A 115,343-nucleotide genomic window follows, 5' to 3' on the forward strand; every position below is an offset into this window, starting at 1 on the left:
GGCTTGAAAACAAAGGCTGCAAGAAAATCCATATTCTCTCCGGAGAATATGGATTTTTTGCATTTGTGCAAAGATTTTGAAAAAGCATTGACGTGCAGTTCATACCGGTGCTACACTAGTTTTTAATTCCAACTATACATATAGGAATTATATTTTGGGGAGGTTTTATTGTGAAACTTAAGTTTTTGCAAGGAATGAAATTTGCTTTACTGCTTCTTGTTGCCGGTTCTTTGCTGGCCGGGTGCGGTACGAATGAAGGGGCGAATCAGCCTGCTTCCGGAAATGCAGCCGGAAATGCTGCGGAGGCACCCGCGAAGGAACATGACTTGGCCGGCAAACGAATTGCACTCGTTATGCAGTTTAATACAGGAACGTTTTCTGCACAGTATGTATCCGGCGTAAAATCTCAAGTGGAGAAACTGGGCGGACAGCTTCAGGTTTTCGCTTCCGATAATGATCTATCCAAGATGTCATCGAATTTGGATGCGGCTGTCAATCAGAAATTTGACGGCATTTTGTTAGACCACGGTACAGCCCAGGCTTTGGAACCCGGCGTAAAGAAGGCTGTCGACGCTAAAATTCCTGTCGTCTCTTTCGATTCGGATCTGAAGGTGCCGGGGGTAACCGTGCTTGAGCAAGGAGACCAGAAAATGGCCGAGCTCACTCTGGGCAAGCTCGCTGAGGATATCGGCGGCAAAGGGAATATCGTCAAGATTTGGGTAGCCGGCTTTGCTCCGATGGAACGCCGCCAGCTTGCCTATAAAGCTTTCATGGACGCACACCCGGATATTAAGGAGATTGCTGCCTTCGGTACCGTTTCTAATAATACTGCTCTGGATATTCAGTCCCAAATGGAAGCCATTTTAAAGCAGTACCCTAAGAAAGGCGACATCTCCGCAGTATGGGCATCGTATGATGAGTTTGCGAAAGGTGCAGCGCGTGCGATTCAAGCAGCCGGACGGGATGAGATTAAGATTTACGGCATCGATCTAAGCGATGAGGATTTGAAGATGATTCAAGATTCGAAAAATCCGTGGGTCGCTTCTGCTGCCGTTGATCCTGCCGATATCGGCCGCATTCAAGTCCGTTACTTGTATCAGAAGCTGCACGGCGATACGACGGACGACAAGGTGGTGTTGGAACCTGTTTTCGTTTCCCGTGATCAATTGCCTGCAGAACCGGTGACAACGGACCAGCTCAGCCAGCACGTGAAGGGCTGGGGCGGAAGTGAGCAAGGGTACACGGATTGGCTGAAAGAACTGGAGAACTGATTTGCAGTATCGGAAATCTCACCGGCTGTTGCCGGTGGGATTTTCCCATCCATAAGGGAGCATACATATGACGAAACTATCCACTGTTTTAGAAATGAAGCAGATTTCGAAAGAGTTCCCCGGTGTAAAGGCATTGAACGGTGTCGACTTCACACTGTATGGCGGTGAGATTCACGCTTTACTGGGCGCTAACGGTGCCGGAAAAAGCACGATGATGAAAATACTGTCCGGCGCTTACCAGGCGGATGACGGCACCATCGTATTAAAAGGTCAACCGTTAGTGATTCGGGAACCGGCGGATGCAATCCGAAACGGTATTGTCTGCGTCTATCAGGAAGTTGACACGGCTCTTGTCCCGGAATTAACGGTAGCGGAAAACATAATGATAGACCGTTTGTCAGGAAAGGGAATGGGCTGGGTAAACTGGCATGCACTGGATAAGGAAGCGGGGAAGGTGATGCAGGGTATAGGTCTCAGCCTGCCAGTCAGAAAGAAAGTCAGCGAGTTGTCTTTATCCGAGAAACAGCTCGTGCTGATTTCGCGGGCAGTGGCCCAGCAGGCGAAGATCATCATCTTCGACGAGCCTACCGCTCCGCTGAGCTTGAGCGAGGCGGAACGGCTGTTCACACTGATGCGGAAGCTGAAGGCCGAAGGCGTGGCATGCGTGTTTATCACGCATAGGCTGCCGGAGGTGTTCGCGGTTTGCGACCGCATCACGGTCATGCGTGACGGCCGGTGGATTTCCACCCGGACGTCAGATGAAACCAGCATTCCAGCGGTCATCTCCGACATGCTCGGCCGTTCGTTCGAGGAAGAATTTCCGAAGAAGGACGTGCCGGTCGGGGATCCTCTGCTGGAAGTGCGCGATCTGCGCCGCGGCACCCGCGTTCGCGGCGCAAGCCTGGCCGTGCGCGCCGGTGAAATCGTCGGCGTCGCAGGCCTGGTCGGAGCCGGGAAGACAGAGCTGTCCCGGCTCCTATTCGGGGCGGATGCGCCGGAACACGGCGCCATCCTGCTGCGCGGCAAGCCCCTCCGGCTGCGCTCGCCGCATGATGCCGTGAAGCACGGCATCGTGCTCGTCCCGGAGGAGCGCCGCAAAGAAGGCGTCCTCGTCGGCGAGTCCGTGGCCGCCAACCTGACGCTTCCGACGCTGCAGCGTCTGAGCGTTTTGGGCTTTATCCGCAGCGCGGCGGAGAGCGCCGCTGCGTCTTCATTGGTACAGCGCCTGGGTATCAAGACACCCGGCCTGAAACAAAAGGTTGCCCATCTAAGCGGCGGCAACCAGCAGAAAGTGGCCGTCGGCAAATGGCTGCCGGCAGGTGCCGATATTTTCCTTTTCGACGAACCGACGAAAGGCGTCGATATCGGTGCTAAGCGCGATATTTATTCTCTTATCGGAGAATTGGCGGCCGAAGGAAAGGGCATTGTTTATTTTTCCTGTGAGATCAACGAGGTGCTTGGTATAGCCGACCGGATTCTTGTGATGTGCGATGGGGTCATCGTGAAGGAGCTCACGCGTGCGGAAGCTACCCAGGATGCGATTCTTTATTATGCCAGCGGCGGGGGACAGTAGATATGAGAGAGAGAGTGTTGGAATTTTCGTTTAAGTACGGCGCTTTAATCGTGATCGCGGCCGTATTCGTTTTCTTTTCTTTAAGCAAGCCGTATTTCCTGACTTACAACAATATTACCGATATCCTCCGTTCGATTTCGATAGTAACGTTCGTCGCCATAGGCGTGACATTCTCGCTGATTGTCGACGGATTTGATTTGTCGGTAGGCTCTACCGTGTCGATAACTACAGTAGTAGCGGCAGCCTTAATGGTCTGGTATGAACAGCCGCTCATCGTTGTGCTTATCGTGCCGATTGCGATAGGACTTTTGATCGGATTGATCAATTCCTTTTTGATCGTGAAAGTGAAAATTCCGGATTTGCTTGCCACATTGGCCGTCATGTACATCATTAATGGAATTCATAGAACTTACACCGAAGGGTACTCCATTTACGACAATATGAACCGTACGGATGGAACGATCGCCCCCGGAGTGTTTTCAGCTTCTTTTAAATGGATCGGCCAAGGCAAATGGCTCGGGATTCCGGTTCCCGTCATTTTGATGGTCCTCGCCGTGGCCGTTGTGCATATTTTTCTTACCTATACAAGAGTAGGAAGGCAAATGTATATTACCGGAGGCAATCAGGAAGCGGCGAGGCTTTCAGGAATCAGGGTGAACCGGATTCGCATGCTTGCCTACCTGTTATCCGGAGGTTTTGCGGGTATCGGAGGGATATTATTTGCCGCAAGGGTAGGGACGGGCCAAATCGATGCAGGTGCGCCCTTATTGATGGAAGCGGTGGCTGCCGTCTTTGTCGGATTTTCCGTACTGGGTGCGGGTAAACCGAACGTCATCGGAACGTTTTTCGGGGCCGTATTAATTGGCGTAATGTTGAACGGTTTAACCATGATGAATCTGCAGTATTATACACATGATATTTTTAAAGGCGGCGTATTGGTTTTAGCTTTGGCCATAACCTTCGTCCATCTAAATCGAAAACGGGCATAATGATGGCATCACCTGACCGGCCTTAGGGCCGGTTTTCTTCTATGATTGAATGTATTCAAATGAAAAACCAGACTTAAGTCCAGGAACATTACCGCCGCCGGGCTGTGCCGCAACAGCTGTTACATCGTCTACAATAGTAAAGGTTGTGGGACGCTATAGCAGAAGGAGCCTGAACGTGAAAGAATACACCAGAAATGAACCTTGGAAGAAATGGATTCCTTTTGCAGGGATCGCTTTCATTCCGCTGCTCAGCATGATTTATGCTTGGCTGAATAATGCGGAGGCGCCCGTTGTGCACTCTTTGTATACTGATCTGGATGAGGCCATTCCCTTTGTGAAGGCGTTCATTATTCCATATGCACTATGGATCCCGTACTTGTATGTGACCTTTTTGCTGCTTGCATGGAAAAATAAATCAGTCTATTACAGGGCACTGGCAGCTTATACCGTTTCCGCACTCGTTTGCTACCTGATTTATTACTTTTTTCAAACTACGGTGATCAGGCCGGAGCTGGCGGGGGACGATATATTTACGAACTTGTTGGCATTCGTATACCGGAATGATGAGCCGGTTAACTGTTTTCCCAGCATTCACTGCATGTCCAGTTTTCTGTTGATCGTTGCGGTGAGGAAGACTCAGGCAGCGGTTTGGGCCAAAAGAGGAGTAGCTTTTTTTTCCTGGACGATTATCTTATCAACGTTGTTAGTCAAACAGCATGTCATCCTTGATGCCGCGGCGGGTATCGTTTTAGCAAAGTCCGCCTATCTAGCAGCTGATTATGTACTATCGCGTCTGCAGTGGGGCAGAGTTGCCTATAATGAAACGAATACGGCCTACATTAACGACAAATAATGGGATGCAACAAAAAAGACGCTTCGCTGCAATCAGCAAAGCGTCTTATTCTATTCCTTCACCATCATCTGCTGCTCATGTTTCCACTCGACGATCGATTTGATGATCAGTGTGACCAGCGCCAACGCTACCAGTAAAGAGGCGACGGCAAAGGAAGCTGTGAATTGATATTCATTGTACAAAATTTCAATATGAAGCGGAAGAGTATTCGTCATTCCTCTGATGTGCCCGGATACGACGGAAACGGCGCCGAATTCGCCCATAGCCCGAGCATTACATAAGATGACCCCGTACAGCAGCCCCCATTTGATGTTGGGAAGCGTGACCCTCCAAAATATTTGCCACCCTTTGGCTCCCAAGCTCGCAGCTGCTTCTTCCTCTTGTGTGCCCTGTGCCTGCATGAGAGGGATCAGCTCTCGTGCAATGAAAGGGAAGGTGACGAAGATCGTTGCAAGCACGATGCCCGGCAGGGCAAAGACGATTTGGATGTCGTTGTTTTCCAGCCAAGGGCCGAAAAATCCATTGGATCCGAATAATAGAATAAAAATGAGTCCGGAAATAACGGGAGAAACGGCAAACGGCAGATCGATTAACGTGATGAGCAGGTTTTTGCCTTTAAAGCTGAATTTCGTAATGGCCCACGCAGCTGCTACGCCGAAAACGGTATTCAGCGGGACGGCAATTAACGCTACAATCAGGGTAAGCTTTAAAGCGGAAAGGGCATCCGGTTCGGTAATAGAAGCTACATAGACGTCATAGCCTTTCTCAAAAGCCTTGGCTAACACACCGACAAGCGGTAGCACAATGACTAGAGCGATAAATAGTAATGCGATGGTTAGAAGAATACCCCGGGTCAGCCGGGATTCTGAAATATGAGGCGGACGTTCGACCGTATGGCCTGTGCCTAAGCCCCCTGATACATAACCAGCCATGTTCGAAGCCTCCTAAGCTTTAATCATACGGCGGCTGCTGCGCCATTGCAGATAATTCGTGATGAGCAGCAGGGCGAAGGAAATGACTAGCATTACCAAAGCGATTGCCGTTGCTCCTTTGTAATCGTACTGTTCCAGTTTCGACATAATCAGCAGGGGGGCAATCTCCGTTTTCATCGGCATATTGCCGGAAATGAATACGACCGAGCCGTACTCACCGATGCCGCGTGCGAATGCAAGGGAAAACCCCGTAATAAGAGGAGGCAGCAGTTCAGGGAAAATAACTTTCGTAAAAGTCGTCAGCCTCCGAGCACCCAGCATGACGGATGCTTCCTCGATTTCTTTGTCGAGCTCCTGCATGACGGGCTGTACCGTCCTGACAACGAAGGGAAGCCCGATAAACATTAAAGCAATCGTAATTCCAATGGGGGTGTAGGCCACTTTTATCCCCAGAGGCTCAAGCAAGCTTCCGACCCAGCCATGTTGGGAATATATCGTGGTAAGGGAGATACCTGCTACAGCCGTAGGCAGTGCAAACGGAAGGTCTACTAGACCGTCTATAAACCGTTTACCCGGAAAGTTATACCTTACGAGCACCCAGGCTACCAGCAGGCCGAAAACGGCGTTAACAGCTGCTGCTGCAAATGAAGTGAAGAAGCTGACTTTATAAGCTGCGACAACTCGGGCATTGGTGACCGTATCCCAAAAATCTCCCCAGCTTAAACCGGCCGTCTTGATGAAAATCCCGGCCAGCGGGATAATCACGATCAGACTTAAGTAAACCACGGTAAATCCCATAGATATTCCAAAGCCGGGCAGAACGCTGCGCCCTTTGACTCCTGCTTTCATTGCGGTTCACTCCTACTGTTTCGTGTAAATTTCATCGAAAGTTCCGCCGTCGGCGAAGTGCTTCTGCTGCGCTTCGGCCCAGCCGCCGAAATCCTGGTCAATGGTCAGCATCGGAATGTCCGGGAACTGCTCTGCATATTGTTCGGCTACCGATGCAAGACGAGGGCGGTAGTAGTTTTTCGCCTCTATGACTTGAGCCTCTTCTGTGTACAAATATTCAAGATATGCTTCCGCTACCTCACGGGTACCGTTCTTATCTACATTCTTGTCAACCACAGCGACAGGCGGTTCAGCGACAATGCTCATCGAAGGATACACAATTTCGAATTTATCCTTTCCAAGTTCATTAACGGATAGATAAGCTTCGTTCTCCCAGGCAATCAGTACATCGCCCAGCCCCCGTTCAACGAATGTTGTAGTGGAAGCGCGAGCCCCGGAATCCAGGACGGGCACATTAGCGAATAACTTATTCATAAATTCTTTAATTTTCGTCTCGTCTCCGCCGAATTGCTTTGAGGCGTAGCCCCATGCGGCTAGATAGTTCCAGCGGGCTCCGCCGGATGTTTTCGGATTCGGCGTGATGACTTCTACACCGTCTTTTGTTAAATCGGCCCAGTCTTTAATTCCTTTCGGATTGCCTTTGCGGACAAGGAATACGATCGTAGACGTATAAGGAGAGCTGTTATCCTGCAGGCGCTGCTGCCAGTCTTCCTTAATCAGTCCTTTGGAGGCGATCGAATCAATATCGTAGCCCAGTGCGAGCGTTACTATATCCGCTTTCAACCCGTCAATGACCGCCCGGCTTTGTTTTCCCGATCCTCCATGGGATTGTTTAATGGTTACGGTTTGGCCGCTTTCTTCTTTCCAATAGGCGGCGAACGATTCATTCACTGCTTCATATAACTCACGCGTAGGATCATAAGATACGTTTAACAATTCCACTTTGCCTTTAGCTTGAGATGTGCTGCCTTGAGCGGCGTTCTCCTTGCCGGCATTTCCGTCGGAGGAGCATCCGGCCAGCACCGTAATTAAGGTTAATGCTGCCGTACTTGTCATGAGCCATTTCCGGACCCGGTTCGTTTTCATGGTTTCCATTCTCCGTTTCATCATAAGGTATCGTTGTTGCTTTCTATATAATAAAAACTTGATGAACCAAAAAAAGCTTTCCCTCCGGTCGTCCGGTAAGAAAATTCTCTTAAATCCGATTAGATTAATGGGTATTATCCTGTTGTGATTGTAACAAGGCCGAGAATCAAGTGTCAACCATTTTTTACAATAGGTTAAGTACTATATTTTTATATGCAGAGGCGGAAAAGTGGTTAAAAGAAATTGATCGTGGACATAAGAAAAATTTATTTTTAATACCTAGTTGACACATCGGAATTGGTGGAATATTATGGTCACATACAACTTGATACCGCCGACCGGAAAGCCGGAGGCCGCTGAAATGGGAAGAATCGTATGCTTTTTTAGAGATGCGTGGAATTTCTGTTATCGGGGGCCATTTTTGTTTTACTCAAAAACAGAGGTTAAAGGGAGAGATGGGCAAATGAAAAAGATTACAGCAGTATTGTTGGCAGCCTCCATGCTGGTGGGGCTTGCGGGAAGCGCTTGGGCGGCACCTGCGCAAAAGCCGAAGGAAGTAGAAATTCTCAATGTATCGTATGATCCGACCCGTGAACTGTACGAGGAGTACAACAAAGCTTTTGCTTCTTATTGGTTAAAGAAAACAGGACAGAAGGTAACTGTAAAGCAATCCCACGGGGGTTCGGGGAAACAAGCCCGGTCGGTCATTGACGGTCTGAAAGCGGATGTGGTGACTTTGGCTTTGGCTTATGATGTTAATGCCATCGAGAAAGCCGGCCTGATCAAAGCAGGCTGGGAAAAGAAGTTAGCAAAAAACAGCGCTCCCTACACTTCTACCATCGTTTTTCTGGTCCGGAAAGGCAACCCCAAGAAAATTAAAGACTGGAACGATCTGACGAGAGAGAACATTTCCGTAATCACGCCGAATCCGAAAACTTCGGGAGGTGCCCGCTGGAATTATCTGGCCGCATGGGGTTATGCAAACAAGCTGTACAAAGGCGACCAGAAGAGAGTGAAATCTTTCGTCCAAAAACTGTTCCGTAACGTTCCTGTTCTGGATTCCGGCGCACGCGGCTCTACGACTACCTTTGTGGAGAGGGAACTAGGGGATGTGCTGATTGCTTGGGAGAACGAGGCCTATCTGGCCAAAAAGGAATACGGAGGCAAGTTTGAAATTGTTACTCCATCCCTCAGTATTCTTGCTGAGCCGCCGGTAGCTGTAGTAAGCAAAAATGTAGAAAAGAAGAATACAAGAGAAGTTGCTACAGCTTACCTGGATTACTTGTATACGGAAACCGGCCAGACCATCGCTGCCAAAAACTTTTACCGCCCTACAAATGAGAAAGTAGCTAAGAATTTTGCAAGCCAGTTTAAACAATTAAACTTAATTACCATTAAAGATTTCGGCGGCTGGGAAAAGGCGCAAAAAACGCATTTTGAGGACGGCGGCACCTTCGATCAAATTTATAATAATTAATCGGATGACCGCGGATCAAACCCGTTGACGGGTACGTATGATGGTGTTATGATCTCTAATATCATACTAAATAGGTAGGAATAATAAGATAAAGGAGGGGCTGGGCATGGAACGAACGTTATCCATCCAAAGCGAGAACATACAACTGGCAGCTACGCTGCATTATCCCAAGACAAAGGTGGAACGTCCGGATTGCTGCCGCTGGCCCCTCGTCATCATATGCCATGGATTTGTAGGCAACAGGATCGGTGTGGACCGGCTGTTTGTGAAAGCGGCCCGGGAACTTGCCGATGCCGGCTCGATGGTGCTGAGGTTCGATTACGCAGGCTGCGGGGAAAGCGGCGGGGATTACGGTGCAGGAGGCCTAAGCGAACTGGTGGCCCAGACACGTGATGTCATCAACTACGGCGTCACTATGGATTGTGTGGATCCGAGCCAGATTACGCTTCTAGGTCACAGTCTTGGCGGCGCGGTAGCGGTATTAACTGCAGCCGAGGATGCCAGGGTGAAATCATTGATACTATGGTCCGCCGTGGCGTATCCTTACAAGGATATCGTGCAGATCGTAGGGGAGAAAGCGCATGAGCTTGCCAACAGCCGGGGGAGTTTCGATTTTCTCGGGTATTCGTTTCAGCCGGCCTTCTTCGAATCGCTTCAGGAGAATAAACCTTTGGAAGCTACCAAGAGATTTAAAGGCGATGTGTATGTACTTCACGGAAGCAGCGATGTAGTCATCCCTTCGGAGTATTGCTTCCTGTATCAGCGTTTGTTCTGGATGCGTGCATCCGGGCAGTGTGACAAGGATATCATCATGGGCGGCGATCATACCTACTCCAATCAGAGAAGCAGCGAAGCTGTCATTGAGAAAACCAAAGACTGGTTGACGTATACGGCCAAACGCAAGAAAGACTGGAATGACTGGGTCATATAGGGAGGAATGGAAGATGGGGAAACCGCTGCAAATCGATGAAGTGTGGTTGAAACGGATTATCAGCAATCTGGAAGGAATGGAATACGGCAGCGTATCCATTACGGTGCACGACGGCAGAATTATGCAAATCGAACGGACGGAACGTAAAAGGTTCGAGCAGGACACAGCCTCCGTACCCCAGCGAACCGCCAGACGATAGGGCAGGAACATGCGGCAGCTCTCTTTGCTTTTGCAGAGGGGGCTGTTTTTGTGTTATTTTAAAAGCCCCTAACTTGGGTAATATATTCTCAAAGGTTTACGATACCGAACGCAGCAAAGGTGAGCAGATGACTAACATTTTGATTATAGAAGACGAAGAAAAAATTGCGAGAATTCTGCAGCTTGAACTGGAACATGAGGGATATACGGTACAGGTGGCGCAGGACGGGCGGACAGGCTTGGAGAAGGCTGTTCAGGGGGATTGGGATTTGATCCTGCTGGACGTGATGCTGCCCGAATTGAACGGGATTGAGGTGCTCCGGCGCTTCCGGCAGAGCAATACTTCTGTACCGGTTCTGATGGTTACAGCCAGAGATACGATACCAGAAAAAGTCAGCGGATTTGAACACGGAGCAAACGATTATGTGACAAAGCCGTTCGCGATTGAAGAACTGTTGGCCAGAATCCGAAATCTTCTTCGGCTGGTCCAACAGCAGGAACCGGTATCGCATGTCATCGAGGTGGATGACTTGTCTATCGACACGAGAACGAGAAGCGTCATCCGGGAGAACCGGAACATCGAGCTGACTCCTAAGGAGTTCGACCTGCTAGCCTATCTCGCCGAACGCAAAAATCAAGTAGTATCTCGAGAAGAAATTATATCCGAAGTATGGGGTTATGATTTTGTCGGCGATACGAATGTGATAGACGTGTATATCCGGTATCTACGGCAAAAGGTTGACAAAGGATTCCCGGTCAAGCTGATTCATACGAGCCGGGGCATCGGCTATTTAATCAAGGAACCGCAATGATGAATTTTCGAAGCAGGTTCGCTCTCTTCTCTACGATATGGCTGATTATCATCCTGTTGTTGTTTAATATTTTTATCTATTTCTATTTCGACAATTTGTCCACGCGCAGCGAATTGCAATTAATGCGGGATAAAGCCTCGACGATCCTGAATGTGAAAAATATCGATCAGAAGTCCCAATGGGACCGTCCAAATTTGTTATCTGAGTTTTTAGTGGCAAGCGAGATGATCCGTATTGTGGGAATAGATGGGGCAGTCAAAAACAGTGTGTACTCCGATCCCGAATTGGCGGAAGTTCCGCCAAAGCAAAGTTTAAAGTCAGGCTCTAATTCCTTTACGAAGGATAAAGTCAAATATGTGTTTGTGCAGACTCCCATCTATAATGCTGCCCACATACAAGTAGGAACATTGGAGATTGGGCATAAGCTGATGAGGCTGCAATATTATCTGGATGTGCTGCTGAATGCGCTGATTGTGTCATCGTTATGCGCTGTCATGCTTTCTCTGCTGGGCAGTTACTTTTACACCGCCTTGCTGGTACGTCCTATCTATTCTTTTGTCAAAACGATGAGGGAAAACCAGAAAAGCGGGGAGTTCCGGAAAATTGAAACCAAAGGAAGCAGAAAAGATGAATTAAATGTGCTGGCCACAGCGTTTAACAGCATGATGGATCGTCTAAAGCAGAACTTTTCCAGGCAAAAGCAATTTGTTGCCGATGCCTCCCACGAGCTGAAAACTCCTCTGACGATCATTGAAAGTTATATCAGCCTGCTCCGCAGGTGGGGAAAGGACGACCCGCAAATCCAGGAGGAAGCGATTGAAGCGATTCATTCTGAAGCGATCCGCCTGAAAGAACTGACCAAATCCCTTTTGCAGCTGGCGGATCTGGAGCATGAGGAATGGGTAATCCGGGAATGGGTAGATATTGTAACGCTTGCCAGTGAGACGGCAGTGATGATGGAACAAGCATTCGGCAGGGTCATTGAACTCCGAAGCGATCAAACCAACTTGTATGTAAGCGGCGATGTCGCCAAATTGAAGCAGGTATTTATCATTCTCATCGATAATGCCATCAAATACAGTACCGAGCCTATCCATATCGAAATCCAGGAACATCAAAGATACTGTAAAGTGAAAATTATTGACAAAGGCATAGGGATCGATGCTGAAGAGATACCGTTCTTGTTTGAAAGGTTTTACCGTGTAGATAAAGCCAGAGCGAGGACCACGGGCGGTGTTGGGCTGGGCTTGTCGATTGCCAAAGGAATTGTGGAACTGCATGGCGGCTACATTGAAGTCTACAGCGAAAAACAGGTTGGGACCACCATGGTCATTAATATTCCAAAATAAACATAGGGAAACCCCCGCCGGTGATCGGTCGGGGGTTATGTTATAGAATGGTGCAATTTTTCATTTGAAAGTATAGATTAGAGTACGCGGCGTGCTGTCACGTAATGCTTTTTCCAGTAACTGCTGTTAAGGGAGGAATACGTAACGCCGACTCCTTTTTTGTACGTGTGCAGGAGTTTGTTGTTTCCGGCGTAAATCGCGACATGAGCGACTCTGCCTTTGCCGTTTCTGCCCCAGAAGAAAACAAGATCACCTTTTCTTAGGTTGGATTTAGCAACTTTATAACCTTTTTTAGCTTGGTCTTTGGAAATTCTCGGCAGGGACACGCCCACTTTTTTGTAAATATATTTCGTGAAAGAAGAGCAATCGAAGGTGCGTGTAGTTCCGGTAGGTGCGCCAAACTGATATCTTACGCCCAAATATTTTTTTCCTATAGAAATGACTTTATCGCCTCTGGAAGTTGCTGCTTCCGCTTTATGAGGTGCGGCCAGTGTCAAGCTGGACATTCCAATGGCGGCGCAAAGTCCGATTTGTGCAATGGTGCGAATAAATTTATTTCTTGTAATCATCTCGTGCCTCCTGAAGTTTTTCTGAGTTGATAATGCCTGCAACCAATATAGCAGAAAAGAAACAGCCTAATTTATTCCAGAAAACGCGCAAACCCTTGCTCCATCAACGTTTTAACCGCTTTATTAGAATCAAATGAAAAAATTCTAATAAGTTTGAGTTTGACATGAAAATGCCGGGGCATATCCTTTATAATGAAGGAGTTACCTGGCCAGAAATTAGAATCCCCATGGAAAGGAGTTTTATTACATGAAAACCCGAGTATCGGCAGTCCAATATGCTCTTCAGGATATACGGAGTTTTGCCGAGTTTGAGGAACAGGTTACCCACTACATGAAGACGGCTATGGAATTTTCTGCGGATTTTGTGCTCTTTCCGGAGTTCTTCACGACACAGCTCCTGTCGATCCCTGATGAACATGGTAATCCCCGTACGATCGAGGATTTGCCGGACTTCACGGACTCTTATAAAGAATTGTTCCTAAGGCTCTCCGCGGATTATCATGTCCATATCATTGCAGGAACGCATGTTGTAAGAAAAGAAGGGAAGTTATACAACACGGCACATTATTTCGGACCGGATGGAACCATACATGAGCAGGCGAAGCTGCATGTAACGCCTACGGAGAAAGTGGAATGGAATATGTCCGAAGGGGACGGCCTGGAGGTTTTTGACACGCCGAAAGGACGCATGGCCATGCTCACATGTTACGATATTGAATTTCCGGAGATTGTCCGGATGGCCAAAGCTAAGGGCGCAGACGTTATTTTCTGCCCTTCCTGTACGGATGACCGGCAGGGGTTTTTCCGGGTACGCTATTGCTGCCATGCCAGGGCGATCGAGAACCAAGTTTATATCGTAACCACCGGAACCGTAGGGGCGCTTAGGAAGGTGGATTTCATGCGTGCGAATTTCGGCCAGGCAGCCGTGATCACGCCGAACGATATTCCGTTCCCTCCGGCAGGCATTCAAATTGAGGGCGTCATCAATGACGATATGATTGTTACGGCGGATTTGGATCTTGAGCTGCTGTACGAAGTGCGTGAGCGCGGATCCGTGACGACGTGGCGTGACCGCAGGACCGATCTGTATACGGATTGGAACTAAAGGAGCAGCCTATGCGTAAAGAACTTTACGTTTTCAGGGATAGGAAGCCGATGAAGGCGGAGATCCGCAATTATCGGGAAGCTGATTTTGCCGAGTTGATCCGGATCCAGCGCGAAAGCTTCCCGCCCCCGTTTCCGGAGGAATTGCTTTGGAACGAGGAGCAGCTGTATAACCATGTAAAGCGGTTTCCGGAAGGCGCGTTATGTGCCATGGCTGACGGAAGGATCGTCGGTTCCGTGACCGGATTGCTTATCGGGTCCGAGCAAAGCGGAACGGCTCATTCTTGGCAGGAAGTCACGGATGCAGGATACATACGGAATCACAATCCGTCAGGAGACACACTGTACATAGCAGATATCTGCGTATCGCCGGAGTACCGGAAGACCGGGCTTGGCAAATGGCTGATGCAGTCGATGTATGAAGTGGTCGTACATTTGCGTCTTCGGAGGCTGCTAGGCGGAGGGCGCATGCCAGGGTACGCTGATGCTGCTGCTGCTTTTGCAGAAACAAAGGAAGCTGGCTTTTTGAGTGCGGAACAATACTTGGAAAGTGTCATGAAGGGGGAGCGCAGCGACCCTGTCATTTCATTCCTGCTCCGCTGCGGACGCACGCCGGTAGGCGTCGTCCCTGACTATCTCGAGGATGAAGAATCCATGAATTATGCTGCATTAATGGAATGGAAGAACCCATTTTGGAATGGAGGAAATCAGTAGGATGAACACAACAGATCAGCTGAAATATCACCGGATTGTATCGATTAACGATCCGTATTTCCGTAAAATGCACAACTTGATGGGGGACGTGTTTCCTCCTGAGGAAGTGTTGGAATTTTCTTTATGGAAAGAGCCGCTGGAAGATCCGGGCATCCAGGTGTACGTTGCGGTTCTAAAGGAAACAGATGATGTGGTTGGCGCTACGGAATACCGCTATTATTCTTCTTTTAACGTGGCAATGACGGATTTTACGATTATCGGCAGGCATGGTCTCGGGATCGGCCGTTTTTTATATAAAGAACGGGAAAAAGACCTCCTGCGCCTGGCATCCGAAGCTGGCAAAACCCTAAGCGGAATGTTTGCGGAAATTTATGACCCTTATCGCGATATGGACCATAATTTTGGAGGCGTGAAGCCGATGGATCCCTTTGTGAGAAGGGAAGTTCTGTCACACTTAGGTTATGAAAAGCTGGACTTCCCTTACGTACATCCATCCTGGGAGAATTCAGGCGAAGCGGTGACCGGACTTGATTTGTGCTTTATGCCGATGCAGAACGGGGTGAACGCACTCCCTGCCTCATTGATCGCTGATTTTATAGAAACCTATTATGCAGTGCTGAGCGAAAAACCGGAAACCTGGGTTGTCATGATTGAAGATTTGCGCAGCCGTAAAGAGGTAGCCTTACTTCCTTTGTAGAAGTAGTCCGTGTATCAGTACAACTTAAGGAGGAAATGAAACGAGATGAATTCTCATGAGATCGATTATCAGATTTACGGAAGTGAAATGCAGTTTGTAGAAGTGGAACTGGATCCGCAGGAAAGTGTCATTGCGGAAGCAGGCAGCTTGATGATGATGGATTCTTCCATTCAGATGAATACGATTTTCGGCGACGGTTCCCAAGACAATAAGGGATTGATGGGCAAACTGTTCGGTGCGGGCAAACGCCTGCTTACCGGAGAAAGCCTCTTCATGACGGTGTTTACGAATATGGGACGCGGCAAAGAAAAGGTATCGTTCGCATCGCCTTATCCCGGCCGGATCATTCCTATGGACTTGAGTGAACTGGGAGGGAAAATCATCTGCCAGAAAGACTCATTCCTTTGCGCAGCTAAGGGCGTTTCCGTAGGGATTGACTTCCAGCGTAAGCTTGGTGTCGGCTTTTTCGGAGGCGAAGGATTCATAATGCAGAAGATTGAAGGAGACGGACTTGCATTTCTTCATGCGGGCGGCACGATCTATGAGCGCACTCTGCGGCCCGGTGAAATGATTCGTGTGGATACCGGCTGCCTAGTCGGGATGACAAGAGATGTACAGTATGACATTGAGTTTGTAAAAGGCGTCAAAACGGCTCTGTTCGGTGGAGAGGGCCTGTTTTTTGCCACACTGCGCGGTCCGGGAAAAGTGTGGATCCAGTCGCTGCCGTTCAGCCGCTTGGCGGATCGTGTCCTGTCCGCGGCAGGCCCTGCAGGACGTAAAGAAGAGGGAAGCATTCTAGGCGGGTTAGGCAACCTGCTGGACGGGGATTAATCCTTGAAGTAAGGAATTAGGGGGAGCCTCATCGTGGCTGTAATTACTTTTTTAGGAACAGGCGATTCCATGGGTGTCCCGAGGGTATACTGCCGTTGTCAGGTATGCAATGAAGCGAGGTTGGAAGGCGTAAACCGCCGTCTGCGTTCGTCGATATGGATCGACTTTTCGGAATCGGAAACTCCGGATCCCCTTCAAACTTTCCTTGCAGAGGCAAGAGAGGCGTCGGAAACAGAACTCCTGTTGGATTGCGGTCCGGACTGGGCCTCCCAAATGGAAGCGATCGGGATTCGGCAGCTGCACCGCGTACTCCTGACCCATGCGCATCATGACCATATCGGCGGCCTGCCGGAGTGGGCGGATGCTTGCAGATGGCTTGGAGTGAGAGGGACCGTGTATGCGCCCGAAGAAGTCAACAAAGCGTGCATTGAGCGTTATCCTTGGATTGCGAATCATCTGGAGTTTCTTGCAATAGATCAAGGCATCACACTGCACGGGTGGGAGATTGCTCCTTGGAAAGTATCCCATGGAAAGAACGGATATTCTTTCGCGTACCAATTTGCAGCGGGAGACCGTTCCTGGGTGTATTGTTCGGATGCGATTCATTTGAACGATGATGAGAAAGCGCCAATGAATGATGTGGATATGCTGATCCTTGGTACAAGCTTTTACCGTGAGCCGTATGAAATGTCTACGAGATCTGTCTACGATATCGTAGAAGGGATCGGTGTCGTTAAGGAAACAAGAGCTGCACGGGCTGTCTTTACCCATATGTCTCATGATGTAGATGTGAGAAATACGTATGATCTGCCTGGCCATATCTCCTTGGCGAGGACAGGCCGGAAGATCATCGTTTAAAGTTGGCAAGTGAACAGCCCTGCCGTTGCAGCAGGGCTGTTTCCTATTGTATTCAATTACACCCATCGTTGAATGATTTTACTGTAGTCTACGAGTTCTTCCTTGTTAAAGAAGTTTCCGATTTCCCGTTCTGCCGATTGGGGAGAGTCCGAACCGTGAATAATATTCGTTCCCGTATGCAGCGCATAATCTCCGCGGATCGTTCCCGGCTGGGACTCGAGCACTTTGGTCTTACCCATCATGTTGCGCGACAACGTAATAATTTCATCTCCCTCCCAAACCATGGCAAACACAGGACCGGCAGTGATAAAGGATACCAGCTCCTGAAAAAACGGCTTTCCTTTATGCTCCTCGTAATGAAACTCCGCTTGTGTTTTCGTTACCCTGTGCAGTTTGCATGCCACCAGTTGAAATCCTTTCAGTTCAAACCTCTTGACGATTTCCCCAATCAGTCCGCGTTGGACTCCGTCCGGTTTAATCATAATGAATGTCCGTTCCATAGCGCATTCGCCTCCTGTCTAGTTCGTAAACCAGGTTCAATACCGAAACCCTACGCATCTTGTATACCCATTTTCGGATCTGATTAAGCCCGGTTAAGGCAAAATGAACTAGAGATTAAGGCGTAAGAACTAAAATAAGAACAGAAGACAAGAACGCTTGTTCGCATTATCTAATCATGGTACAATAAGGGAACAATTGAATCTTGGGTGGGGGCCGGTTTTCCTTCCGGAAGGGGGTGAGGCCATGGAACTGAACGACGCCGTTTCGCTGATGTTTTTATTCGGGAGTTTTCTTCTCGCACTTTTAACTTACATCCGAAATGACCGTAAAAAGTAAAAACCCACCCGAAGGTTGCCGCCTAAGGTGGGTTTTCGTAAACTTGTGAAGTTATCATTCGTACATGACTTCGAAGGGAAGCCCATTCAAGCCAATTGTGACGGCCAAGTGTTCCAGCACTTGGCTTTAATTAAGTTAGATTTTAACATAATCCGGTCAGGGATACAACAGGCATACCTGCGGAGGAGAACGGTTTAATCCCTGCTTTTAATGATCAGGAGCTGTCCGGTTTCCAGGTGCACGATACCCGATTCATCAAGCAGACGGTTGCTGATTCCCAAAGACTGCCCCAGCGTTAAGACGGCATTGGTTAGAGGGTATTGGAAACCTTCCAGCGTGATGCCCGTTACTTGCGGAGTCAGCGGCAGCAGCGATACGTGTGAATATTTGCCTTTCACGATCTGCATGGGCCTGTCTGCCAGCAATATTTCGTTTTTTTGATCCACGATTTTACATAGCACATGTTTGGCAAGGCCTTTGACCAGCAGATGAACGTTGGCCAGCGAATGATCGAAGCGGGTGCCTAATGCCCCGATAATGACGATTTCCTCGGCATCATAAGATAAGGCCAAGTCGAATGCCAGCTCCGTATCCGTCAAGTCTTTCTCCAGCGCATCACAGGAGATGGTCTCCAGGCTTGTCCGCTGAATCCGGCCGAATTCCTCCTCTGTAACCGAATCGAAATCTCCTACCGCCACATGGGGCACTTTTCCGTGTTGAATCAGAAAATGCGCGCCGCGGTCCGCTCCGATCAGGAAATCCCCATCTTGAATTTCTTCAACCGCCCAATCGCTCAGGCTGCCTCCGGTAAAGATCAGTATCCTTTTGCCCATCTTCCTCATCGCTCCTTTAATCCTTAGCTTCAGCCAGCGGTTAGTGGATCTGTTTTTCAAACAGTACATGCCGTCCGTTCATGGCTGAAATCCTCTGTAATAAGAATAAACTCATCGCCAGAAGAATGCCACCTATGATTATAAGAAGAAACGGGCTGAGGAGAAACAACCCGGTTATTTGCCCGATGACAAGCCCCACAACAGGCAGTATCGTCACCCCGCAAATTTGCTGGGCTTCCTGATATCCCTTTACCCTGGCTGAAATCAGGACGCAGAACAGAATGTTGCAGAAGGTGAGTGCCGGAGCCAGCCAACATGCAAGAATCAGCCAATTCGCACTCGGAAAGATAAGCTTGCCGAACGTTGAGTAAGTCATGGTGTCGACTACAACTCCTAAAGCTGCAAACCCGGAGGCGGAGATGACCAGTGTAGGGATGAGTGAGGCCAGCACTTTTCCTGTAAACAGTTCAAGGATGCTGATTGGCGAGAAGAGCAGGCTTTCCAGTGTACGGCGTTCTTTTTCCCCGACAAAACTGTTGGTTGACGTAACCATCGATGTTATCAAAGGAATAATCAGGAATACCGGCAGCAGCAAATAATGTACTGCAAGGTAGATGAGCTGATGCCCCGGCACCTGCATAGCCGATATTTCTGAGATGACACCTCTTTGCGGCAGATTGGCCGTCATACTGCGAATCAACTCCAATGTATCGCTGCCTGCGGCATGCGGAGCCGCCAAAATCAGTCCAACCGGAAACACTACGCAGAAAAGTATGGGTAAGACCAGGAGGGGAATCCATAGTTTGCTGTTGGAAGAGACAGCTTTCATATCTTTGGACGCGATGGCCCATACACAATTCCAATTCATGGACGAGCACCCTCTTTGATCAGAAAATAGAGTGATTCAAGGTCCCGGTTTACGATTTCAGCCGAATGTACCCAGCTTTCCTGCAAGATGGATGTGAGCAAAGGGGAGATGTCCTCTTTACGGGTGAGAGTAAATTCTAAAGAATGGACTCCTTCGCGGCAAACCGGGTAGCCGTAAACAGCAGCGCTTTCCATTTGCAATCCGGTTTCCACCCGAAGCCGGAGATCTTGCCTGTACGTCCGTTCCAATGATTCCTTGGTCCCCTGGGCAATAACTTTTCCCGATTCCATCAGGATATAGGAGCCGCAAACCGATTCCATTTGCTGCAGCACGTGAGAACATATCAGTATGGTAGTGCCTTCCTTGGCATTAAGTTCTTTTAAATGATGCAGAACCTCATGGATTCCTTCGGGATCCAATCCATTAGTCGGCTCGTCCAAGAACAACAAGGATGGCCGCTGCAGAAGTGCTTTTGCCAGTGCCAGCCGTTTTTTCATCCCTGTACTGAATTGGCCTGTGGGACGGTCCTTATGAGGAGTCAAATCGAACTGCTCGAGCAGTTCCTCGGCCCTTCGATGCTTCGTAACACCGTACAGCCGGGCAAAAAAACGTAAATTCTCCAAAGCGCTCATGTCATGGTACAATCCTGCGCCCTCAGTAACAATGCCGGCATTTCTCCGGATCTCATTCCCTTCCGTAAGAGGGTTCCAGCCTGCGACCCTCATGCTGCCTTGATCGGGAAGGATGACGCCGTTTACTAATCGGATCATGGTCGTTTTGCCGGAACCGTTTGGCCCCAACAGTCCCACGACGGCATGCTCCGCTACTTGAAAATTCATGCCGTGCAAGATGCGGCGCCCCTCAAATGATTTGTGTACATCGGATACTTCAATATAAGCCATTGCCGCTGCCAACCTTTCGCTGTCATTTGTTGAATGGCTATTATACGGTTTCCGGAATGAGATCGTTCACGTTAGCAGAATCTAATTTTTAATTGAAGGAATTGAGCATATTTTGATTGTAATAGTCAATAAGTATGATTGTAACGATCATAAATATGATTTATAATTTCAATAGATAGCGGATTATGTTTATGGGGGGCTGTTCCGATGACTGAGCCTCAGCTGACAAAAGGGGGTTCCCGGCGGGACCGGATCCTTCAGCTGCTGAAGATGCAAGGCCGGATTACCGTACAGGAAATTATAGATAAATTTCAATGTTCGGAGGCGACCGCCCGTCGCGATCTCGATCAGATTGTTAAAACCGAGCCCGTCATTCGCACGATCGGCGGCGCACAATATGAGGGATATGCCGCGGCGAGAGAAACCTCCTTTTTTGAAAAGAAGGAACAGCACTGGCCGGAGAAGGAAGCGATAGCCGCCAAAGCAGCGTCCCTGATTCAGCCTGGCGATATTATCGGGTTGACGGGCGGTTCCACGACCTATCTTATCTCCAGAGCGATTAAGCACATGCGCGGCATCACGGTGGTGACTAATGCCGTAAATGTTGCGATGGAACTTGCCGAATCGGACGGGATTCAAGTAGTGGTAACCGGCGGGGTCATGCGTAATCGCAGCTTTGAACTTTGCGGCCCGCTCGCGGAGAAGATGGTGGAGCACCTTCACATCGGCAAGATGTTCATCGGTATAGATGGTGTGACGGAAGAACAGGGCTTGACCACCTATTCCGAGCAGGAAGCGGAAATTGCCCGGTTGTTAATCCGAAGATCGGCGAGCACAATTGCTGTTTTTGACCCTACGAAAGTAGGGAGGACTTCTTTATTCTCGATCGCCCCTTTGAAGGAGATCCATGCTTGCGTTACGAATGCCAGCCTGCCTCAAACCTTTCGCAAGGTTTTACGCACTCATTCCATTGAGATTTATCTGGCTGACAAGGAGGAATTTTGATGACGAACAGGATGTTATTTATCAACGGGGAAGTGTATTCGGAAAGCGCCGTTCTCCCAAACGGGGCGGTTGCTGTTGAAGACGGGAAAATTACGGCAGTATATCAATCATTAGAAGAAATATCTGACGATATTAGGAAGCAAAGCGAGCTTATTGATCTGAACGGCGCCCTCCTTCTTCCGGGATTCATCGATGTGCACGTTCACGGAGGCGGAGGATTTGATACGATGAAGTCTTCAACCGAACCGGGTTCTATCGATGGGCTGAGCCGGTTTATGGCCTCGCATGGCACAACTTCATTTTTGCCTACCACGCTGACGGATGAAGCCGGCAGGCTGGTGGAAGTGGTATCTGAAGTAAGCAGGGCCATGTCGGCAGGTACGGGCGGGGCCGATGTGTTGGGGGTTCATCTTGAAGGGCCGTTTCTGAATCCAATACGGAGCGGAGCGCAAAACCCGGATGACATGAGAACGGCAACAAAAGAGGAACTGGGCCGCCTGCTGGAAGCTTCCGGGGAGACGATCCGGCTCATTACCCTTGCTCCTGAACTTCCGGGAGCGATGGAACTTATCGGATACCTGACCGAAAAAGGAGTTACGGTTTCCATCGGGCATTCCGACGCCACTTACGAAATTGTACAGCAGGCCGTCGCGCATGGTGCGACCCATGTAACCCATTTATTTAACGGCATGAGTCCGCTGCACCACAGAGAGCCTGGGGTGGCAGGAAGCGCCCTGATGCTGGACGAATTAACGGTTGAATTGATATGCGACGGACTGCATGTGCGGGAAGAATTGATCGGATATGTCTTTCGGGTGAAACCGAAAGAGCGGGTCATCCTTGTTACTGACGCGATGGAAGCCGCGGGACTGCCGGACGGTGAATATATGCTAGGGAAGCTGCCAGTAGTCATGAAGTGTAACAGGGTGACACTGAAAGAAGGCGGGAACTTGGCGGGAAGCGCACTGACCATGGATCAGGCGTTGAGGAATGCCCTCAAGTTTACAGGCAGAACACTGGAAGAAATTCTTCCGGCTCTTACCCTGAATCCGGCAAGGCAGATTGGCGTGAATCACAGAAAAGGATCCATTCTCGCAGGTAAGGATGCTGATTTTGTTGTTATGGGACGCAATTTGGAGCTGCTGCAAACTTACGTTAGGGGACATGAAGTTTACCACAGATCGAAAACGGAGGTTTAACCGATGGGGAGAGCGGACGGAGAGCAGCACAAGAGAAAATTGTTAGCGGGTGTGGATTTAGGCGGTACTAATTTTGTTTGCGGGCTGGTAGATCAGGACGGTACTGTCCTGCGTACAGCGAAGAGGCCGACCGAGGCGGAGCGCGGCAGTGATCATGTGCTGCAGTCGGTCGCGGATACGATTGAATTGCTCCTGGCGGATGAGGGAGCGGACAATGTCGTTCTGACCGCTGTCGGGGTCGGGCTCCCCGGCTTTTTGGATCCGGAGCGGGGGATTGTCCGGATGGCCGGCAATTTGAAATGGAAGGATGTGCCGATCTCGGACATACTCTCGAAGCGGTTAGCCGCACCCGTATTTATCGATAATGACGTACGGAGCTTTACGTACGGAGAGGCCGCAGCAGGTGCGGCTGCAGGGTACCGGCATGTGCTGGGCATCATGCTCGGTACGGGGCTCGCGTCCGGAATGGTAAACGACGGGCGCATCTATTACGGCAGCGGATATATGGCCGGCGAATTCGGCCATATCCTTATGGACGGCGTGCCGTTCGCCTGCGGCTGCGGGATGACCGGCTGCCTGGAGACGGTCGCTTCCGCGACTGGGCTGGTGCGCCAAGTGCGCGCCCAGCTGGAAGCCGGCCGCTCCTCCGTGCTCGCGGAGTGGGCCGGCGGCGATCCGTCCGCCATCCAGGCGGCGGACGTGTCCAAAGCGTACGACCTGGGGGACCCGGTCGCACGCGAAGTGATGGACTTTACCGGGCGGACGCTCGGTAAAGCTCTGGCTTATGCGGTCACGCTGTACGGACCGGATGCGATCGTGATCGGCGGGGGCGCGTCCCTTGCGGGAGAGCGCCTGTTCGCCCCGATGCGCGAGGAGCTGCAGCGGACCGTGCACCCGCTTTACTGGGAACGACTGACGATCGTTCCCGCGCAGCGGCTGGATGAAGCAGGCGTTGTCGGCTCCGCTATGATTGCACAACACCGTCTAGAACAACAAACAGCTTAAGAGGCGCAGAAAGGATAGAATGCGATGAATATAGTAACATTTGAATCTACAGAGGAATTGAACGAGGCTGGAGCGGGGATTGTCATTTCCTTGCTGCAGACGAAACCGGACGCTGTGCTGGGCTTGGCTACAGGGGGTACGCCGGTAGGTGTTTATGAACATCTTGTCAAAGCGTACCGCAAAGGGCGGCTCAGCTTCCGCAAAGCAACAAGCTTTAATCTGGATGAATATGTGGGATTACCGCAAGAGCATCCCGAAAGTTACTACAGCTACATGAAGCAGCACTTGTTTGACCATGTGGATCTTCCTGTTCATCAGGCACATATTCCGGATGGAAATGCGGAGAATCCGGAAGAAGAGTGCCGGAGATATGAAGCGAAATTGGCGGAAGCCAAGCAGATTGATCTGCAGATTTTGGGGTTGGGCCATAACGGACATATCGGTTTCAACGAGCCGGATCACACTCTGGTGAGCGGTACGCACGTGGTAGAACTGAAAGAGGAAACCAGGAAAGCGAATGCCAGATTTTTCGACTCTATGGATGAAGTTCCTACCCATGCCATTACGATGGGCGTTGGAATGATCCTGAAAGCCAAGACCATTCTGCTTATCGTCAGAGGTGAAGACAAAGCGGATGTGGTGCACCGGGCGTTGACCGGACCGATCCGCACGGAACTGCCGGCATCGCTGCTGCAGACGCATCCGAATCTTGTCGTGATGCTTGATCAGGCGGCAGCGAAACACTTCCAAACGCAGCAGGCATAATTTACATGAAAAGCGCTGTCCAACCGGATCAGCGTTCTTTCATTTTTCCTATAGATTTCCCTGTAGGACTTCCTGCCGGAAACGTATATAATGGATATCGGGTTGTTCATAGCGCAGCGGAGAGGGGAAGGCTAACATGAGTTGGGAAATGTTCAGCTTGATCGGCACGATCGCATTTACGATTAGCGGAGCGTATGTAGCCATGGAAGAAGAATATGATATTCTCGGGGTATTTGTGTTAGGGCTGGTAACCGCTTTTGGCGGAGGCGTTATCCGGAATTTGTTGATCGGGGTCGACGTAACGATGCTTTGGCAGCAAGGGTTATATCTGAATACTGCCGTAATTGCGACAGTGATCGTGTTCATACTTCCAACCCGGTGGATTCAGAAATGGAAAAGCTTTGAAGTGATTCTCGATGCCATCGGCTTATCGGCCTTTGCCATACAAGGTGCTTTGTATGCGACCGAACGGAATTTGCCGTTAAGCGCGGTCATTGTTGCAGCGATGCTTACCGGGATCGGCGGAGGCATCATCCGGGATTTGCTTGCCGGACGGAAACCGCTTGTGCTTCGGGACGAAATCTATGCCGTATGGGCAATTTTTGCAGGAATGGTCATTCATACAGGCTGGATGAAGACGCCGGCACAGCTATATGCGCTTTTTGTCCTGGTCATTTTGCTACGGATGATGTCGGTCTATTATAAATGGAAGCTTCCGAGACGTTCCTTAAGGGAGCCGGATGCGCAGGAGAAACAATGGGAGATAGGGGGATAATCGAGCTATGGTTGAAGTGCTGTTTGTTTGCCTAGGCAACATTTGCAGATCCCCGATGGCGGAAGCGGTGGCACGTTCCTATATTCAGTCTGAGGGGTTGTCCGACCAAGTCAAAGTGGACTCGGCAGGTACCGGAGACTGGCATATCGGCCATCCGCCGCATGAAGGAACCCGGAAAGTTCTGGATCTGAATAAAATAAGCTATAAAGGGATGAAAGCAAGGCAGTTTAACGGCTCCGATTTCAATGCATTCCGGTATATTGTGTGCATGGACCGCAAAAACCTCCGTGATGTTCTCGAAAGGAAACAAGGAGAGACCAATTCGGAAGTAGTTACTTTTATGCAATTTGTTCCGGATAGTGCAGCGGAAGATGTGCCCGATCCCTATTATACGGGGAATTTTGATGAGGTGTACCAGCTTGTCCAGGAAGGCTGCCGGAATCTGATTCACTGGATCAGGGAGAAGGAAGGGATATAACGAATGGAATCCTTAACTGCACTGCCTATAGTAGAGGATCAAGTATTGGCCGAACGTATGGAATCGGTACAGATTCTTCATGAAGACGAGATAACGTTTTATGAGGTAGCCAAAGACAAGTTGACCGGGGAGCATTACCTTCATCATGCTTACATCCACAGGGATGTTGCTGCCGGCGGCACTTTAGAAACTTATCATTACTTTATGCCGCTTGCGCACGATGAAGTAATCGGGATGGTTCTAGGAGAAGCTGCTTACAGTTATCCTGAGCATTGGCATGGTTCTTTTTTGAGGAACGGACCGGAGGGGCGGTATGTATGGTTTGATCCGTCGGGAACGAAAGAGGACGGCGAGTTCGAGCGGACTGCTTCGGAATTGCAAGCGAAACTGAAGGAGTTCAAACATTCGGGCCAAACCGATCCGGAGTCGGTTGCCCGGCTGCTCAAAGAGATTGACGGGTTATGGAAGGAATAAATCAGGCAGCATACGGTAAAAAAGCAGGGACCCATCCTCATTCGAGAGGCACGGTTCCTGCTTTTGTATTTATCTGGAAACGGAAGTTATCCGGCTGCCCCATTCTCCTGTCGGAACAAGCCAGCTGACAATCCGGTCTTCCAGCATCTCGGATAGGACGTTCTCGTAATCTTTACGGTACGGTTTCGGGAACTCCTCTTCCAGCCAGCTGCGTTGAGTCCCGTTCCATATTTCATAAATGAGAATATCGTCAGGCTGTTCCAAATCATCGTGAATGATAGAGTTCACAAAATTAGCTTCTTTGGACATCTTGTCTGCCAGGGTGAAAAGAAGATTACGGAATTCTTCCTTCTTTCCCGGCTTTACTTTGAAACGAATAGCGAGAATAATTTGCTTTGCATTCATGTATGATCAGCTCCTCGATGGTTTGATGGATCAATAAGATACGAAATCTATAGTAAACTGTTCGTATCCTAATAGATAGTACTTACTTTTATGTGATATAGTATCCAAAAAGTAATAATTGTTATCCGCTTCGATTTTTAGTTCGAGGAAATTGATGCATCGATCATACGAAACAGTCGTACCTCCGAGGTCAGGAGGACGGCTGTTTTTGCAAGCGATGTAATGATTACCGGTTATAAAAATAATTTAGCGCCTCAGGCATTACATTTTGCCAAAAACCCCATACATGTTTGCCTTCCTTCTCGGTATAGTACACATCGGCTCCGCGCTCCTGAAGCTTTTTTAAAGCCCTGCGGTTATAGTCCAGAAAGTCGAATGTTCCGTGGTCCGTTTTCACTTCTTCCTCCTGAAGCCCGATCGTCATGTACATGTCCAGCCCGGAAAGGTCATTTTCCGCATCCAATTTCACTTGGGTAGGCTCATAAAATGCACCGGACAGGCTGAGCACCTTATGGAATAAATGCGGGTAAAGTAACGCAAGATGAAGGGAGACAGTTCCGCCTAAGGAATCTCCTGCCAATACCCGTTCGGAGCGTTCTTTGCGCGCAGCAAACTTTTGTTCAATGAAAGGGACCAGCTCTTCGGCAAAAAAAGTAGTATAAGCTGCAAACCGGTTTCCATCGGGGGAGTATTCCGACGTCCGCACCGATTTATCCACATCCACGCCGACTATGATCACAGGCTCGTAATCTTCATCGAGAATCAACCGGTTCATGTGGGTTGCAACACGTCCGTAGTTGAAGAAGTCTTCGCCGTCCTGGCAATAGAGTACAGGGTAGCTTAACAGCTCATTATAGCCCGGGGGCAGGTAAACGCGAAGATTCCTCTCTTCCTGCAAAGCATGAGAGTGGACCGTTTCTTTCACGATGGTGCGCTTGTAAATGTTCGTTTCGCTCATAGGTAACAGCCTTTCTTCTAAAAGAATAAAATTATTATTGCCGGATTTGGGTAAAAATAGGACGAGGGCCAGTTGTGTTTTACATACGTGTACTATGCTGTATTAGTAATTATTCGCAACTGTTATATACAAGTGTTCAAGGAAAAACTACATATTTCAATATATTCTTTGACCAAATGGCTACAACAGATGTATAATAATTCTATAACAGAAACCAATTTGTTTTCAAATATTATATTGAGGTGAAATTCATGAGCAAGCTGCCTTACGAAGTCCACAGCGACAACGTGGAACCATTATTCGTGCTTTCTCCGGAAGGGGAAGTTGTTAACGAAGCTTATATGCCAAAGCTCAACGATGAGCAACTGAAAGAGATTATGTACCGTATGCTGTTTACCCGCACATGGGACGAGCGTGCCGTAAACCTGGGACGCCAAGGCCGTTTAGGCTTCTACGCACCGGTTTCCGGGCAAGAAGCTTCCATGATCGGAAGCGAATATGCGCTGGATAAAGAAGACTGGATCGCTCCGGGCTACCGCGACATGCCGCAGATCGTATGGCACGGCCTGCCGCTCTATCAGGCATTCCTGTACTCCCGCGGCCATCAGCATGGAGGCCAAATTCCTGACGGCGTAAATGTCCTGATGCCTCAGATCATTATCGGAGCACAGATTCTTCACGCTACAGGTATCGCGATGGGACTTAAGAAGAAGGACAAGAAGAACGTAGCGATCACTTACACAGGTGACGGCGGATCTTCCGAAGGCGACTTCTATGAAGGATTGAACTTTGCAGGAGCGTTCAAGCTGCCTGTTATTTATGTTGTTCAGAACAACGGTTATGCGATTACAACTCCGTTTGCTAAGCAGACTGCGGCGCAATCCGTGGCTCACAAAGCGCTGGCTGCCGGTATCCGCGGCGTGCAAGTCGACGGTATGGACGTGCTTGCGGTTATCAAAGCGGTTCAAGAAGCTAGAGAGCATGCCGTGAACGGCGGCGGAGCAACTCTTATTGAATTGCTGACATACCGTTTCAGACCTCACTCCTTGGCTGATGATGCAACGAAATACCGCACGAAGGACGAGGAAGAGCTATGGGGCCAGAAGGATCCGATCGTTCGTTTCCGTAACTACCTGACGAAGAAAGGTCTTTGGACCGATGCTGACGACGAGCGCGTTAGAGAAGAAGCGAAAGCGTCCGTTCTTGAAAATATCAAGAAAGCCGAAGCTACCGAGAAAATGACGGTTGCAGGCCTGATCGACAGCATGTTCGAAGAAACGCCGAAATTCCTGAAAGAACAAATGGAAGAATTTAAATAAATCGTTTCATACAGCCGTTATGGCGGTAGCTGAATTTTGAGGGAGGATAAGAACAGTCATGGCACAAATGACAATGATTCAAGCGATAAAAGATGCAATGCGCGTTGAACTTCAGCGCGACCCTAACGTCCTGATTTTCGGGGAAGACGTAGGTAAAGTCGGCGGGGTGTTCCGTGCGACGGAAGGATTGCAAGGCGAATTCGGCGAGGACCGCGTATTCGATACGCCGCTTGCCGAGTCTGCGATTGCAGGCCTTGCAGTAGGTTTGGGCGTACAAGGATTCCGCCCGATTGCGGAAATCCAGTTTGTAGGCTTTATCTTTGAGGCGCTGGACCAGATGCTGGTGCAGGCAGCCCGTATGCGTTACCGCTCCGGCGGTAAATATAACAGCCCGATCGTATTCCGTACGCCTTTCGGCGGCGGCGTGAAAGCTGCGGAACTCCACACCGATTCCCTGGAAGGTTTAATTCTTCAATCCCCGGGTATTAAATTGGTGGTGCCGTCCAATCCTTATGATGCGAAGGGACTTTTGATTTCTGCGATCCGCGACAACGATCCGGTCTTCTTTATGGAGCACTTGAACCTGTACCGTTCCTTCCGCGGCGAGGTGCCTGAAGGCGAATATACAGTTGAAATCGGGAAGGCGAATGTGGTTCGTGAAGGGAAACATGTTACGATCCTGACTTACGGCGCTATGGTTCATACTTCCCTGAAAGCTGCGGAAGAAATGGCGAAGAAAGGCATCGAAGTGGAGGTCATCGATCTTCGTACGCTTCTTCCTTTGGATATTGACACCATTGTTGAATCCATTAAGAAAACGAACCGTGCGATTGTGGTCCAGGAAGCTCAGAAAACTTCCGGAGCAGCGGCGGAAATCATTGCGCAAATCAATGAGAAAGCCATCCTGCACCTGGAAGCTCCGGTTCTTCGTATCGCAGGCCCGGATACCGTATATCCGTTTGCCCAAATCGAAGACCAATGGCTGCCTAACCCGGCGCGCGTAATCGAAGGCATCAACAAAGTACTGGAATTCTAAAAAACAAGTTTCGAACAGAACCATTACAGGAGGTCATCCCGTGGCGATTTATAAATATCCATTCCCCGAGCTTGGAGAAGGCATCCATGAGGGCGAAATCGTAAAAATGCATATCCAGCCCGGCCAAACGGTAACGGATGAAGATATCATTATGGAAGTTCAGAACGATAAGGCGATCGTAGAAGTGCCTTGTCCGGTTAACGGTAAAATTGTGGAAGTTCTTGTTAAAGACGGCCAGGTTTGCCACGTAGGAGAGATCGTTGCAACGATCGAAGTGGAAGGCGAACTGCCTGCAGGGGCAGAAACAGCTGAAGAAACAGCTCCTAGCGCTTCTGTAGCGACTGGCGCTGCTGAAGTAAAACAGGATACTCCAGTTCCTTCCGAAGCAGGCGCTCCTGCAGCGGCGGCAGCGGCAGCTCCGGTTGAATCTGCATCCGCTCACGAAGTACTGGCTACGCCAAGCGTGCGCAAGTATGCCCGCGAAAAGGGTGTAAACCTGACTCAAGTGAACGGCACCGGCAAAAATGGACGCATTACGCGTGAAGATGTAGCAGGCTTTACTGGCGCGGCTCCAGCACCAGCGGCCCCTTCCGAAGCAGCAGCACCTGCGGCGGCGGAAGCTCAAGCAGCGCCGGATGCGCCAAAAGCAGCTCCTGCAGCAGTTGCAGCAGCAGGTGGAGCAGAGGAACGTATTCCATTCAAAGGCATCCGCAAAGCGATTGCCAATGCAATGGTCAAATCCGTATACACCGCTCCTCACGTAACGATTATGGACGAAGTAGACGTTACGAAACTGGTTGACTTCCGTACGAAACTGAAGCCTGCGATGGAGAAGAAAGGCATTAAGGTTACTTACCTGCCGTTCATCGTCAAAGCACTGGTAGCGGCTTGCCGCGAGTTCCCGGTAATGAACTCCACAATCGACGAAGCAGCTAACGAAATCGTCTATAAGAAGTACTACAACATCGGTATCGCTGCTGATACGGAGCAAGGACTTGTCGTTCCTGTCGTGCATGAAGCGGACCGCAAAAATGTATGGACTGTAGCAAAAGATATTAAAGAGCTTGCCGGCAAAGCACGCGACGGCAAACTGGCACCGCAGGAAATGAGAGGCGGCACGATCACGATTTCCAATATCGGTTCCGCCGGCGGAATGTTCTTTACTCCGGTCATCAACTTCCCTGAAGTGGCGATCCTGGGTACGGGCCGCATTTCCGAGAAAGCGATCGTCAGAAACGGAGAGCTGGTAGCGGCTCCTGTTATGGCCCTTTCCTTAAGCTTCGACCACCGTGTAATCGATGGCGCGACAGCGCAGAATTTCATGAACCATATCAAAAACCTGCTCGCAGATCCAGAGCTATTCATGATGGAGGTGTAAAAAAATGGTCGTAGGTGACGCTTCTTTAGATATTGACGTAGTCGTAATCGGTGCAGGTCCCGGAGGGTATACAGCGGCAGCGAAAGCTGCCCAAATGGGACACAGCGTAATTGTAGTAGAGAAGAATGAGCTTGGCGGGGTATGTCTGAACGTCGGCTGTATTCCTTCCAAAGCCCTTATTTCCGTTGCTCATACTTATGAAAATACAGCTCACGGCGAAGCTATGGGGATTACCGCTTCCGATGTGAAAGTGGAATTTTCCAAAGTGCAAGAGTACAAGAACAGCGTAATCAGCAAGCTTGTCGGCGGCGTAGGAACACTGATGAAGAGCAACAAGGTTCAAGTATTCCGCGGCGAAGCGATGTTTATCAGCGAGAACGAAGTGCGCCTGTTCAATGAACAGGAAGCGCCTCGTTACCGTTTCAAGCACTGTATTATCGCAACAGGTTCAAGACCGATCGAATTGAAGACATTCCCGTTCGGCGGACGTATCTTGTCCTCCACCGAAGCGCTTAGCCTGCCTGAAGTGCCAAAGAGCCTCGTCGTAATCGGCGGCGGTTATATCGGTATGGAGCTTGGCCAGGTATACGCGAAATTCGGTGCGAAAGTAACGATCATTGAAGGTTTCGACACGATCCTGCCGGGCTTTGAGAAAGAACTGTCCCAGCTTGTTGTGAAGAACCTGTCCAAGTATGATGTGGAAATCGTAACCGGCGCAAGAGCGGAAGGCGCGGAACAAACCGAGTCTGAAGTGAAAGTGAAGTACTCCGTGAACGGCGAGTCCAAAGAAGTTACGGCGGACTATGTTCTGGTTACGGTTGGACGCCGTCCTAACACCGATGGAGAACTGGGCCTTGACCTGCTGAACATGAAGCTGGACAACCGCGGTTACGTTGAAGTCGATAACCAAGGACGCACAAGCGTGCCTAACATCTACGCGATCGGCGACATCGTAGCAGGACCCGCCCTGGCGCACAAAGCTTACTACGAAGCCCGCACCGCTGTGGAAGCTCTATCCGGATTGCCTAGCGTTATTGACTACAAGTGTATTCCGCTTGTATGCTTCACGGATCCTGAAATCGCAAGCGTCGGCTTAAGCGAAGCGGAAGCGAAGGAAAAAGGCATGAACGTTGTTATCGGTAAATATCCATTCTCCGCTAACGGCCGTGCGCTTTCGATGAACGCTCCGGACGGTTTTGTGAAACTGGTCGGCGACAAAGAAACCGGTGTAATTATCGGTGCGCAAATTGCCGGTGTCGAAGCTTCGAACCTGATTGCCGAGATGGCTCTTGCTATCGAAATGGGCGCAACGATGGAAGATGTATATCTGACTATCCACGCTCACCCTACATTAGGCGAATTGACTTACGATGCGGCTGAAATGGCTTTGCATAAGCTGAAAAAGAAATAAGCATGAACAGGGAGAGGAGGCCATTACGTTGTAATGGTCTTCTTTTTGTTGGAAAGAGGTGGATCCATTTGGGAAACGGAACGCGCGTAGAAGAACTGCTGGAATTAGCGAAGTCCGGAGCTTGGGTGACGGAGCTGGCGGCAAGGGCGGGGAACGGCGGTTATATTCCGCCGGATGAAGCCATTGCGTTCGACGCCGCGCTGGCGCTGGCGCTGGGCAAGAACGTCCTGCTGCAGGGGCCCACGGGATCCGGGAAGACGAAGCTGGCGGAGACGCTTGCACAGTGGTTCGGCATGCCGATGCATGCCGTTAACTGCTCGGTCGACCTGGATGCGGAGGCGCTCATCGGGTTTAAGACACTGTCGCATGACCAAGGGCGTCCGACGGTGGAGTATGTTCCGGGGCCCGTCGTGAAAGCGATGACGGGCGGAGAGTTGTTGTACATTGACGAAGTGAACATGGCCAAACCGGAAACACTGCCGATTATTAACGGCGTATTGGATTACCGCCGCAGGCTGACCAATCCGTTTACAGGGGAGGTCGTGGAGGCGGCGGAGGGGTTTGGAGTAATTGCCGCCGTCAATGTCGGATATGTGGGCACGGTCCCGTTGAACGAGGCGTTGAAAAACCGGTTTGTGGTGGTTGACGTGCCATATTTGCAGGGCGAAGCGCTGGAGAAGCTGATCCGCGAGCAGAGCAGCCTTCGCGACGCGTCACTCATCAGCCGTTTCGTGCGGTTGTCTTCAGACCTGCTGGAGCAGATCCGGATGGGACAGCTACCGGATGAAGCGGCATCAATTCGGGCCCTGCTGGATGCTTGCGATCTTGCAGCTTATTTGCCGCCGGAACGGGCTATTCGCCGCGCTATCGTGGATAAGCTGGAAGACGAGCGCGAGCAGGCTGCTGTGCGCAATCTGGCCGAGACGCTCTTTTAGGAGAAGGACATTTCGTCGGTCAGAAATTGTACAGAAAGGAGTGGAATCTTATGGCGTTTGTCCAGCTGGAACCCAGTGAAGTAGAATCGTTCGTCCAGATGCAGCTGCTGGATCTGGCCCGCACGTTAGCCAGAGATGAGGAACTGACGCTGGAATATGATCTCTATTCGGCATGGCTGCCGTCTGCGTCGGGAACTGCCGGCTCCCGGCTGTTTTTGTCCCGGTTTTGGAGCGGTATGGAACAAAAACGGCAGCTGATCGGCCTGAAAAGCGATGTGTATTTGCGGACGCTTGGGACAGCAGTGCATACAGAACCCGGTGCTATTAGGGATTACAGGTCCAGGCTGGAGGAGTTCCCTCTTCCTTCTTTTTCTTTGCAGCTGTTTCTCTTGTGCGAGGAAGTGCGACTGGCTTATCTGGTAATGCAGGACCGCCCGGGGACACAGAGGATTTTGCTGCAGCGCTTTGCCATGCTGCACAGCTATTATACAGGCAGGGCCGCTCAGCATATGCGGCAAAAGCAGGAGGCTGACGCGCTGTTCGCTGCCATAGCAGCGCGGCTGATGAGCGCCGGCCCGATCGGCGATACGGCGGCGGTGCTCAGCGAGCCGCTGCAGGAGCTGCTGTCGGGCCTGCGCCCGCTGCTTGCAAGGGCGGAAGAGGCGTGGTCTACTTGGGAGACCGCGTCGATTTGCGCCGCCGCTGCCGAGGCGGCAGGCGAGCGCGTAGTCACGGATATGACATCCGTGTACTACGCGCTCAAGGCCGGCAGCGCTGCGCCTGCCGGCCCGGACCGCAGCGCCCTGCCTGCGCAGCAGCAGGCGCCGGAGGCCCCGCGGGAGCGCGCCAAGCCGCTCCCGAACAGCGGCGCTTCCGCCGACCGCAACGCGGCGGAAGGCGCGCCGGAGCGTCTCCCGACGTGGCACCGGGAGACGAAACCCGCCTCCAGCCTGCTGCGCTTCGAGCTGGAGCGCGGCACCCGGTCGCACTCGGACGGCTCTGCTGCGCGGAGCCTCGAGGAAGGCGACCAGGCGCTGGCCACCGTCCGCGCGGCCGAACTCCGCGCCCGGACAAACCAGGCCGTCTCCGGCGACGACCTCGCCGCTGACGAAACCCGCCCGCCGCGCTCCGCACGCGCGGCGGACATCAACCGCTTCGCGCGGGCGGTGCGCGTGGCCCCTAGGGCCCCGGCGCCCGGCGAAGCGGAAACCTACCGCAGCATCGCGGCGGCTGTCGCGCCGCTGCGCCGCAAGCTGTCGCGCACCATCCTGCTGACGATGGAGCGCAAACGCACCGCCCCTCGCGTCGATCTGGCGTTCGGACGCATCGGGCGCAAACTTGTGCGGGCCGCGTATGAAGACATGCCCCGGCTCTTCTATAAGAAGAGCCGTCCCGCGCCGCGGCCTGACTGCGCCTTCCAGCTGCTCGTGGACTGCTCCGCCTCGATGCAAGACAAGATGGAGGAAACCCGCCGCGGCCTGGCACTGATCCATGAGACGCTGCAATCTCTGCAAATCCCTCATAACATCACCGGCTTCTGGGAAGAGGCGGAAGACGTCAAACCTGACGATTTTCCAAATCTGTTTCAACATGTTGTGCCTTTTGCACAGTCGCTGCACACGGGGAGGGGGCCCAATCTGCTCCAGCTGGAAGCACAGCAGGACAACCGGGACGGGTTCGCGATCCGGACCGTGCTTCCGCAGCTTTTATCCCGCCCCGAAAAACAGAAGATCCTGATCGTGTTCACGGACGGAGAACCTTCAGCAGAGCAATACCATGATGAAGGCGTATTGGATACTTATGAAGCAGTCCATGAAGCGAGAAGGCGGGGGATTGAAGTGATCGGCGTATTTCTGGCGCGAAGGGAAATTACAGACGGAGAACGCAAAACGATGGAAAACATCTATGGGAGGGGCGCAGTCCTCATCCCAAGCGTCGAGGAGCTTCCTCAGCGATTTTCTCCTGTGCTTAAAAAGCTGCTACTGAACAGCATTCTTTAGATCGGCTTGCCAATGGCTCTTCTAATCGGCGTCGATTCTTGGTAAGATTATGTCTAAACAAGTAGAAGAGGTGACCGGATGAAGTCGTATTTACAATTGCTGCAGGATATTATGGACAACGGAGTCCAGAAAGAAGACAGGACCGGCACCGGCACGATCAGCGTGTTCGGACGGCAGCTTCGCTTCGATTTAAGCGAAGGTTTTCCGTTAGTAACGACAAAGAAAGTCCATTTGCGTTCGATTATCCATGAGCTTCTGTGGTTTTTGAGCGGGGATACCAATATCCGATATCTGAAAGAAAACAAAGTGACGATCTGGGACGAGTGGGCGGATGAGAACGGGGATTTGGGTCCGGTATACGGGTCCCAATGGAGGTCCTGGCCGGCGCCCGATGGACGGAAAATCGATCAAATTGCGCAGGTCGTCGAGCAGATTAAGGCCAACCCGGATTCCCGCCGGCATATTGTAAATGCCTGGAATGTGGCCGAAATTGACCAAATGAAGCTCCCGCCCTGCCATTTTGTGTTCCAGTTTTACGTAGCTGACGGCAAGCTGTCATGCATGCTTACGATGCGCTCTGTCGATACGTTCCTGGGGCTTCCTTTTAACATTGCCAGCTATGCGCTGCTCACGCATATGATGGCGGAGCAGTGTGGACTGGAGCCTGGAGAATTCATTTGGTCGGGAGGGGACGTTCATATCTACTCCAATCATATCGAGCAGGTGAAACTCCAGTTAACCCGTGAGCCTTTGCCGCTGCCGAAGCTGGTAATCAAGCGGAAGCCGGATTCCATTTTTGACTATAAATACGAAGACTTCGAAGTATCAGGCTATGAAAGCCATCCGGCGATTAAAGCGCCTGTAGCGGTCTAGGAGGTACTTATGCAGGAGACAAGCATCATCCTGATAGCGGCACGAGGCCGGAACGGCGAAATCGGCAAGGATAACAAGCTGCTATGGAAGCTTCCTGCCGACATGGCCTTTTTCCGCAGGACGACAATGGGCCACCGCATCCTGATGGGCCGCAAAACATTTGAGTCTATAGGGAGCAAGCCGCTTCCTGGGCGCGACAACTATATTCTCACCTCTCATGCGGGTTATCAAGCGGAAGGCTGCCATATTGCACACTCGGTGGAGGAAGCGGTTCAGGCGAACGAGGGGCATACGCTGTATATCATCGGCGGTGCTGAGGTGTACAAGCAGTTTCTGCCTTTCGCAGACACCCTGGTTCTCACGGAGATCGATGAAGCTTTTGATGCTGATACGTACTTTCCGGCCTTTGATCCCGAAATGTGGGCCGCTGCGGAAGAGGTTCCCGGCGTGCGGGACGACAAGAACCCGTATGACTACCGTTTCGTTACATACCGGCGCAAGTAAGAGTGAACGCTTTTTGGAGAAGTCACAAGTACTAAACAGCAGAAAAGACCGAAGGGCGATCCCTTTGGTCCTTTTCTTTCAAACTGCCGTTAGAATCTGGAACAGAACTGCTGCAAGTCCTCCATCAACTGATGGGTTGCTTCCTGTTCCATTTCTTCGTTTTCTTCCTTCTTTTGATGTTCAAACTCATCCATCATAGCGTGGGCGACAAATTCGGCACTGACTCCGTAGTGTTTGACCAGAGCGAACAGGTCTTCCAGATGGTCGTGGTTGTCAATAATTTCGGATAATCTGCTCATGGGCTTTCAGCACACCTTTCTAATGATTTCCATCCGTTAGTGTGGCTGATATCCCGCTGTTTTATGTAAATCGATCTAATTTAACAGGGGGTGCCTTTTTTGAGAATCGGAATTGTATCGGACACGCATATGTCTCCCAAAGTCGCAAGGCTTCCAAATGCACTGGTGGAAGGGCTTCAAGGGGTAGAGTTGATACTGCATATCGGTGACTGGACGTCTTTGCATGTGGCCGGCATGATGGAGGAAATCGCTCCTGTAGACGGAGTCGCGGGCAATAACGACGGATTGGAGATCCGCGAAAGGTTCGGCCGCAAAAAGGTACTGTCGATCGCCGGCTTCCGCATCGGTATGGTGCATGGGGACGGGAGCCGCAAGACAACGGAGCAGCGGGCATGGGAGGCTTTCGAAGGAGAGCAGGTGGATGTCATCCTGTTTGGGCATTCCCACATTCCTTTCATGGAACGAAGAGGGGAAGTGCTTATGTTCAATCCCGGATCGCCGAGCGATAAAAGGCGGCAGCCCAAGTATTCGTATGGAATTTTGGAACTGGAGGGCACCATCCGAGCGCAGCATTATTACTATGAAAGCAAAGCGTGAGCAAAGCTTCATGTGAAATAGTGCAAAGTTTTGACCGGATTATCCATTGGCGCTTTATGTGATTCCGTGATAAGATATGTGAAATTTTACCCGTTAAATTTTTGTTAATGAGGCTGTAAAGAAAGTTTTATAATGCAAATAGATAGAATTGCTAGACAGTTTCGCAGGTCGGTATGGTAAACTAACAGTTATATGAAGAGTGAAGAGCTATACCGGAAAACATGGATGGGGGAATAGAGAGTCATGTCGACACCTACTGGATTTATGGAATATAAGCGCGAACTGCCGGCTGATCGTGAACCAGCGCAGCGTATTTTGGACTGGGAAGAGTTTCACCATCACTTTTCCGAGGATAAAATCCGTACGCAAGGGGCGCGCTGCATGGATTGCGGAACGCCTTACTGTCATACAGGCATTGAGCTGAACGGACAAACTTCGGGATGCCCGGTCAACAACCTGATTCCCGAGTGGAACAATCTGGTGTACCGCGGCCTATGGAAAGAGGCGCTGGACCGCCTTCACAAGACGAATAATTTCCCTGAGTTTACCGGCCGTGTCTGTCCTGCGCCGTGCGAAGGAGCATGTACGGTAGGGTTGATCGGTGAACCGGTCGCCATCAAGTCGATTGAACAGGCGATTATTGATAAAGGGTTTGACGAAGGCTGGGTTGTACCAAAAGCGCCTTCCAAGAGAACAGGCAAGCGCGTTGCCGTTGTCGGTTCAGGACCTGCTGGGCTTGCCGCTGCTGCGCAGCTGAACAAAGTAGGACATGAAGTAACCGTATATGAGCGTGCAGACCGTATCGGCGGCTTGCTTACTTACGGCATTCCTTCCATGAAGCTCGATAAAGGCGTAGTTCAGCGCCGTGTAGATCTGATGGAAGCCGAAGGCGTGAAATTCGTAACGAATACTGAGATCGGCAAGGACATCTCGGCAGCACAGCTGCAGCAGGATTACGATGCTGTCGTGCTTTGCGGGGGCGCAACGAAGCCGCGGGATATCCCGATCGAAGGACGCGAGCTGGACGGCGTTATGTATGCTATGGATTACCTGACAATGAATACGAAAAGTTATCTTGATTCCAATTTGCAGGACGGAAACTATGTAAATGCGGAAGGCCTTGACGTTATCGTTATCGGCGGCGGGGATACGGGTACGGATTGTGTAGCTACGGCTCTGCGCCATAAATGCAACAGTGTAACGCAGTTCGGTACGCATGCAAAAGGCCCTGAAGCCCGCGACGAAAGCCGTAACCCTTGGCCGCAATTCCCTAACGTTTACACATTGGATTACGGACATGAAGAGGCCAAAGCTCTTTACGGTCATGATCCACGTGAGTTTTCCGTACTGACCAAGAAATTCGTCGGCGACGAGAACGGCCGGGTGAAAGAGCTTCATACCGTACAAATTCAGCGTAAAGTGGTCGACGGGGTTAAGATTTACGAAGAAATCCCTGGCACGGAGAAGGTTTATCCTGCTCAGCTGGTTTTGGTGGCTATCGGTTTCGAAGGTCCCGAGAATACACTGGTACAGCAATTTGAACTGGAAACGGACCGCTGGACGAACGTGAAAGCGGCGAAAGGGAAATACCGTACGAACGTTGAAGGCGTATTTGCTGCCGGCGACATCCGCCGCGGCCAGTCACTAATTGTATGGGCCATTAATGAAGGCCGTGAAGCAGCTCGCGAAGTAGACAAATTTTTGATGGGTGCAAGCATTCTGCCATAATACATTATTCTTATCAGCAGCCCCGCCAGCCGGTTCTCCGTGCAGCGGGGCTGATTTGCCTGCATATGCAAAAAACCTCCGGCTTCCGCCGGAGGTTGGATATGTAGCTTCGTTTATTTAGCTGAGTGAATCTCTTCGATCTTGCCTTTCAACAAAACCGTACCGTGATGCGCATACGTAAGGGCAGGGCGGTCCGAATGCTTCACTTTCTTCACCGTTCTCCTGTGGGGCCCGCGGGGAGTCACTCTGAAAATATTCTTTAAGAATAATAGCATGTCCAACCCCTCCTTTACTTAGAGTTTACTACAAATTGTACCAATTTGTCCATATGGCCGAGCATGGTGAAAGGATAGATAATTTGCGCCCATTCCTGGATTCTGGCTTCCGTGTCTAACGTTGCATTAATAGCAATAAGGCATCCTAATTTTAATTCTCCTTTGTTACGAATGAACAACAGCGTGTCGGAATCGCCATTTACGAATTGGCGGCGGGCGCCTTCCCAGGTCGGATACGTTTTCTCGGTTTCCAAAAAGATGCCGACAGCCTTCAAATCCATCTCGAGCTGAGTCTGGGTTGCCGCACGTCCCCAGTGCCAGCGGGTCAGCTTATGCCTGCCTGCGCGGTCGTTCGTTACGAGCAGAGCCCGGACTTCAAGCGTAGGAACGTTATATAATGTACTTACATCATCTATTAATGCTTGAAACAGTTTATTCACGCGTTCCGTTTTTAAATCATTCGAAATGCCCCGATCCGATGCGGCTTCCACCAGTTCCGCAATCATCCGGTCGTAATCGTACGTGGATTGATAGGATGGATTGGATTCCTCGGCGGTCTCCCGCCGTCTGGAAAAGGCTGCGGTAACAGCTGCAGAGAGGACGACAACAGGAGAAGCGTACGACAGCAATAGCAGCAAAAACTTTAGCCGGCCTGCGAGAGTGCCGGCCGCGTTCCAATCTGCCAGCAGCGCCAGCGGTGTTGACAGAACTCGATTCCAGGCGAACATTTCTTCAAAAATGGCGGTAGCCAGTAGAATCACAAGTGCGGCCAAAACTTTACCGATCCAGGAGGTTCGCGCACGAAGCAGAAAATTCATCAATAATGCCAGCGTCCCTTCTACAATATGGAAATAACCACCTCTTAACTATACATGGGATCCGCCCTCTTAACAACAAAAAAACGCCCATTCCCAGGCGTTGGTTTCGTATGGTTAAGTCTGCTTGCCCCTTAGACACAAGGTACCTTGGGTCGCGGGGGGGATCGGCTTATTGGATTCAATCGTAAACTCAACCAATTGTCCCTGGGGCAGGGATTTTAATATTTTTGCATCGATAATTTCCAGCGCCAGCTTCATCTTGCCTTTCCTGCCAGGCATGGGAGGTCCCCTCCTTACTTTCGTTTGAAACCGCCCGCTACTTGTAGAAACGGTCTTGATTTATCATATGCAGCAGGAGCCAAAGAAAACCTGATAAGCTTGAAATTAGCAAAAATTGTGCGAATGCCTGCCAACATTCATATCCAGCGGACCAGCATAGTAAATAGAAGCTGAAGTTTAGCCGAAGTCAGCCAAACCGCAGGCTTCCCGCCCAAAAATCGTTCATTATCTGACAAATCATATTCAATCATTTTCTCACCTACATACTCTTCTAACAACATGTTTGATCACCCTTTATATTCCTTATTTGTACTTTATTGTATATTTGGGAAAAGGGGATAAAAAGAGTTAAGAATATAAATATTATTTCACCTTTTATTTTGGAACCGGATTTGATACTTTGATTGTAACGCGTTAAAAGAGGATGAAAAGGGTATGGATTAATTAATGAATTTCACCTTTTTGTTGACGGAAGGAGGCTGCCCGCATGCACCTGGCACTTCAATATTTGGATGTAAGAAAGCATTTCGCTGAGGCGGCGCTTGGAGAGAAGGTACCTGTAACGGTAGATGAGCTATCCTCCATTTTCTTTTGCACGCCAAGGAACGTAAAGATTGTGATTAAGAAGCTGTCGGATGCGGACTGGATTGAATGGTATTCCGGGCGGGGCCGGGGCAATGTTTCATCGTTATTGTTCAAGCAGCCTTTGGAAGATGTGCTTCTGGAAGTGGCAAGGGAGGAGATGGCGCGCGGACAGTTGAAAGAGGCTTTATCCGCCATCGAAAAGTACGGGGAGCATACGGACGCGAAAGACCGGTTTATGGAATGGCTGAACGGCTATTTCGGTTACGACTCGGTTCAGAAACATACGGGGCATATTCAGACATTCCGGTTTCCGCTGTACAGGACGATCAGCACACTGGATCCGTGCAAGCTGATTTATGCTTTTGACGGTCATTTGGGCCGCCAAATTTTCGATACGCTCGTTGTTTTTAATAAACAGACGCAGATGATTGAACCGCATCTTGCCCATTGCTGGGAAACGAGCGGGGACGGGTTATTATGGACGTTTTACCTCCGCAGAGGCGTGAATTTTCATCATGGCAGGGAATTGACCGCAGAGGATGTCGTGTATTCGTTCCGCCGTACGCTTCGGGAGCATGAGGGCGACGAGCATCTTTGGCTGGCTGGATTGAACTGTATAACCGCATTGGACCGGCATACCGTACAATTTTCTCTCAAGAGGCCGAACTGGCTGTTTCTCCGTTATTTATGCAATATAGCGGCTTGTATCCTCCCAGAGGAACTTGTAGAGAAGATGGGTCCGGAATTCTTCCTGTACCCGGTCGGAACAGGCCCTTTTAAACTGACGAAATGGACGGCACAGATCGTGATCCTGGACGCTAATCCGCATTATTTTCTAGGGCGGGCGCATTTGGACCGGGTTGAGATCGTTATTTTTCCCAAAGAGGAAATCGAGAAAAAGCAGGAGCCCGAATGGCAGCAGCTGATCTGCTACGGGGAGTTTTGCAGGCTTCCTGATCCAGATTGGGAGCGCATTGAAGAAGTTTGTTCGGGCAGCAGCATTCTCACGTTTAATCTGCGAAGGGAAGGTCCGATGCAGAATCCGAAACTCCGTAAAGCGATTCATCATTTGTTCGACCGCAATAAGCTGGTGACCGAATTAGGCGGGGAACGGATTATGCCGGCACAAGGGTTATACCCGCGGAATCTGCAATCCAAAGAGGACTTGTACTTTCATCCCGAAGAAGCCCGCCGTCTTCTTTCAGAGTCAGGATATCAAGGGGAACCCATACATCTTTACAGCTATAATAAGCACTCTAAAGACGTGTACTTTATTCAGAAAGAATGCGCAGCTTTCGGAATTCAGGTAGAAGTGCATGTGATTTCGTGGACGGATATGTCCCGGTTTGATTATATGTCCAAAGCCGATATGGTGTTCTTCTGTGTAATTTTAGAAGATGAGCAGGTGTCCATCAGCGAGACGTACCGTTCCCGCAATTGCACCATTGCCAATCATTTAAGCCCTGAGCTTTCAGGGGAAGTAAACCGGATTTTGGATCAGGTACCGATGGAAGCATCTGGTTTGAAACGTCAAGCTATGCTTGACCGTATAGAAGCATTACTCATGGAACATAATGCGCTTACTTTTCTGAGCCACAGCAAACTGGATACCTCGTTTCACCCTTCCGTCCGCGGATTAAGCTTCAATTCCGTTGGCTGGATGGATTTCAGGCATATTTGGATCAAGCCGTCTTTTGAAGAGTTACGAACCGGAAATGGAACCGGAATATTGAATTCGCAGTTGTAAGGGGATTGATCATGGATGATGAAATATGATTCGGATTATTATTCTGAGCTTACATTTATAAACATGGAGGCTGAGATAGAGCACCGTGACGGGCAGTGGATCGATATTTATGTGCGCCTGACGCTGGATTCAGCTGTCCCTGCCCCTGAGGAAATGGAACAATTGTCCGCATGGGTGATCTGCAATGCCGGCGGTAACATAGTGCAAATTGTAGCGTTGGACGCAGGCTGTGACACGGAATATCAATTTACGCCCGATGAGAAACGGCAGCTGAGTGCATTTGTGCAGACATTAGATTTGAATTGAGGAAAGCTGACAAGTACTTCAAGCATAAGAACGAGAGGAAGGCAAGCATGGCCATATTATTAATTTCGGACGGGAGCGCGGATTTACCGAAAGAGGTGCTGGAGGAATCCGGTGTCACGATTATACCGTTGTCAGTCCATTTCGAGCATGAACAATTCAGCAGTTCCGAACTGACATCAGGTCAGTTTTACAGCAAAATGAAATCGGAAACGCTGCTTCCGAAAACATCGAGCCCGTCTCCGCACGATTTTATGGAGATTTATAAACAGGCAGAAGGAAAAGATGTATTGGTTTTGGCTCTGTCTTCGGCGCTGAGCAGTACATACAATCACGCGAAGCTGGCGGCTGAAATGATGCAGGAAGAGAACTATAAAGGCAATATCGAAGTCATAGATTCCCGCTCCGCTTCTAACGGTCTTGGACTTATGATCTACAGAGCGGCGCAATCCATTAAAGAGGGCTTTGGCTTTAAGGAAGTAGTCGACCGTGCAAAACAGGAAGTAGCCGATTCCAGGACTTTGATTTTTCTTGAGACACTTGAGAATGTGGTAAAAGGCGGGAGGCTTGACCGTGTAAAAGGCGCGTTAGCTTCGTTCCTTAACATCAAACTGCTTATGCATAGGACGGATGAAGGCGCGATTGAAGTTCTCGAGAAAGTAAGAGGTTCCCAAAATGCAGTCAAACGCCTGATCGATAAAATCGGGGAAGTCAGGGAAGAGTGCGGCAAGAAGGATGTTCTGGCGATAGCACACAGCAATTGCGAGGAGAAAGCCAAGGCCATCCGCGATATGGTGATGCAGAGGTACACGTTTAGGGAAGTACACATTTCCGAGATGGGTCCGGTAATCGGAACCTATGCAGGCGAAGGCGGTATAGTGGTGTCTTTATGAGATAAACCTCTATCGGGGTCTTTCGAAGAAGAGCGACCGCGAAGCTCGTTTTCGTTTCCGAAAACTAATCCTATCTTATGTGGTAACTATGGAAAAGACCGGAGCTGGGCTCCGGTCTCTTTGCCGTTATTTCTAGGAAGATACTGCGCCTTGGACCGGGCCGGTCGTGCCATGATACTTGCGTATGGCATCCGGCACTTCCGTCAGGTCTTTGAGAGTAAGGAAAGCCCCTTGCGGGGTGACGTGAATTTCCACATTGTTATACTGCCATTCTTCCAGGGCGGGAATGAAAATCGCATGAATGCCGCTCTGCAGCGCAGGAACAATGTCCGTGCGGATCGAGTTCCCGATCATCCAGGTATGCTTACGGTCGTACTGATGTTCAACTAATATCCGTTCAAGGACATCTACCGTTTTGTGCTGGGCAATGAAGATCCGGTCCTCGAAAAAGGAAGCCAGCTGCAGCTTGTCGACTTTCTTCTGCTGAACCGCCTGCACGCCTCCCGTATACAAGCATAACAGATGCCCCTGATCCTTTAGCGTCTGCAGCGTTTCCATCATATGAGGAAAAGCCTCGAATTCCTGATCATAAACACTGCTGCCCAGTTTATAGAGAAAATCCTTCTCCTCCTGCTTTTCCGGATGGCCGGTTATATGGCAGTAGTGAAGATACGTATCGATAAACGATTGCGGAAAATGCTCCAATGTGAAGCCGTGGATTTCGACCATGGCCACATCCAGCTCTTGCTGCATATCGCGGATTTGCTTCTCTGTAACGCCGTAACCCCGAAACCACATCTCCATCTGGTCCGCAAATTGGGAGATAATCATATTGAAGTATTTGTTACAGTGAATCAGTGTGTCATCCAAATCGAAAATGATCGTTTGTTTGGTCATAGCTCTATCTCCATTAGTCAGTTTGATGTGCGTGATCTGTTTCTATTGAGTATTGCCATCGTACCATATTCCTGTATTTGGGGACAAACCCGGGTTGTCCTACTGGCACAGTTTTATGGATTCATGTACAATAATGGTTATGTGATGAACGATTAAGGGAGGTACTTACGTTGTCCACGGAACGCTCAATACAACTAGGAATCATCGGAGCCGGCAATATCGGCAATGTACATATGTTAGGTTTTAAGCAAATGCCTGAAGTCAATCTGGCTGCAGTGACAGACACATTTCTCCCGCTCGCCCAGCTGCGCGCACAGGAACATGATATCGCCCGAGTGCACCACACGCCGGATGAACTGCTTGCGGATGACTCTCTGGATGCCGTTATTATTGCAGTCCCTAACCAATGGCATGCACCGCTTGCTATTAAAGCTCTTCAATCCGGAAAGCATGTGCTGCTTGAAAAGCCGATGGGCATTGATTCCCAAACGGCGAAACAGATCGTAGAGGCGCAGCGCGAATCAGGCAAGGTGCTGATGGTAGCTCACCAGATGCGCTGGGATTGGCTGCCTCTTCAATTGAAGGAACAGATCGACAAGGGCGCGATGGGACGGATTTATAACGCTAAAGCAGGCTGGATGCGCCGTAAAGGCATTCCGGGCTGGGGTACCTGGTTCACACGCAAAGAAGAAGCGGGCGGCGGTCCGCTGATTGATATCGGCGTACATCTGCTGGACCTGTCTCTGCACCTGATGGGAAGCCCGAAACCCGTTTCCGTTTTCGGTACCACGTATGCTGAATTCGGGCCTAAGAAGAAAGGGATTGGAAGCTGGGGAAAACCGAATTGGAACGGATATTATGATGTGGAAGACCTAGCAACTGCCATGATTAAGCTCGATAACGGCGCTACTTTGACGTTAGATGTTTCCTGGGCCGTCCATATGAATACCGACAGCAATTCCTTTATTCACTTGATGGGGGATACAGGCGGAGCATCCATCACCGGAAGCAGCGGGAAATTGTTAACCGAAGTTTTTGACCAGACGGTAGAAGTGGACCTGAGCAAGCCGGAGAACGATGAAGGTGAACGTATCCGTATGAACAGGCACTTTATTGAATGTATCCAGACCGGCGCGACACCATGGACATCAGCTGTAACAGGCTACAGGAACAATTTAATCATTGATGCGATTTATGAATCTTCCAGAACGGGCAATGAAGTGAAAATTAATTGGGAAGTGTAGACAAGAGCGGCCCGATTAGGATGAATTGTTTGGGGTCCGACCGGTTAGCCCTGTTGCCGGAAGGGCTTTTTTTTCTTACCGCATAAGAAAGTTTATCTCATGTCAGGATTGACAGGAACGGAGGTATTCCATGCTGTTTATTGACAATGAATTACAATATGATCCGAGTGTGAATTTGGCTATAGAAGAATTTGCATTAAAGCATTTGAACATTGAGCAGGAATACCTGTTATTTTACATTAACGAGCCTTCCATCATTATAGGTAAGAACCAGAATACGATGGAGGAAATTAACCTGCCTTATGTGAAGGACCACAACATCCATGTAGTGCGCCGTTTGTCCGGAGGCGGAGCGGTGTACCATGACAAAGGCAATTTAAATTTCAGCTTTATTACCAAAGATGACGGAAAATCGTTCAACAATTACAAGAAGTTTACGGAACCTGTCGTGCGGGCTCTGCGCTCACTCGGTGTACAAGCTGAACTGACTGGGAGAAACGATATTCAGGTAGGCGAACGCAAAATCTCCGGGAACGCGCAATTCTCCACAAGGGGCCGGATGTTTACCCATGGAACCTTATTGTTTAACACAGAGATGGAACAGGTAGTTAACGCACTGAATGTAAATCCGGAGAAGATTCAATCCAAAGGGGTCAAATCCGTCCGCAGCCGGGTAGCGAACATCTCGGAGTTTTTATCGAAGCCGATGACGATTGAGCAGTTTAAGGAGTATATTTTGCATGCAATATATGAAGGACGTCCCGTAGAGCAATATAAGCTTACAGAGGACGACTGGAGCCGGATACATGACATTTCCTCGAACCGGTATCGGAATTGGGACTGGAACTATGGCCAATCGCCTGCCTATAATTTCCGGAACTCCCGCAGGTTTGAAGGGGTTGGGAGCATTGATGTACGCCTTACCATCGAACAGGGACGGATTACAAATGCGCAGATTTACGGCGACTTTTTCGGGATCCATGACGTGAGTGAACTGGCAGCCCGTTTCATTGAAATCCGCCACACTGAAGAGGATGTAAGAAAGGCGTTGGACGGGGTCGATGTAAAACCTTACTTCGGCAATATTGATAAAGAAGATTTTATCGCGCTTTGTTTCTAGGAATCGCAGGATGAAGGATAGAGCATAAAAGGGGATGGACGATCATTCAATCTAAGATTCTGATCATTGCAGAGAAACCGGATATGGGCCGCAACATTGCCGCCGCGATCGAGCCGAAAGCCGTCAACAAGAGAACGCACCTGGAAGGGGAGCGTTATATCATCACCTGGGCGATCGGGCATTTGCTGGGGCTGGCTGAACCTGATCATTACGACGATAAATATAAGCGATGGAATTTCGAGCATTTGCCTATCATTCCTGACGATTTCAAGCTGATTCCCAATGCCAAAACGAAAGATCAGCTGAAAGTTATAGGCGAGCTGGCCAAGCAGTGCGGCGAGCTTGTCAACGCCTGCGATGCGGGGCGGGAGGGGCAGCATATTTTTTCATTGATTCAGAGGCATTTGAGGTTGAAGCAGCCGGTAAAGCGGTTATGGATTTCAGACCTGACGCCGGAGACGATCCGCCAAGGCTTTGCGTCGTTACGTGACGGCAGCGATTTTGAGAATTTGACCAAAGCGGCGAGAGCGCGGAGTGAAGCGGACTGGCTGATCGGCATGAACGGTTCGCGGGCGTTTACAACCAAGCACAATGTGCTTTTGTCCGTAGGCCGTGTTCAAACGCCTGTCCTAGCCCTGATTTATGACCGAACCAAAGAGATCGAGTCGTTCGATTCTTTGAAGTATTTTGAGGTGGAAGGGCATTTTGCCCAGCAGGAGACGGCATACCGCGGCATGTGGCAGGGTGACCGGTTTACGGATCCGAAAAAGGCCGAGGCGCTGGCCGCTCTGGTAAAAGGGAAGCAGGGGTCGATCGACAGCTACGAAGTGAAGGATACAAAAGAATATCCATATAAACTGTACGATCTGACGTTACTGCAGCGGGACGCCAATGCCAAATTCGGATTTTCCGCCAAAAAAACACTGGATGTCGCTCAGGCGTTGTATGAGAAACATAAAGTCATTTCGTATCCGAGAACGAATTCCAACTATGTGACCGAACAGAATATTCCGGAGATGCACAAGTCGCTGGATATGCTGAAAGGTTCTTCCTACGATGCACTGGTGCAGAATGCGAATCGGGCACTGGTTCATAAAAACAACAAGAATCTGTGCAATCCGGTCAAGGTGGAAGATCACCACGCCATCCTTCCGACAAGGAAGAGGGCTTCGAATTTGTCCGCAGATGAGCAGAAAATATATGACTTGGTAGTACGGCGGTTTCTGGCGCAGTTCTATCCGGCAGCCGAGTACAAGATGCACACGGTGATGACGAAGGTAGAGGGCGAACTTTTTAAGACGACGGTCAAGGAATTGCTCCAGTTAGGCTGGAAGGTGATTTATGCCGATCAGAAGAAGGAGAAGCCTAAGTCCGGAAAAGGCAAGGAAGAGGACGGCGAAGACGAGGAAGAGACGAACACTCCGTTTTCGGTAGATGCTTCCTTGCCCGTTACGTGCACTGATGCCCTTGTGAAAGAGAAGGACACCCAGCCGCCAAAACATTATACGGAAGGCACGCTGCTCAAAGCAATGGAGAGCGCTGGCAAACAGATCGAGAATGACGAGCTTCGCGAGGCGATGAAAGATGCGGGGCTCGGGACGCCTGCTACGCGAGCCGCGACGATTGAGCGGCTTAAGAATGTGGGTTATGTCCAGATGCAGGGCAAGCAAATCCGGATCACGCCCAAGGGGCGCACCGCGATCGAGCTGATCCGAGGCGCGGGCGTGGAGCTGTTAACCTCACCGGAGATGACCGGAGCGTGGGAGCGCCGCCTGAATGAAATTGCAGGCGGCAAGGCGGAGGACCACGTGTTCATGAACAACGTGATCCGGTTCACGCGGGTCATCATCGATAAGGTGAGGAGCCAGCCCCGCGCTGCCCGGCAAGCGTTCGAGCCGGGCGAAGCGGAAAGCGCCGGCGGGCGCAAAGGCGCCAAGGCGGCGGCAGCTGCGGGACGCGCCCGTTCAGGTACGGGCGCGAAAGCGGGCTCTGCCGTCAAAGACGGCGCCAAGGCCGCCGCAGGCGAGGCTGCCCCTGCCGCCCGCTTGCCCGACTGTCCGCGCACCCGGTGCGGCGGACAGCTGATCGAGGGCAAGCGGGGCTTCGGCTGCAGCAAATACAAAGAAGGCTGCTCCTTCGTGATCTGGAAGAGCAGCCTGGGTAAAACGATTACTCCCGCCATGGTCGCATCGCTTGTCGCCAAAGGGCGGACCAACAAGCTGAAGTTCAGCGGCGGGGATGGGGCAGCGTTTACAGCTAAGATCGCGCTGAAGAACACCGAAACCGGAGAATTGGCTTTGGAGAGGGAAGAATGAAGCGTATGCACTAATTCATATCCTATACTTTATCGCGTGCAGGGGGAGGAAACTCCCTCTGTTTGCGTTTCCTTAACTTTCTATAGATCTATTTCGGCTGCTGCCCTTATGCCAAGTAATATTCCAGGAACCCCTTTAGTTCGGAAATCCCTTCCGTCCGGAAGGAGAAGCGTTCTTGCAGCCCGTGGATATGGATTCGTACGAGCCCTGCAGCCCGGAGCATCATCATATGATGGTGTACCGTTCCTTTGGACAGCTTCGATTCCTGTACCACTTCAGAGAAGCTCTTAGGCTCGCTGACGATACATCTCAGCAGCTGAAGCCGGCTGGGATCGGATAGAGCACGTGTAATTCGCGTAAGGTGGATTGGCGGGGCCTCCGTGTCAGCAGCTTCCGGCATATCAAGTGCGTAGTGCACCATCATGACTCCCTTAAAATTCATATAGTAATTTAAGGGCCGGAAATGTACCGTAGGGACCAGTACTACCGTATGTAACCCGTCGGACGGTTCCAAAATAACTCCTGAAGTAGCCAGTTCAACTAATTTAGGGGGATCCATTTTGGAAGTAAGGACGGATTTTAACTGGTAATCGTGATGCAGCGCCAACACCATATCCTTGTCCAGCAAAGTGTAATAGGACGTGTTCCACTGTTCAAGCAATGTAGTGAAGTATCTCACCTGTTGACAGAGTTCATCCGGCAGCTCGTCCAGATAAGGCCGTAACAGTCCTGTAATTTCCTCATCCGTAAGTGCGCTCAGCCAACGTAAATATTTGCGTGTATCTGATTTCTCAATTGCATGCCAAGTCAGCAGGTAAAAGTAATCTAATGCTTGTGTACTTTGTATGCGTTCCACGGCTTCCAAAAAGGCTTGGTCGAACTTAGCCTCGGTCCGTTTCGTCCAATCGCTCCCGATGTCGAGATGTTTAATCCATTTTTTTTTGCAAAAAATGATGAAACTTCCTACCAGTTCATAGGCAGGCGAAAAGTCGGTTTGTACGGAATAGCTCAATCTGCATTCCTCCGAAAGGATGGTTATATTTATTTCTTCACTTGCCAGATTCCCCTAATGTTTACTATAATGAAAAAAGTTTGATATGTATAGAACAATACAGGATATCAGACCTATATTTAATCGAATGTTGTTTTATTAGGGGGAGGAGAAAAACCATGTTGAAAAAGCTAGTAACAGGCGTATTGCTGCTTGCTGTCGTATTGGCAGTTGCGGCTTGCTCCACGAAAGAATCCGATGAGGAGAAAGCACAGAAAAACCAGATCATTTATAATTCTGTGAAAATCTCGGTAGACAAGGTGAATTCATTATTTCACAAAGACGTCGCTGAAGATGAGACACCTCTGCTGACAAGCGCAAAGAAGGAAGATGCAAAGTCCATACTCGACGGTTACTTTGATCCGGCTTTGTCTGACCAGATTCTGACTCATTATATCACAGACAAGACGATTGATAACCGTATTGCCGTGAAACCGGAACCTTTCTTCAATCAGGATATTCTCGCAACTAAGTTTGAAGATGCTAAAGTTGAAGGCGAGAAAAACGAGTACACTGTGACTACAAAAGCAGGCAAATATACTGTGAAAAAAGTAGAAGACAGCGAACAGTACATCGTTACCAAATACGAGAAGTAATACGCCGGATGTAAAGCCGCCCTTAGGGGCGGTTTTTATTTTTGTGCTTTTTTACTATAATAAAGGAAGTAAGGGTACAATCACAAATAGCTGTTATACAAAAGGAGACGAAACCTATGCCAAAATGGAGAGAAATTACCGAAATACAGGAATGGGACCAAGCTTTAGAGCGTTCTGGTGAAAGACCGGTAGTTATTCTAAAACACAGTACTACTTGCCCTGTAAGTGCCAATGCTTTGGACGAGTTCGAAACTTATCTCGACGGTACGCCAAATGAAGGGTATGATTACCTGCTTGTGAAAGTGATCGAGTCCCGTCCGGTATCGAACAAAATTGCGGAAGATCTACAGGTGAAACATGCATCCCCGCAAATCATTATGGTAAAGAATAAGGAGCAAGGCTGGAATACATCTCATTGGTCCGTAACGGACAAACATATCAAAGCTGTTTTGGATTAATTGGAAAAAAGGGAGGCGGTCATCGTTACTTCCAAAAATATTCAGGTTCCATTCGGATATGAGCCGGCCAAAGAAGCGTACCGTGGAACGCTGCTAATCTACGATGCTTTTGAGCCGGGTGACAAAGAGGAGCCGTTCGTTCCATCGATGATGCAATTTGCTGTGGACCGTTCTTTGGCTAAAATCGTCGGTTACGTCCTTGGAGAAGCCACCTTAAAGAGGATGAAAATCCCTGCCGGGAAGCCGTATTACTCTCGGATCGACAGCTTAGGTGAGTTTCTTGAGCCTTACAGGAGCGAAGAAAGCCCATTGCAAATTGCTCTGGAACGGTTTGAAGAGAAACGGGGAAAATACACCCCTTTTGATACGGCGATGCGTTTTGTGCAGGAAAAGTATGACGGTCCGCTGTTTGTCGGGATGAGGCTTTCAACCGCTAACCGGTTAGCCGGTTTTGGAGCACTGGACGACTGGATCAGACGAGTTCGCTTTGTATTAAGCAACGATTCGCAGGAAGCCATGCATCCTATTCTGGAGAGCAGGCCGAATCGATGGGATATGCTGTAGATTGCAGAAAAGACCTGAGTCAATAGGACTCGGGTCTTTTCTTATAAGATTAGGGAGAATAAATTTCGATTCAACGATTGAAGATTGTATTATTGATAAAAAAAGTTGATATATCTGATTTTATCCAAGTTAGTTTACATAATATAATTATGATCAACTAACTTGGTAAAGCTTCAGCTGAATTCGGACAAGTTAACATAATAAATATTATGTAAATATATATTCTGATGCACTCTTAAATCTCATATAATAACTTACCATTCCAAACAGCAGAGCAGGAGGATGCCAATGATCAAAACCAAAGGGTTGTTTACAACCTGCAGGCTGGACGCCGTCATTTCTATGCTGATACGCAGCGAAACAAAAAGGTTTGCGGTCGAGTTGGCGCGGTACAAATTACATCCGGCAAATTTTCTACTTGAGCAGATGTATTTTCACGATGGAAATGGCAGAAAGCACTTATTTCACTTGACGGTTCCCGACAAAATTGATTGGAAAAAAGCGGAGATGACAGAGGAAAGCGGAGTTTTTCAGGTATATGCTGATTTATGCGTGGAGATGAAAGTACCGGTCAGCAATGAATTCCATGAAGAATATGTAAGGTACGCTGAGCTGAAAATCCCTGCATCCCGGTTGATAGGCAAGCCTGTGTTGGTCATCCCGGGACCTCGTGAACCTCTGTTTATTCAGGTAGAATCGCACAGATTGGAATGGAAGGAATCCAGAAACAAACTGTATATTCTGAAATAGCATGACTCCCGCCCCGGCGGGATTTTTTCGTTTTCAGTTTTTCTCGCCTTTTTCGGGCAAGTTATATACAATAGTTGAGTGAAATTATTAAACATTGGTCAACAAAGTAAGGAGTGTTAAGAGTGTCAACCGGAAAATCTGCATTGCAGTCCATATCCGGATCCGTTTCCCCGCGTTTTCGACTGATCGTCCTATTATTGGTTGTAGTCGTAGCGGGAATGAGCCAAGGGCTGCTGCTCCCGCTATTATCCATTCTTTTGGAGCGTTATGGCGTTTCGTCGGATATTAATGGGCTGAATTCAACTGCTTTATACATAGGTATCTTTTTTACGATGTTTTTTATTGAAAAGCCTGTACTGCGTTTCGGGTATAAAAAAGTGATCTTAGCCGGCATTGTTCTGGTGACAGTCACTACTATGCTTTTTCCGGTCAGCCAGGCATTATGGTTCTGGTTTATATTAAGGCTTCTCGTCGGCATAGGTGATAGTTCACTGCATTATGCAACGCAATTATGGATCGTAAGTTCCAGCCCCGCAGACCGTAGAGGCAGATATATTTCGTTCTACGGTATGGCTTACGGGGTTGGTTTCAGTATAGGACCACTTGGCATCAATCTGCTGCATTATGGGGAAGCAGTGCCTTTTCTGGTATCGAGCCTATTCTTTGCCATCGTTATTTTGCTCGTATTTAAACTGCCTGATGAGCTTCCGGTCAAAGGGGAGAAGAGCGGGGCCGGCGAGAACAGGTATGTTAAAACCTACCGCCTCGCCTGGTTTGCGTTGATCCCTGGCCTGTTATACGGTTTTATGGAAGCATCCATGAACAGCAATTTTCCTTTATACGGACTTCGGATCGATTTGACACAGGAGTGGATTTCCATCCTTCTGCCTGCTTTTGGGGCGGGCAGCCTGATTCTTCAGCTTCCTCTCGGAATTTGGAGTGACAGGGTCGGCCGTAAACCGGTGTTAATGCTTTGCGGGGCGGCAGGAGCCATTCTCTTCTTTGCCATTCCGGCAGCCGGGGACCGCACATACTTGCTTTTGGTTCTATTTATATTGGCCGGAGGGGTCGTAGGTTCATTCTATTCCCTTGGACTAGCCTATGCTGCAGACATTCTTCCAAGGCAGATCCTGCCGGCTGCTAACGTGATTGCATCGATTCATTTCAGCCTAGGCAGTATTCTCGGTCCGCTGCTGGGAGGATACGGGATTCGTTACATTTCTAATGATAGTATTTTTCTCTTTCTAGGGTCGGCATTTTTGGCGTTCTCCCTTCTTGGTTTGCTGTTCCGGAAAAAACACGATGAACCGGCTGCTTCATAATCGCTGCTCCCCGATCATAAAATATTAAGTATCATACATCTTATGGCTAGCATCGGGGAGGCAGCATCGGCATGGCGACAAAAGAGCAGATGCACTATACGGCTCTCGGCGATTCATTAACGGTAGGGTTCGGATCTTCCTCAGGAGAAGGTTTTGTTGAAAAATTTCGGCGGCGCCTGGAGGCGGATACAGGAGCTGAGATTCAATCTCACAATTTTGGAGTAAACGGAGCAACATCGCTGGATATCGCTAAGCATGTGATAGAAAACCAGCAAATACAAGAGATGTTGAAGGTTTCGAAATGGATTACGATTACAGCCGGAGGGAATGACTTACTGCGGGCGGCAGAGCCCTATTTTCGTGATGGCACCACGGACGCTTTAAAGAAAGCCATTCATAGTTACCGGCTTCACTTGCAGCAGCTTTTGCATTTCATTCTAGACTTGAAGCGCGGCAGAGAATCTTTCGATGTGTTCCTCCTGACGATTTATAATCCGATCCCGTACGCGGAGGAAGCAAGGATTTGGGTCAGGCGGTTTAATCGTCCTTTGAAATACTTGCAATCCCCTTATATTACGGTAGTTCCGGTTCATGAGGCGTTCGGGCTGAAAGAAGAGATAGAGGGGCTGCTGTGCGAAGATTATATTCATCCCAACGATTCGGGTTATCGGCTGATGGAAGAGAGTTTATTTCAGACGTATAAACAAGTAACTGCTAAACATTGAACGGTTTCTAATGCAAAAAAAGTCCCTATACGGGACTTTTGCTGTATTCGGATTACTTCTTCAATTGTTGAAGGACCTGAGCGGAAATCGGCTCAATATAACGTGTAAAGCAATTACACAGATAATCCTTACGGCAGATCGGGCACGGCTCTTTCAGCATGCGGCTGATATGCGTAGCTTTCGGCGTGCCTGTTTCCAGATCGCCGTTGAATGTAAGACGGCAGGAGTTACGGTCCTCGAGTTGAGCAATAACCTGGAAAATATCGTTGGATTGATTTTTACTTACGATTTCTGTAGAAACGACCTGCGGACGGTAAGCCATGGAAAATGTCCTCCTTAAAATGTGAACCTGTTTCAGTTCTTCTAGTATAGAGGAATGGGGGCATGCCTGCAAGTTTCGTTGAAACATTAAAGTTTGCTGATGATTTCCTCATTTAGCCGTAAATGTCTTTATCGCTATGGTAGAATGAGGATATTCCGGTCATGGGGAGGAACTTCAAGAGAATGGGCAAAGGACACAAATGGGCTGCGGCATTGCTCTTACTTTCACTTACGGCTGCACCGTCATCGGCAGCCGGCGGCAGTCCGATTCAGATTCATGTGAACGGCACGGCTGTGAAATCTTTACGATTGGTCAGTGAACCAGCAGGCACACAAGGTATATGGAGTGCGGCAGCAAAGACGGTCCAAATCAATTCAGGCAAACAGGCTCCCTCTGAGAAGGCCGTGAAAAAACCCGCCATAAAGAAATTCGGCATTCGGGGAGTTGCCATCGGGGATTCCGAAGTCTCCGTCGTTTCGAAATTGGGCAGTCCTCTAAGGAAAGATCCTAGTGAATATGGATTCACTTGGTTCATTTATCATCATAACTACCGTGATTATCTTCAAGTCGGTATATCTAACGGCAAAGTGAAAGCTCTATACACCAATAATGCAGACATAAGATCAACTTCAGGAATTAAGATAGGGACAAAAAAGTCCGTTGCGGAGAAGCAGCTGGGTACCCCTGTCACCTCATTCTTGAGGAACAATGTGAAGTATATGTTAAATGACGGTAAGGAAATCGGGCGTTTTCCTATGGGTCAGCAGTATGTTACTTTGTTTTATGATAAATACAATCAATATAAAGTGACATCCGTTCTTCTGATCGAAAAAGCAACGGAAGAATCATTTGCAAGGTTTGAAAAACCTTCCAATGTCCTTCTGGCGGAAGCTTATGAAAAGGAGAGCTTGGATTTAATTAACGCTCTGCGGATAAGACTCGGGAAATTGCCGTTCATCGGGGACTCTAAGATTGCAGGTACTGCGCGTAAGCACAGCCAGGACATGATAAATAACGAGTATTTCGATCATACCAACCCTAAAGGCCAAAGTCCGTTCGACAGGATGGAGAAGGACGGGATTGTTTATAGTTCAGCAGCTGAGAATATTGCCGCTGGGCAGCAAAGCGCCATCTTCGCGCATGAAGCCTGGATGAATTCAGAAGGACACCGAAAAAATCTCATATCGGATTATAAAAGGCTCGGCGTGGGCGTATCCTTCGGGGGTAAAATGAATATTTACTACACTCAAAATTTCTATTCTCCCATTAAATCCTAGCCCGTTGCTGCATAGAAAACCTGCCTATGCAAGACACTATTCGTATTAAACATACTTAAGGTTTCTGGTGAAAGGAAGCGGGCGGAGATGGCTAGAAGAAGCCGAAGAAAACCAGTGGTAGCAGGTTCTCGTTATGCACTGGATCAATTCAAAGCTGAAGTGATGAGACGGGAAGGCTTTCAAGTGTCGGACCAGCAGCCTAACCAGGTGAAGTTCGAAGTAGCGAAAACGATGGGGATACCATTAAAAGAAGGGTATAATGGAGATCTCCAAACGGTATCTGCAGGTAAAATCGGAGGCCGGATCGGCGGAACCATGGTTAGGGAAATGATCAGAATGGCACAAGAACGTCTTGCTCAAAATCATCCCAGACAGTAAACTTACAAATAACAGACAAGAATTAGCCTCAGTGATATGCTGAGGCTATTGTCACGTAAAAGGAGGGGGACTCCCGCATGAAACCAAAAGATAAAGAATACGCCGCAGGGCTGGAAGCCATGACGGATGAACAGCTGATGAAAGAAGCGCAAAAAAATCTGGTCGAAGAAGTACACTGGAAACTCGATCTCATCGTTGACGAATGTGAACAAAGGAAGAAGCCGCATATCATCGATGAAGTATATATCTGGTACTCGTTAGGTACATAACAGGTCAGGCATATTGTAGCTGGCGTTCCACGAGGAGCGATTTAATGAATTGAATCCGCTTGCGGACATAAAAATCGAGACAAGCACCCGTCAGTTCTCCCGGTGACACAGGAGCCATCAGATCGTTATCCAGAATGCTGACGGATCCGTCCTGATAGAACTTGAACGTCAGATCCCGCCAAGTTGTGTTTAACCTGTCCAACATGATTTCAATCTGTTCTAAGGTAAGATATTCGCTGGCTTCTATCGCTTTGTTCACCCAAAAGTCACGTTCGATAAAACGGTGGTTCTCACAATAATTCATATCTGCACCTCGTTTCAGGAACATTTGTTCTCCTTTTCATTATAGCAAACATTTGTTCTTATTGGAAGGTTTTGTTTGTCATTTTTTTGAAAAAAATCAATTTTAAGAAGGGCAGATGAACCGGATGTTCGATCCCACCGTTTTTGATAATGTCAAAGTTGTGTTCGAGGGCTCTGTGTACGATCTGGATCTGGAAGGTCTGATTGATGTGACTGGACGCAACGACATCATGGACCTCTCATTGTTTTCGAGAACGTACCGTGTACGCTTCAGGCTCAAAGGAAGCAATGGAACGGAAGCCGAACTGCTGCTTGGCGCCGATTTAGCAAACCTGGCTTCTGAAATTCTCGAACAGTCCGGCCCCGTGCCCGGCTGCACCCTGTCGGTACGATTCGCATTTCAAACAGGCACACCGGAAATTTCATGCGCTGAAGCTGAACGGTTGATTAGGGGAATTTGGGGGGAGGAATACAAACTTACGCAGCAGGTCAAGTATTCATTCGGAGAGAGGCAAGCTTTGTATCACATTCAGGCGGAGCTTCATTTTCACAGGCTTTTTACGGAGTCTCTTATCGAAGATATTCCAGAACTGCTGTCCCACGTAATGTTGACGCTTCAACAGCTTGATAAGTGATCATCCCCGCATGCCAAATCTTCTATAATAATCCTTTCCGTAAAGGGCATCCTAATCCATAGTCAGGCGAGAATAGAAGGAGGATGCTTATGAGCAGCAACGACGGCCGCGGCCAAAGGCATGAGGATATCAACATTAAGGATCAATATACAATTAACGGAGGGGAAACAAGAAACGGCAGGCTGAGCCAAATCAAAAATGATAACGAAAAAGGCCATCAATACCCGCCTAATGAGTACCGTACCGAAACGGAAAACGAGATGGAATAAGCAAAAGCTGCAGATGCGGAACAACCGCGGCCCTGCAGCTTTCTTCTATTCCCGGTTCAAATGATAGATGAGCCATAAGCGGAACGTTGTAAAAGCACAATAGAGTAAATAAACTGCCAACAGCCAAACGGAGATCATGGAATATTTGCCGGTTAAGGCAAGAAGCATAGAGGCGGTAGCTGTTATTAAGAAGGAATCCAAGAAGGCCCAGTACAGGTTTCCTGCGCTATGAACAAGGTACGGCAAGGATTGCTGAAGACTGTAATGTACGGCGACCAGGACAAACCAGCTGAAGGAGACAGATGCGAAACCGTCCGTTTCGTAATGAATTGCAGCTATTCCTCCTGAAGCGAGTACATGGGCAGCCAGATCCGCTTTTGAATAGAACGAGTCAGGCAGAGTAAAGTCCCAGGAAGGTCTGCTGATTTGTTCTATCCAGGCCCTGTTCTCGGAAATTAGCCTGCGGGACGCCTGCAGCAAAGCCAAGGTTATGAAAAATACAGCGAAGGACCAAAATGGCAAACAGACAACCTCCTTTCTATATCTAATACATATGAGGCGCAAAATCTTTTCTGAACTTTTTTATACAGCCTGTTTCAATCCCTCGAATATTGGGTAAAGACAGTTAGATTGTCTAATCTTGCTGTTGGGGGTGTGTAAGATGCAAAAGGAAACCTATTATATTTCCGTGGCCGAGGGCATTCTTCGCAAAGAAACTTACGGCGAAAATTATGAATTTGAAATTCAGGCAACGGAACAGGAAGCCGAAGCGTTGATGGAACAGTTGGACATGCTCCAAACGGATGATGAAAAGAGTCACTTCAAAGCGATGGTGCCTTACAAATCAAACGAGACGGATTCCGTAAACCAGGAGTTCAAGCAGGATATGAAGGATGTATACCGCACCATTTATGAATTGGGAACTCCCGAAACCAAACAGCATATCGAACGAATGAATATCGTACAAGTGTAGGAAGTTTACAGCACAAGCAAGCAGTACCGCTGCAGCTTAACAGAGCATCTTGTCCTGGTATGGGGAACAACGGGATGCTCTTTTTGCGGCGTTTCTATAAATGAAGCCAAATATGAACGAATGGGGAAGGTAAACGATGCCGGATAAAGATCAGACAACCAGCGGCAGGAAAGACGAAATCAGCACCAATGAACTGTTGGGTGCCCTAATTGCATTTAAAAAAGGGGATTTCTCCATCAGGCTGCCTTATGATTTGGAAGGAGTCAGCGGGAAGATTGCGGATACCTTTAACGAGATCATGGACATGCAGGAGAGTCTTGTTAACGAAACGAAGACGATGGCTCAGGTTGTTGGTAAAGAAGGGAAGCTCACACGCAGATTCTCTCACAAAAATGGGGGCGGCGAATGGGAAATGCTAACCGAATCGCTGAACGGGCTTGTAGTTGACCTGACACAGCCGACAAGCGAAATGGTACGCGTAATTAATGCCGTAGCCCAGGGAGACCTGTCCCAGAAAATCGAATTGGAGTTCGAGGGACGGGCTCTCACAGGCGAGTTTTTAAGGACTGCAAATAATATTAACCGCATGGTCGATCAATTAAGCACCTTTGCTTCAGAAGTTATCCGGGTTGCCCGTGAAGTAGGTACGGACGGGAAGCTAGGCGGCCTTGCTGAAGTAAAAGATGTGTCCGGCACATGGCGGATCCTGACCGACAGCGTAAATAATATGGCGAGCAACCTGACGGATCAGGTGCGGAACATCGCTGAAGTTACAACGGCGGTAGCGCAGGGTGATTTGTCCAAACAGATTACCGTTGATGCCAAGGGCGAGATTCTTCAGCTCAAGAGCACGATCAATACGATGGTGGATCAGCTCTCCACGTTTGCTTCCGAGGTAACCAGGGTGGCCCGCGAAGTAGGCACGGAAGGAAAGCTGGGCGGCCAAGCGGACGTAAAAGGCGTTTCGGGCACATGGCGCGACTTGACGGAGAGCGTTAACTACATGGCGAGCAACCTGACGAATCAGGTGCGTAACATCGCCGTTGTGACGACCGCCGTTGCCAACGGGGATCTGTCCAAGAAAATTACGGCGGATGCCCAAGGTGAAATTCTAGAAATGAAGAACACAATCAATACGATGGTGGATCAGCTGTCGACCTTTGCGTCCGAGGTTACTCGTGTAGCCCGCGAGGTAGGCACGGAAGGGGCCCTGGGCGGCCAGGCCGAGGTCCGCGGCGTAGCCGGAACGTGGCGTGATTTGACGGAAAGCGTTAACTACATGGCGAGCAATCTGACCAACCAGGTGCGGAATATCGCGGAAGTCACAACGGCCGTTGCGAAGGGCGACTTGTCCAAGCAGATTACGGTAGATGCCAAGGGCGAAATTCTGCAGCTGAAAAGTACAATCAACACGATGGTGGATCAGCTGTCGACGTTCGCTTCGGAGGTTACCCGCGTAGCGCGTGAGGTTTCCAATGAAGGGATCCTTGGCGGCCAGGCGGATGTAAAAGATGTCTCGGGTACATGGAAAGACTTGACTGACAGTGTTAATTTCATGGCTAGTACATTGACCGATCAGGTGCGGAATATCGCAGAAGTAACGACCGCGGTAGCAAAAGGTGATCTATCCAAGCAGATTACGGTTGACGCCAAAGGTGAAATTCTGCAGCTGAAGAGTACGATCAATACGATGGTGGATCAGTTGTCGACGTTCGCTTCTGAGGTTACCCGTGTAGCGCGGGAAGTAGGAACCGAGGGGATTCTGGGCGGCCAGGCCGACGTTAAGGGCGTATCCGGTACTTGGCGTGACTTGACGGAAAGTGTTAACTCGATGGCGAGCAATCTGACCGATCAGGTGCGTACGATCGCGGTCGTAACGACGGCGGTTGCGAACGGCGACCTCTCTATGAAGATCACAACGGATGTTCAAGGTGAAATCCTGGAGCTGAAGAACACGATTAATACGATGGTCGACCAGCTGTCGACGTTCGCTTCCGAGGTTACCCGCGTTGCCCGCGAGGTAGGTACGGAAGGTAAGCTGGGCGGTCAGGCGCAGGTTAAAGGCGTCGGCGGCACATGGAAAGACTTGACGGAGAGCGTTAACTACATGGCGAGCAACCTGACCGATCAGGTGCGTAACATTGCAGACGTTACAACCGCGGTTGCGAAGGGCGATTTGTCCAAAAAGATTACCGTTGATGTCAAAGGTGAAATGTTACAGCTGAAAAGCACGGTCAATACGATGGTGGATCAGCTCTCCAACTTTGCTTCCGAGGTTACCCGCGTTGCGCGTGAGGTAGGTACGGACGGAAAGCTGGGCGGTGAGGCTGATGTTAAAGACGTATCCGGAACTTGGAAAGACTTGACCGATACCGTGAACTATATGATCGGCAACCTGACCAGCCAGGTTCGTAATATCGCTGCCGTAACTACAGCCGTTGCAAACGGGGACCTTTCGAAAAAAATCACGGTAGACGTTAAAGGCGAGCTGCTGGAACTGAAGAACACGATTAATACGATGGTGGACCAGTTGAATTCCTTCGCCTCCGAGGTTACCCGCGTTGCGCGCGAAGTAGGTACGGACGGGAAGCTAGGGGGACAAGCCCAGGTTCGCGGGGTCGGCGGTACGTGGAAAGACTTGACCGATAACGTAAATATTATGGCGACCAACCTGACGAATCAGGTGCGGGGTATCGCGAAGGTCGTAACGGCAGTTGCCAACGGTAACTTGAAGCAAAAGCTGACCGTGGATGCGAAGGGCGAAATTGCCGAGCTGACCGATACTATTAATAACATGATCGATACGCTGGCAACTTTTGCCGATCAGGTAACGACTGTTGCCCGCGAGGTAGGGGCAGAGGGAAAACTGGGCGGCCAAGCGAATGTGCCTGGTGCCGCGGGCACTTGGCGTGACTTGACGGACAACGTTAACTACATGGCTAGTACGTTGACCACACAGGTTCGCGCGATCACCAACGTTGCCGTAGCTGTTGCTAAAGGAGACTTGTCCCGAACCATCGCTGTGGAAGCGGTCGGCGAGGTTGAAACGCTGAAAGACAATATTAACGAAATGATTCGCAACCTGAAGGAAACGACGCGGATTAATACAGAGCAGGACTGGCTGAAAACGAATCTTGCGAAGTTCAGCCGCATCCTGCAGGGACAGCGAGATCTGTACGCCGTCTGCCGTATGGTTCTGTCCGAACTGGCTCCGCTGGTTTCCATGCAGCATGGCGTGTTCTATATGAACGACGTCAGCAGCGGAGAGCCGATTCTGCGCATGTTCGCAAGCTACGCGTTCCAGAACCGCAAGCATCTGGCGAACGAGTTCCGTGCCGGAGAAGGCTTGATCGGACAATGCCTGATCGAGAAGCAGCGGATCCTGCTGAACAATGTGCCTGGTGACTATGTCATGATCAGTTCGGCGCTTGGGGAAGCGCAGCCGCTGAATATCGTGCTGCTGCCGATTATTTTTGAAGATCAGGTGCTGGCTGTAATGGAGCTTGCCTCGTTCCGTAAGTTTACGGAGATCGACGTTGCCTTCCTGGATCAGTTAACGGAGAGCATAGGTATCGTCCTGAACACCATGCAGGCGAATATGCGTACAGAGGAACTTCTGATGCAATCCCAGTCCCTGACAGAGGAACTGCAGAAGCAGCAGCTTGAACTTCAGCACACGAACGAGGAGCTGGAGGATAAAGCAAAACTTCTCGTGATTCAGAAAGCGGAAGTGGAAAGCAAGAACAATGAGGTGGAGCTTGCGAAACGCTTCCTGGAAGAGAAAGCGGAGCAGCTGGCGCTCACGTCCAAATATAAATCGGAGTTCTTGGCAAACATGTCGCATGAGCTGCGCACGCCTTTGAACAGCTTGCTGCTTCTGGCAGAGCAGCTTTCCGAGAATCCGGACAAAAATCTTCGAGACGATCAGGTTCGTTTTGCGAAAACGATACATGAATCCGGTTTGGACTTACTTAACCTCATTAATGATATTCTGGACTTGTCCAAAATCGAATCTGGCACAACTGCAGCTGAAATAGCTGAAATGAAACTGCTGGATTTGACGGAAAGCATAGACCGTACGTTCCGGCATATCGCCGACGACAAGAAGCTGGAATTCCGCATTAAGACAGAGGCTCATCTTCCGGAGACGATTATGACGGACTCCAAGCGTCTGCAGCAAATATTGAAAAACCTGCTGTCCAATGCATTTAAATTCACGGAAAAAGGGCAAGTTAGCATGTTCATCCGCCGTGCGAACGAGGGCTGGAGCAGAGACCATGAAACGCTGAACAGCGCCAAATTAGTGCTTGCATTCGCCGTCACCGACACGGGTATCGGAATTCCGATTGAGAAACAGCAGATTATTTTCGAAGCGTTCCAACAAGCTGACGGAAGCACAAGCCGAGAATACGGTGGTACTGGACTAGGCTTGGCCATTTCCCGTGAGATCGCCCAAATGCTTGGCGGAGAAATTACACTGACGAGCTTCTCCGGTAAGGGAAGCACCTTCACATTCTATCTGCCGATTGAAGCGGATCCCGCGTTACTGAAGGAAACCCGTCAGAATGCAGGAAGCTCGGCCGTGCTGAATGAAGTAGCTGCATCCTATATGCCAGAAATTATCGACGTTTCACCTGTAAAGCGCCAGCGGGTCCAAAGCATGAACAATGTGGAGGAAATCAATGACGACCGAGAGGACATCCAGGATGGAGACAAAGTGTTTCTTGTCGTGGAAGACGATGCGAAATTCAATGAAATTTTATTAGATATTCTTCGCCGTAAAGGGATAAAGGCGATTGTAACTTCAGCCGGGGCCGACGCCTTGGAGCTGGCGCGGAAATACAAGCCGGATGCCATTACTTTGGATCTGAGATTGAAAGATATGAACGGCCTGACGGTCATGGAACATCTGAAGAGCGACATTGCCGTAAGGCATATTCCGGTCTGTGTCATAACTGTTGAGGATGACGGTGTGAAATGCCTGCAGAAAGGTGCACATTCTTATTTGTGCAAACCTGTTACCATCGAGGAATTGGAAAATGCGCTGGACCGGTTGAGCGAGTTTTCCGAGAAGGAATCCAAAAATCTCCTCGTTGCCGTTCATGACGCGAATCAACGGAAAGAAACGATTCATCTTGTGAACAATCATGACCTGAAAATTACGGCAACGGACACGGGCCGTAAAGCATTGAATCAGATTAAATCCAAGGATATGGATTGTGTTGTGCTGGAAGATGATCTTCCGGATATGAATGTCGTAAAGTTCATCCGCGAGATGCAGAAATCATCCAAAAACAAATATCTTCCGGTCGTTCTTAAGCGGAACCAGAAGCTTTCGCATGAAGAAGAAGAAGAGCTGGAAGAGCTGATGCGTACCAATGTTATTAAAGAAGTGAAGTCGCCGATCCAAATGATGGACGAGTCAACGCTCTTCCTGCATAGAATGGCGGAGAATCTGCCGGAACAGCAGCGGGAGACGTTAAGAAAGATTCATCAGTCGGATGAAATGATAGAACACAAGAAAGTGCTGATCGTTGATGACGATATACGGAATATTTTCGCGCTGACAACGATTCTGGAGCGCCATCAGATGAATGTAGTTTCATCGGAGAATGGCCATGATGCCATTCGCATCTTGGAGCAGCAGCCGGATATCGATATCGTGCTGATGGATATTATGATGCCGATTATGGACGGCTACGAAACGATGCGGGCCATCCGGGAGAAACCGGAATTTGCGAAATTGCCTATTATCGCCTTAACGGCGAAAGCGATGAAAGGCGACCGTGAATTGTGTCTGGATGCCGGAGCGTCCGATTACATCACCAAACCGGTGAACAGCTCTCAGCTGCTGCAAATGATGCGCAGCTGGTTGTATAATTAATGACATTAAGAACCTGTCCTTTCGACAGGTTCTTTTGTTGTATTGTAGTGATTTACAGCGGGTACACCTTGGTTTCTGTTCCCGGCTGGACGGGTAATGTAAAAAGAATGCGGTTCCAATTTGATAAAGAGGAGTGATAAGATATGAGCAAGATCGCTTTTTTGCTGGCAAGCGAGTTCGAAGACTCTGAGATGCAAGTGCCTTACGATCAATTGAAGGAAGCGGGGCACGAGGCGGTGATCATCGGCTTAACCCAAGGGGAAGAGTTGTACGGCAAAAATAAAACCGTTTCGTATCAAACAGAATTGTCCATTGCCGATGCCCGTCCAATGGACTACGATGCAGTTGTCATTCCTGGAGGTTCTTCTCCGGAAGGCCTCAGAACCGACGAGAAGATACTTAACTTCGTTAAGGATATCAATATATCCGGAAAGCCGATTGCAGCCATTTGCCATGGACCGCAAATCCTCATCAGCGCGAAGCTGGTGCAAGGCAGAACGATGACATGCTATCCGCCGTTGAAAGACGACCTGGTAAATGCAGGAGCGCGCTTTGTCGATCAGGAAGCGGTGGTAGACGGCAATTTCATCACTTCCCGTTCTCCGCAGGACGAGCCGGCATTTGTTCAGGAGATTTTGAAGAAGCTGCAATAAACGGAAAGAAAGGCGGCCCTTTACTTTGAAGGGCCGCCTATTACCGTCTATGCCAGAATTTTACTGAACTCCTCTTTCAATAATGGGACTACCTCAAACAGGTCTCCAACTATTCCGTAATCAGCCACTTTAAAAATCGGAGCTTCGGGGTCTTTGTTAATGGCAATAATGACTCTCGATTGGCTCATGCCGGCCAAATGCTGGATGGCGCCGCTGATGCCGCATGCGATATAGATTTCCGGCGTAACCACTTTGCCGGTCTGCCCGATCTGCAGCGCATAGTCGCAATAGCCGGCATCGCAAGCGCCGCGGGAAGCACCCACCGCACCGCCGAGCACCTCGGCCAGTTCCTCAAGCGGCTTGAAGCCATCGGAGCTTTTCACGCCGCGTCCGCCGGAGACTACGATTTTGGCTTCGGAAAGGTCGATTTTCCCTGATGTTTTTCGGATCACTTCTTTTACAATCGTACGAAGGTCCGGGGCATCGTACTGAAGTTCCACAATTTCCGCTTCGATGGCGCTGTCAGTTTCGGCAGGCGGGAGGTTATTCGGACGCACGGTGACGATCATCGTCACGGATCCGGTAAAGACTTTCCGTTCAAATGCCTTACCGGCGTATAGTGGTCTGGTAAATAGAAGGCGCCCATCTGATGATCTATCCATTGCCGTTACGTCGGTAACAGCTCCGGCATTCCAGCGGGCTGCAGCCAGCGGAGCCAAATCACGGCCGACCGCGGTGTGCCCGAAAATGACCGCCTTTGGAGGAATATCGCCTGCAGCCTTCACTAGAGCGGACAAATAGGCTTCCGGACGATATGCCTCCAATTCGGGATGATCGATTACGATAACCTTGTGAACGCCGGCTTTGGCGGCTTCGTCAGCAAGCGTGGTAATCCCTGATCCGATAAGCACGGCACAAAGAATGTCATCGTCCTCAGCAACCGTCTGTGCTGCGTAAACCGCCTCATAAAATACCTGACGAAGGGCGCCGTTGCGCAGGTCTGCTGCCACCAGAATTGTTTTTGCCATAATAGATAGCCTCCTTAGGTAGATTAGATCGCTTTCGCTTCCGAACGCAGGAGGGACACGAGCTCCGCAGCCTGTTCCCGAACTTCGCCTTTCAAAATCCGGCCCGCCGCACGCTCCGGCGGAAGAGAAAGCTCTACCCGCTCCACAGAGGAAGACAAGTCAGCTATATCCAGTCCAATATCGTCCAGACTGATAAAAGTAAACGGTTTCTTTTTTGCTTTCATAATGCCTTGAAGCGAAGGATATCTTGGCTCATTTAAGCCTTGCTGCGCGGTGAAAAGGGCGGGGAGGGCAACCTCCAGAACCTCGATATCCCCTTCGGCATCCCGGTTTACGATGGCTTTACCGCTTTGGATGTCCAGCTTGGTAATAGATCCAGCATGAGGTATGCCCAGCAAAGCAGCCAGCCTGACCGCAACTTGGCCGGCTCCGTTATCTACCGAAAAATTGCCGCCAAAAAGAAGGTCAACACTCTGGTCCTTCAAGTATGCTGCCAGCACTCTGGAGATGGCCAGCTCATCAGAAGGGATGCCGTCATTGCTGATTAAAACCGCCTGATCGGCGCCCATGGCAAGGGCGCTGCGCAAAGCTTCCGCTGTGCGTTCAGGACCGACGGAAACGACCGTTACATTTCCGCCATGTTCGTCGCGAAGCTGTATCGCCTGTTCAACGGCGTATTCATCATACGGATTGATGACAAATTTAACACCGTCATCCGATACTGAGCCGTTCTCGATCACAATTTTTTCCTCGGTATCAAACGTCTGTTTCAGCAGAACATAAATATTCATGCGGAACACTCCTTTGAATGATAGTCAGGCAGGCCTTGCAATCCCGTTGAAAAAGAAATCCATGGTTCCGTCCACCTGGGCGGAGAGTGAATACTTACGCCCGGAAATAAGCCAGGAAGTCACAACCTCATCCATCGCACCGAAAAGCAGCAGGCGCACCAGCTTGACGTCCAAATCCGGTTTAAACACTTGCTGTTCTATCCCCTTATGAAGAAGATTTTCAATCAATAAAATATATGGCTTAAAAGCCAATCCTATTTCTTTACGCAGTTCCATGGAACTTTGGCGAAGTTCGATTTGGGTGACATGGGCTAAATCAACATTGTTCTCCAGTTCCGTATAGTGAATCTCACAAACTTTGCGGAGCGCTTCTTTTACATCATCCAGATCGCGGACACTGTTTTCAAACTTTTCCACAAGCTCGCCGAGCTTCTCCCGAAACAAGCAAATCAGCAAATCCTCCTTTCTTTTAAAATAAAGATAGATCGTTCCGTCCGCGACGCCTGCCGCCTTGGCAATTTTGGAAACTTGAGACCGGTGGTAGCCGTGCTCCGCGAAAACTTTCAGAGCGCCTTCGAGGATCATTTCATACTTTTCACTTTTTTTACTTGTCATGGAAACACCTCAGTGGTAAAATACAGATATCCAATGAATGAATACCCATTCATTTTTAACAACATCATACCTTTCCGAATCACACTTGTCAATCGATAATCTACCTAACTCCATCGTATGGAATCTCAGGCAGCACAAGGGATGTCCCACGGCGTTCCAAGCATATCGTTTATAGAGGGTGGTTTTTTTGTGAGACAAATGTAAGCGCTTCATAACTTGTCCACCGAAACTATTGACTGGGGTGAATCAGCTATGATCGGGCAATTATTGCAATGGATTCTGTTCTTAGGCGTAAGCGGCTCCGCCTTGTATCTGTTCTGGAAGGTCGTTTACCACCGGTATTTGTACATACGTCTCGGCAGGCCCGTAGAGGATTGGAAGGACCGCTTGAAGCAGAACGGCAGGCAGTGGGCGGAGGAAACGTTCGGACAGACGAAGCTGATGAAAGACAAGAAGAGCGGCATCATGCATATTGTCATTTTTTACGGCTTTATCGTACTGCAATTCGGCGCACTGGATCTGATCTGGAAAGGGCTGACGGGCCATGCGCTTCCGATTCCGGGTTATCATGCTTTCCAGTTAACTCAGGAAGTGACGGTGCTGCTGATTGTTCTGGCTATGGGCTATGCGGCTTACAGGCGGTATGGCGAGAAGTTGAAGCGGCTGAAACGTGGCTGGAAGCCGAGTATCGTCCTGTTTTTCATATTTGGGCTGATGCTTTCCGTACTGCTGACGCTAGGCTTCGACCGTGCTATGGAGGGTCTTAATGCAAGCGGCTACGCACCTGTTTCTTCCTTGATAGCAGCGGCTGTAGACATACTCCCGGGAACGGCGGTAACCGTGGGCTATTATATTTTCTGGTGGGCTCATCTTCTGATTTTGCTGTCGTTTCTCGTGTACGTTCCGCAGTCCAAACATTTTCATATCATCACTGCTCCCGTAAATATTGCATTAAAAAAGACCGCACCTGTTGGGCAGCTCAGCACCTTGGACCTCGAAGATGAAGAAGCGGAATCCTTTGGTGTAGGCAAAATCGAGGAATTTACGCAGAAACAAATGCTCGACTTTTATGCCTGTGTGGAATGCGGGCGCTGCACCAACGTATGTCCGGCTTCGAACACCGGTAAAATCTTGTCCCCAATGCATCTGATTACGAAGCTGAGAGACCATTTGACAGAGAAAGGCCAAGCGGTCACTTCCAAATCCCCTTGGGCGCCTGTTTTCGGAGCCGCAGCCGGCAGCGGATCGGTGTCGGTCATGAAGTATGACAGTGCAGAGTTGTCGGGGTGGTCATCGGGAGGCGGCATTACGGATATTGAGCCTACGATTGCCGCACAAAAGCATTCGTGGGTAAAAGAAACCGGAAGCCCGCTGGATACCGAGCTGATCGGCGGCGTGATGACGGAAGAGGAACTCTGGTCCTGCACTACCTGCCGGAATTGCGAGGATCAGTGCCCGGTCGGCAACGAGCACGTGGATAAAATCATCGACCTGCGCAGGCACCTGGTCCTGACCCAGGGCAGCATGCCGCATGATGGACAACGCGCGCTGCAGAACATTGAGCGCCAAAGCAATCCATGGGGCATCTCCAGAAACGACCGGGTGAAATGGGTGAAGGAAGCAGACCCTGAAGGAAATCTCCACATCCCGACCGTGAAGGAAAATCCGGATTTTGAGATTCTGTTCTTTGTGGGCTCGATGGGCTCCTATGACAACCGCAGCCGCAAAATCAGCAAAGCGCTGGTCCGGTTGATGAACGAAGCAGGCGTGAATTTTGCCATTCTCGGCAATGAAGAGAAAAATTCAGGGGACACTCCCCGCCGGATGGGCAATGAGTTCTTATTCCAGCATCTTTGCGCTGAGAATATAGAGATTTTCAATAAGTACGGCGTGAACAAAATAGTTGCAGCTTGCCCGCACACGTTCAATACGCTAAAGAATGAATATCCCGAATTCGGCTTGGAGGCGGAAGTGCTTCATCACACGCAGCTGCTGGATCAACTGGTAAGGGAAGGCAGGCTGAAGCCGGTTCATGCGGTGCCCGAGCGCATTACCTACCATGACTCCTGCTATTTGGGGCGGTACAACGATGTGTACGATCAGCCTCGAAATGTGCTTCGTGCTATTCCCGGCGTTGAACTTGAGGAGATGGAACGCAGCCGCGAAAACGGCATGTGCTGCGGTGCAGGAGGCGGCATGATGTGGATGGAGGAAACCGGCGGAAAACGGGTCAATCTGGCCAGAACTGAGCAGGCATTAACTGTAAGGCCGACAGTCATCTCCTCTGCTTGCCCATACTGTCTGACGATGCTGGAAGACGGAACGAAACTGCTGGAAGCGGAAGACACCGTCAAAGCCAGAGATATTGCGGAAATACTCGAATTATCCGTATTCGGAACACCGGCCAAACCGCTCACCGAAGCGCCAGCCGCTACTTCTTAAAATCGCTACAATACGAATGGAGGTCTCCCTATGCCAAAATCGATACGCAAAGCCGCAGTAATCGGCTCAGGAGTAATGGGTTCCGGCATCGCCGCCCATCTGGCGAACGTCGGCATTGAAACGCTGCTACTGGATATAATCCCTGCTTCGCTGCTGCCTGAGGAAGAAGCGGCAAACGCAACCCTTGAGGATGCCAAGGTTAGAAACCGGTTTGCTTCGCGCGCGGTGGAGAAGCTGAAAAAGGCTAATCCTTCGCCGCTGTACAGTCCCGCATTTGCCGACAGGATCCAGCCGGGCAACGTCGAGGATGATTTAACCAAACTAGGCGAAGTAGATTGGATTATCGAAGTCATCGTGGAGAATCTTCAGGCAAAACAACAGCTGTACAGCAAAATTGAGCAGGTGTGGAAGCCGGGTACGATCGTCACGTCCAATACTTCCGGCATATCCATTAAAGAAATGGCAGCACATACGTCGGATGAGTTTAAAGCCCACTTTTTGGGGACGCATTTCTTTAATCCTCCGCGCTATATGAAGCTGCTCGAGGTGATTCCAGGCGAAAAAACCTCTCCGGAGATTTCGGAGTTTATGAAATCTTTCTGTGAGAAGACGCTGGGCAAAGGGGTAGTACTTGCTAAAGATACGCCTAATTTCATTGCCAACCGGATCGGAACCTACGGCTTGCTGGTTACCCTGAAAGAAATGGAGCGAAGCGGTCTTTCCGTGGAAGAAGTAGATGCGGTTACAGGTCCTGCCATGGGGCGGCCGAAAAGCGCAACCTTCCGCACGCTGGATTTGGTCGGGCTGGATACGTTCGTGCATGTAGCCCAAAATGTGTTCGATCTGCTGCCGGATGGCTCCGAAAAAGAGGTGTTTACTCCGCCGCAGATTTTGAAGCAGATGGCGGCCAAAGGGTGGATCGGAGAGAAGTCCGGGCAAGGGTTTTTCAAAAAACTGAAAACAGCCGAAGGAAGCGAGATACAATCGCTGAATTTCAACACGCTGGATTATGCAAAGAGCCGGAAAATCACCTCCGCCTCGCTGGAAGCCTCGAAAAACGCCAAGGGAACGAAAGAGAAGTTGAAAGCGCTGTTAAATACGCCGGATCAGTACTCTGAATTCGCATGGAATATTTTGAAGCAGGTGCTGATTTATTCGGCGGAGAAACTGGGCGAGATTGCAGACAACATCGTCGAAATCGATCATGCGATGAAATGGGGCTTCAACTGGAATCTGGGGCCGTTTGAAACTTGGGATGCGATTGGTTTAAAGCGGTCCGTGTCCAAAATGGAGTCCGAAGGGCTCACCGTCCCGGTTTGGGTGAAAGAATGGATCGAAGCAGGAAACGAGAGCTTCTACCAATGGAACGACGGGAAGACGTTCTATTATTTCCGGAATGAATACAAAGCCGTGGAAGAGATGCCGGAACTAATTTCGCTGCAGAATTTGAAAAAACAGAACAAGATCATCCGCTCCAATTCGGGAGCGAACCTGATTGATATCGGCGACGGTGTTGCCTGCCTGGAGTTCGCCTCTCCGAATAATGCGATCGGCGCTGACATTCTGACCATGATTCAGCAAAGCGTGGACGAAGTGAACCGGAATTATAAGGGACTGGTCCTTGCGAACGAGGGCCGTAACTTCTGCGTCGGCGCAAACATTATGCTTCTGCTGCTGGAAGCGCAGGAGGAAGAGTGGGATGAGATCGACAGCATCATCCGCCTGTTCCAAAATTCGATGATGAAGCTGCGATTTGCAGAAAAGCCGGTCGTCGCGGCGCCGCACAAGATGACGCTGGGCGGCGGGGTGGAAGCGTGCCTTCCTGCCGACGAGATTATATTCTCGGCAGAGACGTACTTCGGTCTCGTGGAGACCGGTGTGGGGTTGATTCCGGCCGGGGGCGGATGCAAAGAGCTGGCTATGCGGCTGGCCTTGTCCAATGACGACCCCGAAGCGGACCTGCAACCGCAGCTGAACAAGCTGTTCGAGACAATCGCCATGGCGAAAGTATCGACCAGTGGTCACGACACGCAGCGGCTGGGCTACAAGCGCGTGCAGGACCGGGTGGTCGTGAATGAAGACCACCGGATTTATGAGGCTAAGAAGGCGGTGCTACGTCTAGCCGACAGCGCTTATGTGCCGCAAAAGCCGCAGAAGTTCCGCGTGGCCGGCGACAGCGGCAAAGCGGTTCTGCAGCTCGGCGCTTATGGGCTGCGACAGGGCGGCTATATCAGCGATCATGATTATTTGATCGCCGGCAAACTGGCGCATGTGCTGGCCGGCGGTAATGTACCGGCGGGCACGGTAGTGACCGAGCAGTATATGCTCGATTTGGAGCGCGAAGCGTTCCTCAGCCTGTGCGGCGAACCGAAAACACAGCAGCGTATGCAGCACATGCTCACAAAAGGCAAGCCGCTGCGGAATTAAACCAGGAGGCGAAGGGAGAGTTCTACATGAATGAAGCCGTAATCGTATCACTGGCCCGCACGGCTGTGGGCAAAGCCAAGAAAGGCAGCCTCGCTCACACCCGGGCGGAGGATTTAGGCAAAACGGTGCTGGAAGCCGTTATCGACAGAGCCTCTGGATTGAATAAAGCGGATGTGGAAGACATCATTATCGGCTGTGCCATGCCGGAAGGCGAGCAGGGGCTGAACTTCGCCCGCATCATGAGCTTGCATGCGGGGTTCCCCGAAACGGTGCCGGCCATCACCGTTAACCGGTTTTGCTCGTCAGGCCTGCAGGCGATCGCCTATGCCGCCGAGCGGATCATGCTCGGGCACGCCGACATCATCGTTGCAGGCGGCGTCGAGAGCATGAGCCACGTCCCGATGGCCGGCTTCAAGCCGTCGCCCCATCCGGGACTGGTCGAGACCATGCCCGAGGTGTACATGGGCATGGGGCATACCGCGGAGAACGTGGCGCAGCGCTTCAGCGTCAGCCGCGAGGACCAGGACCGCTTTGCGGCGGAAAGCCACCGCAAAGCGGCTCGGGCGATCGCGGCCGGGAAGTTCAAGGCCGAGATCGTGCCCGTGAACGCGAGCCTGCGCGGTGTCGATGACGCCGGCAAGCCTTGGGCCAAGCGCTTCGCGTTCGATACCGACGAGGGCGTCCGCCCGGACACGTCGGTGGAGGGCCTCGCGAAGTTGCGGCCCGCCTTTGCCGCCGGCGGCACCGTCACCGCCGGCAACGCGTCGCAGACGAGCGACGGCGCAGCGGCCGCCGTCGTGATGAGCCGCGCCAAGGCCGAGGCGCTCGGCCTGAAGCCGCTGGCGACGTTCCGCGGCTTCGCGCTCGCCGGCGTAGCGCCGGACATCATGGGGATCGGCCCGATCGAGGCCATCCCCAAAGCGCTGAAGCTCGCCGGCATCTCCCTCGAACAGGTGGACCTGTTCGAGATCAATGAGGCGTTCGCTTCGCAGTGCGTGGCCATCATCCGTCACCTCGGCTTGGATGAGGCCAAAGTCAACGTCAACGGCGGCGCGATTGCCCTGGGCCATCCGCTGGGATGCACAGGCGCGAAGCTGACCGCTTCGCTCGTGCATGAGCTCCGCCGCCGCGGCGGGGGCTACGGCGTCGTATCCATGTGCATCGGCGGCGGCATGGGCGCCGCCGGCGTATTCGAAGTTCACGCCGATGAAGAAGGCGAGCACTCAAATAACAATGGAAACATGTCGTACTAACTCATACGAAGAGGAGCGATGCACATGATTCAAACAAGCGGAAAAGTCGTAGGCGGAAGCTTTATCATTGAAGATACGGATCCAAGCCAAATCGTAACGCCGGAGGATTTCACCGAAGAGCAGCGCATGTTTGCCGAGACGACGAGAGAGTTCGTGGAAGGCGAAGTCCTTCCGCAGGATGAGCATATTGAGAAGCTGGATTATGAATTGACCGTGAAGCTGATGCGCAAAGCCGGGGAACTCGGACTGTTAAGCTCCGACGTACCTGAAGAATTTGGCGGCCTGGGTCTGGATAAAGTAAGCTCCACGATCATAAATGAATCACTCGCGAAAGCTTCCTCATTCGCTCTTTCCATCGGCGCTCATGTGGGTATCGGAACGCTGCCCATCGTGTTCTTCGGGACACCGGAACAAAAGCGCAAATATTTGCCTGAACTGGCCACCGGGGAGAAAATAGCTGCCTATTGCCTCACGGAGCCAACCTCCGGTTCCGACGCTTTGGGCGCCAAAACAACAGCTAAGCTGTCGGACGACGGCGAACATTACATTTTGAACGGATCCAAATTGTATATTACGAACGCCGGCTTTGCAGACCTATTCATCGTATACGCCAAAGTAGACGGTAAGGACTTCACTGCTTTTATTGTGGAAAAAGGCTTGGAAGGCTTCACCCTCGGTCCGGAAGAGAAAAAGATGGGCATCAAAGGCTCCTCAACCCGTCCGTTGTTCTTTGAGGACGTTAAGGTGCCGGTGGAAAACCTGCTGGGCGAAGTCGGCAAGGGTCACCTGATTGCGTTTAATATTTTGAACATCGGCCGCTTCAAGCTGGGGGCGGGCTGCGTAGGCGCCGCTAAGGAAGCGATCGAGCTTTCCTCCTCCTATGCCAATAAGAGAACCCAGTTCAACACCCCTATCTCGAAGTTTCCTCTGATCGGCAAAAAGCTGGCTGAGATGAACATCAGCACCTATGTGATGGAAAGCATGATTTACCGCACGGCTGGACTGATCGACGACATCCTCAAAGACATCGACCACAGCAGTCCGGATGCGGGAGTCCACTCCGCCAAAGGCATTTCCGAATATGCGCTGGAATGCTCCATCAACAAAGTGTTTGCTTCGGAAGGACTGGACTTCGTAGCGGATGAAGGCGTGCAGATTCACGGCGGGTACGGCTTTATTCAGGAATACAAAATCGAGCGCATTTACCGCGATTCTCGAATCAACCGTATATTTGAAGGAACGAACGAGATCAACCGTCTGCTGATACCGGGTACGCTGCTGAAAAAAGCAATGAAAGGCGAACTGCCTTTGCTGCAAAAAGCGCAAGCTCTGCAAGGCGAACTCATGTCGATTATGTCCGGACTTCCGCTGGACGGCACTCTGGAGCAGGAATCGCATCTGATCGGTATGGCTAAAAAGCTGTTCCTGTTCGTCGGCGGTTTGGCGGTGCAGAAATACGGTACGGCGCTGGAAAAAGAGCAAGAAGTGCTAAGCAGCCTGGCCGATCTGATGATTCAGGTTTATGCTGCTGAAAGTGCGCTGCTGCGTACACAAAAGATGATAGCGAAATCAGGGGAAGCCAAAGCGGAAAACGCGGTTCAAATGACCCAGGTTTATGTTCATGAAGCCTTCGGCCGTATGGAGGACATTGCCAAAGAAGCGTTGGCATATATGGAATCAGGGGATACATTGAGAACACAGCTGTCGGTGCTCAAGAAACTGACCAAATCATCTCCTGTCAATACGGTAGCCATAAAGCGGGCCATCGCTGCAAGAGTCATATCCGCAGAAAAATATGTAGTTTGAGAAATACCGCGGGGTGGGCCATGCAGAGTCCGCCCCCCTTGCGCATATATTTTGAGAAAAAGAACTTTTCTCGAAAGGGATGTTACCGATGCGGTCTACACTCTCGTGGCTTGAGCATTACCCTTCGGAAGTAGCGCCTTCTTTCGACTATCCGAAGCACAATTTAGCGAAGTTTCTTGTAAATACAGCCGGACGCTTTCCGCGCAATCCCGCTTTGTATTTTATGGGGAAAACCATCTCTTATGAAGAGCTGTTGGATGCCAGTTACCGCTTTGCTAATGCGTTGAAGGGCCTTGGAATCCGCAAAGGTGACCGGGTGGCCATCATGCTCCCTAACACGCCTCATACGGTAATCGCTTTTTACGGAACGCTTCTGGCCGGTGCGGTGGCAGTTCAAACGAATCCGCTGTATATGGAGGGGGAGCTTCGCCACCAGCTGATCGATTCGGGGGCCAAAGTCATTGTCACCCTGGATTTGCTGCTGCCCAGAATTAAAAAAGTACTGCCGTCCACCTTTTTGGAGCACGTTATCATCGGTTCGATCAAGGATTATTTGCCGGTACCGAAAAAGTGGCTGTACGGAGCGAAACAGTGGAAAGACGGGACGAACGCCGCTAAGCACCGGGATGTACCGTTTCTTTTGTTTCCTGAGCTGCTTTCCTCCTCGAGCAACGCGCCTATCATTGAAATAGTAGACGCGGAAGAGGACAATGCCATCCTACAGTACACGGGGGGAACTACGGGAGTAGCCAAGGGAGTCATGCTGACGCATTACAATTTGACGGCAAATACGCTGCAGAACAGTCATTGGTGTTATGACGCGGAGGACGGCAAAGAAATTTTTCTTGGGGCCATTCCATGTTTTCATGTATTCGGCTTAACGGTGCTGATGAGCCAGTCCGTCCTTAAAGGCGGTATGTTGATCCTGATTCCCAAATTCGAGATCAAACAGATTTTGCAGACGGTCGATAAGTTAAAGCCGACGATTTTCCCCGGAGCGCCGACGATGTACATTGCGCTGATCAATCAGCCCGATTTAGCCCAATACGATTTATCCTCGATCCGGGTATGCGTCAGCGGTTCGGCACCTTTGCCTTTGGAGGTGCAGGAACGGTTTGAGGAACTGACCGGGGGGAAACTGATTGAAGGATACGGTTTAACGGAAGCAGCTCCGGTTACCCATGCCAATAATATTTGGGGCAAGCGCAAAATCGGGTCCATTGGCATTCCCTTTCCGGATACCGAGGCCCGGGTAGTGGACAGCGCTACCGGCACGGAGGTCCCGACGGGAGAAATCGGCGAACTGATCGTCCGCGGGCCGCAAGTGATGAAGGGATATTGGAACCGGCCCGATGAGACGGCAATGGTTCTTCGTGACGGCTGGCTGTATACAGGAGATATGGCGATTCAGGATGAGGACGGATTTTTTTCCATCGTGGACCGCAAGAAAGACATGATTATCGCAAGCGGTTACAATATTTATCCGCGGGAAATTGAGGAGGTCCTCTTCGAGCATCCTTATATTAAGGATGCTGCAGCGGCAGGTGTGCCGGATAAGTACCGCGGGGAAACAGTGAAGGCTTTTATCGTGCTAAAGGACGACGCACCTAAAGTTACGGCTGAGGAACTGGAGGCATGGTGCCGCGAACGGCTGGCAGCTTACAAAGTGCCGCGGAAATTTGAATTCCGCGAGTCCTTGCCGAAAACCATTATCGGGAAAGTATTAAGGCGGCAGCTGTTGGAAGAAGAGAAACAGAAACAGCAAGAGGAAGCTTAAACCGGCATGACGAAGCGGCTGCCCCGGCATGGCTTGGAGGAGAACAAATGGATGAGAAGGCGGCTCCGGTTCCGACTCAAGCGGAAGTGAAAGCCTATATTCAACAGATGGAGCAGAAAGCGCAGGAGACATTTTGGGGGGCTCTTGGACTCCGTTTGGAGGAGCTCGATGCCAATGAGGTAACGGTGAGCCTGCAGGCGGAGCAGCGCCATTTAAATCTAATCGGCATTGTACATGGGGGCGTTCTGTCCAGCATGCTGGACAATGCGATGGGTGTGCTCGTCATGGCCGCCCGTCCGCATCAGAACAGCGTGACGACCAACCTCAACGTACATTTTGTAGCGCCGTTGAAGGTAGGGCGGCTGATTGTTACGGCCAGGATTCTCCACAAGTCCAATACCATCCTAACCGTTTATGGAGAAGTGAGGGACGAGAGCGGAGTGCTTGGGACAATGGGTACCGGCTCCTTTCGGATATTGGCATCTTAAACTGGATAGAATAGGGAAAAAGACGGCTTTACGCCGTCTTTTTCGTTCGTTTTGTCAAAATTGACTTTCCCGGACGTTTGCATTACATTAAGTTTAAACCTTTAAACACTTAAACTTTCAAATAGAACATCATGACGAAAGGATGTGCGGACCCTATGTCTATTTCCGAAGTAGTGCAGCGGCAAAGGGACTATTATGCTTCCGGGCGCACGCGGGACATTCGTCAGCGGCTGGCCCATCTGGAGACGCTCAGATCCGGCATACTGCGGTACGAGCCGATGATCCTCGAGGCTTTGCAGAAAGATCTTAATAAAATCGGGCTTGAAGCTTATATGACGGAGATCGGCTTCCTGTTGGAAGAGATTAAATTTACCATGAAACACCTGAGGAAATGGGCCAAACCGAAACGGGTGAAGACGGCTATGACACATTTCGGTTCGAAGGGCCGTATAGTACCCGAACCTTACGGTACGGCGCTGATTATAGCTCCATGGAACTATCCGTTTCAATTGGCGCTTGCACCGGTTATCGGCGCCATTGCGGCAGGCAATACCGTCGTCCTCAAACCTTCCGAACTAACACCAGCGGTATCCGCCGTTTTGAAATCCATGGTTCACGAACTGTACGGCAATCCTGATTTTATGGCCGTTGTCGAAGGCGGGGCTGAAACAAGCACGGAACTGCTGGAACAGAAGTTCGATTATATCTTCTTTACCGGAAGTGTGCCGGTCGGCAAAATTGTGATGGAGGCGGCAGCGAAACAGCTGATTCCACTGACGTTGGAACTAGGGGGCAAAAGCCCATGTATTGTGCATCATGATGCGGATCTTAAGCTGGCGGCCCGACGTATTGCCTTTGGCAAATTTACGAATGCAGGCCAGACATGTATCGCCCCTGATTATTTATTTGTTCATGAAGATATCCACAACGCTTTTCGCGAACAGTTCACAGCGTGTATCCGGGAGTTTTACGGGGAAAACCCTCTGAACAATCCGAACTATGTACGTATCGTCAGCGAGCGGCATTTCAACCGGTTGGTTTCGTTTATAGAGCAAGGATCTGTTACAGCAGGAGGCACATCGGACAAAGAGAAGCTGACGATAGCTCCCACATTATTAGAGAATGTTTCATGGGAAGCGCCGGTCATGCAGGAAGAAATTTTCGGGCCGATTCTGCCCGTATTTCCTTACAGGGACCTGAACGATGTCATTCAACGCGTAAACAGCAGGCCGAAGCCGCTGGCTTTATATTTGTTTACGGTAAACAATGATGTACAGAACGAGATCATTAAGCGTGTTCCTTTCGGCGGCGGGTCGATTAACGATACGCTTATGCATATTGCAACACCGTACTTGCCTTTCGGGGGAGTGGGCGAGAGCGGGATGGGGAGCTATCACGGGGAGAGTTCGTTCCGGGCCTTCTCGCATTATAAGAGCGTGTTGAAGCAGACGAACCGGTTCGACCTCAGCTTCCGGTATCCTTCTGCGAAGAACGGACTGGCGATCATGAAGAGGCTGCTGAAATGATGGATCATCAACACGAAGAAGCCGTTCAAACGTTCCGGGACACCATCCCCCTGTTCCAGGCACTCGCAGATCCCGCCCGCCAGGATATCATCCTTTTATTGGCCCAAAATGAAGCTTTGACGGTTAACACAATTGCAGAACACTCCAAACTTTCCCGCCCGGCGATCTCCCATCACTTAAAGATTTTGAGGGATAACCGTCTGGTCTCCATTGAACAAAAGGGAACGCAGCGCCTGTATTCATTGGATCTGGCGGCATCGTTGATTATTTTGAAAAATCTCGTCACCACCCTGGAACAATGTGAATCTGGAGTGTAACTATCCCAATAACCGTTAAGGAGCTGAATCGGTATGAATCAACTTGTTTCCCCGTTTTACCGGGCACCGCTTGCAGATTGCGCACCGGACCTGGTGGCCGTGGCAAGGGGCAGCAAGCCGGCGGATCTGGTTGTCCGCGGCGGCAAGCTGGTCAATGTGGTTTCCGGCGAAATCCTTCCGGACATGTCTGTCGGCGTGTATGGATCCCGTATTGCTTTTGTCGGTAAAGATGCTTCGCATATGATTGGAGAGCATACCCGGATCATTGAAGCCGCCGGGCGTTACATTGCGCCGGGCCTGCTGGACGGCCACTGCCATATTGAGAGCACGCAGCTCACAGTAACCCAATTCGCCCGGGCCGTAATGCCTCTTGGCACAACCGGCGGATTCTTCGATGCGCATGAGATTACGAACGTGCTCGGCTTACAAGGCCTGCGCCTAATGTTGGATGAGGCTCGCACCACGCCGCTGGCCGCCTACATGCAGGTCGCTTCCTGTGTGCCTTCTACCGGTCCGGAGCTCGAAACGACAGGAGCGTTTCTCGGACCGGCGGAAGTGGCGGAAGCCTTTACGTGGGGCCCGGACGTCATTGCCCTTGGCGAGGTGATGAATTTCCCCGGCGTCGTCTTCGGTGACGACAAGATGATCGGGGAAATTCAAGCCGCGCTGCGGGCAGGCCGTGCGGCCGACGGTCACTTCACATGGCCTGTAGGTGACTGGCGGCTCGCCGCGTACGCGGCCAGCGGCATCACCGGCGACCATGAATGCGTTACTGCGGAGGATGTCGCCGAACGGGTGCGCTTAGGCATGTATGCGATGATGCGCCGCGGCTCCGCTTGGCACGATGTGGCGCGTACCATTCAGGCGCACACGGAAATGGGCCTCGACAGCCGCCGGATGATGCTGGTTACGGATGACCGCAGCTCGGAATCGCTGATGCAGGAAGGACATATGAACTTTGTTGTGCGCCATGCGATCCAGCAGGGGGTGAAACCGGTAACCGCGTTTCAGATGGCAACGATTAACACGGCCGAACGCTTCGGCGTTGCCAGGGATGTAGGTACGATCACTCCGGGTTCCTGCGCGGATCTTATACTGCTTGACGGAAACCTGGCGGATGTTAACGTGACAATGACGATTGCCGCAGGAAAAGTGGTCGCGGAAAACGGGAAAATGACAGTGGATCTGGCCCCGTTCCGCTATCCGGAGGAAGCGACTCATTCTGTGCATCTCAGCCGTGAGGTACACCAGGACGATTTCAGGATTGAGACACCGGTACAGTCCGGGACATTAACCGCCAGAGTCATCCATGTCCGGGAAAATCATGTGGAAACAATCGAGAAGTTTGCACAAGTGGAAGCCTCGGGGGGACAACTTCAGCTGCCTGCGGATAATAAGATCTGCAAAATAGCTGTTATTGAGCGGCATCGCGGTACCGGGGGGAAAGCCGTCGGGCTGGTGTCCAATATAGGATTTACCAAGCCGGCAGCACTTGCGTTGACAGTTGCGCACGACAGCCACAACCTAATGGTGATCGGCAGCAGCGACGAGATGATGAGCCGGGCAGCCAATGCAGTCGCTTCCGTTCAAGGCGGGCTTGCCGTAGTGACGGAGGAGAAGACAACGTTGCTTCCGCTGCCGATTGCCGGTCTCATGTCCGATGCCCCGTTTGAACAGGTAGCCGCCCAGTCTCAGGCAATCACCGAAGCTTTGGCGGATGCGGGTTGCGGGCTGAATTACGCAACGATGACATTGTCGCTTCTCGCGCTTGTTGTTATACCGGAGCTGAGGTTATCCGATAAGGGGCTTGTGCGTATTTCAGATGAGGGCTTTAATCTCGTTCCATTGTTTGTAGACTAAGGCAATACACTCATAAGGCTGCCTCAGGATGATTCTGACGGCAGCCTTTGGCACGTTTACTCCAGCGGCTCATCCCGCCGGCGGTGATCGATCGCTCTGGACATGGTCCGGTCCGTTAAATGTGCATAAATCTGCGTAGTCTCAGGCGAAGCATGTCCTAACTGTTCCTGGGTCTTGTATAAATCGTTCTGCAGGTAATAATCGGTTGCGAAAGAATGGCGCAGCATATGCACCCTAAGGTAGGGCTTTCCGAAACGCTTGGCATATTTGATGACCATTTCCTGAATGGCCCGCTTCGTCATGCGCTTGCCTTCCTGCTTACCGTTCGGCAGAGTTAGAAATAATGCTTTTTCCTTGCGCGGAGCGCAATATAATGATTCTCTGGACTCCAGATACTCCGTAAGAAAAGGCTTAGCCTCCTGCCGGAAATAGACGGATGTTTTGTGATGGTCCTCCTTGCTTCCTTTGCGCAGGACATGAACCATCTTCCGGGATAAGTCAATATCGGTACAATCTAAATTCATCACTTCCGAAACCCTTAATCCGGAATGTAGAATTAGAGAAACGATGCATGTATCGCGGACCTTATTCAGCTTGTGGGAGTACAGCGCCTGTTTATTGCCCTGGACGTCCGCGGCGTATTCATGTTGTATGTAGTGGATAAATTCGGCAATCTCTTCTTCCTGAAGAAGCTTCCCGTCCAAACGGTTCGCCGTATCCTTCGGCTGATTCGTCCGCCTGATTTCAATTTTGGCCAAGACGTTGCGTTTCAACAGCGGGAAAAACTGCTCATCCTCTGCGATCTGACTAAGGTAATGAAACAGCGAGCGGAGAGAGGAAAGTTTACGGGCGATCGTAACTTTAGCATTCTCCTTCCCGGTGGTCAGATAGGCTCTGAACAAATCAATTTTATCTATATGCAGCTGCTCCAATTCGGCTAAGGTAACATCGCAGATGGCCGTTCCGCCGGTAAGCTGTTCCCGGATCATCCAATGAAGGAACATTTCGTAATCCCTCGTATATTCCAATAAGGTGGAAGGGGATAGATCGGGCAGTTTATGGCGGATAAATTGCTGCACGTACCAGGGGAGGTAGGGGAGGCGCAGCTCCAGTTCTTTTCTGTCCTTGATGCGGATTTGATTCATGATGTATCCTCCTGCAGTTATTCTTATTCTATTATCCCATACTTTTGATATAATGAAAACATATGTTCCCTTGTTGCCTTTTTTGTTATACTCCGATTAGCGCATTGCCAAACAGGTCCCGGTCAGGGTACATTACTTTTATGAGGTGATCTATTATGGGCAAAAAGAAACATCAACGAGAGCAAAGCGCCAAACCGGCCGATGCAGACAAGCCAGCCACTCTGAAGGATTTGTTGGGCAAGGATGTGCTGGACCGGCTGAAACAGCATTCCGACGCTTGGAAAGAGGAAGAATCCAGGGCCAAAGAAGAGAAGCGCCTGAAAGAAGAAGCTGCGAAGAAAGCAGAACAGAAGCGCTTGGAAAATGACTTTGAATACTTGTTGTCGAATAGTAAAACGGATTGGCGTAAATTTAAATAAAGGGGTATCTCTATGGATAACGAACTGCTAAAGAAGATGAAATACAAAGGCGGACGTGCTGCGATTATGAATGTTCCTGAAGGAATCCAGTTGGGCTTGCCGGCGGTTCAGGAACTGGAGGGAGCTTATGATTTCGTAGTAGGCTTCATGCAGAACGCCCAGCAGGTGAAGGAGCAGGTGCCCCGGTTAGTTTCGCATCTTGGTGACGATGCCGTGTTTTGGATTTGTTACCCGAAGAAGCAAGGTAAAGTAAAGCCTGATATTAACCGGGACAGCTTGTTCACCCTTGTCGGCGAAATGACGGATTACAGGGCGGTGAGCAATGTAGCCGTTAACGAATTATGGTCCGCTCTGCGGTTCCGGCACAAGGATCTAGTTAAGAAATAAATACCCAACCTGGCAGATTAACAGGAGGAATTGATTTGACCTTAATCCGCAGTATGAGTACCAATGAAGAATTCATCGGGTATTATCTGGTGAAAGAAGTGGAAATAAAGCAGACCAATGCTACGCCGCCGAAAGAATACTTGGATCTGGTGTTATGCGATGCGAGCGGACAAGTCCCTGCGAAATTGTGGGATGCGAGCCCGGCGGATAAGGAAAGTATCCATCCCATGGAACTCGTAAAGGTTCAGGGCGTGGTACAGAGCTACCGTGAACGGCCTCAGGTCAAGATTATGCGTATCCGCAAAACAAATGAAGCGGATGGAGTCAGCCTGACGGAATTCATCCGATCCGCTCCGGTGAGTCCTGAGGATTTATTGAACACGATCCGCAGCGTCATCCAGCAAATTTCAGACAGCGATGTTCGCACGATCGTAGCTTTCTGCGTCAGAAAAGTAGAGGATAAACTGTCTCACTATCCTGCAGCCAAAATGCATCATCACGCCTATTTCGCCGGGTTAGCCTACCATATGGTCCGCATGTTGGAAATCGGCGATTTCCTATGCCGTCAGCGCCCGTTTCTAAATGCGGATTTGATCCGGGCGGGGATTATTCTTCATGATATCGCGAAACCGGAAGAAATGGTGGCACAGCTCGGCATTGTAACGGATTATAGCATGCAGGGGAAGCTGCTCGGCCATATCTCCATGGCCTCGAACTGGATAACGGAAGCAGCGATTACCCTCGGAATCGACCTGCAATCCGAGAAAGTGCTGCTCCTTCAGCATATTGTGCTCTCCCATCATAATCTCGGCGAATGGGGCAGTCCTGTGCAGCCGCAGACCGCGGAAGCTGTTGCCTTGCATCATATCGATTCTCTGGATGCGAAGATGCAAATGGTGGAGGATGCACTTGAAAGTGCTGCTGCTCATGAGGAGTGGACAACCCCCATCCGCGGCTTGGAAAATAAAGCGATGTACCGACATAAGTTTTAATTGAGATCGTTCATCGAGTTGATCCGCCGCTCCCTGGAAGACCGCCAGCCTGCATAATTTAGAAAATATAGTTAAAACGGTTTTATCCCTGGTGTATTCCGGTGAAAATAGTACAATAGAAAATACGTCTAAATTGTAAGGTGGGGATCACTATGGAAACGGTACAACCAAGTACTAAAGCTTCAAATTTGCTTCAAAATAAGTTCCTTCAAACCATTCTGCTTTCAAACATGCTGCTGCAAATTGGGATTTGGGTGCGCAACTTCGCTATTTTATTATTCGTTGCGGAAAAGACGAGCAACGATCCCTACGCGATCTCTCTGATCAGCGTTGCGGAATTCGCGCCTATTTTTGTGTTTTCCTTCATTGGAGGCACCTTTGCCGACAGGTGGCGTCCGAAACGCACTATGGTGTGGTGCGATTTATTATCGGCTGTCTCGGTTTTTGTCGTGCTGCTGACGATACATTTCGGATCATGGCAGTCGGTCTATTTAGTGGCTTTCATTTCCGCAATACTTTCGCAATTTTCCCAGCCTTCCGGCATGCGGTTGTTTAAATATCATGTTCCGGAAGAACAGCTTCAGCAAGGAATGGCTTTATTCCAATCATTGGTAGCTACGTTTATGGTATTAGGACCGATGCTAGGGACATTTGTTTACAGCCGGTTCGGTTTAGAAATTTCGATTGCCGTGATGGGGGTTGCATTTTTGCTATCCGCTTTGGTCCTGATCCGGCTGCCTGAAGATGTGCAGGAGGATCGTCCTGCTGCCGTGAAAGGGCAGTTCCGGCAGGAATTCGTGGAAGGCTTTCGTTATGTATGGCAAAGCCAAGTACTGCGAGTTTTGGGGCTTGTGTTCATTCTTGCGGGTCTTGCCGTTGGGGTTGCCCAAGCGCTGAACCTGTTCATCGTTACGGAGCGGCTCGGGAAGAGTGAAGAGTTCCTGCAGTACATTCTTATGGTTAACGGTGTGGCGATGTTGGTCGGCGGGGGGATCGTAGCCGTGTTTGCCAAACGGGTTCCACCTCAGCTATTGCTTGCGATCGGGATGCTGGTCGGTGCCGTATGTACTGTCATTGTAGGATATTCCCAAAGCGTCCCGTTGACATTGGTAACTCAATTTATCAATGGTTTGGTATTCCCATGCATTCACATCGGAATCAGTACGATGATCTTGAAATGGTCGCAATCCTCCATTGTCGGCCGGGTGAACGGGGTGCTAAACCCGATGTTTATCGGAATGATGGTCGTGTCGATGTCATTCGCCGGAGTATTGAAGGATGCGTTTCCTCTAGTCGCGATATACGCGGGTGCGGGTGTGCTGTTTCTTATGGGGGCGTTTGTCTTAGTACCGATTATGAGACACAAGGCCCCTGAATACACGGCAGAAGCACAGCAGGTTCAAGCTCAGTTATAACTAAAGCCTTATCATCCTGTGCAGGATGATAAGGCTTTTTTCATTTTTTCTACAGCACATCGCGCAGCTGGTTGCGGCTGTGGCTGTCCAGAGTCTGCCAATCCTGTATTTCGCAGCGTTTGCCGTTCAGATCGGTAAGTATAATCCGACGGTCTCCGGGATACTGCATAAACTCATGCAGATTACGCATCGTAATGCGGGTTGGTCCAATATGGGTCTGAAGGTCCCATTGCCATAGATCGTTTTTTTGCTTGACGCTGTTTACCCGGGTCACCCGGGGAAGAAGATAGCGGAACTGCAGTTCCTGCTCTACTTCTTTCCGGCTTGTTTCTTCAAGATAGTCCACATTCTGAACGATGCCGATTTCTTCTCCCTTAGGATTGCGGATGGAAATGAATTGCTTTGTATATTGAAAAGGGAAAGTTCTGTATACGACCAATTCGTTGTAATAAGTTCCTTCCAAGATACCTTGAAGGACACCGCCTGCACCGCGTGTAAATGAAACCCGCTCCGGGTCCAGCATATGAATGTCATACGGGTCACCCATCACCCTTCGACCCCCTTGATCTTGGATAATTCCGTCTGTGCTTCCACCAGTTTAAAATAGATACCTTTAAGTGAGAGGAGTTCGTTGTGCGTGCCGATTTCAGTAATTTTCCCTTGATCAAGCACAACCAGCCGATCGGCATTGCTTAAAGTCGATAATCTGTGTGCGATTGCAAAGGTCGTCCGTCCTTTCACAAGACGGGAAATCGCTTCCTGAATCTGCCTCTCCGTCTCCGTATCCACCGAGGCAGTGGCTTCATCCAGGATCAAAATTCTCGGGTCGTGGATGATCGCCCTGGCAATGGCCACACGCTGCTTTTCTCCGCCGGATAACCGGTGTCCCCGTTCACCTACTCTCGTGTCATAGCCGTCAGGCAGCCGGGTAATAAAATCATGGCAGTTGGCAATCTTGGCGGCTCTCATAATTTCTTCCGGTGAAGCATCCGGCTTGGAATATGCGATGTTCTCCGCTATCGTACCGTCAAACAGAAAGGTCTCTTGCAGAACGACCCCAAGCTGGCTGCGCAGGTCGGTCTGACTGATATTTCGCAGATCGTTGCCGTCGATGGCGATACCGCCCTCATCCGGGTCATAGAACCTGCACAACAAATTGATGAAGGTTGATTTTCCCGCACCTGAATGTCCTACCAATCCAATCATTTCCCCGGGTTTTACATGAAGATTTATATCTTTCAGAACAGGATGGTGTTTCTCATAGCCGTATGTAACCTGTTGAAAGGAAACTTCACCGCGTACTTTTTCAATCTGCACGGGATGACGGCTGTCCGGCACATCCGCCTGCGTGTCCATAATTTCAAATACGCGGTCCGCTGCGGATAGGGCATGGCTTGCCCAATTGATCATCTGACTTATCCACTGCAAGGGACCGAGCAGCATCCCCAAATAAGTAAGTAAAGCCATCAGTACCCCCAATTGGATATGGTTTTGGAGGACGGACCGTCCCCCGAAATACCATATGAGTAAGGTTCCGATACCAGCAACGAATGCAAAGAAAGGAAATACGCCCTGCCAAATCCCTTCAATTCGGATGTTATTGCGGACTACTTCTTTGTTCACCGTATTGTACCGTTCCATTTCGGCGGGTTCTTTCCCGAACGCTTTTACGACGCGGATTCCGTTAAGCGAATCGCCGACAAGCACATTTAAGCGGAAAATCGACCTCCATTGCTGATACCAGAGCCGGCCGATCTTGGGCCAGATTGTCATGGAGACGATGACAATGATGGGGATCGGGAGAAGTGCCAGAAGGGTAAGCCGCCAATCTAAGCTGAACATGATGATGAAGATCGCAATCATTCGGAGTGATTCGCCGGTTACCCATACTACACCGTCCGTCATGAATTGTCTCATAGCCTCGGAGTCGTTGTTCACTCGTCCGATGAACTGGGAAGTCTGCCGCCTGTCAAAGTAAGCGAGCGACAATTTCATTAAGGATTCGTATATTTCCCTGCGCAAATCTCCCATTAATTTGGATCCTACCCATACGCCGATTAACCCGCGCACAGTCTGCATAACGGTCAGCATCACCATCGTCAGCGCAAACCCGAGCACAACCCAGAGCAATGCGGATCCCATATCTTTGGGCTGCAGGATGTCGTCAATAATTACTTTTGTTAAATAAGGGGGGATGAGTTCTAGAATGGCAGTAAGTATGAGCAGCAGGCCGGCCAAACACATCTGTTTCTTATATGGTTTCGCATAGGACAGCATTCGAAAAATGACCTTACCGTTATTTCTGCACATGGGGCAAGTCTGTGTTCCTTCTTGAAGAGGGCTGCCGCAGTTGCTGCAATAGAGGGGGAATTCCTTCTTGGTGGCGATCGGCCGGGTTTCACCTTTGGCTATAGCGGTGATTAGTTTAGCTGCAAAGCTGAATACGGCCGAAAGCGAAGCTGTGTACCGGAGAAGCACAATGGGATCTTCTGCAGTATCAGCGATCAGTGCTCCTCCGCCAATACCGCTGACAGCCCTCACTTCTTTTATACCGGATATGTTCCAGTGAGCGATGGAACTGCCGGCCGGATGCCATAAGCTTACTTCATTTTCATTCACCGTAAACCACATCTTGCCGAACTTTCCATCCGTAGTCAGGTCTGTTTCGGCACTAAAAAGAGGAGGTCCCGGCATTTTATTTCGGATTGCTGTGGGCAGCTGCTGCATACTTGCACCATCTCCTTTCATCTCTTACATAACCAATTATTCGGCCTGGGAAAGGGAAGCCCGGTAGGTGGAAGGGCTTCGGCCTTCCTTATTTTTAAATGCCCGGCTGAATGAATGGATGCTTGGATAACCAAGCGTGTCGGAAATTTCCTGCATCGATAATTTAGTGAACTTCAGCATGTTTTTGGCCCGCTCCATCCTCATTTGCTGATGATATTGCATAGGGGTAATCAGAAAAGCGTCTTTGAACAGCCCGATCAAATAGTGTTTATTCAAGTGAAACTGCCGTGACAGCTCGTCTAACGTCAGATCCCGGTTCGCATGCAGATTCATATAGCGTTGAATTTCCACTAACAGCGATAAGTGATCGGGCTCCTCCAACCGGTTCAGCCACTGAGACTCACGCAATAAAAAAACGATCAGATCCAGGACAAGGCCTTTGAGCCTGATTTCGTAAAAGGGCACTTTCATCTGAAATTCCCTAATGATCTGGAACAGAATCGTTTCGAAGGAGAGAGGGTCTCGTAATCGGATAAAGTTCGGCAGAAACAAGTCGGCTCCCGAGAGAAGATCCTCCCGGAACAACCCTTTTTCCGTCTCGTCCATGTCTTCCGGAAGTTTAAAGGATACTGTCACTTCAGGACTGTCGGGCTGTTCTATCAAATCAAAGTGGACATGCGGCTGGTCTGCGGGAGCAGGGCTTGTCACTTTAATAGAATGGCGCTGTCCCGGTTTGAAAAGAAACACATCCCCAGGTAATCCGTGATAAACCGAGTTCTCAACGGTCACTTCCAACTCGCCCTGTTTTAGAAACAATATTTCATAATCCCAAATGACGCGTTCCCAAATCGGAGCGCCCGGCAGCAGCCAATGATCCATTGCGACGCGGACATAAGGAGAGAAAGGCAAGGCCGCCATTACCATCACCTCAAATCATTGTTATGTATAGTAATTGTCTACTATATAATACAAAATTGATAAACTAGTGTAAACGTTTAAATTATATATATTCGTGAATTTCGAGAAAATATACAGTGATATCAACGATTTTCAGTATATTTTTATAGCTTATGAGCAATAGGGCATGATAAATAACTTAATTTTTGATAAATAAATAATAATAATTGCTAAATCTTTGTATCCCCTTTCATCTTACAATAGCGTTGTGAAACGGTAACAGAAGGGCGGTTTGCTTTGTCATTTTGAAAGTACATATCGGAGGTGTAGGTTTCATGGGCAAAAGAAAGATCGGTGTCATGCTTTCCATTCTTTGTATTTCTTCAACTTTACTGGCTGCATGTTCGGATTCAGCATCCAAGTCCAGCGTGAATTCCAACACGGCGCAAACGAAGGACGGCATTACATCGGACAGACCCGCTGTAAACAAGGACAAAATGTTCCGGATGACAGGGACTTGGCCTAAGCCGCCTCTATATCAAGGGAATCTTTACGCTGCAGGCGGAGTCGGCATCCCATTTCATTACATTTACGAAGGATTGTTCCAAAATGTACGTTCCACAGATAAAGTGTACAACATCTTGGCCGAATCTTATGAACATAAAGGGAACCAAACGGTCATCAAGCTTAGGCAAAACGCCAAGTGGAATGACGGAAAACCGTTTACCAGCAAGGATGTCTGGGCATTTTACACTTTAAATCACGGTGTCGAGGTAACTCATTATGTTAAAAGTATTGAGTATCCCGATGACTACACTGTTATTTTCAACTGGTTCGATAAGTCGCCAAGCGATGAAGTGAAGATCAAGATGATCGGCCAGGATATGGTCGCTTCGATTCCTTATCATATTTACAAAGCGTTCGTTGATAGAGACGCAGCCCTGCTGGCCAAAGCGAAGCCTCACAACGATCCGAATAAAAAAACACCGTACGGTCTGGACCTTACGCAGATAGCCGAAGAGGTGGGCAAGGTTTGGCAGGATTTTATGAAGAGCAATCCTAAGTTCCCGATTACAACCGGTCCGTTCATGGTCAAGAAAGTAACGAATTCGGACCTGCTCATGGAAAAGAATCCATATTACTGGAATCTCGAAAACATTCATTTTGATAAGTTTGCCATGAAAGACCCGGGTCCGGACCCGGCCGCAGGATTTGCACTGCTAAGATCAGGCAAGATTGACTACATGGAACACACGCCTCCAAAGGATATTCTCGATTCGATCCTAGCTGCTAATGAGGACCTTGTACATTACAAAACGTTTGATCCGGCCTGCGTAGGCATGATCTTTAATACGACGAAAGCACCGTTCAACAACGTGGAGTTCCGTAAAGCTCTCATTTACGCCTTGGATCGTGAAAAGCTGAGAGATGTCGGCAATATTTACGGAGAAGTGCCTAAAACTGCTTTGACAGGAATGGCGCCTTCGGAAACGAAAAAATGGGTAACGGACGACGTGAAAAGCAAACTGACGGACTATTCCTATAATCCGGAGAAAGCAGCTGAAATTCTTAACAAACTCGGCTGGAGTAAAGGAACTGACGGGAAATGGCGGGACCCGCAGGGGAAACTGCCGGAATTCATTATCGCTGTGAACAGCTCATGGGTCATTGGCGTTAATCCGGGACAAGTGGCTGCGGAACAGTTAACAAAATTCGGTATCCCGACAAAGCTTCTGGCAGTAGACGGTTCCATCTTCTATAAGAAAGCGGAGCAAGGCGAATATCAGATGGCGATGGATTTCACCGACACGACATGGGGCACGATGTTTCCGTGGAGCCCGCTTCGCAACCAATATTGGGGACTTCTCGCCAGAATGGCCGGTTTCCAGAAAGACAAGAACGGAGCGCTCGATCTGAAAATACCTGGCCCGGACGGTCAAGTGCTTGATATGGAGAAAGAGCTTCAAAACATGCCCTATCTGAAAACCGAGAAAGAGCTGCAAGAGATCTCATCCAAAATTGCTTGGATTACAAATGAAAACGCTTATGGCGTCGATTTCTTCCAAAATGTGACCGGTTTCTGGGCAAATAAGAAAACGGTAAAAGGCTGGCCGATGGAAGATCAGATCGAAGCGAGCGACCGGAACATGATGCTCGGCACCACGCCCGAAGACCGTCAAGAAACCGCAGATTTGATACCGGGCTTTGGTAATCATATGGCATTCAATCAAGGCAGGCTGTCTCCGAGATAAGATTCGGCGCGGATGAAAGGCCGGGGGTTTGTGAAGTCAGCAAATCCCTGACCCGCTTTGAAAGAGGAGGGAAAGCATGAACAAAAGCTTTGTGTTAAGGCAGCTTGCGGCATCGCTGCTAACCGTCTTTTTAGCCATGATACTGACGTTTGTGCTCCTGCGGTTGACTCCTGGAAGCGCGATCGATGCTTGGGCGCGAGGCTATGCCGCCCAGTACAATGTTACATTGGAAAAGGCTTATGAGCAGGTAGCTCTAATGATCAATTACAATCCCAAAGAGCCGATATACGAGCAATTTATCACTTATGTTTCCGGTCTGCTGAAAGGGAATCTGGGCTATTCTATGGTCAGCCAAAGCGTCTCGGTCAACGAAATTATCGCAAGCGCGCTGCCATGGACCTTATTCGTCTCAAGTATTGCCTTGTTTATTAGTTTTACGATCGGCATTTTTTTGGGAGTACAGATGGCTTGGAGGCGCAAGTCGCTGCTGGAACCTATCGTTTCGGTCTATTCGATTTTGACCAACGCGGTTCCGGATTTTATCTTTGCCATCCTTCTGCTGATTGTGTTTTCCTACGGGCTGGGCTGGTTCCCGATCAACGGTGCGTACGATCCTTTCTTAGATGTTGGCTTCAACCTTGATTTTATCGTCAGTGTATTCTATTATGCGGCACTTCCGATTTTAACTTTCGTTATTGCGATGATCGGCGACTGGGCGTTATCGATGAAAGGGAGCGCCGTCAGCGTAATAGGAGAGGATTATGTGGAAGCTGCGCGTGCAAGGGGCCTGCCGGATTCAGTCATTATGAAAAAGTATGTGAGGAAAAATGCGATCATCCCGTTGGTCACTCAAATGGCCATGGCATTAGGCGGGATGCTGGGAGGCGCCATCCTGGTAGAGAATTTGTTCCAATATCCAGGCATGGGGTATTACATGGGGAATGCCGTCGGCCAGCGGGATTATACTGTCATGCAGGGCATCTTGTTGTTTATTGCGGTAACGATGGTTTTCGCCAACCTGATCGCCGACCTGATCTATTCCAAGCTGGACCCGAGAATCAAGACAGGAGGCTGATCTTATGCAGGGTGTAAACCATTTCTTCTCCGTTATCTTTCAAAACCGCAGATCCACTGCCGGCTTGATCATTCTCGTCTTCTTTAAGCTAATGGCTTCAGTGGGTCCTATGGTTTTTACACTTGACACAACTGTTGATTACGAAAACCGGTATCAAATGCCGTCAGCCTCGCATTGGCTCGGGACGGACTTTGCCGGCAGGGATACCTGGGTTCAGGTTGTTTACGGCTCCAAAGAAGTGTTGACCATCGGGGCATTGACGGCACTCTTTACTTTGATGATTGGGGCGGCGTTAGGGATGTTTTCCGGCCTGGTCGGCGGTAAACCGGATACGGCCATTATGATGGTAACGAATTTATTTCTAACGATTCCCGCTTTTCCAATCCTGCTGATGATGGCATCGATATTCTCCATTCGGGATCCGATCTCCTTTGCTGCGGTTCTAAGCATTTGGGGTTGGCCCGGACTGACGAGAGCGGTGCGTTCACAGATCATCACCCTGAAAGAGCGTGATTTTATCGTCATCTGCAGGGTGATGGGGATGAGCAATCTGCACATTATTTTTAAGGAGCTGCTGCCTAACGTTACTTCTTACTTGGCCATTAACTTCATTCTCATCATGAGAGGCGCTATTGTTGGAAGTATCGGTATTATGATGATGGGCCTGGCGCCATACTCGCCGATGAATTGGGGGCAGATGCTTGTGCTTGCGGTGCAGCAAACGGGAGGTATCTTTAATCCGAACGGTTACATTTACGTTCTGTCTCCGATTGTAGCGCTGGCTTCGTTTCAGCTCGGATGCATCTTTTTTGCAAATGGGTTGGATGAAGCGTTAAACCCAAGGCTGAGCAGATAGGAGCGAGATGAATGCAAGCTGCTAACTTAGTGGAGATCAGGGATTTATCTATTCAATTTCCAATGAAACGCGGAGTAGTGCAGGCGGTACAAAACGTATCTCTGGATATCCCCCGAGGGAAGATTACGGCACTGGTGGGGGAAAGCGGAAGCGGTAAGTCAACGTTGGCTTCAGCTTTATTGCGAATGGTTTCATCACCGGGTGTCATTGCCGGGGGAAGCATCAAATTTGATGGAACTGAACTGTTGAAATTAAAGAAAAGAGAGCTGCGGGAATACCGCTGGAGCCAGACGGCGATGGTGTTTCAAGCGGCCCAGAATGCGCTCAATCCGGTTGTGAGAATCGGAGAACAATTCATTGAAACGTATGTAGCGCATAAGAAGGAAAGGAAAGAAAAGATACTTGATAAGGTGAAGCATCTGCTGGATTACGTCAGATTGGATCCTAATAGAGTGCTGAATGCTTATCCGCATGAGTTAAGCGGCGGCATGAAACAAAGAGTGATGATCGCGTTCAGCCTGCTGCTGGATCCGAAGCTTATCATTCTGGATGAACCGACGACCGCACTTGACGTCATCACGCAGGAGTATATTTTCAATATTTTGATGCAGATTCACAAAGATCTGGGTATCACTATGCTTCTGCTATCCCATGATATCGCGATTGTCGCCAAGGCAGCGGACCAGGTAGGGGTCATGTATGCGGGGAATCTGGTTGAGGTGGGGGAAACCTGCGATATGTTTGCAGCGCCGAAGCATCCTTATACTTCGGGATTGATTAAAGCGGCACCGTCCTTGCTTACCGAGGCTGCTGAGCCGATCGCAGGGTCGCCTCCCAACATGCTGAATACGCCCGCAGGGTGCAAATTCCATCCAAGATGCAAGCATGCTATGGAGATGTGCGGGAGGGAGCAGCCGCCATTACTATCTTTGGATAACCAAACGCTGGTCGCCTGCCATCTACACAGTGCCGGACATGGAACGGAGGGAGGGGCCTATGACATCGCTGCTAAAGTTAGAGCATATTAGTATGTGCTTCGACGGCAAGAAATCGCTGCTTGGTGAAAGAAAGGAAGTTCAAGCCCTTTCCGATGTAAACCTGGAGATCAAGCCGGGTGAGATCGTGGCTTTGGTCGGGGAAAGCGGCTGCGGCAAAACCACGCTGGGGAAAGTGATTACCGGACTGCACAGGCCGTCTAAAGGCAGAATGTACTTTGAAGGCAAAGACATATCCGGGATGAATGCATCGGAGTTGAAGCGCTACCGCTCCAGTGTTCAATTGGTCCAACAAGATTCTTATGCAGCGCTTAATCCGGCACGAACGATATATCATTCCTTATCGGCGCCGATCCTTCACCATAACAAGGTAAAAGGCTCCAAGGCCGCCAAAGCAAAAGTGCGCGAGCTTCTGGAAACGGTTGGTCTGGCACCGGCTGATCTGTATTTGGACAAATATCCGCATCAATTAAGCGGAGGCCAGCGGCAAAGAGTGTTATTGGCCCGGGCCATTTCACTGGAGCCCAAAATCATTGTTGCGGATGAGCCGGTATCAATGGTAGATGTCTCCATGCGGCTGTCCATCTTAAATCTAATGGCAGAACTGAATCGCAACATGGGCATAGCTTTTGTCTACATTACCCATGATTTAGCAACGGCCAAATATATCGCCCAGAGCGGTAAAATGGCGGTCGTTTATTTGGGCAGAATCGTAGAGTTCGGTAAAGTGAAAGAATTATTATCCGAACCGAAGCATCCGTATCTGCAGGCGCTGCTGACTGCTGTGCCCGTTCCCGATCCGGTTGTGGCCAAGCGATTGAAGGTGCTTCCGTTACGAAGTTTCGAGATGCCGAATGTCGAGGATCCGCCTCATGGCTGCGGATTTCACCCTCGCTGCCCGTATGCGAATGTCCGGTGCGAAACGCATCTGCCTGCTCTGGATGATTATGCCGGCGTGAGTGTCGCATGCCATCATGTAAAGGATGTGCCTGTATGGAGTTTGAACTCTTGAAAAGAGTGGTTTTTAAAATGTCGTTGTTCTTTCTGCTAATGAGCTGCGTTCTGCTGTTTATGGTAGACACGGGCTCGCCGCAGTATGTGATGGTTATCCTTACTATGCTCATTAATCTTGTTCTCATAGGCTTACTTATGATAGTGCGATTCAAGAGAGATGAAGAAAATTAAACTTGGGAGGAAAAATTCATGGTATACGGATCTTTTATGAGTCATCTTACGAAAGTGAGCAATGCAAAAACGCGGTCGATCAGCGCAGAAAATTTTACCGGTGAAAAAGGAAAGGGCGGCATGGCCACGGATGGCACCGGAGCACAATGTGCAAGGGAATTAGGGGTTGGCTGGAAAGTCTCGCCTTCGATCGAGCTAAAAGGCAAAACTACATTTACGCTGGCTGAAATTGAGGGACCCGGCATCATCCAGCATATTTGGATGACGAGCCATAACAACCATTGGAGAAAGCTGGTACTTAGAGCTTACTGGGACGGGGAGGAAAACCCTTCGATTGAGGTGCCTTTCGGCGACTTCTTCTGTAACGGGTGGGCGGAACGCTGTAATGTCAATTCATTCCCTATTGCGGTAAATCCAGCGGGAGGCTTTAACTCCTATTGGGAAATGCCCTTTAGAAAATCGGCAAAATGGACCATTGAGAATCTGAGCGATGATCCTACCCATCTTTATTACCAGTTCACTTACTCCTTAACGGAAGTAGCGGAAGATGCAGCATACTTCCATGCTCAATGGCGCAGGAACAATCCGCTGCCATATAAAGGAGTCCACACTATTGTTGACGGTATAAAGGGCCACGGTCATTATGTCGGCACCTATATGGCATGGGGGGTAAACAACACCGGCTGGTGGGGAGAAGGTGAAATCAAATTTTACATGGACGGAGACCAAGAATACCCAACCATCTGCGGAACCGGAACCGAAGATTACTTCGGCGGCGCCTGGAACTTCGAATTTCCGCAAGGACAATACGGAACTTATTCCACAGCCTTTTTAGGGCTGCCGCAGGTAATTAAGCCGGATGGGTTGTACCGGAGTCAGCAGAGGTTCGGGATGTATCGTTGGCACATTCTCGATCCGATTCGATTTGAGCAGGATTTGAAAGTTACCATACAAGCACTTGGCTGGAGAAGCCATGGAAGATACTTGCCGCTGCAGGATGACATCAGCTCTACCGCATTCTGGTATCAAGTGGAACCGCATGCTCCTCATCCTGTGTTTCCCGGGATTAATGAGCTGGAAGTGATATAGGTTTTTCACAAAAGGCAGTCCAAAGTGAAGTAATACTTTGGCTGCCTTTTGCTGTGCGCTCTGAAAACGAGAGTCGGAGAGCTATCTCATTCTTAAGGCGGAGTTGAAAAACAGTCCTCAGCATGTGTATTGAGGGGCATGCGTCTTATATGATCTAGAGAGTGAGAAAAGCACAGAAATTGGAGGAGTTTCATAATGAATAAGCTGTCATCCGGCGGTGGGCAAAGGATCAGGGGCATACTGCTTTGGCTGTTTGTGATAAATTTAGGGATTGCCTTTGGTGCAGGCTTATACGAAGGCAAAGTGGTCGTTTCTAATTGGGCGGGAACCTCCCCGATACTTTGGCCCAACACGGGCATTGAATTCTGGGCCTTTGTGACGACAGGTCCGCTGACGCTGCTTACCATTGCCAATGCCATTGCCGCCTGGAAAACAACCGGACCTAGAAGAAGCTGGTACCTCGCTGCCGTAGGGCTGATCATCATAGAAAGAGCTGCAACGTTCGGATATTTTATCCCGACGATGGTAGGGCTGTTGGGGAACGAGAGTTTATCGCAGGCGGAAGTCGATGCAACCTTAGCCCAATGGGCGGCCTGGAATTATGTAAGGCACGCTTTGAATTTCGCAGGGTGGTTGTCTGCTCTTAAAGCATTGCAAAAGAGTCATTCCTAACCGGAATGGCTCTTTTTCATAGATAAGGGAATCCGCAGCCAAAAAAAATACAAACACACACAAAGAAAACACAATCGCTTTTTACAGCAAGTTGTTATAATTTGGACTGCAAGACGGTCGAACTATAGGAGAAAGGAGGCTCTTGGGAGTAGAAATGTAAGCGTTTTACTCAAAATTGAATATTAGGAGATGAAGTTATGTTTATGGCCCATAGCAACGGAAACCGAAATGCCTTCGGCTGGATTCAGATGTTGTTGTCACTTCTCCTTCTGCTTACGCTGTTCCCATCCGCAAAGCAAGTATACGCTGCATCCTTGTTTTCCGATGATTTTGAAACCGCATCCGCTTTTCCATATAACTCTTGGACCAACGCAAGTTCGAACGGAAGCTGGAGTATCGTAACGGACGGAACGAAGGCGGTGAGCCAAACTTCCACTGGAAATACCTTTCTTGCCACTAATGGTCAGTCCGCTTGGTCCAACTACACTTACTCCGCAAAAGTGAAAACAGGCTCCACCGCTGTTCGGAACGGGATCGTAGCCAGGTACCAGAACAGCAACAACTACTATTTCCTCATTATGTACAACGGCAGCCTGCTTCTGAACAAGAAAGTGGCAGGAAGCACCTCAACAATCCAACAAGTTTCCTTCACTGCCAATACCAGTACTTTTTATGAACTAAAATTAGAGGTCAACGGTACGTCCCTAAAAGGCTATGTTGACGGAGTTCTGATGGTTCAAGGTACGGAAGCGAGTTTGACTTCAGGCAAAATCGGATTTTATGCGAACGGCGTATCCGCCTTTGATGAGGTTTTGGTTGACGGGAATGCCCCTAGTTCGGATACGTCCGCACCTTCGGCGATAACCAATCTCGCTGCAGGGAACCCGACTTCCTCTTCAGTCCAATTGAGTTGGACGGCACCCGGAGATGACGGCAACACAGGGACCGCTTCATCCTATGACGTACGCTACAGTTTAGCTCCCATAACCGATTCCAATTTTTCCTCAGCGTCTCAAGCAGCCAATGAGCCTGCTCCCCTGGTATCAGGCACAAATCAAACGTTTACCGTTTCCGGCCTGAATGCCTCCACAACGTATTATTTTGCAATCCAAACCAAAGATGAAGCAGGGAACGCTTCAGCTGTTTCCAACTCGGTAAGTGCAACATCCGCAGCGGGAACCAGCGGCGGGGGAAATACAGTGAATGTCTCTACGTCTGCTCAGCTGGACACGGCGATAGCCAATGCTGCGGCAGGCACAACGATAGTTGTGGCGGATGGAACCTACACTAAGAGCGGTTCTTTCTCAATTAGCAACAAGAACGGCACCTCAGCCAGCCCGATTACGATAAAAGCTGCGAACAGGAACATGGCTGTTATCTCCGGGAGTGCCTATTTCACAGTTACCAATTCATCCTATATTGTGTTGGAAGGCTTCAAATTTACGAATACAGGAAACTCAGCCATAAAATTAACGAGCTCCAGCTATATTCGGATGACCAGAAACCATTTCCGACTGACAGAGAACGGCTCTTCCCTGAAGTGGCTCTATATCGGCGGGGCGAACAGCCATCATAACCGGATCGACCACAATCTGTTTGAAGAAAAGCATGACCTGGGCAATTTCATCACGTTTGACGGTTCGAGTACGCAGGTATCCCAATACGATGTGGTAGAATACAACCATTTCCGCAATATCGGCCCGAGGGCGACGAATGAAATGGAAGCGATTCGTGTGGGTTGGAGCGAAATCTCGATGTCCGACGGATACATTACTTTGCAATATAATTTGTTTGAAGGCTGTGACGGCGATCCGGAAATCGTGTCCATTAAGAGCGGCAAAAATATATTCCGTTACAACACGATTCGGAACTCTCAAGGCGTAGTTTCGTCCAGGCATGGTAACGGAAACAGCTTTTATGGAAATTTCTTTCTCGGGGACGGTACGAAAGCAGGGTTGGGCGGCATTCGTATCTATGGGCAGGACCATAAAATTTATAACAACTATTTTGAAGGCTTAACCGGGTCCGGGTACGACGCTGCGATCGCAATCGACGGCGGAGACGTGGATACCAGCGGCGCACTGAATGCGCATTGGCGGGTATACCGTGCCGAAATTACCAATAACACGCTTGTAAACAATGTTACAGGAATTGAAATCGGTAAAAATTACTCACTAGCCCCGGTGGACAGTAAAATCGCAAACAACGTAATCAAAGGGTCTGCCGGCAAACTGATCAATGAGTATAAAGCTCCGGTCAATATGCTTTATGAAGGGAATATCGCTTTCCCGACCGGCACGGCTGCCGTAGGCATTACCGCAACTAGTTCACAGGTGAGACAAGTGGACCCTCTGTTATCCACGGTCGACGAGCTGCAAAAGCTAAGCGCGGGAAGCCCGGCGATTAATGCTTCCTCAGGAACGTATACGTATATAACGGACGACATGGATGGTCATGTGCGAAGCGGCGGAGCGGATACCGGTGCCGACGAGTATAGTACGGCAGCTGTGTCCAGGGTCCCTCTCAACGGCGCTTCAGTAGGAACGAATGCTCCTTAAATTGGATCAGAGGGAAAGAGGTTGTTTATGAGAAACAATGTAAATGTTTGGAAATCACGCTTTGTCCTTTTTGGGATGGCGTTGACGCTGTCCCTGCCGCTGCAGGGGCCGGTTCTAACGGCGGGAGCGGAAGCAAGCAGAAGTGTTGCTGCCACTATCGTTGCAAGTGCGGATGTGGCGGTCGATATTGCGGCACCGGCCGTTTCATGGGATACGAAGACATCACCTACCGCTTCGGAAGGGAATTTTACGATCAAAAGCTCTGCTGACGGGACCCAGGGGCGGATCGCCTATTATAAGTTCCCGGTTCCGGCGGAATACTTGGCCCCGGAACCCGGGATTTCTTATGAATTTGCTTTTAAGCTGAATGCCAAATGGGGTTCGAACACGCCGCAGGTGCCGGTTCCCTTTGATGTTTACGGTTTGGCTGACGACAACTGGGAAGAAACGTCAAGGAACTGGACGAATTCGTCCAATCACCCTGCGGACCGGGTTGAAGTGAGCGGTATCGGGAAGTCTGCTTTTTACATTGGAACCTTTACTGTGAATACAGGCACGAATACGGTATATTCCATATCAACGCCGGATTTAAACAGTTTTATGGCAGCGCATGGAGGGGATGGGAACGTATCTTTTCTTGCCATCGACTCTCAAGGATTGAACAAAAATGTAACCTTATCTTCCAAGGAAACAGCAAGCACCAGTATCTTGAAACCGACGCTAGAAGTGACCCGTCTTACCGAGACGCCAGATGAGGCGCCCCCTTCCTGGCCGGAGGGAACCAGGTTGACGGTGACCAATTACGGCAAGGATTTTGCTCAGCTTACCTGGACACCGGCTGCCGATAATCAAGCGGTCACGGAGTATCAAGTGTATGCCAACGATGCCTTGCTCGGCACGGTGACCGGGAGTACGTACTATACGGCCCAAGGCCTGACACCGTCTAGTGTCTATACGTTCCGGATTGAAGCCAGGGATGCAGCCGGGCTATCCAGCACAGGGGGACCGGCAGTTACAAAAACCACATTAAGCGAAGATATCGTGTCCTACCCGGTTAGCGAGGTGGAGGCCAGTTCGACCGACGGCAATTTGCCTGCGAACACGATCGATGGAAATCTGACAACAAGATGGTCTTCCTTTGCCAGAGACGGAGAATGGATACAGTATGATCTTGGCAACGTTCAGGAAATCGGCTATCTCGGTATTGCGTTCCATAACGGCTCCAGCCGGACTTCCCGGTTTGATCTCGAGGTGTCCCATGATGCCATCAACTGGACATCTGTGTACACCGGTTCCAGCAGCGGGCTGACGACTGCATTGGAAGCTTTTAATTTCCCGGATGTTCAGGCTAGGTATGTACGCTATATCGGACATGGCAATACATCGAATCTGTACAACAGCTTAACGGAGGTGCAAATCTATAAGCCGCATCCGGCAGGGGATATGCCTGTGGCTGTGGTGCCTTCCTTTACCCCTGGACCTCCAGCAGGCACTGTGCCTTATACAAAGGCAGGGTTTTATCATCCGGATGGAACGGGATATACCCCTCACATTCCGAATCCGGTAACCGGCCGAACCATCAATGTCGTTGATTTCGGAGCGGATCGTGAGGATTCTGCGTCGGACGACAGGGGTGCTTTGCAGGCTGCTATTGACGCTGCACAGCCCGGTGACGAGGTGTATCTGCCGGACGGGATTTATAATCTCAATAGCGCTGCTTCGGACGGGGCGTCCAATCTTTTGCTGAAGAGCGGGGTGAATGTTCGGGGCGAGTCGCAGCAGGGTACCGTCCTGAAAACCAATTTTAACTTGTTAAATAACAGTACCGTTCTAAAGGCCGTTAACCAGCACGATATTCTGGTGTCAAATTTGCTGATCACGTCAACATGGAACGGTCAATATTCCAATAATCATCAGGTAGCCAACCCCGACAAAGGCGGTCCGCAATATGGGATTACGATATCTGATTTCGGCAGCAAGGCATCGTACAGAATTACAATCGACTCCGTAACGGTGGAAAAGTTCGAGCGGATGGGGGTTCGGATCTCCAACAGCCGTGAAATTACCGTGCGGGGAAGTACATTCCGGAATGCGACGGATGTGGCCGGGGGAGGCGCCGGGTATGGCGTATCGATCCAAGGAACCGCGAAAACCGACAGGCTGGGTTACGATAACGATACCCTGTTCAATCTTGTGGAACATAACCGGTTTGAAGGGCCTTATCTGCGCCATGGAACCCTGTTGCAATTTTATGCGCATAACAATCTTATTCGTGAGAACACCTATACAGGGACTGTGCTGGACTCCATTGATCTCCACGGCGAAGATGAGTATTTGAATGAAATTCACGGCAACCTCATCAGCGGTGTCTTAACCGGAGCCGGGATCGGCGTGGGCAACACCGGCGGAACGGCGCCTAGCAACCATGATGCCGCAGGGCCGGGGAATTACATTCATCACAACCGGATTGAAAATTCCCGTGAAGGAATTAAAGTCCATATGGGCTCACGCGACACAAGAATCGAGTACAACACGATCCAAAATACGGTTTCCGTCGTGGATGCCAAGGGGATCTATCTGCAAAATGCGCCCGGGACGATCGTAAAGAGCAATGTAATACGCAACAATACGGCGGTAGACTACACCGGCATCGTGCTGGCTGAAGACTTAGGTGACGCCAATGCGGGCAGTATCGGAGCAGGAATTCCTCAGAAGGTGCAGATTTTTAATAATGCCATTACCGGTAACGTGAATGGAATCCGCATCGAAGCAGGTACAGGAATCAGGGTGGAAAATAACCTGTTGGAAAATTCCGGAGTAAACTACGAGTCCTATCCCGGGACGGACGTCATCTATGTAGAGCCGCCTATCGCCGCGATTCCGGGTGAAGGCGTTGTCATTGGCCAGGAAGCGGCAGATGTAACGAAGAATCAGCTCGCAGACGGCGGGAACGGAATTCAGGTCCTATTGAATGACGAACTTCTTGAGCAGGCGATGCTCAGGTTGAAGGCACAAGAAAGCACGGTCCGTAAAATAACCCTATCCGTTTCGGATACAGTGGACGCCGTTCAAGTGAAATTGCCGGGGCGTGTTTTAGCGAATGCCCAAAAAGAACTGCCGGGACTGCATATTTACATTCAAACGAATACGGCGGGATACGAGCTGCCTGTCCTTGCTCTTAAGGACCATCTGACCGAGTTAGCGGACGGCTGGTATGTGACTATCAGTATGAAGAAAGTTCCTCAAACGGATGGATCCGGCGGGGAAGCGGGGCTGTCAAGTAACGACGCTTTCTTATTGGTCCTGCCGGTACTGTTCAACTTAAGCATCGAATCCGGCGGAGTCGTGAAAGAGATCGAGTCTGCTAATCAATTCATTACACTTTCGTTTACCTTGGGCACCCCGCCTGCTCCCAAGTTCGTCACCGGGGGCATATTGGAGCCGGAAACGGGAAGGTACCGTTTGGTCCCTGTCCTCGTTAAAGAGGAGAACGGAGCGGTGACAGCAGTAATGAAGAGTAAAACAAACGGGACGTTTGCCGTTCTTTCCAAACCTGTATCGTAAACTCGGATTACATTAACAGAATAGCAGCCCGGCAGGCCGGACTCCCGGGGGATGATTCATCCCCGGGAAGGCTTGCCGGGCCTATTTACGTCTTCATGCAATAGAAGGTTTACCTTCATCTTGTTGCGGGTGACCTAAAAAAAACACAAGACCGGAAAAAGCGAACCCATAGCTGGCAATGAAGAAGGCGCTTACACTAAGAGTGTGGCAGTCAATCTTTTTACAGAAAGGAAGGAACCTATGCCTGAGATTACGATCAAAATGTATGAGGGACGCACTCAGGAGCAGAAAGCAGAAATAGTAGAGGTGTTTACCCGAGAACTTTCAAGGATCATCTATCGCGAACCCGAGTTTATTTCCATCACCTTTGAGGAAATCCCGCTGGATGACAATGCGCCTGAACATTTAAAACAGGCGAAAAGGCCGGGGGGAGGCAGCTGTGGCTAAAGTAATGATAGCTGAACGGCTCGGTCACCGAGCTAGAGTGAAAAGTTCACTTCTCCAATCCATGTGGCAGTACAAGACGCTGTACCTCCTGGCTTTACCGGGAATTATCTACTTTATTATCTTTAAATATGTGCCGTTGGCCGGGTCAGTCATTGCTTTTCAGGACTACAACATCTTCAAGGGAATGTTCGGAAGCGAATGGGTCGGTTTCGATCAATTTCGGGCTATGTTTGAGCACTACGACTTCCTGCGGATTCTGAAGAACACACTTCTGATTGGCCTGTATGACACGATCATCGCGTTTCCGGCACCGATTATCCTGGCCTTGCTGCTGAACGAGCTTAGGCTGGTGCTGTACAAACGGGTTCTCCAAACTATTGTATATATGCCTCATTTTCTGTCCTGGGTTGTTGTCAGCGGAATCGCAGTCGGGATTCTTTCGCCCTCCACCGGTGCGGTAAACCACTTCTTGGGCTGGTTCGGGATGGAGCCGATTTATTTCCTGGGAGAAGAATCCTACATCCGTACGATTCTGGTATCTTCCGGCATTTGGAGGGACAGCGGATACGGCACGATCATCTATCTCGCAGCGTTGGCAAGCATCAATCCGGACCTGTACGAGGCGGCCGAAGTAGACGGAGCGGGGCGTTGGAGGCAGACCCTTTCCATCACACTGCCTGCCTTGCTGCCTACGATCATGATTTTGTTTTTGCTTCATATCGGTAAGTTTCTGGATTTCGGTTTTGAGAGGGTCATTGTGTTTCTGAATCCGCTGAATACGCAGAATGGCGAGATCCTTGACACCTATATCTATCAAGCAGGACTTTTGCAGCAGCAGTACAGCTATACAACCGCAATGGGATTGTTTAAATCAGTGGTGGGTCTTGTGCTGGTGCTGATCGGGAATTATTTCAGTAAAAAAACCACCGGCGAAGGCTTGTATTAGGAGGCAAACCCCGCATGCACAGAATCACTCCGGGCCAAAAAGTATTCAACGTATTCAATATGACGTTATTGACTTTACTTGCACTTTGTATGTTTTTGCCTTTCGTCAATGTGCTCGCCCAATCGCTTAGTTCTTCCACTGCGGTAACTACCGGTAAAGTAACCTTTTTGCCGGTCGAATTCACATGGATCAATTACCAATATGTATTCAGCAATGCTCCCATCTGGCGCGCTTTCGGTGTAACTGTTTACATTACCGTACTTGGTACTCTGATTAACCTAGCTGCAACCGCATCGTTAGCATATCCGGTGTCCCGCCAGGAATTTATCGGACGCAAATACGTCGTGCTGCTTGTCCTAATCACCATGGTATTCAGCGCACCGCTGATTCCAAACTTCATCCTGATCAAGGAACTCGGCATGATGAACTCGCTGTGGGCCCTTATGATCCCGGGAGCCATTTCTGCGTTTAACTTTTTTGTAATGAGGTCCTTCTTTATGCAAATTCCGGGCGAGTTGATCGACTCTGCGCGAATCGACGGGTGCGGCGAGTTGAGGATTCTGTGGAATATCGTCCTCCCGCTGTCTAAGCCGGTCATGGCTTCGCTTGGTATCTTTTACGCCGTCGGCCATTGGAATACATTCCAATCCGCACTTTATTACATCAATAAGCCGAGCTTATGGCCTTTGCAAGTGAAGCTGCGCCAAATGATCACGGCGGACGATATTGCGATCGATCCTTCCTCCTCTCAGTTCAGCGACCTTGCCCACTCTTCACCGGAAGGCATCAAGATGGCGGTCATTATCGTTGCAACGATTCCGATCATTATGATTTATCCTTTTCTGCAGCGGCATTTTGTAAAGGGATTATTGATCGGTTCCATCAAATCCTAGAAACCGGTGTCTGCGGCCTGCTAAAGAAAACACAAATCGATACAAAGAGGCTCCATTGTGAAGAAGAGCAGAGGCCACTTACAATAAATGACATAGTGATGTAAGCGCTATCTTAAAAAGGGCTTTTCACTTATAATGACCTTAGGGAAAGAGGGGACGGGTATGAAGAAGTGGGCTGCAATGGTTCTGGCTGGCGTACTGGCTACGGGGATGTTGGCCGGCTGTGCGAAAGAAACGGCGGAACCGGTTAAGGGTAACAAAACAGAAGGCAACAAGGTGGAAGAGGTGAAACCGCCGGAAAAGACGAAGTTTTCGATCTCTATGCGTACCTTGAATTTTAATTACGTTGAAAACTCATCTGATATCAACCAGGACAAATGGGTGAAGAAAACCGAAGAATTAACGGACACGGATCTGGACATTGTGCTTGTACCGCACAAGGATTTCGAGCAGAAGATGATCCAAATGTTCGCCACGAATGATATTCCTGATGTGGTACAAGGAAGCGGCGGCGTGAACGGGAAGGAAATGGCAGGTTCCGTACAGGCGGGCGTGTTCCAGCCTCTGGATGAGCTGCTCCAGAAGTACGGCCAGAATCTGCTGGCGAAAATTCCAAAGGACGTATGGGCTAACGTATCGTACGAAGGCAAGATTTATGCGATTCCGGAGTGGTTGTCGAATCCATCCCGCCGCGCTACCTGGATCCGCCAGGATTTGCTGGAGAAGGCCGGGCTTCCTGTGCCGAAGACAGTGGAAGAGTACTTGACGGTACTGCGCAAGTTCAAAGAGCTCGGTGTGGAAAACCCTTATATGGGTCGTGAGAATTTCCGTTATTCGGATACGTTCTTCGGAGCATATGACGTATTCCCTTACCTCTCCATGTTTGAACAGCAGGGTGATCAGGTCGTGCCGAAATTCATGGATAATGAAAATATGATGAAGGCGCTGACCACGTACAAAACGATGTACGATGAAGGGCTGATCAACAAAGAGTTCGCTACCATCAACCCGACGAAATTCAAGGAAACGATTCTCGCGGGCAAAGCGGGCATCTGGACCATGAACGCAAACGAGCTTCTTCAATGGGAAAAGCAGCTGAAAGCGAGTGTTCCTACAGCTAAGCTGGCGATCATCCCTTCTCCGACAGGTCCGGATGGCAAAGGCGGGCATTACTTGTACGGATCGGTGCCGCGTGCTTATTTCATTAACAAGAACGTAAAGAACCCGGAAGGCATTATTAAATTCTTTGATTGGATGGTTAGCGACGAAGCGGAGAAATTCTTCACGTTCGGTATTGAAGGCGAAAATTATACAGTGGACAACGGTACGATCAATTACAAAGCACCGGTTACGCCGGAGGAAGTGGATGAGGAACGTTACCGCCAAGCATTCTTGTGGATGGTCCAGGATACTACTTATAACAAAGGTTCGTTGAGCCTGACTGAAGAAGGCAAAAAGCTCATGCAGCTGTATGACGATGTTCTGGCCAAAGAAGGCCGCGACGGCATTTCCTTCGAGCCCCGGCTTGAATCGCTCCAGAAAAATCCGGATATCTCCCCGATTTCCGACCAAGCGCCGCCGGTATTGCTGAATCATATGGTGAAAATGGTGTATGGCAAGGAACCGATCAGCAATTGGCCGAAAGTAGTTGATGAGTGGAAAGCCAAAGGCGGAAACGACGTCATTAAAGAAGCAACCGAGAAATTCAAAAACAAACAAGGCGTAATCGAATCGAGACGAAAATAAGAAAAGCCGTTATCGAATCGTAAACTTACCTCGCTTATGCGGTAAAAAACAGCCTCAAATAAGGAGTGTTCCGATGTACCGTGTGTTAATCGTAGACGACGAACCTATTATAAGGCAGAGTCTGGCCATGCTTGTTGGGGAACGGCATGATCTGGTTGCCGACATCCGCACCGCGGAGAATGGTTTGGAAGCGATGGAAACAATGGAGAAGGACACTCCTGATTTTGTTTTCACGGATATTCGAATGCCTAAGATGGACGGCATTGAACTGTGCCGCCAAGTGTCCCAATTGGGCATGGACCTGCAAATCGTTGTGGTGTCCGGATACGGGGATTTTGAATATGCCAGGCAATGTATGTCCTACGGGGTGAAAGAGTATCTTTTAAAACCGGTGTCCCGCGACAAAGTGCATCATATTTTGGAAAAGTTGGCTTCTGTCATGCAGAAACAGAACCTGTATTCCTGCCTTTCCATCACCCGGCTTGAGGATTTGGCCGATCAGATCGAAGAAGCCATATGGTCATTACGCAAGGACGTTTTAGCTGAACTGCTCGATGGGTGGCATGCAGAACTCTGCCGCTGCGAAGTAAAGCCAAAGCAAAAAATGGAACTGCTGCGTGAGCTCTACTGCCTGCTTGTTAAGAGACTGAACGGACGTGACGTCTACTTGTTCGAAGCGAAGGCCGGCTGCTTGGAAGGGGAAGGGATTGCAGACGCTTACGATACCTTTAGAGAAGCATTGGATGAAGTGTGCGTGAAGCTTCAGGCGAAACGCAAAGGGTATGTGAAGGACCCCGTGGAGGAATCTAAACTTTATATTGAATCCCATCTCGCAAAAGAGTCTTCCTTGGAAGAAGTAGCGGAAATGCTGGGTCTTAATCCGTCGTATTTCTCCCAGCTATTTAAGCAATCCACAGGAGAAACGTTTGTCCAGTACCGGATTCGCCGGCGAATGGAGAAGGCAAAGAAGTTGCTGCAGCTGCCTCACTACCGGATCACCGACATTACTTACGAGGTTGGATATGCGGATCACCCCCATTTTACCAAGACGTTCAAGAAGTATACGGGGTTGTCACCAACGGAATTCCGGCACAGTCTTGGGATGGATTGCTAATGAAAAGTTCGCTTGCCCGCCAAATCTTTATTTACTTTTTGATCGTGATCGTCATTTCTTTGGCCAGCGTCAGTCTGTTCAGTTACCTTCAGTCCTCCCGTGCGTTAGACCGCCAAATGGAGAAATATATCGCGCAGATGATCAACAATGCTTCTTACCAGACTGACTTGTATTTGGAAACGTATAAAGACGTCAGCAATTCGATTCTTTCCAACTTTGACGTCAAACATTTTCTCGATATGGCGCCGGATGACAGTTACGCTCATTTTTATTATTCTTCCCAGATCAAAAGTTACGTGCTCGAACCTGTTTCCATTCAATATCCCCAGATTAACCGGATTTATCTTATAGGTAATAACGGCCGGGCTGTGATGAACGGCACCCCTTTTGATACAAGTCATCAGCTCAAATGGTTATGGGAGAACACGCCGGAAACCGGGGAAATCGCTATTTTCACGGAAAAAATGTATCCCGGTCAATCCAATGTCATCACGCTTGCCCGCAGAATACGGGGGTACTCCTCCTACGAACCGAGCGGTGTGCTTGCAATTGAGCTAAAGGTGCAGGAGTTAACCCGAATCTGGAGATATATGGATCTGGGGGAGGAAGGCTACTTCTTCATCATGGATGCCGAGGGACGCTTTGTGTATCATCCTGAGGAAAAGCGGATCGGCGAGATTGCCGACGAATCTTTTAGAAACCATATGGACAGTGGCGAAGGCAGCTTTATCCATAAAGCCGAAGGCAGAAACAGACTGTACGTTACCCGCGCTTCCGATGAGTCCGGATGGAAGCTGACCTTGTCTATGCCGGTTGAAGAGCTGCGGGCCCCGATAGACACGATACGCACCACTACCATCATTGTAGGCCTTGTCACACTGGCTTTTGCGTTATGGCTGGCCTACCGGTTTGGCGAATCGATTGTGACCCCCATCCGTAAGCTCAAAGAAGGAATGAGAGAAACGGAAAAAGGGAACTGGCGGCGCATCGAGGGCACGGAACGGACGGATGAAATCGGGGGTTTGATGCGCAGCTACAACTTGATGGTGACCAGGCTGTCACAAATGATTGAGAGGGTATATGAAGCGGAGCTGGTGAACCAGAAGGCCGCATTGGCCCTTCAGGAAACTGAGCTGGAAAAGCAGAAAGCTGAATATCAGTCACTGCAGTTGCAGATTAACCCGCATTTTTTATATAACACCCTCGCAACGGTAGACGGCTATGCCATCGTTCAGAAGTCAGTGGAAATTTCGGAAATCGTGGAAGCGATGGCCTTTATGCTGCGTTACTCGCTTCAAACGAACTTGGAAGAGATTACGATAGCCAATGAATTGAATCATATCCGCAATTATTTAATGATTTTAAAGCACCGGATCGGTCGTGATTTTGAAATCGATGTCGCTGTAGCCCCGGATCTGCTGTTGGAAAAATGCGTAAGGCTGACTTTGCAGCCTTTGGTGGAGAATGCTTTCCAGCATGCTTTTCCAGACGGAATAGATGAGAACAGTGTCATTCGGATCGACGCGAAAGCGGAAGGCGGGTATTTCTATCTTATAGTGGAGGATAACGGGGCAGGATTGACCGCAGACCAGCTGCATGATCTACGGCAAAGGCTGAGCCAAAACCGGCTTGCTGAATCCTCCGGAGATACGCTGTACCACAGCGGAGGGATCGGCCTCATGAATGTAAACCGGCGGATTCAATTGGTTTTTGGAGAACAGTACGGGTTGCTTGTGGACAGCGAGGAGGGCCGCGGTACCCGTTTTACAATGAAAATGCCGGAACAAATCCATAGAAGGAGGACTTTAACATGATAGGGATAGATTTAGAGGGAAAGATTGCTTTGGTCACAGGCTCCAGCGGCGGAATCGGCAGGGCCTGTGCGCTTATGCTTGCCAAGGCAGGCGCTAAAGTGGCGGTGAATTATCTGGGGAGCAAGGCACAAGCTGAGGAAGCAGCGCAGGAAATCCGCCAGGCGGGCGGCGAGGCGGCAGTATTTCAAGCGGATGTTACCGTACCGGAGCAAATTGACGCGATGCTGCGCGGCATCCAAAAACAGCTTGGCGGCACGGTCGATCTTTTGGTGAATAATGCCGGCCATATGGTGCAGCGTGTACCGAATATTGAATTGACGGAAGAACATTACAGCCGGGTCATGGATGTCAATATGAAGAGCACGGCTTTTGTCTCGAAAGCGGTTTTGCCAGGTATGAGGGACAAAGGCTACGGAAGAATCGTCAACATGTCATCCGTGGCGGCTCATAACGGCGGCGGACCGGGTGCAAGTATATACGCGGCAAGCAAGGCTGCCATTCTTTCTTATACAAAAGGATTGGCGAAAGAAGCGGCGGGAAGTGGGATTACCGTGAATTGTGTTTCGCCCGGCTTTATCGGCAACACTGCGTTTCATGCTGCCTTTACGCCGGATGCCGCCCGCCAGGCGACAGTCAAGAGCATTCCTTTAGGCCGGGAGGGAACCCCTGAGGATGTGGCGGGAGCGGTCTTATTTCTTCTATCGGATCTGGCTTCTTACTTGACGGGCGAGACGATTGAAGTAAACGGAGGCATGTTCATGCGATGAGAATCTCCGAGAAGGCTAAGCGATACCGCTGGGCGGAAGAGACGTTAGGCACGCTGTCAAGGGAGCTGGATTTGCTTTTGGAGCAGGAGATGGTTATCCCTGCGGAACCGGGCGGATGGTGGCATCAATATGTTTGTCCGGTACATCATACGGAACTTGAGTTTGATCCTTATGAAACGGACGCCGTGGCCTTCCGCTGCCCTCATGGGTGTCATTTGGAAGGAGAGCCGTACCGCGGAGCCTGGTTGGTATTTAAACATCAATCGCTGGCGAGGTTCGCATTACAGGCTGCAGCTGTCTATGCAGGTACCGGAGAGCAGCGCTATGCTGAGCTCGGAAAGCAGATCATCGTCCGTTATGCGGAAATGTTCCCGAAGTATCCGGTCCATCCGGATGCGCAGCCTTGGATGCTCAAAGGACGGGCGTTTCATCAGGCTTTGACGGAGGCGATCTGGTCAACGACACTGCTCCGGGCCTTCCTGCTGCTTACGGATGAAGACATCACGTTCGCGGACGTTTTACCTGCCGTTGAACAGTTTCTGGATCTGCTGGAGCAAAGCATGGTCCAATACAGGCACATCCTCATTGACGTAAAGGATAATCCGGAGAACAATTATACCGCCTGGCTGAACGCCTCTCTGTCTTGTATCTATGCGATTCGCGGAGATAAAGACAAATTAGCCGGCCTCGTGGAGGGAAAAGGCGGAATTCTTCATCATCTGGATATTGGTGTTAACCGGGATGGCTTTGAATTTGAGGGGTCGACGTATTATCACGTATTCGTACTGAGGGCTTACCTCATCGCGGCCGAGATGGCTGAGAGAGCGGGCTTGGATCTATACGAGGCTGCAGGGGCCGGAGGACAGACCTTTCGGTCCATGTTCGATGCTTTGGCCGGACTATCCAATGATCATGGGATTCTTCCCGCCCTGCATGACGGTCCTTATCGTCGAACCCCATACAGCAGGGAAATTGCAGAGGTAGTGGAAATCGGATTGAGCCGTTACCGGAACCTTTCCTATGTGCCTTTGCTTGGCGCGGCATACGAACATTTGTTTGGGAACCGTGTCCGCGGCGGTCTTGAAGCACTACTGTTTGGTGTGGACGAATGGGATCTGGGGCAAAGATACGGGCCGCGCGAAAGCCTGCTCCTGCCGGAAACCGGATTCGCGGTGCTGCGGCACCCGGAGTCTCCGCTGTCCGTTCTGGCGGATTTTGGTCCGCACGGAGGTTCGCACGGGCATTTTGATAAATTGCATATTAGCCTTAGCCATACATTAGGAGACTTATCACCTGATTTCGGTATGGTGCCCTACGGTTCCGCGCTCAGAAAGGAATGGTACGCGGAGACCGCCAGCCACAATACGGTCTCGGTGAACGGGATTTCGCAGGCTCCCCATAGGGGAGAGTGTATCCGGTTCGAGACATTGGAGAGAGGTGCTTTCCTTCATCTTCGTTCCAGCGGCGCCTATGAAGGATGTGTGATGGACCGGCGTTTGCTTCTGACTGGTTCCTGGCTTTTGGATTGGTTTGAAGTGGAGCTGGAAGATGCCGGCACCATAGATTGGCATTTGTACAGCGCTGCAGGTTTGATTCCCGGTGATAGGGATGGAAACAAAGTCCAGTGGGTTCCTGTGTCTTCGGACGATTGGCATGATCGCAAGATGAATCCTTATATTAAGCCTCTATTATGCCTTCACGGATGCAGCTCCGGAAGCCAAGCCGACTTTCAACTGCGCCAAGTATCCCAGGAACAAACCAACGGCAACGTAACAATGTCACTGTGGTTGGAAGGAAATTCTGAGGTTACGACCGTTACTGCACCGGGTCCTGCAGATGATCCCAGCCGGGAAACAGAAGGTTTAATCTATCGTCAACTCGGGACGAAAGCTCGTTTCATCGCAATATATACGTCAGGCCCGGAACGGGCTGTGTTAGGTTGGAAGCAAGGGACTGACGGGATCCCGGTACTCCATATTACCCTAAACGGGCAAACGGATGAAATCGCAGCAGATCATCATACGGGGTTACCCGAAGCCATTACAACAATACGGAGGTCTTAATCCATGAGCCTAAGCCAGGTTTCATTATACCAGCCGAAATCAGGGAAGCTTACGGTACAATACGCTCCCGATGAATATACGGAGATTACGGAGAATCCTCCGAGGTTTACCTGGATGCCTGCACGGCTGGATGATGAGTTGTACGTATTGCAATTGTCAACTGCCGCGGATTTTCCGGAGAAAGCAACGGAGTCGTTCGGCCCGCTTCCAGTAAACCTGTTCACTCCGGATCGCCCACTTGCCGCAGCACGTTATTATTGGCGTTATGCGTTGTTACAAGAAGGGGCTTCCGACCGTTCCAGGCTGGCAACAGGTTGGAGTAAGGTGCGTTCTTTCGAGGTGCCGGAAGGAATCCCGGAAACGCCGCTTCCCGGCAGACAGGAACGCTATACCCGTGTATCCGCTGCCCATCC

The 115,343-nt window shown here is 49.9% G+C and carries 110 protein-coding genes (1 of these 110 running past the window's edge); 83 read left to right on the forward strand and 27 right to left on the reverse strand.

Going from position 1 to position 115,343, the window contains the following annotated elements; genetic code table 11:
- The first annotated feature begins 194 nt into the window (after positions 1-194).
- From ACFSUF_RS07035 to ACFSUF_RS07050, 4 genes are all read left to right on the forward strand, one after another.
- Positions 195-1,271, forward strand: coding sequence for a sugar ABC transporter substrate-binding protein (locus ACFSUF_RS07035; RefSeq protein WP_377601774.1), 1,077 nt, complete (start codon positions 195-197; stop codon positions 1,269-1,271).
- 67 nt (positions 1,272-1,338) lie between these two features.
- Positions 1,339-2,844, forward strand: coding sequence for a sugar ABC transporter ATP-binding protein (locus ACFSUF_RS07040; protein ID WP_377601474.1), 1,506 nt, complete (start codon positions 1,339-1,341; stop codon positions 2,842-2,844).
- A gap of 2 nt (positions 2,845-2,846) precedes the next feature.
- Entirely contained in the window at positions 2,847-3,833 is a 987-nt protein-coding gene (locus tag ACFSUF_RS07045; protein WP_377601476.1) for an ABC transporter permease, read from the forward strand.
- Between the two features lie 175 nt (positions 3,834-4,008).
- Positions 4,009-4,686: a phosphatase PAP2 family protein gene (locus ACFSUF_RS07050; RefSeq protein WP_377601478.1), complete on the forward strand. Its 678-nt coding sequence runs from the start codon at positions 4,009-4,011 to the stop codon at positions 4,684-4,686.
- Positions 4,687-4,736: 50 nt separating this feature from the next.
- Here ACFSUF_RS07050 and cysW read toward each other — a convergent pair whose 3' ends face one another.
- Genes cysW through ACFSUF_RS07065 form a run of 3 tightly spaced genes read right to left on the reverse strand, consistent with a single transcriptional unit; the run spans position 4,737 to position 7,562 of the window.
- The gene (cysW, locus tag ACFSUF_RS07055; protein WP_377601480.1) at positions 4,737-5,618 is read right to left on the reverse strand and encodes a sulfate ABC transporter permease subunit CysW; all 882 of its coding nucleotides are present in this window, start codon (positions 5,616-5,618) and stop codon (positions 4,737-4,739) included.
- A gap of 12 nt (positions 5,619-5,630) precedes the next feature.
- Positions 5,631-6,467, reverse strand: coding sequence for a sulfate ABC transporter permease subunit CysT (gene cysT / locus ACFSUF_RS07060; RefSeq protein ID WP_377601482.1), 837 nt, complete (start codon positions 6,465-6,467; stop codon positions 5,631-5,633).
- Between the two features lie 12 nt (positions 6,468-6,479).
- Positions 6,480-7,562, reverse strand: a complete 1,083-nt coding sequence (locus ACFSUF_RS07065; RefSeq protein WP_377601484.1) for a sulfate ABC transporter substrate-binding protein — start codon at positions 7,560-7,562, stop codon at positions 6,480-6,482.
- Positions 7,563-8,016: 454 nt separating this feature from the next.
- Here ACFSUF_RS07065 and ACFSUF_RS07070 point away from each other — a divergent pair, with 454 nt between their 5' ends.
- The 5 genes from ACFSUF_RS07070 to ACFSUF_RS07090 all read left to right on the forward strand — a co-directional run bounded on the left by ACFSUF_RS07070 (position 8,017) and on the right by ACFSUF_RS07090 (position 12,320).
- Positions 8,017-9,030 (forward strand): sulfate ABC transporter substrate-binding protein, encoded by a 1,014-nt coding sequence (locus ACFSUF_RS07070; protein ID WP_377601485.1) that lies wholly within the window; start codon positions 8,017-8,019, stop codon positions 9,028-9,030.
- A 106-nt stretch (positions 9,031-9,136) separates the two neighbouring features.
- The gene (locus ACFSUF_RS07075; RefSeq protein ID WP_377601487.1) at positions 9,137-9,961 is read left to right on the forward strand and encodes an alpha/beta hydrolase; all 825 of its coding nucleotides are present in this window, start codon (positions 9,137-9,139) and stop codon (positions 9,959-9,961) included.
- A 13-nt stretch (positions 9,962-9,974) separates the two neighbouring features.
- A complete protein-coding gene (locus tag ACFSUF_RS07080) occupies positions 9,975-10,160 on the forward strand; it encodes a YezD family protein (RefSeq protein ID WP_377601489.1) in 186 nt (61 codons plus the stop codon).
- Positions 10,161-10,287: 127 nt separating this feature from the next.
- Complete coding sequence (locus ACFSUF_RS07085) at positions 10,288-10,971, forward strand: response regulator transcription factor (RefSeq protein ID WP_377601491.1); 684 nt, start codon at positions 10,288-10,290, stop codon at positions 10,969-10,971.
- Positions 10,968-12,320, forward strand: a complete 1,353-nt coding sequence (locus ACFSUF_RS07090; RefSeq protein ID WP_377601493.1) for a sensor histidine kinase — start codon at positions 10,968-10,970, stop codon at positions 12,318-12,320. The genes ACFSUF_RS07085 and ACFSUF_RS07090 overlap by 4 nt, the downstream gene beginning before the upstream one ends.
- Before the next feature lie 77 nt (positions 12,321-12,397).
- Here the strand turns inward: ACFSUF_RS07090 and ACFSUF_RS07095 are convergent, their stop codons facing one another.
- Positions 12,398-12,889: a C40 family peptidase gene (locus ACFSUF_RS07095; protein WP_377601495.1), complete on the reverse strand. Its 492-nt coding sequence runs from the start codon at positions 12,887-12,889 to the stop codon at positions 12,398-12,400.
- A 247-nt stretch (positions 12,890-13,136) separates the two neighbouring features.
- Here ACFSUF_RS07095 and ACFSUF_RS07100 point away from each other — a divergent pair, with 247 nt between their 5' ends.
- The 5 genes from ACFSUF_RS07100 to ACFSUF_RS07120 are packed head-to-tail and all read left to right on the forward strand — an operon-like array spanning position 13,137 to position 17,093.
- Positions 13,137-13,994, forward strand: a complete 858-nt coding sequence (locus ACFSUF_RS07100; protein ID WP_377601497.1) for a carbon-nitrogen hydrolase family protein — start codon at positions 13,137-13,139, stop codon at positions 13,992-13,994.
- 11 nt (positions 13,995-14,005) lie between these two features.
- On the forward strand, positions 14,006-14,707 hold the full coding sequence (locus ACFSUF_RS07105) for a GNAT family N-acetyltransferase (protein WP_377601499.1): 702 nt from the start codon (positions 14,006-14,008) through the stop codon (positions 14,705-14,707).
- Between the two features lie 19 nt (positions 14,708-14,726).
- Positions 14,727-15,404 (forward strand): GNAT family N-acetyltransferase, encoded by a 678-nt coding sequence (locus ACFSUF_RS07110; protein ID WP_377601775.1) that lies wholly within the window; start codon positions 14,727-14,729, stop codon positions 15,402-15,404.
- Positions 15,405-15,449: 45 nt separating this feature from the next.
- Positions 15,450-16,235, forward strand: coding sequence for a TIGR00266 family protein (locus ACFSUF_RS07115; protein WP_377601501.1), 786 nt, complete (start codon positions 15,450-15,452; stop codon positions 16,233-16,235).
- Positions 16,236-16,268: 33 nt separating this feature from the next.
- A complete protein-coding gene (locus ACFSUF_RS07120; RefSeq protein ID WP_377601503.1) occupies positions 16,269-17,093 on the forward strand; it encodes an MBL fold metallo-hydrolase in 825 nt (274 codons plus the stop codon).
- Between the two features lie 56 nt (positions 17,094-17,149).
- Here ACFSUF_RS07120 and ndk read toward each other — a convergent pair whose 3' ends face one another.
- Positions 17,150-17,593: a nucleoside-diphosphate kinase gene (gene ndk / locus ACFSUF_RS07125; RefSeq protein ID WP_377601505.1), complete on the reverse strand. Its 444-nt coding sequence runs from the start codon at positions 17,591-17,593 to the stop codon at positions 17,150-17,152.
- 244 nt (positions 17,594-17,837) lie between these two features.
- Here ndk and ACFSUF_RS07130 point away from each other — a divergent pair, with 244 nt between their 5' ends.
- A complete protein-coding gene (locus ACFSUF_RS07130) occupies positions 17,838-17,930 on the forward strand; it encodes a putative holin-like toxin (RefSeq protein WP_377601507.1) in 93 nt (30 codons plus the stop codon).
- A gap of 194 nt (positions 17,931-18,124) precedes the next feature.
- Here ACFSUF_RS07130 and ACFSUF_RS07135 read toward each other — a convergent pair whose 3' ends face one another.
- Genes ACFSUF_RS07135 through ACFSUF_RS07145 form a run of 3 tightly spaced genes read right to left on the reverse strand, consistent with a single transcriptional unit; the run spans position 18,125 to position 20,533 of the window.
- A complete protein-coding gene (locus ACFSUF_RS07135) occupies positions 18,125-18,772 on the reverse strand; it encodes a thiamine diphosphokinase (RefSeq protein ID WP_377601509.1) in 648 nt (215 codons plus the stop codon).
- Positions 18,773-18,803: 31 nt separating this feature from the next.
- Positions 18,804-19,631 carry an ABC transporter permease subunit gene (locus tag ACFSUF_RS07140; RefSeq protein WP_377601511.1) on the reverse strand — a complete coding sequence of 276 codons (828 nt, stop codon included), beginning with the start codon at positions 19,629-19,631 and terminating at the stop codon, positions 18,804-18,806.
- Positions 19,628-20,533, reverse strand: coding sequence for an ABC transporter ATP-binding protein (locus ACFSUF_RS07145; protein WP_377601513.1), 906 nt, complete (start codon positions 20,531-20,533; stop codon positions 19,628-19,630). Before ACFSUF_RS07145 ends, ACFSUF_RS07140 begins: the two co-directional genes overlap by 4 nt.
- 207 nt (positions 20,534-20,740) lie before the next feature.
- Between ACFSUF_RS07145 and ACFSUF_RS07150 the strand changes: the two genes are divergently transcribed.
- From ACFSUF_RS07150 to ACFSUF_RS07180, 7 genes are all read left to right on the forward strand, one after another.
- A complete protein-coding gene (locus ACFSUF_RS07150; protein ID WP_377601515.1) occupies positions 20,741-21,538 on the forward strand; it encodes a DeoR/GlpR family DNA-binding transcription regulator in 798 nt (265 codons plus the stop codon).
- Positions 21,538-22,737, forward strand: a complete 1,200-nt coding sequence (gene nagA / locus ACFSUF_RS07155; RefSeq protein WP_377601518.1) for an N-acetylglucosamine-6-phosphate deacetylase — start codon at positions 21,538-21,540, stop codon at positions 22,735-22,737. Before ACFSUF_RS07150 ends, nagA begins: the two co-directional genes overlap by 1 nt.
- Before the next feature lie 3 nt (positions 22,738-22,740).
- Entirely contained in the window at positions 22,741-23,742 is a 1,002-nt protein-coding gene (locus tag ACFSUF_RS07160) for an ROK family protein (RefSeq protein WP_377601520.1), read from the forward strand.
- Between the two features lie 24 nt (positions 23,743-23,766).
- On the forward strand, positions 23,767-24,507 hold the full coding sequence (nagB, locus tag ACFSUF_RS07165; RefSeq protein WP_377601522.1) for a glucosamine-6-phosphate deaminase: 741 nt from the start codon (positions 23,767-23,769) through the stop codon (positions 24,505-24,507).
- 136 nt (positions 24,508-24,643) lie between these two features.
- Positions 24,644-25,282, forward strand: coding sequence for a trimeric intracellular cation channel family protein (locus tag ACFSUF_RS07170; protein WP_377601524.1), 639 nt, complete (start codon positions 24,644-24,646; stop codon positions 25,280-25,282).
- A gap of 7 nt (positions 25,283-25,289) precedes the next feature.
- Positions 25,290-25,760 (forward strand): low molecular weight protein-tyrosine-phosphatase, encoded by a 471-nt coding sequence (locus ACFSUF_RS07175; protein ID WP_377601526.1) that lies wholly within the window; start codon positions 25,290-25,292, stop codon positions 25,758-25,760.
- 3 nt (positions 25,761-25,763) lie between these two features.
- Positions 25,764-26,234 carry a hypothetical protein gene (locus ACFSUF_RS07180; RefSeq protein ID WP_377601528.1) on the forward strand — a complete coding sequence of 157 codons (471 nt, stop codon included), beginning with the start codon at positions 25,764-25,766 and terminating at the stop codon, positions 26,232-26,234.
- Between the two features lie 69 nt (positions 26,235-26,303).
- On the opposite strand, the gene ACFSUF_RS07185 is transcribed toward ACFSUF_RS07180, so the two are convergent.
- The gene (locus ACFSUF_RS07185; protein ID WP_377601530.1) at positions 26,304-26,639 is read right to left on the reverse strand and encodes a putative quinol monooxygenase; all 336 of its coding nucleotides are present in this window, start codon (positions 26,637-26,639) and stop codon (positions 26,304-26,306) included.
- Positions 26,640-26,865: 226 nt separating this feature from the next.
- Complete coding sequence (locus tag ACFSUF_RS07190) at positions 26,866-27,597, reverse strand: alpha/beta hydrolase (protein ID WP_377601532.1); 732 nt, start codon at positions 27,595-27,597, stop codon at positions 26,866-26,868.
- Positions 27,598-27,848: 251 nt separating this feature from the next.
- Here ACFSUF_RS07190 and pdhA point away from each other — a divergent pair, with 251 nt between their 5' ends.
- From pdhA to ACFSUF_RS07230, 8 genes are all read left to right on the forward strand, one after another.
- A complete protein-coding gene (gene pdhA, locus ACFSUF_RS07195) occupies positions 27,849-28,916 on the forward strand; it encodes a pyruvate dehydrogenase (acetyl-transferring) E1 component subunit alpha (RefSeq protein ID WP_377601534.1) in 1,068 nt (355 codons plus the stop codon).
- Positions 28,917-28,974: 58 nt separating this feature from the next.
- Positions 28,975-29,952, forward strand: a complete 978-nt coding sequence (locus ACFSUF_RS07200) for an alpha-ketoacid dehydrogenase subunit beta (RefSeq protein WP_377601536.1) — start codon at positions 28,975-28,977, stop codon at positions 29,950-29,952.
- 40 nt (positions 29,953-29,992) lie between these two features.
- Positions 29,993-31,330 (forward strand): dihydrolipoamide acetyltransferase family protein, encoded by a 1,338-nt coding sequence (locus tag ACFSUF_RS07205; RefSeq protein WP_377601538.1) that lies wholly within the window; start codon positions 29,993-29,995, stop codon positions 31,328-31,330.
- A 4-nt stretch (positions 31,331-31,334) separates the two neighbouring features.
- Entirely contained in the window at positions 31,335-32,741 is a 1,407-nt protein-coding gene (gene lpdA, locus ACFSUF_RS07210; protein WP_377601540.1) for a dihydrolipoyl dehydrogenase, read from the forward strand.
- Positions 32,742-32,836: 95 nt separating this feature from the next.
- Entirely contained in the window at positions 32,837-33,676 is an 840-nt protein-coding gene (locus ACFSUF_RS07215; RefSeq protein WP_377601777.1) for an ATP-binding protein, read from the forward strand.
- A gap of 50 nt (positions 33,677-33,726) precedes the next feature.
- Positions 33,727-35,676: a nitric oxide reductase activation protein NorD gene (locus ACFSUF_RS07220; protein WP_377601542.1), complete on the forward strand. Its 1,950-nt coding sequence runs from the start codon at positions 33,727-33,729 to the stop codon at positions 35,674-35,676.
- Positions 35,677-35,754: 78 nt separating this feature from the next.
- Positions 35,755-36,549 (forward strand): thymidylate synthase, encoded by a 795-nt coding sequence (gene thyA, locus ACFSUF_RS07225; protein WP_377601544.1) that lies wholly within the window; start codon positions 35,755-35,757, stop codon positions 36,547-36,549.
- Positions 36,550-36,558: 9 nt separating this feature from the next.
- Complete coding sequence (locus ACFSUF_RS07230; RefSeq protein ID WP_377601546.1) at positions 36,559-37,053, forward strand: dihydrofolate reductase; 495 nt, start codon at positions 36,559-36,561, stop codon at positions 37,051-37,053.
- An 89-nt stretch (positions 37,054-37,142) separates the two neighbouring features.
- Here the strand turns inward: ACFSUF_RS07230 and ACFSUF_RS07235 are convergent, their stop codons facing one another.
- Entirely contained in the window at positions 37,143-37,352 is a 210-nt protein-coding gene (locus tag ACFSUF_RS07235; protein WP_377601547.1) for a hypothetical protein, read from the reverse strand.
- Positions 37,353-37,451: 99 nt separating this feature from the next.
- Between ACFSUF_RS07235 and ACFSUF_RS07240 the strand changes: the two genes are divergently transcribed.
- Positions 37,452-37,949 carry a metallophosphoesterase family protein gene (locus ACFSUF_RS07240; protein ID WP_377601549.1) on the forward strand — a complete coding sequence of 166 codons (498 nt, stop codon included), beginning with the start codon at positions 37,452-37,454 and terminating at the stop codon, positions 37,947-37,949.
- Positions 37,950-38,192: 243 nt separating this feature from the next.
- Entirely contained in the window at positions 38,193-39,677 is a 1,485-nt protein-coding gene (locus ACFSUF_RS07245) for a glutamate synthase subunit beta (protein WP_377601550.1), read from the forward strand.
- A 113-nt stretch (positions 39,678-39,790) separates the two neighbouring features.
- On the opposite strand, the gene ACFSUF_RS07250 is transcribed toward ACFSUF_RS07245, so the two are convergent.
- The 4 genes from ACFSUF_RS07250 to ACFSUF_RS07265 form a co-directional block, all read right to left on the reverse strand.
- The gene (locus ACFSUF_RS07250) at positions 39,791-39,952 is read right to left on the reverse strand and encodes a hypothetical protein (protein WP_377601552.1); all 162 of its coding nucleotides are present in this window, start codon (positions 39,950-39,952) and stop codon (positions 39,791-39,793) included.
- A 14-nt stretch (positions 39,953-39,966) separates the two neighbouring features.
- Positions 39,967-40,773, reverse strand: coding sequence for a hypothetical protein (locus tag ACFSUF_RS07255; RefSeq protein WP_377601553.1), 807 nt, complete (start codon positions 40,771-40,773; stop codon positions 39,967-39,969).
- 111 nt (positions 40,774-40,884) lie between these two features.
- Entirely contained in the window at positions 40,885-41,049 is a 165-nt protein-coding gene (locus tag ACFSUF_RS07260) for a hypothetical protein (RefSeq protein ID WP_377601555.1), read from the reverse strand.
- 137 nt (positions 41,050-41,186) lie between these two features.
- Complete coding sequence (locus ACFSUF_RS07265; protein WP_377601557.1) at positions 41,187-41,330, reverse strand: hypothetical protein; 144 nt, start codon at positions 41,328-41,330, stop codon at positions 41,187-41,189.
- 206 nt (positions 41,331-41,536) lie between these two features.
- On the opposite strand from ACFSUF_RS07265, the gene ACFSUF_RS07270 reads away from it, so the two are divergent.
- The 3 genes from ACFSUF_RS07270 to ACFSUF_RS07280 are packed head-to-tail and all read left to right on the forward strand — an operon-like array spanning position 41,537 to position 44,577.
- Positions 41,537-43,381, forward strand: a complete 1,845-nt coding sequence (locus ACFSUF_RS07270; RefSeq protein WP_377601558.1) for an SgrR family transcriptional regulator — start codon at positions 41,537-41,539, stop codon at positions 43,379-43,381.
- Between the two features lie 15 nt (positions 43,382-43,396).
- Positions 43,397-43,687 carry a hypothetical protein gene (locus tag ACFSUF_RS07275; protein ID WP_377601560.1) on the forward strand — a complete coding sequence of 97 codons (291 nt, stop codon included), beginning with the start codon at positions 43,397-43,399 and terminating at the stop codon, positions 43,685-43,687.
- Between the two features lie 47 nt (positions 43,688-43,734).
- Positions 43,735-44,577, forward strand: a complete 843-nt coding sequence (locus tag ACFSUF_RS07280) for a DegV family protein (protein WP_377601561.1) — start codon at positions 43,735-43,737, stop codon at positions 44,575-44,577.
- 132 nt (positions 44,578-44,709) lie between these two features.
- On the opposite strand, the gene ACFSUF_RS07285 is transcribed toward ACFSUF_RS07280, so the two are convergent.
- Positions 44,710-45,474 carry an HAD family hydrolase gene (locus ACFSUF_RS07285; RefSeq protein ID WP_377601563.1) on the reverse strand — a complete coding sequence of 255 codons (765 nt, stop codon included), beginning with the start codon at positions 45,472-45,474 and terminating at the stop codon, positions 44,710-44,712.
- Positions 45,475-45,644: 170 nt separating this feature from the next.
- Here ACFSUF_RS07285 and ACFSUF_RS07290 point away from each other — a divergent pair, with 170 nt between their 5' ends.
- The 3 genes from ACFSUF_RS07290 to ACFSUF_RS07300 all read left to right on the forward strand — a co-directional run bounded on the left by ACFSUF_RS07290 (position 45,645) and on the right by ACFSUF_RS07300 (position 50,153).
- The gene (locus ACFSUF_RS07290) at positions 45,645-46,718 is read left to right on the forward strand and encodes a Gfo/Idh/MocA family protein (RefSeq protein WP_377601564.1); all 1,074 of its coding nucleotides are present in this window, start codon (positions 45,645-45,647) and stop codon (positions 46,716-46,718) included.
- A gap of 130 nt (positions 46,719-46,848) precedes the next feature.
- On the forward strand, positions 46,849-47,838 hold the full coding sequence (locus ACFSUF_RS07295; RefSeq protein WP_377601566.1) for a lipoate--protein ligase: 990 nt from the start codon (positions 46,849-46,851) through the stop codon (positions 47,836-47,838).
- 44 nt (positions 47,839-47,882) lie between these two features.
- Positions 47,883-50,153 (forward strand): type IA DNA topoisomerase, encoded by a 2,271-nt coding sequence (locus tag ACFSUF_RS07300; protein WP_377601779.1) that lies wholly within the window; start codon positions 47,883-47,885, stop codon positions 50,151-50,153.
- Between the two features lie 106 nt (positions 50,154-50,259).
- Here ACFSUF_RS07300 and ACFSUF_RS07305 read toward each other — a convergent pair whose 3' ends face one another.
- Positions 50,260-51,165, reverse strand: a complete 906-nt coding sequence (locus ACFSUF_RS07305) for an ArsR/SmtB family transcription factor (RefSeq protein ID WP_377601568.1) — start codon at positions 51,163-51,165, stop codon at positions 50,260-50,262.
- Between the two features lie 158 nt (positions 51,166-51,323).
- Between ACFSUF_RS07305 and ACFSUF_RS07310 the strand changes: the two genes are divergently transcribed.
- The 6 genes from ACFSUF_RS07310 to ACFSUF_RS07335 all read left to right on the forward strand — a co-directional run bounded on the left by ACFSUF_RS07310 (position 51,324) and on the right by ACFSUF_RS07335 (position 55,619).
- Positions 51,324-51,800, forward strand: coding sequence for a hypothetical protein (locus ACFSUF_RS07310; protein WP_377601570.1), 477 nt, complete (start codon positions 51,324-51,326; stop codon positions 51,798-51,800).
- Positions 51,801-51,916: 116 nt separating this feature from the next.
- Positions 51,917-52,258 carry a bacillithiol system redox-active protein YtxJ gene (gene ytxJ / locus ACFSUF_RS07315; RefSeq protein ID WP_377601572.1) on the forward strand — a complete coding sequence of 114 codons (342 nt, stop codon included), beginning with the start codon at positions 51,917-51,919 and terminating at the stop codon, positions 52,256-52,258.
- On the forward strand, positions 52,259-52,822 hold the full coding sequence (locus ACFSUF_RS07320) for a hypothetical protein (protein ID WP_377601574.1): 564 nt from the start codon (positions 52,259-52,261) through the stop codon (positions 52,820-52,822). It begins immediately after the preceding gene.
- Between the two features lie 288 nt (positions 52,823-53,110).
- Positions 53,111-53,572, forward strand: a complete 462-nt coding sequence (locus ACFSUF_RS07325; protein WP_377601576.1) for a hypothetical protein — start codon at positions 53,111-53,113, stop codon at positions 53,570-53,572.
- A gap of 122 nt (positions 53,573-53,694) precedes the next feature.
- The gene (locus ACFSUF_RS07330) at positions 53,695-54,894 is read left to right on the forward strand and encodes an MFS transporter (RefSeq protein ID WP_377601578.1); all 1,200 of its coding nucleotides are present in this window, start codon (positions 53,695-53,697) and stop codon (positions 54,892-54,894) included.
- A 71-nt stretch (positions 54,895-54,965) separates the two neighbouring features.
- Positions 54,966-55,619, forward strand: a complete 654-nt coding sequence (locus tag ACFSUF_RS07335) for a GDSL-type esterase/lipase family protein (RefSeq protein WP_377601580.1) — start codon at positions 54,966-54,968, stop codon at positions 55,617-55,619.
- Between the two features lie 52 nt (positions 55,620-55,671).
- Here the strand turns inward: ACFSUF_RS07335 and ACFSUF_RS07340 are convergent, their stop codons facing one another.
- Complete coding sequence (locus ACFSUF_RS07340) at positions 55,672-55,941, reverse strand: hypothetical protein (protein ID WP_377601582.1); 270 nt, start codon at positions 55,939-55,941, stop codon at positions 55,672-55,674.
- Positions 55,942-56,123: 182 nt separating this feature from the next.
- On the opposite strand from ACFSUF_RS07340, the gene ACFSUF_RS07345 reads away from it, so the two are divergent.
- The 3 genes from ACFSUF_RS07345 (at position 56,124) to ACFSUF_RS07355 (ending at position 57,865) form a co-directional block, all read left to right on the forward strand.
- Positions 56,124-57,218 carry a CAP domain-containing protein gene (locus ACFSUF_RS07345; protein WP_377601583.1) on the forward strand — a complete coding sequence of 365 codons (1,095 nt, stop codon included), beginning with the start codon at positions 56,124-56,126 and terminating at the stop codon, positions 57,216-57,218.
- 87 nt (positions 57,219-57,305) lie between these two features.
- Positions 57,306-57,596 (forward strand): small, acid-soluble spore protein, alpha/beta type, encoded by a 291-nt coding sequence (locus ACFSUF_RS07350; protein WP_377601585.1) that lies wholly within the window; start codon positions 57,306-57,308, stop codon positions 57,594-57,596.
- 77 nt (positions 57,597-57,673) lie between these two features.
- Positions 57,674-57,865, forward strand: a complete 192-nt coding sequence (locus ACFSUF_RS07355; protein ID WP_377601587.1) for a hypothetical protein — start codon at positions 57,674-57,676, stop codon at positions 57,863-57,865.
- A gap of 4 nt (positions 57,866-57,869) precedes the next feature.
- Here ACFSUF_RS07355 and ACFSUF_RS07360 read toward each other — a convergent pair whose 3' ends face one another.
- Positions 57,870-58,193 carry a hypothetical protein gene (locus ACFSUF_RS07360; protein ID WP_377601589.1) on the reverse strand — a complete coding sequence of 108 codons (324 nt, stop codon included), beginning with the start codon at positions 58,191-58,193 and terminating at the stop codon, positions 57,870-57,872.
- 91 nt (positions 58,194-58,284) lie between these two features.
- On the opposite strand from ACFSUF_RS07360, the gene ACFSUF_RS07365 reads away from it, so the two are divergent.
- Both ACFSUF_RS07365 and ACFSUF_RS07370 read left to right on the forward strand, forming a co-directional pair.
- On the forward strand, positions 58,285-58,803 hold the full coding sequence (locus tag ACFSUF_RS07365; RefSeq protein WP_377601590.1) for a hypothetical protein: 519 nt from the start codon (positions 58,285-58,287) through the stop codon (positions 58,801-58,803).
- 89 nt (positions 58,804-58,892) lie between these two features.
- Complete coding sequence (locus ACFSUF_RS07370; RefSeq protein WP_377601591.1) at positions 58,893-59,072, forward strand: hypothetical protein; 180 nt, start codon at positions 58,893-58,895, stop codon at positions 59,070-59,072.
- Between the two features lie 45 nt (positions 59,073-59,117).
- On the opposite strand, the gene ACFSUF_RS07375 is transcribed toward ACFSUF_RS07370, so the two are convergent.
- Entirely contained in the window at positions 59,118-59,594 is a 477-nt protein-coding gene (locus ACFSUF_RS07375; protein WP_377601593.1) for a tryptophan-rich sensory protein, read from the reverse strand.
- A gap of 139 nt (positions 59,595-59,733) precedes the next feature.
- On the opposite strand from ACFSUF_RS07375, the gene ACFSUF_RS07380 reads away from it, so the two are divergent.
- From ACFSUF_RS07380 to ACFSUF_RS07390, 3 genes are all read left to right on the forward strand, one after another.
- Positions 59,734-60,045: a hypothetical protein gene (locus tag ACFSUF_RS07380; RefSeq protein ID WP_377601595.1), complete on the forward strand. Its 312-nt coding sequence runs from the start codon at positions 59,734-59,736 to the stop codon at positions 60,043-60,045.
- 136 nt (positions 60,046-60,181) lie between these two features.
- Positions 60,182-65,929 carry a HAMP domain-containing protein gene (locus ACFSUF_RS07385; protein ID WP_377601596.1) on the forward strand — a complete coding sequence of 1,916 codons (5,748 nt, stop codon included), beginning with the start codon at positions 60,182-60,184 and terminating at the stop codon, positions 65,927-65,929.
- A 143-nt stretch (positions 65,930-66,072) separates the two neighbouring features.
- Positions 66,073-66,582: a type 1 glutamine amidotransferase domain-containing protein gene (locus ACFSUF_RS07390; RefSeq protein WP_377601598.1), complete on the forward strand. Its 510-nt coding sequence runs from the start codon at positions 66,073-66,075 to the stop codon at positions 66,580-66,582.
- A gap of 47 nt (positions 66,583-66,629) precedes the next feature.
- Here the strand turns inward: ACFSUF_RS07390 and ACFSUF_RS07395 are convergent, their stop codons facing one another.
- The 3 genes from ACFSUF_RS07395 to ACFSUF_RS07405 are packed head-to-tail and all read right to left on the reverse strand — an operon-like array spanning position 66,630 to position 69,016.
- A complete protein-coding gene (locus tag ACFSUF_RS07395) occupies positions 66,630-67,610 on the reverse strand; it encodes an electron transfer flavoprotein subunit alpha/FixB family protein (protein WP_377601600.1) in 981 nt (326 codons plus the stop codon).
- Between the two features lie 23 nt (positions 67,611-67,633).
- Positions 67,634-68,401 carry an electron transfer flavoprotein subunit beta/FixA family protein gene (locus tag ACFSUF_RS07400; protein WP_377601602.1) on the reverse strand — a complete coding sequence of 256 codons (768 nt, stop codon included), beginning with the start codon at positions 68,399-68,401 and terminating at the stop codon, positions 67,634-67,636.
- Positions 68,402-68,425: 24 nt separating this feature from the next.
- Complete coding sequence (locus ACFSUF_RS07405; protein WP_377601604.1) at positions 68,426-69,016, reverse strand: TetR/AcrR family transcriptional regulator; 591 nt, start codon at positions 69,014-69,016, stop codon at positions 68,426-68,428.
- 252 nt (positions 69,017-69,268) lie between these two features.
- Between ACFSUF_RS07405 and ACFSUF_RS07410 the strand changes: the two genes are divergently transcribed.
- The 9 genes from ACFSUF_RS07410 to ade all read left to right on the forward strand — a co-directional run bounded on the left by ACFSUF_RS07410 (position 69,269) and on the right by ade (position 82,912).
- Positions 69,269-71,458: a (Fe-S)-binding protein gene (locus ACFSUF_RS07410; protein WP_377601606.1), complete on the forward strand. Its 2,190-nt coding sequence runs from the start codon at positions 69,269-69,271 to the stop codon at positions 71,456-71,458.
- A gap of 30 nt (positions 71,459-71,488) precedes the next feature.
- A complete protein-coding gene (locus ACFSUF_RS07415; protein ID WP_377601608.1) occupies positions 71,489-73,885 on the forward strand; it encodes a 3-hydroxyacyl-CoA dehydrogenase/enoyl-CoA hydratase family protein in 2,397 nt (798 codons plus the stop codon).
- Positions 73,886-73,911: 26 nt separating this feature from the next.
- Positions 73,912-75,138: an acetyl-CoA C-acyltransferase gene (locus tag ACFSUF_RS07420; protein ID WP_377601610.1), complete on the forward strand. Its 1,227-nt coding sequence runs from the start codon at positions 73,912-73,914 to the stop codon at positions 75,136-75,138.
- Between the two features lie 24 nt (positions 75,139-75,162).
- Positions 75,163-76,944 (forward strand): acyl-CoA dehydrogenase family protein, encoded by a 1,782-nt coding sequence (locus ACFSUF_RS07425; protein ID WP_377601612.1) that lies wholly within the window; start codon positions 75,163-75,165, stop codon positions 76,942-76,944.
- 88 nt (positions 76,945-77,032) lie between these two features.
- Positions 77,033-78,721, forward strand: a complete 1,689-nt coding sequence (locus ACFSUF_RS07430; RefSeq protein WP_377601613.1) for a long-chain-fatty-acid--CoA ligase — start codon at positions 77,033-77,035, stop codon at positions 78,719-78,721.
- Positions 78,722-78,768: 47 nt separating this feature from the next.
- Entirely contained in the window at positions 78,769-79,209 is a 441-nt protein-coding gene (locus ACFSUF_RS07435) for a PaaI family thioesterase (RefSeq protein WP_377601615.1), read from the forward strand.
- Between the two features lie 155 nt (positions 79,210-79,364).
- Positions 79,365-80,735, forward strand: a complete 1,371-nt coding sequence (locus ACFSUF_RS07440; protein ID WP_377601617.1) for an aldehyde dehydrogenase — start codon at positions 79,365-79,367, stop codon at positions 80,733-80,735.
- Positions 80,732-81,052, forward strand: coding sequence for an ArsR/SmtB family transcription factor (locus tag ACFSUF_RS07445; RefSeq protein WP_377601619.1), 321 nt, complete (start codon positions 80,732-80,734; stop codon positions 81,050-81,052). The genes ACFSUF_RS07440 and ACFSUF_RS07445 overlap by 4 nt, the downstream gene beginning before the upstream one ends.
- A gap of 33 nt (positions 81,053-81,085) precedes the next feature.
- Positions 81,086-82,912: an adenine deaminase gene (gene ade / locus ACFSUF_RS07450; RefSeq protein WP_377601620.1), complete on the forward strand. Its 1,827-nt coding sequence runs from the start codon at positions 81,086-81,088 to the stop codon at positions 82,910-82,912.
- A gap of 56 nt (positions 82,913-82,968) precedes the next feature.
- Here the strand turns inward: ade and xerS are convergent, their stop codons facing one another.
- On the reverse strand, positions 82,969-84,057 hold the full coding sequence (gene xerS / locus ACFSUF_RS07455; RefSeq protein ID WP_377601622.1) for a tyrosine recombinase XerS: 1,089 nt from the start codon (positions 84,055-84,057) through the stop codon (positions 82,969-82,971).
- Positions 84,058-84,212: 155 nt separating this feature from the next.
- Here xerS and ACFSUF_RS07460 point away from each other — a divergent pair, with 155 nt between their 5' ends.
- From ACFSUF_RS07460 to ACFSUF_RS07475, 4 genes are all read left to right on the forward strand, one after another.
- Positions 84,213-84,476, forward strand: coding sequence for a YqkE family protein (locus ACFSUF_RS07460; RefSeq protein ID WP_377601624.1), 264 nt, complete (start codon positions 84,213-84,215; stop codon positions 84,474-84,476).
- Between the two features lie 12 nt (positions 84,477-84,488).
- Positions 84,489-84,863 carry a hypothetical protein gene (locus ACFSUF_RS07465; protein WP_377601626.1) on the forward strand — a complete coding sequence of 125 codons (375 nt, stop codon included), beginning with the start codon at positions 84,489-84,491 and terminating at the stop codon, positions 84,861-84,863.
- A 35-nt stretch (positions 84,864-84,898) separates the two neighbouring features.
- Positions 84,899-85,855, forward strand: coding sequence for a 3'-5' exoribonuclease YhaM family protein (locus tag ACFSUF_RS07470; protein WP_377601628.1), 957 nt, complete (start codon positions 84,899-84,901; stop codon positions 85,853-85,855).
- Positions 85,856-86,007: 152 nt separating this feature from the next.
- Positions 86,008-87,270, forward strand: a complete 1,263-nt coding sequence (locus ACFSUF_RS07475) for an MFS transporter (protein ID WP_377601630.1) — start codon at positions 86,008-86,010, stop codon at positions 87,268-87,270.
- Positions 87,271-87,319: 49 nt separating this feature from the next.
- Here ACFSUF_RS07475 and ACFSUF_RS07480 read toward each other — a convergent pair whose 3' ends face one another.
- The 3 genes from ACFSUF_RS07480 to ACFSUF_RS07490 are packed head-to-tail and all read right to left on the reverse strand — an operon-like array spanning position 87,320 to position 90,915.
- On the reverse strand, positions 87,320-87,817 hold the full coding sequence (locus ACFSUF_RS07480) for a DUF1854 domain-containing protein (RefSeq protein ID WP_377601631.1): 498 nt from the start codon (positions 87,815-87,817) through the stop codon (positions 87,320-87,322).
- Positions 87,817-89,997 carry an ABC transporter transmembrane domain-containing protein gene (locus ACFSUF_RS07485; protein WP_377601633.1) on the reverse strand — a complete coding sequence of 727 codons (2,181 nt, stop codon included), beginning with the start codon at positions 89,995-89,997 and terminating at the stop codon, positions 87,817-87,819. Before ACFSUF_RS07485 ends, ACFSUF_RS07480 begins: the two co-directional genes overlap by 1 nt.
- Before the next feature lie 36 nt (positions 89,998-90,033).
- Entirely contained in the window at positions 90,034-90,915 is an 882-nt protein-coding gene (locus ACFSUF_RS07490; RefSeq protein WP_377601635.1) for a helix-turn-helix transcriptional regulator, read from the reverse strand.
- Positions 90,916-91,229: 314 nt separating this feature from the next.
- Between ACFSUF_RS07490 and ACFSUF_RS07495 the strand changes: the two genes are divergently transcribed.
- From ACFSUF_RS07495 to ACFSUF_RS07580, 18 genes are all read left to right on the forward strand, one after another.
- On the forward strand, positions 91,230-93,146 hold the full coding sequence (locus ACFSUF_RS07495) for an ABC transporter substrate-binding protein (RefSeq protein ID WP_377601637.1): 1,917 nt from the start codon (positions 91,230-91,232) through the stop codon (positions 93,144-93,146).
- Between the two features lie 76 nt (positions 93,147-93,222).
- Positions 93,223-94,221 (forward strand): ABC transporter permease, encoded by a 999-nt coding sequence (locus tag ACFSUF_RS07500; protein WP_377601639.1) that lies wholly within the window; start codon positions 93,223-93,225, stop codon positions 94,219-94,221.
- 4 nt (positions 94,222-94,225) lie between these two features.
- Positions 94,226-95,077, forward strand: coding sequence for an ABC transporter permease (locus tag ACFSUF_RS07505; protein WP_377601641.1), 852 nt, complete (start codon positions 94,226-94,228; stop codon positions 95,075-95,077).
- 11 nt (positions 95,078-95,088) lie between these two features.
- The gene (locus tag ACFSUF_RS07510) at positions 95,089-96,105 is read left to right on the forward strand and encodes an ABC transporter ATP-binding protein (protein WP_377601643.1); all 1,017 of its coding nucleotides are present in this window, start codon (positions 95,089-95,091) and stop codon (positions 96,103-96,105) included.
- The gene (locus ACFSUF_RS07515) at positions 96,074-97,084 is read left to right on the forward strand and encodes an ABC transporter ATP-binding protein (protein ID WP_377601645.1); all 1,011 of its coding nucleotides are present in this window, start codon (positions 96,074-96,076) and stop codon (positions 97,082-97,084) included. The genes ACFSUF_RS07510 and ACFSUF_RS07515 overlap by 32 nt, the downstream gene beginning before the upstream one ends.
- A gap of 191 nt (positions 97,085-97,275) precedes the next feature.
- Positions 97,276-98,346, forward strand: a complete 1,071-nt coding sequence (locus tag ACFSUF_RS07520; RefSeq protein WP_377601647.1) for a glycoside hydrolase family 172 protein — start codon at positions 97,276-97,278, stop codon at positions 98,344-98,346.
- Positions 98,347-98,541: 195 nt separating this feature from the next.
- Positions 98,542-99,018, forward strand: coding sequence for a hypothetical protein (locus tag ACFSUF_RS07525; RefSeq protein ID WP_377601649.1), 477 nt, complete (start codon positions 98,542-98,544; stop codon positions 99,016-99,018).
- A gap of 197 nt (positions 99,019-99,215) precedes the next feature.
- Positions 99,216-101,576, forward strand: a complete 2,361-nt coding sequence (locus ACFSUF_RS07530; RefSeq protein WP_377601650.1) for a chondroitinase-B domain-containing protein — start codon at positions 99,216-99,218, stop codon at positions 101,574-101,576.
- A gap of 27 nt (positions 101,577-101,603) precedes the next feature.
- Positions 101,604-105,140, forward strand: a complete 3,537-nt coding sequence (locus ACFSUF_RS07535) for a discoidin domain-containing protein (RefSeq protein ID WP_377601652.1) — start codon at positions 101,604-101,606, stop codon at positions 105,138-105,140.
- A 240-nt stretch (positions 105,141-105,380) separates the two neighbouring features.
- Positions 105,381-105,587 (forward strand): tautomerase family protein, encoded by a 207-nt coding sequence (locus ACFSUF_RS07540; protein ID WP_377601654.1) that lies wholly within the window; start codon positions 105,381-105,383, stop codon positions 105,585-105,587.
- A gap of 4 nt (positions 105,588-105,591) precedes the next feature.
- Positions 105,592-106,533 (forward strand): ABC transporter permease, encoded by a 942-nt coding sequence (locus ACFSUF_RS07545; RefSeq protein ID WP_377601781.1) that lies wholly within the window; start codon positions 105,592-105,594, stop codon positions 106,531-106,533.
- Between the two features lie 14 nt (positions 106,534-106,547).
- Entirely contained in the window at positions 106,548-107,426 is an 879-nt protein-coding gene (locus tag ACFSUF_RS07550) for a carbohydrate ABC transporter permease (RefSeq protein WP_377601656.1), read from the forward strand.
- Positions 107,427-107,588: 162 nt separating this feature from the next.
- A complete protein-coding gene (locus ACFSUF_RS07555) occupies positions 107,589-109,172 on the forward strand; it encodes an extracellular solute-binding protein (RefSeq protein WP_377601658.1) in 1,584 nt (527 codons plus the stop codon).
- 73 nt (positions 109,173-109,245) lie between these two features.
- Positions 109,246-110,286 carry a response regulator transcription factor gene (locus ACFSUF_RS07560; protein ID WP_377601660.1) on the forward strand — a complete coding sequence of 347 codons (1,041 nt, stop codon included), beginning with the start codon at positions 109,246-109,248 and terminating at the stop codon, positions 110,284-110,286.
- A complete protein-coding gene (locus ACFSUF_RS07565; protein ID WP_377601662.1) occupies positions 110,286-112,100 on the forward strand; it encodes a cache domain-containing sensor histidine kinase in 1,815 nt (604 codons plus the stop codon). The genes ACFSUF_RS07560 and ACFSUF_RS07565 overlap by 1 nt, the downstream gene beginning before the upstream one ends.
- On the forward strand, positions 112,100-112,867 hold the full coding sequence (locus ACFSUF_RS07570; RefSeq protein ID WP_377601782.1) for an SDR family NAD(P)-dependent oxidoreductase: 768 nt from the start codon (positions 112,100-112,102) through the stop codon (positions 112,865-112,867). Before ACFSUF_RS07565 ends, ACFSUF_RS07570 begins: the two co-directional genes overlap by 1 nt.
- A complete protein-coding gene (locus ACFSUF_RS07575; protein WP_377601664.1) occupies positions 112,864-114,930 on the forward strand; it encodes a heparinase II/III domain-containing protein in 2,067 nt (688 codons plus the stop codon). The genes ACFSUF_RS07570 and ACFSUF_RS07575 overlap by 4 nt, the downstream gene beginning before the upstream one ends.
- A 3-nt stretch (positions 114,931-114,933) precedes the next feature.
- Positions 114,934-115,343 carry the beginning of a DUF4962 domain-containing protein gene (locus tag ACFSUF_RS07580; protein ID WP_377601666.1) on the forward strand. It continues 1,912 nt past the right edge of the window, so only the first 410 of its 2,322 coding nucleotides appear in the window; the start codon lies at positions 114,934-114,936; its stop codon lies beyond the right edge, outside the window.

Source organism: Paenibacillus gansuensis, from assembly GCF_042684925.1.
GTDB classification, from domain to species: domain Bacteria; phylum Bacillota; class Bacilli; order Paenibacillales; family DY6; genus Paenibacillus_N; species Paenibacillus_N gansuensis.

What these genes read in the sequence shown, in the direction of transcription:
- ACFSUF_RS07505 (WP_377601641.1), top strand. Translation starts at nt 94,226, where the DNA reads ATGCAGGGTGTAAACCATTTCTTCTCCGTTATCTTTCAAAACCGCAGA.
- ACFSUF_RS07495 (WP_377601637.1), top strand. Translation starts at nt 91,230, where the DNA reads ATGGGCAAAAGAAAGATCGGTGTCATGCTTTCCATTCTTTGTATTTCT.
- thyA (WP_377601544.1), top strand. Translation starts at nt 35,755, where the DNA reads ATGAAGTCGTATTTACAATTGCTGCAGGATATTATGGACAACGGAGTC.
- ACFSUF_RS07380 (WP_377601595.1), top strand. Translation starts at nt 59,734, where the DNA reads ATGCAAAAGGAAACCTATTATATTTCCGTGGCCGAGGGCATTCTTCGC.
- ACFSUF_RS07190 (WP_377601532.1), bottom strand. Translation starts at nt 27,597, where the DNA reads ATGAGCGAAACGAACATTTACAAGCGCACCATCGTGAAAGAAACGGTC.
- ACFSUF_RS07530 (WP_377601650.1), top strand. Translation starts at nt 99,216, where the DNA reads ATGTTTATGGCCCATAGCAACGGAAACCGAAATGCCTTCGGCTGGATT.
- ACFSUF_RS07220 (WP_377601542.1), top strand. Translation starts at nt 33,727, where the DNA reads ATGGCGTTTGTCCAGCTGGAACCCAGTGAAGTAGAATCGTTCGTCCAG.
- ACFSUF_RS07325 (WP_377601576.1), top strand. Translation starts at nt 53,111, where the DNA reads ATGATCAAAACCAAAGGGTTGTTTACAACCTGCAGGCTGGACGCCGTC.
- ACFSUF_RS07350 (WP_377601585.1), top strand. Translation starts at nt 57,306, where the DNA reads ATGGCTAGAAGAAGCCGAAGAAAACCAGTGGTAGCAGGTTCTCGTTAT.
- ACFSUF_RS07100 (WP_377601497.1), top strand. Translation starts at nt 13,137, where the DNA reads ATGAAAACCCGAGTATCGGCAGTCCAATATGCTCTTCAGGATATACGG.
- ytxJ (WP_377601572.1), top strand. Translation starts at nt 51,917, where the DNA reads ATGCCAAAATGGAGAGAAATTACCGAAATACAGGAATGGGACCAAGCT.
- ACFSUF_RS07270 (WP_377601558.1), top strand. Translation starts at nt 41,537, where the DNA reads ATGCACCTGGCACTTCAATATTTGGATGTAAGAAAGCATTTCGCTGAG.
- ACFSUF_RS07135 (WP_377601509.1), bottom strand. Translation starts at nt 18,772, where the DNA reads ATGAGGAAGATGGGCAAAAGGATACTGATCTTTACCGGAGGCAGCCTG.
- ACFSUF_RS07440 (WP_377601617.1), top strand. Translation starts at nt 79,365, where the DNA reads ATGTCTATTTCCGAAGTAGTGCAGCGGCAAAGGGACTATTATGCTTCC.
- ACFSUF_RS07295 (WP_377601566.1), top strand. Translation starts at nt 46,849, where the DNA reads ATGCTGTTTATTGACAATGAATTACAATATGATCCGAGTGTGAATTTG.
- ACFSUF_RS07285 (WP_377601563.1), bottom strand. Translation starts at nt 45,474, where the DNA reads ATGACCAAACAAACGATCATTTTCGATTTGGATGACACACTGATTCAC.
- ACFSUF_RS07490 (WP_377601635.1), bottom strand. Translation starts at nt 90,915, where the DNA reads ATGGCGGCCTTGCCTTTCTCTCCTTATGTCCGCGTCGCAATGGATCAT.
- ACFSUF_RS07520 (WP_377601647.1), top strand. Translation starts at nt 97,276, where the DNA reads ATGGTATACGGATCTTTTATGAGTCATCTTACGAAAGTGAGCAATGCA.
- ACFSUF_RS07385 (WP_377601596.1), top strand. Translation starts at nt 60,182, where the DNA reads ATGCCGGATAAAGATCAGACAACCAGCGGCAGGAAAGACGAAATCAGC.
- ACFSUF_RS07575 (WP_377601664.1), top strand. Translation starts at nt 112,864, where the DNA reads ATGAGAATCTCCGAGAAGGCTAAGCGATACCGCTGGGCGGAAGAGACG.
- ACFSUF_RS07090 (WP_377601493.1), top strand. Translation starts at nt 10,968, where the DNA reads ATGATGAATTTTCGAAGCAGGTTCGCTCTCTTCTCTACGATATGGCTG.
- ACFSUF_RS07445 (WP_377601619.1), top strand. Translation starts at nt 80,732, where the DNA reads ATGATGGATCATCAACACGAAGAAGCCGTTCAAACGTTCCGGGACACC.
- ACFSUF_RS07070 (WP_377601485.1), top strand. Translation starts at nt 8,017, where the DNA reads ATGAAAAAGATTACAGCAGTATTGTTGGCAGCCTCCATGCTGGTGGGG.
- ACFSUF_RS07550 (WP_377601656.1), top strand. Translation starts at nt 106,548, where the DNA reads ATGCACAGAATCACTCCGGGCCAAAAAGTATTCAACGTATTCAATATG.
- ACFSUF_RS07160 (WP_377601520.1), top strand. Translation starts at nt 22,741, where the DNA reads ATGGGGAGAGCGGACGGAGAGCAGCACAAGAGAAAATTGTTAGCGGGT.
- ACFSUF_RS07115 (WP_377601501.1), top strand. Translation starts at nt 15,450, where the DNA reads ATGAATTCTCATGAGATCGATTATCAGATTTACGGAAGTGAAATGCAG.
- ACFSUF_RS07535 (WP_377601652.1), top strand. Translation starts at nt 101,604, where the DNA reads ATGAGAAACAATGTAAATGTTTGGAAATCACGCTTTGTCCTTTTTGGG.
- ACFSUF_RS07175 (WP_377601526.1), top strand. Translation starts at nt 25,290, where the DNA reads ATGGTTGAAGTGCTGTTTGTTTGCCTAGGCAACATTTGCAGATCCCCG.
- ACFSUF_RS07555 (WP_377601658.1), top strand. Translation starts at nt 107,589, where the DNA reads ATGAAGAAGTGGGCTGCAATGGTTCTGGCTGGCGTACTGGCTACGGGG.
- ACFSUF_RS07095 (WP_377601495.1), bottom strand. Translation starts at nt 12,889, where the DNA reads ATGATTACAAGAAATAAATTTATTCGCACCATTGCACAAATCGGACTT.
- ACFSUF_RS07230 (WP_377601546.1), top strand. Translation starts at nt 36,559, where the DNA reads ATGCAGGAGACAAGCATCATCCTGATAGCGGCACGAGGCCGGAACGGC.
- ACFSUF_RS07340 (WP_377601582.1), bottom strand. Translation starts at nt 55,941, where the DNA reads ATGGCTTACCGTCCGCAGGTCGTTTCTACAGAAATCGTAAGTAAAAAT.
- ACFSUF_RS07510 (WP_377601643.1), top strand. Translation starts at nt 95,089, where the DNA reads ATGCAAGCTGCTAACTTAGTGGAGATCAGGGATTTATCTATTCAATTT.
- ACFSUF_RS07515 (WP_377601645.1), top strand. Translation starts at nt 96,074, where the DNA reads ATGACATCGCTGCTAAAGTTAGAGCATATTAGTATGTGCTTCGACGGC.
- ACFSUF_RS07560 (WP_377601660.1), top strand. Translation starts at nt 109,246, where the DNA reads ATGTACCGTGTGTTAATCGTAGACGACGAACCTATTATAAGGCAGAGT.
- ACFSUF_RS07150 (WP_377601515.1), top strand. Translation starts at nt 20,741, where the DNA reads ATGACTGAGCCTCAGCTGACAAAAGGGGGTTCCCGGCGGGACCGGATC.
- ACFSUF_RS07365 (WP_377601590.1), top strand. Translation starts at nt 58,285, where the DNA reads ATGAACCGGATGTTCGATCCCACCGTTTTTGATAATGTCAAAGTTGTG.
- ACFSUF_RS07415 (WP_377601608.1), top strand. Translation starts at nt 71,489, where the DNA reads ATGCCAAAATCGATACGCAAAGCCGCAGTAATCGGCTCAGGAGTAATG.
- ACFSUF_RS07475 (WP_377601630.1), top strand. Translation starts at nt 86,008, where the DNA reads ATGGAAACGGTACAACCAAGTACTAAAGCTTCAAATTTGCTTCAAAAT.
- ACFSUF_RS07065 (WP_377601484.1), bottom strand. Translation starts at nt 7,562, where the DNA reads ATGGAAACCATGAAAACGAACCGGGTCCGGAAATGGCTCATGACAAGT.
- nagA (WP_377601518.1), top strand. Translation starts at nt 21,538, where the DNA reads ATGACGAACAGGATGTTATTTATCAACGGGGAAGTGTATTCGGAAAGC.
- ACFSUF_RS07085 (WP_377601491.1), top strand. Translation starts at nt 10,288, where the DNA reads ATGACTAACATTTTGATTATAGAAGACGAAGAAAAAATTGCGAGAATT.
- pdhA (WP_377601534.1), top strand. Translation starts at nt 27,849, where the DNA reads ATGAGCAAGCTGCCTTACGAAGTCCACAGCGACAACGTGGAACCATTA.
- ACFSUF_RS07360 (WP_377601589.1), bottom strand. Translation starts at nt 58,193, where the DNA reads ATGTTCCTGAAACGAGGTGCAGATATGAATTATTGTGAGAACCACCGT.
- ACFSUF_RS07145 (WP_377601513.1), bottom strand. Translation starts at nt 20,533, where the DNA reads ATGGCTTATATTGAAGTATCCGATGTACACAAATCATTTGAGGGGCGC.
- cysT (WP_377601482.1), bottom strand. Translation starts at nt 6,467, where the DNA reads ATGAAAGCAGGAGTCAAAGGGCGCAGCGTTCTGCCCGGCTTTGGAATA.
- ACFSUF_RS07245 (WP_377601550.1), top strand. Translation starts at nt 38,193, where the DNA reads ATGTCGACACCTACTGGATTTATGGAATATAAGCGCGAACTGCCGGCT.
- ACFSUF_RS07425 (WP_377601612.1), top strand. Translation starts at nt 75,163, where the DNA reads ATGATTCAAACAAGCGGAAAAGTCGTAGGCGGAAGCTTTATCATTGAA.
- ACFSUF_RS07395 (WP_377601600.1), bottom strand. Translation starts at nt 67,610, where the DNA reads ATGGCAAAAACAATTCTGGTGGCAGCAGACCTGCGCAACGGCGCCCTT.
- ACFSUF_RS07080 (WP_377601489.1), top strand. Translation starts at nt 9,975, where the DNA reads ATGGGGAAACCGCTGCAAATCGATGAAGTGTGGTTGAAACGGATTATC.
- ACFSUF_RS07430 (WP_377601613.1), top strand. Translation starts at nt 77,033, where the DNA reads ATGCGGTCTACACTCTCGTGGCTTGAGCATTACCCTTCGGAAGTAGCG.
- ACFSUF_RS07410 (WP_377601606.1), top strand. Translation starts at nt 69,269, where the DNA reads ATGATCGGGCAATTATTGCAATGGATTCTGTTCTTAGGCGTAAGCGGC.
- cysW (WP_377601480.1), bottom strand. Translation starts at nt 5,618, where the DNA reads ATGGCTGGTTATGTATCAGGGGGCTTAGGCACAGGCCATACGGTCGAA.
- ACFSUF_RS07280 (WP_377601561.1), top strand. Translation starts at nt 43,735, where the DNA reads ATGGCCATATTATTAATTTCGGACGGGAGCGCGGATTTACCGAAAGAG.
- ACFSUF_RS07480 (WP_377601631.1), bottom strand. Translation starts at nt 87,817, where the DNA reads ATGGGTGACCCGTATGACATTCATATGCTGGACCCGGAGCGGGTTTCA.
- ACFSUF_RS07105 (WP_377601499.1), top strand. Translation starts at nt 14,006, where the DNA reads ATGCGTAAAGAACTTTACGTTTTCAGGGATAGGAAGCCGATGAAGGCG.
- ACFSUF_RS07465 (WP_377601626.1), top strand. Translation starts at nt 84,489, where the DNA reads ATGGATAACGAACTGCTAAAGAAGATGAAATACAAAGGCGGACGTGCT.
- ACFSUF_RS07525 (WP_377601649.1), top strand. Translation starts at nt 98,542, where the DNA reads ATGAATAAGCTGTCATCCGGCGGTGGGCAAAGGATCAGGGGCATACTG.
- ade (WP_377601620.1), top strand. Translation starts at nt 81,086, where the DNA reads ATGAATCAACTTGTTTCCCCGTTTTACCGGGCACCGCTTGCAGATTGC.
- ACFSUF_RS07355 (WP_377601587.1), top strand. Translation starts at nt 57,674, where the DNA reads ATGAAACCAAAAGATAAAGAATACGCCGCAGGGCTGGAAGCCATGACG.
- ACFSUF_RS07035 (WP_377601774.1), top strand. Translation starts at nt 195, where the DNA reads ATGAAATTTGCTTTACTGCTTCTTGTTGCCGGTTCTTTGCTGGCCGGG.
- ACFSUF_RS07405 (WP_377601604.1), bottom strand. Translation starts at nt 69,016, where the DNA reads ATGACAAGTAAAAAAAGTGAAAAGTATGAAATGATCCTCGAAGGCGCT.
- ACFSUF_RS07540 (WP_377601654.1), top strand. Translation starts at nt 105,381, where the DNA reads ATGCCTGAGATTACGATCAAAATGTATGAGGGACGCACTCAGGAGCAG.
- ACFSUF_RS07235 (WP_377601547.1), bottom strand. Translation starts at nt 37,352, where the DNA reads ATGAGCAGATTATCCGAAATTATTGACAACCACGACCATCTGGAAGAC.
- ACFSUF_RS07460 (WP_377601624.1), top strand. Translation starts at nt 84,213, where the DNA reads ATGGGCAAAAAGAAACATCAACGAGAGCAAAGCGCCAAACCGGCCGAT.
- ACFSUF_RS07200 (WP_377601536.1), top strand. Translation starts at nt 28,975, where the DNA reads ATGGCACAAATGACAATGATTCAAGCGATAAAAGATGCAATGCGCGTT.
- ACFSUF_RS07435 (WP_377601615.1), top strand. Translation starts at nt 78,769, where the DNA reads ATGGATGAGAAGGCGGCTCCGGTTCCGACTCAAGCGGAAGTGAAAGCC.
- ACFSUF_RS07500 (WP_377601639.1), top strand. Translation starts at nt 93,223, where the DNA reads ATGAACAAAAGCTTTGTGTTAAGGCAGCTTGCGGCATCGCTGCTAACC.
- ACFSUF_RS07345 (WP_377601583.1), top strand. Translation starts at nt 56,124, where the DNA reads ATGGGCAAAGGACACAAATGGGCTGCGGCATTGCTCTTACTTTCACTT.
- ACFSUF_RS07275 (WP_377601560.1), top strand. Translation starts at nt 43,397, where the DNA reads ATGATGAAATATGATTCGGATTATTATTCTGAGCTTACATTTATAAAC.
- ACFSUF_RS07420 (WP_377601610.1), top strand. Translation starts at nt 73,912, where the DNA reads ATGAATGAAGCCGTAATCGTATCACTGGCCCGCACGGCTGTGGGCAAA.
- ACFSUF_RS07370 (WP_377601591.1), top strand. Translation starts at nt 58,893, where the DNA reads ATGAGCAGCAACGACGGCCGCGGCCAAAGGCATGAGGATATCAACATT.
- ACFSUF_RS07485 (WP_377601633.1), bottom strand. Translation starts at nt 89,997, where the DNA reads ATGCAGCAGCTGCCCACAGCAATCCGAAATAAAATGCCGGGACCTCCT.
- ACFSUF_RS07310 (WP_377601570.1), top strand. Translation starts at nt 51,324, where the DNA reads ATGTTGAAAAAGCTAGTAACAGGCGTATTGCTGCTTGCTGTCGTATTG.
- nagB (WP_377601522.1), top strand. Translation starts at nt 23,767, where the DNA reads ATGAATATAGTAACATTTGAATCTACAGAGGAATTGAACGAGGCTGGA.
- lpdA (WP_377601540.1), top strand. Translation starts at nt 31,335, where the DNA reads ATGGTCGTAGGTGACGCTTCTTTAGATATTGACGTAGTCGTAATCGGT.
- ACFSUF_RS07075 (WP_377601487.1), top strand. Translation starts at nt 9,137, where the DNA reads ATGGAACGAACGTTATCCATCCAAAGCGAGAACATACAACTGGCAGCT.
- ACFSUF_RS07250 (WP_377601552.1), bottom strand. Translation starts at nt 39,952, where the DNA reads ATGCTATTATTCTTAAAGAATATTTTCAGAGTGACTCCCCGCGGGCCC.
- ACFSUF_RS07545 (WP_377601781.1), top strand. Translation starts at nt 105,592, where the DNA reads ATGATAGCTGAACGGCTCGGTCACCGAGCTAGAGTGAAAAGTTCACTT.
- ACFSUF_RS07335 (WP_377601580.1), top strand. Translation starts at nt 54,966, where the DNA reads ATGGCGACAAAAGAGCAGATGCACTATACGGCTCTCGGCGATTCATTA.
- ACFSUF_RS07130 (WP_377601507.1), top strand. Translation starts at nt 17,838, where the DNA reads ATGGAACTGAACGACGCCGTTTCGCTGATGTTTTTATTCGGGAGTTTT.
- ACFSUF_RS07390 (WP_377601598.1), top strand. Translation starts at nt 66,073, where the DNA reads ATGAGCAAGATCGCTTTTTTGCTGGCAAGCGAGTTCGAAGACTCTGAG.
- xerS (WP_377601622.1), bottom strand. Translation starts at nt 84,057, where the DNA reads ATGAATCAAATCCGCATCAAGGACAGAAAAGAACTGGAGCTGCGCCTC.
- ACFSUF_RS07265 (WP_377601557.1), bottom strand. Translation starts at nt 41,330, where the DNA reads ATGTTGTTAGAAGAGTATGTAGGTGAGAAAATGATTGAATATGATTTG.
- ACFSUF_RS07565 (WP_377601662.1), top strand. Translation starts at nt 110,286, where the DNA reads ATGAAAAGTTCGCTTGCCCGCCAAATCTTTATTTACTTTTTGATCGTG.
- ndk (WP_377601505.1), bottom strand. Translation starts at nt 17,593, where the DNA reads ATGGAACGGACATTCATTATGATTAAACCGGACGGAGTCCAACGCGGA.
- ACFSUF_RS07260 (WP_377601555.1), bottom strand. Translation starts at nt 41,049, where the DNA reads ATGCCTGGCAGGAAAGGCAAGATGAAGCTGGCGCTGGAAATTATCGAT.
- ACFSUF_RS07140 (WP_377601511.1), bottom strand. Translation starts at nt 19,631, where the DNA reads ATGAATTGGAATTGTGTATGGGCCATCGCGTCCAAAGATATGAAAGCT.
- ACFSUF_RS07400 (WP_377601602.1), bottom strand. Translation starts at nt 68,401, where the DNA reads ATGAATATTTATGTTCTGCTGAAACAGACGTTTGATACCGAGGAAAAA.
- ACFSUF_RS07045 (WP_377601476.1), top strand. Translation starts at nt 2,847, where the DNA reads ATGAGAGAGAGAGTGTTGGAATTTTCGTTTAAGTACGGCGCTTTAATC.
- ACFSUF_RS07040 (WP_377601474.1), top strand. Translation starts at nt 1,339, where the DNA reads ATGACGAAACTATCCACTGTTTTAGAAATGAAGCAGATTTCGAAAGAG.
- ACFSUF_RS07185 (WP_377601530.1), bottom strand. Translation starts at nt 26,639, where the DNA reads ATGAATGCAAAGCAAATTATTCTCGCTATTCGTTTCAAAGTAAAGCCG.
- ACFSUF_RS07180 (WP_377601528.1), top strand. Translation starts at nt 25,764, where the DNA reads ATGGAATCCTTAACTGCACTGCCTATAGTAGAGGATCAAGTATTGGCC.
- ACFSUF_RS07170 (WP_377601524.1), top strand. Translation starts at nt 24,644, where the DNA reads ATGAGTTGGGAAATGTTCAGCTTGATCGGCACGATCGCATTTACGATT.